We start from the raw sequence: 115,343 nt of genomic DNA, 5'->3' as shown, positions 1-115,343 counted from the left end.
AAAATCTGAAGCCGACAATTTCCCGGGCAATCAGACTTCATTTCGGTAATCTTGCAGTTTGTCGAACCACGGTTGGTTGCGGGCTCCACTGCTTAATAAACGACTCCTCCATATATTTTGCTGTTGATCCTTGATTGGATTCATCTCATTATTCATGTAGTTATGTAGTTGAGGACGCTGGGTAACTGCTTCTATTCTGCCACTTTCCATTGCTAGACGGTTTTCTTCGATGATCAGGTTCTCGGCACGTTGTCCAAACTGAATCACTCGCTTTTTCTCCACTTCTAATTCCTCGCTCTCATTAGACGATCTTCTGTAGATACTTGTCAACGATCTGTATGTAGGGTTAAACGGATGTAACTTTTATAAAAAAGTGGCTGAAAACAAAAAAAGAACGCAAACCGGGTATAGACCACAGTCTGCGTGCTTCGCAAGTTAGGGTGTTTCTTTGTATTGCTTCAGTTAGATGGTGCTTTAACGCTTGTAACAACTAATTGCTATTCTAATGAAAAAGTTGTCACTTGTCCAGACTTTCTTCACATAAATTGTCGGATCATCTTGCAGACACGTAAGGATTGTTCTTCTTCTCATATCCGATTGTCGTTTTGGGACCATGACCTGGATACACTTTGACCTCATCCGCGAAGGTGTATAACTTGTTCTGGATGGAATCAATCAGATCCCGTTCACGACCTCCGGTCAGATCCGTTCTGCCTACACCCATACGGAACATAACATCACCAGCAAACAGATCGTCACCACACAGCAGACTTACACTGCCTGGGGAGTGTCCCGGTGTATGGTACACTTTGAACGTATGACCAATAAAGTTCAGAGTCTGCCCTTCGTCCAAGGCATATTCAGCTGGATCTGTCGAAAGCGGCGGGGTAGCCTGCGGCCAGTTCAAAGAACCATTCAATTTCGGCGTCGTAAGCCAATCACTCTCCAAGTCATGCAAATAAACGGGACAGCCTTTCAATTTGCGAATTTCATCCACGCCGCCCATATGATCAAAATGCGCGTGAGTAAGCAGGATCGCTTCGATCTCCAGGTCCTGAATAGCTTTGAGTAATGAGCCCGGATTCATTCCAGGGTCAATGATTACGGCTTTACCTGGATCATCACCCTGCAACAGATACGCATTGGTCTGGAGCGGTCCCAAAGAAAATGTACGAATGTTAAGCATATCGGCTCAGTAACCCGAAATCAGTTCACGCAACTCACGAATAATAGCTGCATTTGACTCCGTTCCTTCCCCATAACGTTTACCAATCTCTTGACGTGCTACAGCCAAATTATCCTGATAATCTGCTGCTTCACGGTCCGGGTTGAGACGTTTGAATTCAACCATAACTTCCTGCACATGTTGCGGACGAGGTCCCCATTGACCCAGTACATGTCCGCCCGTATCTGCAAAAATAACGACAGGAACAGAGCGTCCGCCCATCGTAAGGAACTCATCCATCACTTCAGGGTGATTTTCCAAAATAAGAACTTCTGTCGGAATGCCGGAAATTTCCAGCGCCTGGAATACGACTGGAACATTGCGTACCACATCGCCACACCAGTCAGCAGCCAAAATTAACACACGCAAGTCATCGCGGTGATTCAGGCTTTCGAAAAATCCACGATCATCCTCACTTGGCCATACAAAGCTGTCATAGTTTGCCTGAAACTCACTTTGGTTCTTCGTCATGCTCTCAATGAAATCTTTCGGTGGCAGACCTTTACCGAATTTGTGAGACAAGTTTGGTTTTCCCATAACTAGACACTTCCCTTCTTTTTACGAGCATTCATCCATTTAATAAGTACATAAACAATCATAAGTGCGAGAGCAACGAGCAGAATCGGCATAATATAAGGTGCCGCTTTCTCGTTGATATGTTGCCATTGATCTCCAAGTATCATCCCTAAATATATAAACAATGCAGACCACGGTATAACAGCGAGGGTTGTCAGCAAAATAAATCGACCCGTATGCATTTTGGATATACCGGCAGGAATCGATATGGCATGTCTTACGACCGGAACAAAACGCGCCGTGAAAATGACCCCTGTCCCATACTTGCGGAACCACTCTTCGGAATGGTCGATGTGCTTTTTCTGGATCAGTATGTATTTTCCGTAGCGTTCAAGTACAGGTCTTCCGCCATAACGGCCAATCCAGTAAATAAATAGCTGGGCTATGACACCGCCCACGGTACCAAAAATCAATGCACCGAAAAAATTAATATGGCCTTGTGAAACGAGAAAACCTCCATATGCCAGTACAATTTCACTCGGAATAACTTCAAGCATTAGTCCAAGCATAATTCCAAAGTATCCAAGACTCTGAATCCAATCGAATAATTGATTGACAATGTTATGAATAACGTCCATCTCGACCCTCTTTCTTCATCCTGATTGGCAGTGCCCTTCCGCACCATGGATGTTCGTCCCTATTTTATCACAGGCCTGTAGCTGTTGCTACTTCACCCGTCTGGGATAGTGTCCCGCAGGCAGGCGTTTGCATATGGTATCGGGAGAGGAGCGTGAGAAGATGTCATTCAAATCAGCACCCGGTACTCCCCCGGTCAAACATAACACCCCAGGCCAGAAACTGCCTTCTGCCCGCGGTATCCGAAGAGCATGCAGCAAAGAGCTGTATCGAACAGCCAAAAAGCTAAAGGTATATATCTCCCCAGAGCTGATGAAGCAGGCGGAAGAATTGTATTATGGGAAGGTCATCACCAATCTGCTCTGGATCGGAGAAAATCGGGATAATCGCAAAAAATTATGCGAATGGTGGAACGCGGATGTCAGCTTAGATATTGCGACTCTATGGGGTGTAGAGGTAGAACCGCTGCAAGCTGCCTTTAAGAATGCGTTTGGCGGATATCGCTTGTAAGTTGGGAGCAATGAACAGGTAGACGAACAGCTTATGGTGCAGCATTTTGTTCGATTTTGAATAACCCGAACTGAGGCGTAAGCCAATACTTTCGTTGGATCCATGCGAGATCGTTCATGCCGTTACAAGTTGAATCATTGTTTTCATGGATCTCGTTCTCTTTTAGCGTTGGATGAGGTCAGATATTCAGGGAATCTTTCTGGTCACCTCTGAAGCAAGTAGATCAAAAGCAAGGAGGCGCAGATTATCCCCGTAACGTAATGCGTCTTCTCCAAGCTCAAAACGCCGATCATTCCTATCCTTCTCTGATGCTACTTTTTCGGCCAGTTGTCTGTAACGTTCATATATCCTTACTCCAGCAGCAGCGGTCTGCCTTCCTCGTTCAGCATACCCTGACGCCAGTTCCATCCGTGATGCCTGTTCCATCCAATACAGGGCTTGGGACTGGCTGGACGCGTCAAAACGATTCTGGGCCAGGCCTTGTTCAAAATAGTTCCCGGCCGACTCTCCTCTACCCGATTGAGCGGCTAACCGCCCCAGCTCTCCGTAGAGTTGGGGTGAAACAGGGGAAAAGGACAAGCTCTGCACCAATATGGAGTCAGCCTTTTTTGCTGGAAGCGTACGGGACAGGGAGATGGCGATATCCGGTCTGTAGGGGTTGAACTTGTACGCCGCAGTAAGCAGCACCTTTTGTTCAGCACTTCCTGTATTTTTTGACATGGCTAAACGATATTGTTGTTCTGCCGCCACTTGTTGTCCAGCAAGCCAGACTGTGCCGCCAAGCCAAAACATGACGAACAGTCCCGTTAATATCCCTTGAGGCCACGGGCTTAACGGACGGAGAAAACGAGACCGTTTTTTGTCAGCCACGGATTCCTGAAGAGTTGACGACGAGAGGGCCCAGCCCCCAAGCCAAATGAACAGCATCCAATTGAAGGTGAAGCTCCAGTCAAAGTCCATAGCGCCATGGAGGACAAAAACAATAACCGAAGGCAGCAGCTGCGGTGCATGCCTCCACATCGTTCGCAGGGTGGAAAAGAACCATCCGGCGATGAGCAGTAACCCGATCACGCCTGTATCGAGGGCCAGATCGAGGAAGCCGTTGTGGCCCTCGCCTCCGACATAAGGCGAGGATTGGATGGCGCGAAACATATTGCGCCATGTCTCTCCCCCGTGGCCCAGCCATGCAGCCTCGGTCCAGAGCTTCAGGGCGTCCCGCCACATCTGAAGGCGGGACAGCCCTGTGCCGACACCAGCCGCCATGCGGTCGGCTGTGGAGGCCACGGCCACAGTGGCGGCGGCGATTCCCGCCAGCACTGTGGCCGTGCGGGCAGCGGCGCGTGCACGAGCGCCGCTGTGCCACAAACGGCACAGCAGCAGCGTGCCGAGCAGCGCAGCTGCCCATGCTCCGGCCAGTGCCAGCAGGCCGGGCACGGGTGCAGGCGCCAGCTGGGCCGCAGCCAGCTGGCGATAGAGCCAGGCCGCGCACGCCAGTGGCGCGGCCGTGGCCAGCAGCAGCGGCAGGCGGGCACCGCGCCGCTGCAAAGCGAAGGCGGCGACCGCGGCGCAGCCGGTCGCCAGCCAAGCGCCGCGCGACTCGCTCAGCAGGAGCGCAGCAAGCGCAGGCATGAGCGGCAGTGCTGCCGCGATGAGCCGCCCGGCCGACAACGGCCGGGCTATGGCTCGCGCGGCGGCAGCCAGCCGCTCCAATGCGTACATGCCAACAATGGCACCGTACGCATTAGGGTACTGCAGCAATCCGCCGAGCCGGGCTCCAGCGGAGCTGATCTCGGGGTCAGCGGTTCGCATGACCCCATAAGGCATCGGCAGCACACCGCACGCGGCTAGCACTCCGCTTAGAACAAACAGGCCGCCTGCCAATTGCCAGCCACAGGCAAACCAACGCGTTCCGTTCGCGCGTGATGCCAGTATGACGGTTAGCAACGCAAATATCGCCAGAAGGCTCCAGCGCAGCATCTCATCCAAACTTCCCTGTACGCTGACAGAGCCCATCCATACATGCAGGCCAAACCAGACTGCTATTGCCAGGGGCCAAAGCATCCAGCGGAAGTGAGCATACTGCATAATCGCCTCATATAGTCGTTTGAGGTAATCCAACCACTGAGCAATCCCTAACTGCCCTCTCGTCTTCGGTGCATTGAAGCACATAATGAACAAAACAAACCAAATAAGTACACTTCCTGATGCCATCAGTACCAGAGGATATACGTCCGTAGCATAAAACAATCCCCTACATAGACATCCTGTCAACAGTAAAGCCACTGCAAGTAAACCAAGAACTGCCGTTAATGCCGATTCTGAACTCCACTTGGCTTTCTCATCTGATTTTCCTCCCTTCATACGTCCCTCTCCTTTCTCCCGTCTCCGTATTCTTCTTAATTAATTTCAAACAAAAAAAAGACAGAAGCCCCATTAGGGTCTTCTGCCTGATTACATGCCTTTGGCACATTATATATATTTTCACGGGACCCTCTTATCAGTATGTCCCGTCATCGGCGATGGCAGACGAACTGCATCGTCTAAAAGAACAAGCAACTCAATCATGTATCATCCTTTTTGCCATCTGCCATCAAACATTATGCATCACTCTTCATTGTTCCATAGACATTCACATTCAACAGTGATCACAGTGACTGGCATCTTTGATGGATTCCCCATTTGAATTCTCCTGGCTCGCATCTGCCCCATGGTTCGGCGCAGCTTCTTTCAGCTTGCCGCCACCTGGGAGCAAGTCCGCACAAGCCCGCTCCAAATAAGGATCTGCGTGAATGAAATCACGGAATGCGGTATATTCGTTCCACATGTCAGCAGTCTGCCCAGCCTGGCCTCGTACGGCACGGATTAAAATATTTTTCGGCGTATGCTCCATGTCGATAAATTCAAGCAGCTGCGTTTTGTATCCCATCAGATCGAGCAGCTTGGCCCGAATGGCATCGGTTGCCAAAGCGGAGAAACGTTCCTTCAGAATACCGTGTGACAACAACGGGTTCATCACGTTGGATTCAATCTGATCAAATAGCTCATGCTGACAGCACGGTACAGACAGAATGACCGAAGCGCCCCAACGAACGGCTTTCTCCAAAGCAGCATCGGTTGCTGTATCACAGGCATGCAGCGTTACAACCATATCCACTTCATTCAACTCGTCATAGTCAGCGATGTCTCCAACGAGGAACTTCAGGTCACCGTAATGCAATTTGTTTGCCAGATCATTGCAGTGTTCAATAACATCGGCTTTTAAGTCGAGGCCAATAATTTTAAGCGATCTGCGCTGCTGTACGGACAAATAGTGATATAAAGCAAAGGTGAGATAAGACTTCCCGCAACCAAAATCAACAATGGTAAGTGGACGGCCCTCCGGCAGATGCGGGATGACGTCCTGAACCATTTCGAGGAAACGGTTGATCTGTCTGAACTTGTCGTACTTGCGAGCCAAAACGCGGCCTTCCTCGCTCATAATCCCCAGCTCCACCAGAAATGAAACGGGAACTCCATCTTCCAGCACATATTGCTTTTTGCGATTATGCGAGAGGTCCACCGCAGTCTTGGAAGGCGACTTGGTCAAGATGGACACTTTATATTTTTTGCTGATCAAAATTTGATAGTCTGCGTCTGTAGTACAGAGCAGTCCTTGACGAAACGTCTCTTCGCATAGCAAAGTCATGCGCTCTGCCGCTTCATCCGGAGTCAAATTCTCGTGCAGCACTTTGTTGGTATAATGAAATGCGAATTGATAATGAAGCTGATTCTTGAGCGTTACCGGCTTGACTTGCACTTTCGTATACGAGACATTGTCCCGTCTGCGCAGCTGGCTCCAGGTCGCTGTAATCAGCGAATTCTGTTCAAAGATGTCTTGTATAAGCTTTCGCAATGAATCCACGGGGGTACATCTCACTTTCGGTTTGGTTTGGTCAACCGTTACCATAACACAATTCCGTTCCCTCTCCAAGTTAACGGCCTATTCATCGGTTTAACGGTTCAGCTCGGCAATCCCCTCTTCCACTTCCTCACGAGGCAAACCACCTTGTTGCAATTGCTCATCTTCCAGTTGTCTTAACCTTTCATAGAAAGCCTGTACCTCACCCCGATACTGAATGGGATGGCTGTCATCTACCTGCAGCAGTCTGTACCAGCTATTCTCAGCCTGATCATAACGCCCCTGCTGTTCACGATACAGGGCAAGCTGCTTTTCCGTTCGTGCCGGAAGTTCGTATTGTTTCGTCTGCTCCAATATTCCCTCCACACGATCTGGTGCATCCAGCAGCTTCGGATTAGCCCCATTATTCAGTGCGTACAGGTAAAAATGAAGTGATCTCATCAGACGAATAAGTGCTTCATTCTCCGACTCCATTTTTTCCTGGTCATCTATGCCCTCTACTTTGGCCTTTTCATTATAAATGTACGCCTCTTCTTCGATCAGCCTGGCGGCTTGTTGCAGATTGTCCACTTCAATGACGCCGCGAAAACGGAACATTTCAATGACATCCTCGGCCGGCAGTGAGTTCAGCAGAGATAAATTCAGTCCAAACTGCCTACGCAGCAGCTCGTCCAGCTCGGACAGAGCCTCCGTGTGTTTTCGCTGTTGTTTAAGTGTAAATACTTTGCCGATCGCTTCTGTCATTTCCTCCATCATGCGGAGCAGATAATCTTTCCTGAACATGCTATGTGCCCCCTCATCATTCGATCGTGTACCTTCCAGTTTCACTTGCATGATCCATTCTCATCATTTTAATTCATGCCATGACAAAAAGCCAAAACATGGTCTATGGCTCGTCCTATGCTCTGGCCCTGAACAAATAAAACCCCTGCCGTTCTTGAGCGAACGTTGCAGGGGTTTAGCAAAATACCGACGCTCCGCCAAGGAGGCGAAATCATCCGATACTCTATTCATGTTCCATTATTACTTCGATAATCCCGTCAAAAATTGTTTAATGACCTGAATTAAATCTTCCGGAGCTTCATACATGCTCATATGTCCTGCCCCAGGAATCACGGCTTGTGTAATATGTGGTTTGTCACTTGTGAATGTACGTTCCGGCGGAATGACGGCATCCTTCTCTCCGGCAACCAGTAGGACAGGAAGCGGTGTAGCGGACAATACATCACGACGATCCGGTCGTTCCCGCATAGCCAGTGCAGCTCCAGTTGCCCCTTGTGGCGCAGTCTGGTAACCAATTTCCTTCACACGAGTCACTTGCGTCGATAGCGATTCCAAATGTTCTTGTGCAAACAAACCGGGAACCAGCCCATCTACAAAGTGAACAATGCCTTCCGTCTGAATGGTGGATACTGCACGAAGGCGTTTTTCTTTGCCTTCTTCACTATCCGGATAGGCTGTGGAATGAATCAAGCCGAAGGCATTCAATCGTTCTGGGTGGCGCTGTGCGATAGAAAGTGCGATATATCCGCCCATGGAGTGACCGAGCAGGAAAGCCTTGTCCACCTTTAGCTCATCCATTAATTGCAATACGTCATTGCCCATCTGATCAATGGTATAACTACCTACAGGTGCGTCCGTTTTGCCGTGTCCACGCAGATCGGGTACGATGCAACGATAGCTGCGTGCAAGCTCAGGCACCACTTCATCCCAGTAGGATGAACTGCCGCAGTATCCGTGGAGCAAAATGAGTGCTTCTCCCTTACCCTGTTCGGCATAACAAATCGTCGTTCCGTCACACATCACTTTTTCCATATAAATCCCTCTCTCTGCGCGAATTAAATTAATTCAAGTTGTATATTATTAAGCCTGCATATCATTAATGAAACGTTTATCTGTATTTCACTGCTTCGGCGACCGCCTCTGCAATCGATCTGGACATGCCCATAACGAAATGAAGCGAGGTCATCTGTAGAATGGAATAAGGTCTCGGTCCATTAGCATTCACTACAGCAGCCACGCTGTAATGACCAACTGGCGGCAGCTTGCCTCCAACCGATTTTGCCGGAATCAGTGGATGTTCCGCAAGATAGTATGTACCTGTTGCCTGTTTTGGACCCAGACAAGCATCAATGGCGATGATGGCATGATGTGACGGGACAAGCGCCAGCCTCTTCTCCAGTGTATCCGCATCACAAGGAGAAGCCAGAGTTCCTACAACGTGATTCACTCCATACTCCTGCAGTAGACTGCCTGTCAGTGGGCCCAGAGCATCTCCGGTGGAACGGTCCGTCCCGATACAGACAAAGGTGATTTCATCCGGTGAATGAAGCTTATAGATGTGCTTGAAAAATAATACCAAGTCTTCTCCCTGCACATTGTGGCGGGCTTCCCTACTTTGATGACGAACCAATTCCCGCTTATATACGGCCAATCTCTTACCTCCTTATACACATGTACTTCCTGCCTGAGTCTCTATTGTTATATTCCTCATTTTACCCGATGCTTGATTTCGTCGCAAAAGCATTGGCCTGAGCCTGTCCAATCATGATACAATGACAACAGTTTCCGATACGGAAGGGATGGACATAACGATGGATTTAACGCAAGCAAGCGCAGCCAACATGGAATATATGATTGAAGCAATCAAAACGAAGTTGCGGATGGCCAGTGGAGCTGCCATGCAGGCTTCGTCTTTCCCACTTGCGAAGTATGAAGATTTGTTTGACCTGTATGAAATGGTCCTAAGCAAGGAACATCTGAGTATCTCTGAAGTGGAAGCTGTCGCTTCCGAACTGGGTAATCTCCGCAAATCCTAGGGCGGTATCGCCCACCAAACTTTGAGAGACTCTTTTACGAAGGCAGCTACAACAAGCCGTACAAAAAGGACCTGTTCTCCACATCACAGTGGAGACAGGTCCTCTTGCGTTTGTTTTTTTCGTCAAGGCAAATCCACCAATACAAATTCAGCCGTCTCGCTGCCTGTACCTGTAATTTGCAGATCACAGCTTTTGCGGATTCGTGCAGCATCACCCGGCTTGAGATTGAAATTGCCGTCTGAACATACAATCTCGATATGGCCACTAATCAGGAAGAGATGTGTACGCCTATCTTCATGTTGAGGGTACATTAATTTTTGACCGGATTCCAGATGGGATAGATAACAAGTTACATCCTGTGAAATAGGCAATGCTCCCTCGGCTCCTTCTCCCCCTTGCCCCGATACAATCGGACAAAGACGGTTCAGATGCTCCTGAGCCTCTACACGACGATTAGTATACGAGGGCTTCAACATGCGCTGGGATGGCAGGAACCACATCTGTAGAAAGCGTACCGGTTCATCCTCTGACGGGTTAGTCTCTGAATGCTCTACGCCAGTGCCCGCACTCATGACCTGAACTGTTCCCGGTTCCAACAATTGCTCCGTTCCCATGCTATCCGTATGTTTCAACGTACCTGATATGACATAACTAACAATCTCCAAGTCATGATGTGGATGTCGCTTAAAGCCTTCCTGCGGCATCAGTGTGTTGTCATTATGAGCCAGAAGACAACCAAAATGGGCATTGCTTGGATCATCATAGTCCGCAAAGGAAAAGCTGAATTCACTGTGTATCCAACCTCGATCCGACGTGTGCCTTTCTTCCGATGTCACTACTTTAATCATGTTCATCCACCTCCAAGGGTTTAGAGCTGCCGCACTTTCGCAGCAGTTCTTGCGTGTATATTTAGAATTCTATAGATCAATACCAGTTGGTATGTCATCTTTACCCGTGGTCCGGGAATTCTAATCACGCCCCTTGCATATGGTTATACGCTTTCTTCAGGTGAGTGAAGCTTGAATTCGCTCTCTGCCCGCCCTACGACTTTACCTGCGTCGTTCCGAATGTCAGGTGGATATACTTCTGCCAGTCGCTCGATGGTTTTTTGATTGCTGTAGCCAATCTGCTCCAGAATGGATTGGGCAATATAGGCCCATTCTTCTTCCGAACCATCAAGCACTTTGAACGTAATTCCGAGGCGTTCCTTTTTCAGGGCAAAACCAAATACACCCTTGAAGCCACCTTTGGCTACAATGTTGCTGTCTTCAAGCAGCACGGAATCCACACGCTGCGTTCCTCCTACCATTAACGGATATTCGTTCATGGCTCCAGTAATGGTCTCTACCGCCGAACGTGTAGATGGGTCCTCGATCAGATCCGGGCAAGCCAGCTTCAGATATGCGTTCGACAATGCCGATAACGGCAACGAAAATACCGGAAAGCCGCAGCCATCCGTCCCAAGTTTAATCTCTTTCTGTTCAATCCCTGCCATATAGGCCATGGTCTCAAGAATTTCACGCTGTACCGGATGTTCTGGTTCTGCATAACTTCCCAAATCGGCCTGTTTCATCTGAGTGTATGCGAGAACGCCCAGATGTTTACCGGAGCAGTTGTGGAGAATACGACGCTTCTCTCCTTGAGATCGTAGCCATTGATTTCGGCTTTCTTCATTGAGGGGGTAACTCGGTGCGCAAATCAAGCACTCTTCACCCAACCCTATTTTGCTTTCTATCTGCTCCAACACCTGAATATGCATCGGCTCCGAACGGTGTGAGGAAGACATAATGGCAATCTCCTGAGCTGTCAGACCGTAATGCCCAGCAATACCAGCACGAATCCCCGGAATGGCCTGAAAGGGCTTGGCAGATGAACGGGTAAACGCTCTAAAATGCGGATCTCCGGCTGAATATACAACATTGCCGTTCTCATCCGTAATGCTTATGTGTCCGTAATGGGCGCATTCCATAACGCCCGCACGGTATTCTTTAATTAACAGGGCACTCTCCATGCGAGTTCTCTCCTTTATACTCCCGAATTCATCTCTGCTTTGCGTCACGACGCCGCATGGGATATCTTAAATAGTATAGTACAAAAGCGACGTTTTTACAGTTTTTTCGACAGACATTTCGGGTAATCCTTTATCAATCTTTATCTACCTACTACCATTACTGAAGGAGATACTTATTTATGCTGCGCAAAACGCAATTACCCACTTCCGGGTTAGCTCGCAAAACTTCAGTACGTCCACTGCTCAACTGGGCTGGTGTCGGAATTATAGCCAGCGTTTCGGTCGTCTTCTTGCTGGCGGCTCTGGGAGCGTTGCTGGGTAACGATGTTATCCTTTCATTGGATGACAGGATCCAGCAGTTATTTTATCTGAACTCAGATTCACGTCTTCATCTGTTGCCTTTCATTTCATTCATTACTGCGCTCGGTTCTTTCAGACTTTCTGCCATCGCAGCTATCGGTTTTTCAATTCTTTTCTTGTGGCAGCGTTGTCCCCGTTTCCTCATATATGGTTATGCGTTACTCAGCAGTTTTGCCATGATGTGGATTCTCAACACCTTATTGAAGGAAATATTCAGGCGTAGTAGACCTGAGCTGGAACATCTGCTGGTTGTTCATGGATATAGTTTTCCAAGTGGTCATGCGATGATCTCGATGGGGTTTTATGGCATGCTCTTTGTCATCTGGGCGATTGAACGACATCAACGTATGTCTGGAGTTGCACTGCCTGTCATTTGCGGAATCACATTTATATTTCTGGTCGGCCTCAGCCGCATCATGCTGGGTGTACATTTTCCAACCGACGTTTTCACCGGATTTGCTGCAGGACTGGCTTGGATCTTCTGTATGATTAAAGGGATTCAACGTTCCGTCTGAATTGTACTATCCTATAATTTCCAGTACAGATCTCCCTACATTGATTGTTTCACCTGGAAGCACGGCGTTTATATACGAAGTAAGCAAACGCGAACAGACACCATCCTACATCAAGTACAAAGGAGGCGGTTGTTATGTGGGGTATTATTATCAGCATTGTGATGGCAGTCATTATCGGTGTAATCGGTGATGCACTTGCCGGTCATAACATGCCTGGAGGAATTATTGGTGCAATGGTTGCCGGATTTGCCGGAGCCTGGCTGGGAGCACTCTTGCTTGGTAACTGGGGACCGGTCATCGGTAACTTTGCCGTAATTCCTGCTATCATTGGAACAGCAGTCTTTGTCTTTTTGCTGGGGCTTGTGTCCAGACTGTTCAGACAGGCTGCCTGATCGGTGCAACAAGGTGTTCGTTGTTTCGTATTCGTTTCTTAAATTTGAAGAAGGAGTGATTTGACATGAATAAAGCAGAAGAACAATATCCTGTACAAAGCGGTTCCACTTTCGCCAAAGGTATTTTCATCGGAGGATTGCTGGGAGCAGCTGCAGCACTACTCTTTGCCCCTAAACCAGGACGCGAATTGCGTGATGACCTTTCCGAGAAAGTGGGGATCGTTACAGATCGCACAAAAGAAGTTGCAGCGGTTGTCGGTGATAAAGCTTCCGAACTGGCTAAAACGGTCTCTTCCAAAACTTCTGATATTGCAAAAACGGTAAACCAAGGCCGTAATGACGTTATGGACTCCGTAAGAAAAGCTTCCGCTGATGTAGCGAATGAAGCATCCAAAGCGTCGGACGAAGTGGCTACCGCTTCTGTAGAAGCGAAGGAAGATGCACGTAAAGAATTGAACTCGACCAGCCTGTAAGGCTTTGGATCGAGTGACCAATAGCCAGCTGTATTCCAGCTGGCTATTTTTTATCCACGGCGAGATTAAAGGAGGAAGAACATGAGTAAAGTCACAATGAACGGCAATACGCCCATAACCGGAGGAAAACCCGCACAACAGTATGATACAACAGAACACCCTTTTGAATTGCGACATGAGGTCAAACGTCTGAATACTCGGCTGGATCAGATTGCAGACAGTTTGGAAAAATCTCAAATCAAGGATATTATCGAAAACTACAGCAGTCCCAAAAAACGTATCATTACCAACTTCACCGCTGGTATGGCACGTGGTTTGGGTTTGACGGTAGGTACCTTCGTCGTTCTTGGTCTGCTCGCTTTTATTCTCAGTCAATTCGTGAACATGCCAATTGTAGGACAATATATTGCTGACTTACTGGGATATATTGAAGATTATAAAAAATAAAAGGCACAGGGTGAGGCTGACAAAGTCATCGCCTTCGTTTGCCATTGGCATGCTTCTCTGTTTCTTTGGCCGACGGCTGGGAAGACTTCACTTTGAGCAGATCCCCTGTCCAGCCCTTCATCATCATCCATACATACATGCCGATCATGCTAATGATTATAAGCGCAAGGACGAGTACAACACCCCATGTTTTGTCGATCCAAGGCAGATTCTCGAAGTTCATTCCCCATATGGCTCCTGCAGCCGTTGCGGGCGTGAATACCGAGGTTACAAGGGTCAGTGTCTTCATAATCTCATTGCCCCGCACCCCTGAAATGGCATTATCGATGGAGATCAATGTATCAATCTCTGTCTCATAATGTTTGAACAAACGCTCCATCCGTTCGATCCGGTGCTGGAGCTGCTGGAAAAAGCGATTCTCTTTCAATTCATCCAGGTAGGCTTCCCTGGCAGCAGCCATCAATTCGGAATACGGAATGAACAGGTTACTCCAATACAGCAGCTCAAATCTAGCCGCAAGAATCTGATCCATCAACGTGCGTGCATTGCGGGATTCCATCGTCCGCTCCAAATCCCTCAGGTTCATCTCAAAATGGTCCATACCCACATGGTAATAATGCAATATCGCGCGAAAGAGCACAAACATGCCGTCCCTTGCTTCACTGCACTGTTGTAACATGGCTGCACGTTCACCTGTATTCATAATACCTCTGGTATTATCATCTACATTCAAGGTAACCAGTCTTTCTTGATCCACATAGAAAAACATCTGATTATCTTTACGTGGATCGTTTCTTTCATTCTTGACCGCATATAATAATGACCCGAATATCACGGGCTCCGTGCCGTTCATGAAGCGGACGGACAGGTAGTTGGACTCTACCTCCGGTATTTTGCGAAGCCAGTACTGCATTTCCGGAAATGCGTTCGTCAGTTCCTCCAAGGCATCAGCCATACTCTCCTGATCAGGTGCAACCCAATCCCACCATTCCCAATGGTCTGAGTAGGTAAGCTTATCCCGACGCGCTTCCAGCTTGACTTTATCCACAATCACAAACATCCACTCCTGCATTCATACTGTTCATTAAAAATCATTGATCCCAAAAAAAGGACACGTATGCATTCCATTGGAATCACGTGTCCTTCTCTATGCCGTGCTCAATATCGTCACCGATCTACATTTCATAATAATGAAGCATTCGACATAATCTGTTTTAATTTCTCAGTGGCTCGCTTCTGGATACGAGATACACTCATTTGGGATACTCCCAATTTCTGAGCAATTGCCCGCTGCGACTGACCATCCTGAAATGCCAAAATAAGCACTTTTTGTTCCTGTTCCTTCAATTGTCCCAATGCCTGCTGCAAGTCCATCCGCTTCTCAACCGAATCGAAGTCATTCACATCAGAACTGATTAGTTCGCCCAAAGTGGCTGCACTCTCATCCTGTGATAGTGGAGAATCCAGTGACACATAGTGGTAACATTCCCGACCAGCCAAGACTTCGATGGTTTCCTCAGGGGTTAAATCCAGGTATTCAGCAATCTCGTTCACACCTGGTGAACGCTCCAGCTTCACTGTCAATTCATCAATGGCATGCTGGACAAGTGCTCCCTTTTCCTTAATTCTACGGGGCACCTGAATATACCAGGACTTGTCCCTTAAATAATTCTTCATATGACCGATCATGCTCTTCATGGCATAAGGTTCAAACGGAATACCCAGATTAATATCGTATTGCTTAAGCAAACGAATTAGGGCCATCTGCCCGGTCTGATACAAATCCTCATACAGATCGGGTCGGTTCCGCGCAATTTTACCTGCTGCCATCTTCACCATCGGTTCATATTTGCGGATAAGAACTGTTGCAATTTCGTTATCCTGGGTTTGCTGGTATTCCCAGATCAAACCTATTGCTTCAGACATGGACTCTGGGGGAGTCACTTTTTCATTCATACTTTCTCCTCACTTCTTGCAAGACGTTTTACGAGTACTACTTTCGTACCTTTGCCCGTCTCACTTTCCACACTGACATCGTCCATCAGAGCTTGCATCAGGTAAAATCCAAGTCCACCGATTTGGGCATCTGTCAGTTCTTTGTCATGAAGGCCTGCACGGGATACCGCCGGGTTAATGTTCTCGAAGCTGGCTCCTTCATCTTTGACGGTAATAGCCAGCGTGTCATTATCCACTTCGAACACAACCTCAACCATGCCGCCTTCGTGTGAGTAAGCATACAGTACAGAGTTATTACAGGCCTCGGATACAGCAACCTTCATATCCTCAATGTCCTCATAAGAAAATCCCATTTTGGACGCAACACCATAAAGATTGAGTCTTACAATATCAACGTAATCAGCTGTCGCCGGTAAATTAAGGGTGACTCTTTGAACTTCTGCATTCATTCCTTTTTCGATCCTTTCCTATTGGGAATTCTTCTGTGAGACAAAGAATTTGGCAATACCCGTCATATCAAAAAGTTTCTGAATTTGCGCAGGAACTTCCTGTACTTCAAAGCGAGCTTCCATTCCATGCCGTGCTTTCAGAACAGATAACAGGATACCAATCCCTGTACTATCGATGTACTTCAAGTCTTGCATGTTAATAATCAAATCTTGTTCCTTGTTGTCCACAAGCGGCTCCATCACTAAACGGAATTCAGGAGCAACCGACAAATCCAGTTCGCCAGTCAGATACACCGTGCACACGCCATCAAGTGTTTCTGTTCTTGCATTGAATTTTTCATTTTTATTTGTATTCATTAGACATCTCTCTCCTGATCAATGGTTTCTTTACCTAATAACCCATCTACAGCACATATGAAACAGTAATCGAATTAGCAAATATTTCAATTCGCCTGATTTATGGCCGATGCGTTGGATTTGAACCCTTGTCTTTCTTCCTGAAATCGGGACAACTTCTGTTTCACATTGCCCATTTTCACAGGTTTACTGATGTAATCGTCCATACCTACAGTGGAACATCGCTGCTGAATACCATCCATGACATTGGCGGTCATCGCTACAATAACCGGCTGCTGGTCTTGAGGAAGGCTCTCACGAATTCTGCGTGTACACTCCAATCCATCCATCACGGGCATTTGCAAATCCATAAATATATAATCATAATTGCGGTTCGCTAAAACCATCTCCAGCGCCTTCTTGCCATCTTCGGCGATATCTGCGACGAGTCCAAGCTTGCCCAGCATAATAGACATTAGTTTCTGATTAATAGGATGATCATCGACGATTAATACGCTTGGATGCATTTCATAATTTTTTTTAATGTCCGTAAGCTGATCTTCCCCCATACCTGTCGTCAGCTCAGTCTCAACATACCGCTGCGCTTGAATGGTAAATACAAACGTAGCCCCACGCAGCTCTGACGTATCCAGATATATCTTTCCACCCATCATTTCAACGAGCGTTTTGCATATAGCCAGCCCCAGACCCGTTCCACCATACTTACGCGTCATGGATGTGTCCAGTTGGGAAAACGGCTGGAACAGACGATCTACTTTGTCTGGTGCTATGCCTATTCCTGTATCTTTTACAGCAAACTCCAGCGTCATTCGCCCGTCTTTTTCCTCATTAACGGATACGATCAGATACACGCCACCGTGGTCCGTGAACTTGATGGCATTGGCAATCAGATTCAATAAAACCTGGCGCAGCCTTGCCATATCTCCATAGATCAGTTCGGGTACCGAATCTTCCAGGAAATATTCCAGCTCAATATTCTTTTTGCCAGCTTCAACCGCAAAGAGTCTCAGTACTTCACGTATACAGGACACAAGTTCGAACGGATGCTCTTCCAGCTCCATTTTGCCGGATTCCATCTTGGTGAAATCAAGGATATCGTTAATCACCGTAACGAGTGCATCGGCACTGCGACGTACAATGTCCGCGTATTCCTTCTGATCTTCCTTCAGATCCGTTTCCATCAACAGATCAACCATACCGATAACGCCATTCATCGGCGTACGAATCTCATGACTCATCATGGCAAGGAACTCGGTCTTCGCATTTGCAGCAATTTCCGCTTCCTCTTTGGCCTGAACGAGCTGCTGGTTCATTTTCTCCAGTTCCTGCGTCTTCTGATGCAGCAGCATCGTCTGTGTTTTCAAACGTTTATTCGTGATAAACATTTCTACAAAGCCCTCGATTTTGGATTTCAAAATTTGAGGGATAAACGGCTTGACCATATAATCAATGGCTCCTGCGGAATAACCTGCAAATAAGTGCTCTGCCTCTCTGCTATTTGCAGAGATGAAAATAATCGGCACGTCCTTGGACTTGTCACGCGCCTTGATTAACTTTGCTGTCTCAATTCCGTCCATCCCAGGCATCTGCACATCCAGCACAATGACCGCAAATTCGTCTTTCAGCAAACAGCGAAGTGCCTCTTCCCCGGAGGTTGCCTTGACGAGCTTGTACTGTTCCGATTCCAGAACCGCTTCGAGAGCGAGCAGGTTCTCGGGGCGGTCATCTACCAATAATATGTGGATTGGTTCATTGAGCCCCATGACTAAGCTTAACCCCCTATTTAATCTTCCGGTATATTTTTTCCGTCCGGTCTAACGGCTCGTAGGCATCGCTGAATTCCGTAAAATGTATCGATTCTTTAGATCCCAGAACAAGGATGCCGAAGTGGCTCAAACTTTCATGAAAAAGTCCGTGCACATGGTTTCGCAATTCATCATTGAAATAAATCATGACATTGCGGCAAAAAATCACATTAAACTCGTTAAATGACCGGTCTGTCGCCAAATTATGTTCGGCAAAAATAATATTTTTCCGTAAATAAGGATGAAATATAACGGAATTATATTTCGCAGTGTAATACTCCGAGAATGCGCGGGTGCCCCCGGCTTCCAGATAATTTGTAGTATATAATTTCATTTTCTCAATGCCATATACGCCTTCCTTGGCCTGCTGCAATGAGCGATCATTCATATCTGTTGCGTATATTCTTGCCTTGTCGTATAGTCCTTCCTCATGCAGCATAATCGCCATGGAATAGACTTCCTCTCCTGTAGAACAGCCAGCATGCCATATCCGGATGTATGGATAAGTCCTCAGTACAGGAATAATCTGTTCCCGGAAGAACCGAAACAAGGTTGGATCACGAAACATTTCTGTTACAGGGATGGACAGATTCTGTACAAAACGATCAAATGCAGAACGGTCATGAAGCACTTTTTCCTGTAAACCTGAAATGGTCTTTAGTCCTTCGGCATGTACATAATGCCAGATTCTACGTCTTAACGACGGTAACGCGTAGTTCCTGAAATCATATCCATATAAACGGTGCATACCTTCCAATAGCAACTCGATCTCGATCAGTTCACGCTCTTCATCTTGCGGCATGCGGATCGATTCTGCCTCCGCCTCGGTAGGTTCCCACGGTGTCATGTCTTCTCTCCACTTCTTCATTTGTTACTTGCGTAATAGATGTATTGTCCTTCATTACCCAAACTATCGGGTTACGAATACAGCCATACCCGCATTAGGGATAACAATTGATCCGTTTGGATCGGTTTTTTTACATAATCGGACGCTCCAGCCTCGATACACTTGCCACGATCCTCTTTCATGGCTTTTGCGGTTAAGGCGATAATTGGCAATTTTTCGAACTTCGGTATCTGTCTGATCCGTGTCATGGCCTCATAACCGTCCATCTCCGGCATCATCATATCCATTAATACTAGATCGATCTCCGGGTTCTTATCCAGAATCTCCAGAGCTTCACGGCCGTTCTCCGCAAATGTCACATCCATGCGATAGCCTTCAAGCACGCTTGAAAGGGCAAATACATTACGGATGTCGTCATCCACTAGCAATATTTTCTTGCCTTCAAACAAGGTTTCCTTATTATGCAGCTTCTGCAGAATTCGACGCTTGTCTTCCGGCAGGTTAGCTTCTACCCGGTGCAAGAACAAGGTCGTCTCATCAAGCAGACGTTCAGGTGACTTCACGTCTTTGATAATAATGGACTCCGCATATTTGCGAAGCTTCATCTCTTCTTTGCTGTCCAGTTCTTTGCCTGTATAAATAATGATCGGAAGATCATTCAAGTACTGATCGTCCCGAATCTGGTCAAGCAGCTCGAATCCGGTCATATCTGTCAGCATCAAGTCCAGAACCATGCAATCATAGCGTTGACTGTGCAATTCATTCAAGGCCTCACTGCCAGTGGACACTGCTGTGATTGCAACATCATCGTGGCCAATCAGTTCAATGATGGCTTTCCGCTGTATTTCATCATCTTCCACAATCAATAGGCGTTTCAATTGATTCTCTGTATAGGATTCGATATGCGAGAAAGCTTTATCCAGCGAATCTTTACTGGAAGGTTTTTTCAGATAAGCAATGGCTCCCATCATCAAACCTTGTTTCATATCATCAATAACTGAGATGACATGTACCGGGATATGACGTGTCGCCGAGCTGCTTTTCAACTCACCCAGAATCGCCCAGCCATCCATCACAGGCAACTGGATATCGAGGATAATCGCATCCGGCAAATATTGACGGGCCATTTCGAGTCCTATGTCTCCCTGAAGCGCCACAATAGCCTTAAATCCTCTGCCTCTCGCCATATCCATCAAAATGTGCGCAAAATTCACATCGTCCTCAATAATGAGGAGAATCTTGTCACCTTCCAAGAGGTTTTCCTGATCATCCTCCAATTGTACAGATACAGGGGAGTCGGATTGAGGCAGCTCCATAATTGAAATGCTTTCCGTATCAGGTGTCAGCAAGGTCTGTCTGCCTGAACGCATCGTATGTGATTCTCTTCCGAAGCTTTCAATCTCAGAAGCAGCAGCAGCAGCAGCTTCTCTTGCCGCGTCGTCCACCTGAACCTCCTCTTCGTGATTATCCGGCAGGAACAAGGTAAAGCTACTGCCCACACCTTCAGAAGACTCTACCTGAATAGCACCGCCAAGCAGGCGGGCAAGTTCGCGACTTATGGACAATCCCAGGCCCGTGCCGCCATATTTACGGCTGGTTGTACCGTCTACCTGCTGGAATGCTTCAAAGATCAGATCCGTCTTGTCCGATGGAATTCCGATGCCGGTATCCTTCACGGTGAAGCCTACGTATTCCTGGTTCGTATTCAGGTACCCAGGAAGCTCTTCCATTTTCATCTTCCGCCCAATCAGGCTTACAGATCCACGGTTCGTAAACTTGAACGCGTTCGACAACAGATTCCGTAAAATCTGTTTGACGCGGTGGCTGTCGGTATATACCCATTCCGGCAAATTGCTGTCGAACTCAATGTTCAGGTTGAGTTCTTTTTTGTTCGCCATTGGGCCAAAATTTTGTTGAACAAAGCTGGTCAGTTCTTCCATGCGCACCGTCTCATAATTGATATCCATTTTGCCCGCATCCACCTTGGACAGATCCAAAATTTCATCAATCATTTTCAGCAAATCCGCACCGGACATATAGATCGTCTGGGCATATTCCTGCTGTTTAACACTCAGGTTTCCATCCTTATTCTCGGATAACAATTGGGACAGGATCAGAAGACTGTTAAGTGGTGTGCGCAATTCATGCGACATATTTGCCAAAAATTCTGACTTGTACTTACTTGTCATCGACAATTGCATGGCTTGCTGTTCCAACTGAGTTTTGGTTTTCTCAATCTCGTCGTTCTTCTCTTCCACTTCACGTACCTGTTCTTCCAGTGCACGAGTCTTGGCAATCAGCTCAGTATTGAAGTGCTCCAATTCTTCCTGTTGACGCTGTAACAGCTCTTCAGAACGTTTGAGAGCTCCCGTCTGTTCTTCCAGATTCTCATTCGAACGGCGCAGCTCCTCTTGCTGTGTCTGTAGCTCTTCGGATTGCACCTGCAATTCCTCAGTGAGCGCCTGGGATTCACGCAGCAATTCCTCCACCCGCAAACGACGACGAACGTTGTTAAGAATAACGCCCAAATTCATAATCAGTTGTGAGAACAACTGTGTATGCAGATTCGTGAACCCTTCAAACGAAGCCAGTTCGACTACGCCAATCAGTTCATCCTCAAATACGACAGGATAGATCATCACACCAGAAGCACGCGATGATCCCGTTGCTGATCCGATGTTCACATAATCCTCTGGAGTTTTTTCCAGAATAATTGGTGTCATATCCAATGCGGCTTGACCAATTAACCCCTCGCCGATACGGTAAACCTCTTTGCCAACATCTTCATTTTCTTCAAACGCATAAGCCCCATAACGTCTCAATTCGTCTGGATGTTTCTCTTCATCGATCAGGTATACGACACCTAGTTGAGCTCCAAGCACAGGTGTAAATTCGCTGATAAACATCTGCGAGATCTGACGAATCGACCCTATACCCCGCAACAATTCTGGAACTCTAGCAATGTTCGAACTCATCCAATTCTGATCTTGCTGTGCTTGTAAATAAGCTTTCTCGACTTCCAGTTTTTCTTCCAAATCATTGGATACATCCTTGAACACACTGGCAATCTGACCAATCTCGTCGGTAGACTTCACCTGTATGCGGCGAATGGTTCGATAACGCCCTTTGCCAAAACTGGTAATCATCATGGACACGGTATTCAGACCGCGTGTAATACTTGGCAGCACCCACATAATGACACCCAACGCGAGTAGTAATCCGGCAATCATGATGGCTACTGTAATTTGTACCGCGCGCATATAGGCTGCGTTCGCATCCTTAATCTCGGTATCTATCTCCTGGTCCTGATAACGGGATAGGGCATTCAGGCTGTCTACAGCTTCCTTTTGCACTGCCAAACCGATTGAGTTCCGGTAGTTATTGGCATCCTCTGCCCGATTCTGAGACATCAAACTGACCTGTCTTTCAGCATAAGCATTATAAGCTTCCCAGGCCGTATTCACACGATCCACCAGTTGATGCTCTGGTGCGCTGTCCGCCCGATCCCGCACTTCCTCAAGGTAGCCTTCGCCTTTTTTCTGCATCTCCTTCAAATCGCCGTCTGCAGCACTTATCGAATTGTTGGGATTCAGCAACAAGTTAGCCAGCACTTTGGCTATATCATTGACCTCTCCACGTGCAGCAGAAGTATATCTGACTTTGAGGTATCGCTCCTGATACATCTGATCGATCTGTTTATTGCTGCTGTTCAGCCGTTCGTAACTCACAAACGTAAGCACAATCATAATGGCCATCAGAGCTGTAAAGCCAATCAGCAGTTTATTTCTGATCTTCATTCAGCTTCGACCCCTTTATTTAAGGTAATCCATACCAAACATTTATCATCATCCCGCTCCTGCGGAATCTCATCATCGAAGAACAACGCCTGCATGGCCGCTTCATCCCACTGATGGGAACCCGCCAGTTTTTCCTTCAAAAATGCCTGCTGCATTTCCTGATCACCCTGGACGGCTTCAGTCAAACCATCCGTATAAAGGGCGATATGCCCCTCGCCTTCATAGTGAATGGTCTGTGGTTCAATATCCATCTTGTCGAACAGGCCTACAGGACAGCAGACGCTGTCAAGCGTTGTCACACTTCCGTCCTGGCGGAAAAAGAGTGCTGGCGGGTGACCTGCGTTAACATAATCAATTCGCTTCATTCGCGTATCTACGACCAGATATATCGCTGTAAAATAGTACTGCACCAGCTGTTTTTCCAGATGCAACTGATTAAAGCGACGATTCAGTTCCTGAATAACCTTCTCCGGGTCTACATACGTTGTAACGGTGTCTTTCAGCACGGAAGCAATGAACATGGTAAATAGGGATGAAGATATCCCATGCCCCATCATATCCAGCAATAGGACTCCATATCTGCCTTCACCAAGCGGATACCACGAATACAGATCACCCGCAAGTTCAAACGAAGGTTTGTAAATTGCATTAACGTGGAACAATGGATCTTCAATCGCTGGGCTTAACACAGCATTCTGTACCATTGCCGCAAGTTTCAGTTCATCCTGAATCCGTTGATCACGCTCTTTATGCCAATCCTTCTCTTGTTTCAAACGAAGTGCAAGACGGATTCTAGCCATCAGTTCGACTTTGTTAATAGGTTTAGTCACATAATCGGATGCACCTGCATCCAGCGCCTCGGCCAATTTCTTGGAATCTCCGATCGCGGTTACCATAATAATGGGTATATCCTTGAGATTTTCAAATTTCTGCACAATACTGCATGCTTCGATTCCATCCATCTCTGGCATCATCATATCTAGCAAAATCAGGTCAATATCCGACGGCTTGGGACGAAGTTCATTGTTTTCCTCACCTATCCCAAGGACTTCAAACATCTCCATGGCAGAACTTGCCGTTACAATGTCACGATAGTTTTCTTTTTTCAGAATTTCTCGAATGATAATGACATTCGTCGGATTGTCGTCAACAATAAGTATTCTCATTTCTATCTCCTTATCTGTGGCGTCCGGGTTTGTCGATTCTTATCAGGTCAGCTAACAACCTTAATTATACAAATTTCGCATACAACACAGCGGTAGACATAATAATTCCTAGTATAACTATAATCGTATTATCAAAAAACTTCTATCAGTAAATGGCACCATCGCAGGAGAATTCACCCGCTTGTTACCCTGTTTTTGCTGCGTTCTGATCCCGCTTCCAAACTTGCAAAAACATAGATAAGGAATGGGGATATCCCCATTCCTTATCTATGTTTTTGGTTAAGCATTCTGCGTCATTAACTTGAAAGCTCTTTTGAATGATGCAAAATACTTGATTCTGAAGCTTGTCCATTCTCAGAAGGCTCCAGCTTACGTGTTTGTATCAGCTAAGCTATTCTTTCCTTTTGGCAATCACAAGTACTTTGCCTTTATCGAGTTCACTCTCGTAAAAATCTGCCTCAGCTTCGGTGAAGCCCATCGAAACAATTTTGGCCCGGAGTTCATCACCGCGGGAGCGGAACAGATTCGCCAAGGAATCAAATACGCCTTCTTCCTTGATGCCAATCTCTTTGGCATCTGCCGTATCGGCAATCCGATCTGTACGATCCTTTTCATGGGCTAGAACGAAGATATGATCAGCAAGGTATCCGGTAATCTGCAATTCTTTCACCGCTTCTACCGCTTGGACTCCGTTTTCTACCACTTTTGCATAAGCTTGCGCATTGGTTGAATTCATCGTTTCCACTCTCCTCTGATTATTCTTCTTTATCGAGCTACTTAGTATATAACCATACGATATCGGGTTGAAACGTTTCTGGATTAACCAATCCTAGGAAACCGATTCATCAAAGAGGTCTATTCCTTCAATATGATTGGAGCCTGGCTTCATATATACCTTCAGCGCCTGACTTCCTCGAAGAAATACTTCTCCATCCTCTGCTACATAATACGGCTTGCCCAAAACATCTCGAATGGCCTCAATATTCATATCAATCCATTCCTGATTAAGCTTCAGACGTTTCTCGGAAGCATCAATATGCACATAATTGACCACTCCTGTATCTTCGCAGAGCCCAACCGTTACATCTTTGAATTGATACTCAGGGCAACCCAGGTATGGATCAAGTTCCTTATGAACCGGTTTGCCTTTATTGGCTAATATATCATTCACGCTGTCATCCAGAGAAATGTCATTCAGAGTCCGAAAGTGCTGGACAGGTCCGGATCGATCAGCAGCCAGAATGATCTCTGGTGTCTCCTCTTCCACTACCGTCCATTGCATATCATGAGCAGCGGGTACCGCTGCCGGTTGAACGGAAAAGGGAGAAATTACGCTAAACATAACAAGCAGTAGTTTCATCATGATTCTCACCCTTTCATCAGGTTCATCACCGCTCTGAAGACTTCTATTCATTACAAAACGGTCATGCTATTTCCGCATACGTTGCCATACATTAGCGGCTACATCCACATATTTCAGCCAGCCTTTTCCTCCTTTGGCATCATCATGATATGTAGCTTCATAGGATTGCAGTGTCCGATCTGTCGGTGTAGCAGGCGGCGTCTGTACTACATTCGCTACTTCTGAACGTTTGTTCTGTTCAGTGCTGCTGCGTTTCGTCTGAAACTTGGCCATCAAAGTGGATGACACCTGCTTTGCTGCTTCCGTCACTTCGTTCAGCACTTCACCCAGATTCTGTACAGATTCCATAACGGGATCAATTTGTTTCATTTTGTGCTGCACATCAACTGTAATATCATTGGCATGCCTTACCGTCTGTTTAACTTCATAACTAAGCTCATCAATGGTCTTCTGAACTTCCTGCAGTGTCTGTGACACATTGTCGAGTGAACCCTGAGCGGACTTCAAGGTACGAATTAAAAAGAATACAAGTACTGCAAATGCAATTGCAATTAAAGCCACACTAATTTGATAGATCATAAAAGAACCTCACTTTCCAGTATAAATCGGTTTTGTTATTGCTTAGTTACCCGACCCATTCCGAGGCGAAACAAATAGGATATGAACTGTAAAAACAACTCCTCCTGGTAAAATATCGCAATGTTTCAACCCTAAAGGCCTCGGTTAAAGAACAACTACACACGGCAGTGAGACGAACACTTCTCGCTACCAAGTTCTATAAACGAAAGGATGATACACATGTTGAAATGGTCGGTACTATTTCTAATTATTGCTCTTGTTGCAGGTATTTTCGGATTCTTCGGTATTGTTGAAGCAGCTGCTTCGATTGCCAAAGTACTCTTCTTCATCTTTGTTGTACTGTTCGTCATCTCCCTGATTACGGGACGCAGTCGAATGCGATGAATAGGGCTTCCCAATTATGAACAGCACTCGATACATACAAAAGCCTATCGCGCTTGCAAAAGCCGGTAGGCTTTTGTGCGTTCATAATATCTTTTTTTGCAACAATTCTTCCCCAAGCACATTACGACTTCTCTCTATTATGTATTACGCTCCCTTCTGGTCTATTCATCGCTTCTCCCCGATTACATCATAAAAACAGGACCATTATGACATAGCCAACCCGGTTTTCTCCCACCGAAGTATGATATTTACAGGCTCTCCTTATACCCACATATGCTCCAGTTGACACTGGAGAATCCAAGAAAATATTGTTATAATTTGTGATTCACAAGTGAGCTTGCTTGGTTACTTTTAACACAGGACAACAAACTACATACCTAACCGAGGAGGAAAAACAAATGAAAAAAATCGTAAGTTTTGCCGCTGCTCTGACTTTGATGGGATCCATGGCTGCTGCCGCAGGTGCTGAGGAAGCGGTTACCGGAACGGTAGCTCCAGAAACAGGAACTCCTACAACCACAACAACGCCAGCTGTTGAAGTGAACAAACCTGCTGTAGACACTGTAGAAGGCACAGCTGAGACCGTAACTGGCACAACAGTAGACACAACGGGTACAGAAGGTACTTCAACGACTACTGAAACAACAACTTCAACAAAGGATGACAAAATCTTTGATGAGCCTGTTGTGAAAGCAGGAGATGAGGTTCTGGTCCCTACAATGCTGCTCAACCTGTTGGAGCGCACATGGTTCTATGATGCACCTAATGGCAAACCAATCGGTGCACTGGGTTCCCAAGTCATTGATACGACAGGTGAAGTTGTAGATGGATTCGATGGTGGTCAATGGGTACAAGTGTATACATGGAAAGGTAAAGCTTGGATCCACGTTGCTATTCAATAGTATCGTATAATCGTTCTAACGATAAGTAAAGAGGACAGCACGCAGGCAGCGGCTGTCCTCTTTTCATTTGAAAATGCGCTTATTTCCGGTTTGTCCCTACCCATTTCAAGGACTTTCCGTCGTTCCTTCTTCCATCTTCGGCTCCACATGCACATGTACGTGCATAATGTTATGTGAACGTTTCAAGCGCTCTTCGACCCGGTCACAGATCTGATGACCTTCGATCAGGCTCAGTCCTCCATCCACCTCAATAACCACATCCACCAGTACATGACTGCCGTGCACACGCGCCTTCACGTCCTTGATCATTTCCACACCAGGAACCCGCGCCACAGAGGATCTTAGGTCTGTCAGTTCTTTCTGATCAAATCCGTCTGTCAGACGATGTGTTGAATCACGGAAAATCTCCCAAGCTGTTTTACAAATCAACAGACCTACAGCAATTGCAGCTACTTTGTCCAACCAAGGAAGGCCAAATTGTGCACCGATGATCCCGATCGCAGCCCCTATGCTGACCCAGGCATCCGAACGATTATCTTTGGCCGCAGCCATCAGGGCCTGACTGTTAATTTGTTTGGCAAGACGATGATTGTAACGATATACGCCCAGCATTACCAGCGCACAGACAACGGCAACTGCTGCTGACCACAGATTTGGTGCTACAAAGTTTCCTTCATACCAGGAACGAACTGCTTCAACCAATACCTGCAGGCCAACCATGGCCATAATAAATGAAGCAATTAGGGCAGCGACTGTTTCCGCTCTAAAGTGACCATAGGCATGATCGGAATCAGGTGGCTTCTGGGATATGCGAAGTCCGATCAATACAGCAACCGACGCAACAATATCTGTAAGGTTATTAAAACCATCCGCCAGCAAAGCGCTGGAAGCAAACAAATATCCGCAGATCAATTTAAAAGCAGACAAGACCAGATAGGCCACAATACTGACCCAAGCCCCGCGCTCTCCTTTGCGTATTTCTTCGTAGGCGTTCAAACCGGGCGACACTCCTTTAACGTCTCGTATTACGGTTGTTCCATGTTACCAAATGCGTACCGTGTGGGTCTATAGAAACAGTGTTGCCAAGCTGCATTGCTGTAGGGAAGCCGAAACAAAGTTGCCAGACCGCAGGGCTGTAGGTGAAGAGAAAAAATGTTGGCTCAGTCAAAAAAGTGAAGGTTTTCAGCATTTTATCAGGTTGCCCTTGTGGGGCTTTTGTAAAACGTATAAAATGAGTACATCCCGTCCAATTTGGACGGCTTACTGTAAGACCGGGAGGGAAATAACGATGAGCGATAATAACGAACCGAAAAAGGTCAGTTTGCAGGATGCTATACGCCAGAAACTGGCACAGAAGAAAGAACAGGCAAACACCGGTAACCAATCCAGTGCCTATTTTGAAGGCGGCCCTAAAGCAATGAAGAGCCAAAACAACAAAAAGCCTAACAATCAGCGCCGCCGTACTGGCGGATCCTAGACCGCAAGAAGCTCTTGTATGAGATGTTTCTATGGTTACAGGATCACCCTGTATGACCAAAAAAGAACCGCAAGCCTCCTCTGGAGAGCTTGCGGTTCTTTTTATCTTTTATAAGAGCGTATAGTTAACTACGTTAACCATACTCAATGTAGACAGAATAGCTTATCTTAAGCTTCTACCGGATACATTTTGTTACGCAATTCTTTAATTTCGTCACTTTCCAGGTACTCATCATAGCTCATTTGGCGATCAATAACGCCGTTTGGCGTGATTTCAATAATCCGGTTAGCGATGGTTTGAATGAACTGATGGTCATGGGATGTAAACAGCATGGTGCCGTCAAAATCAATCATACCGTTGTTCAGTGCGGTAATGGACTCCAGATCCAAGTGGTTCGTTGGCTCATCTAGAATCAGAGCGTTAGCGCCTGTTTGCATCATTTTCGCCAACATACAACGAACTTTCTCTCCCCCGGAGAGTACACTTGCTTTTTTCAGGGATTCCTCGCCTGAGAACAACATACGACCCAAGAATCCACGCAGGTACGTTTCATCCTGATCTTTGGAATATTGACGAAGCCAGTCCACGAGACTCATATCTACTCCGTCAAAATATTTGGAGTTGTCTTTCGGGAAATAAGCTTGAGTTGTAGTAATACCCCAAGTGTATTCGCCACTATCCGCTTCTGTTTCACCCATAAGGATATCAAACAACAATGATTTGGCATTACCGTTCGGGCCAACAAAGGCAATTTTATCCCCTTTATTCACCACAAAGCTGAGATCATTCAGCATGTTCACACCATCAATTGTTTTGTTGATACGGTCAACGGTCAACAATTGTTTACCGGCTTCACGCTCAGGTTTGAAGTTGATAAACGGATACTTACGGTTTGATGGACGAAGGTCATCCAGCGTGATTTTGTCGAGTTGTTTCTTACGCGAAGTCGCTTGCTTCGATTTGGAAGCATTCGCCGAGAAGCGTTGAATAAAGGCTTGCAAGTCTTTAATCTTCTCTTCTTTTTTCTTATTAGCATCACGTTGCAAAGCAAGTGCCAATTGGCTAGATTCATACCAGAAATCGTAGTTACCTACGTACAGCTGGATTTTACCGAAATCGATATCTGCAATGTGTGTACATACTTTGTTCAGGAAGTGACGGTCATGGGATACTACAATAACGGTACCTTCATAGTCCATGAGGAAGTTTTCCAGCCATTGAATGGATTCGAGATCCAAGTGGTTGGTAGGCTCATCGAGCAACAGGTTGTTTGGACGACCAAACAAGGCTTGTGCAAGTAGGACACGAACTTTTTCGTTACCGCTCAGTTCAACCATTTTCTTCTCATGCATATCACGATCGATACCCAGACCGATCAAGAGTGCCGCTGCATCCGGCTCAGCATCCCAACCGTTCAGCTCAGCAAACTCGCCTTCAAGCTCTCCGGCACGCAGGCCGTCTTCTTCAGTGAAGTCCGCTTTGGCATACAGCGTATCTTTCTCTTTCATAATGGCATAGAGGCGACTGTGGCCCATAATTACCGTTTCGAGCACTTGATATTCATCATATTCGAAGTGGTTTTGCTTCAATACGGCCATGCGTTCGCCCGGGGTGATGTGCACCTCTCCCGAGTTCGATTCGATTTCACCGGACAAAATTTTCAAAAATGTTGATTTGCCGGCTCCATTGGCGCCGATCAGGCCGTAACAGTTGCCTGGTGTGAATTTGATATTCACATCTTCAAAGAGTGCACGTTTTCCGTAGCGAAGCGTGATGCCGCTTGTACTGATCATTAAGCATTACCATCCTTTATTTATTAATCTGCATACTGCATGAATAGCAACTTGCATTAATCTTGGATTCAATATCCCGATGCCTATTCTGGCACCATATTATAACACAAAAAAGCGGCAAATTCGAAAATTGGCCGCTTTTTACTCGTTAAAGATTTGGTAATCGTTTATTCATGCGGATATACCCTTACATTAGCATATTTGGATCACTTTTGTTAGTCCTGTTTGCTTTCTTCGTGTCGAATACGCAATGTTTCCCCATGTCCGAGCACCCGAATGCGCTCTGCGTTGATTCCAAGTCGTTCTCGTTCAACTTCCATTCGATCCAGCGCTTCCTTGGGTGTGTCATCCGCTAACTTAAATGTTCCATAATGCATGGGAACCATAAGCTGGGAACCCGTTTCTACAAATCCCTGCAACGCTTCTTCCGGCGTCACATGTTGGGATGTCATGAACCATTCCGGGTCGTACGCACCGATTGGCATCAGGGTAACACCGATTTCGAAGCGTTCTCCGATCGTTTTGAATCCCTGAAAGTATCCTGTATCCCCTACAAAATAAATGACTGGCGGACCGCCAGAAGATTGATCAGACGATGCCTCTTTTGGCTCATCCGTTCCTGCTTCTCGGGAATTTTCATGACCATGTCCTTCGCTCGTCGCGGCACTCTCCTCCGACGGAATGACTGCCGGGTGATTTTGTTCCAATACATAACCGCCCCAATGGGACGTGTTGGTATCAAATAGGGTTCGGCGTGTCCAGTGCTGCGCGGGTACAAAGGTTATTTTGACCCCGCCAAGCGTAATATGTTCCCACCACTTCATCTCATGACACCGATGGAAACCTTTGCGCACCATTTTGCGCTTGAGACCATCGGGAACGATGAGCAGTGTCTTGGCTGTGACCAACTTCCGCAGCGATGCGAGATGCAAATGATCATAGTGTGAATGCGAGATCAAAATGACATCCAGAGGTGGAATATCCTGAATCGGAATGCCAGGGGCACCGAGTCTGCGCTGAAACCCCATTTTTTCGGCCCAGACCGGGTCTGTCACGATGTTTAGTCCATGATATTGAATGAAAAACGTGGAATGACCAATCCAGGTAATCGTGGTTTCAGCCCGGTTGGCGTGCAGATAATCCAGTTCAGGCGGGTGCTTGGGCACGGTGTAGGAATAATCCTTAACTTTGCTGCGCCGTTGCTCCCTCCATTGCTTGAATTCCTTCAGCGTTTTGTCCGTACTTACATTATCAATGTTGTTATAACGGATTTTCGGCATGAAAGGGCCCTCCTCCCTTCCTCGTATCTTAACAAAAGATTACCCCGAATTGGAAAGTACGTACCAACAAATCAATCCTTTGGATTTTTGCACTTCGCCAAGTAGACGAACAAAAATGCAATTGCAGCCACGATAATCAGTGGCGGGGCGTACATAATCGTAAAGGTCTCAAAAAAACTTAATCCCGTTATACCGGGAATACCCCTCACTCCCTCGTCAGAGCTGAGAAGTAACCTTGGAAGCATGATGAACAACTTGTTGGGAAGCATGAACGGACTCATCCTTTCTTTTTGCCAGCATTACCTCGCACATAATTGGCATCAAACAGAAACAGCTTCATAATGAGCACGAGTGAAGGAATGAGCACCAGCAGTCCCAGGCTGAACGCCGTAATGAGCGCAATACCCATCGTCTTGTTCGTAAAGCTGTCGAAAATATTAATGTACGGATACAAAATGTATGGAAGATGTGAGCGCCCATAGCCGTACCAGGCAAAGGCGAACTGCAGCATCACGGCGATAAAACACCAGCCCAAATATTTACGTTTCCATACCAGCGAGACGGCGATCACAAAACAGATAAAAGATGCGATAAACATCCATGAGATATTTAACATCTGCTCAAAGTGTGCGGGATTCTGTTTGTTAATCTGTAAAAATGCCAGAAAGCTGGCAAAAATCGTAGGCAGACTCCATAAGAGTGCATACTCCCGAAGAACTTCAAACGCAGTCTCATCCTCCGCCCGCTTGGCATAGTAGGAAAGAAACATCGCTGAGATATAGAGCACACTTACCAGTGCAAGCAATACAACAGACCAGGTATACGGATTCGTCAAAAACTCACGCCAGCGAAAAAATACCTGATCACCCACCTGCTCAATAATTCCACCTTCGGATATCGCCAAAATGGTGGAAAACACCGCCGGAATCAGCAATCCCGTCGCTCCATACAATGCCATGTAAATCCGGCTGTTCTGACCATTGTTCCCATAGGTATTATAGGCGTAGTACACGCCCCGGATCGCAAGCAGCACAATCGCTAATGAACCTGGAACAAGCAGCGCTGTCCCATAATAAAAAGCGCTATCCGGATAAAATCCGACCAGACCAACAACAAAAAAGATCAGAAACACATTCGTCACTTCCCACACGGGTGAGAGATAGCGCTGAATAATGTTATGGATTTTGTTCTCGTGTCCGGTTAATATGCTGTAAAAGCTGAAAAATCCGGCCCCAAAATCAATCGAAGCCACGATCAGATATCCAAACAGAAACGTCCACAAGATCGCGATGCCTGCAATTTCAAAGCTCAATGCACGATCCCTCCTTCCAGACCAAGAGACTCCAGTTCCTTCTCTGCTTCCTTGTTACGGAACAGCTTGCTGAGTACCCGAATCGCTGAAAAGCAAAGGATCAGGTACAGCAGAATAAACAGAACCAGCATCCAGCCTACGGAGGACGATGTTGTTGCTGCTTCCGATACCTTCATGTAACCGCGCAATATCCACGGCTGTCTGCCGACCTCGGCGAACATCCAGCCCAGCTCAATGGCAATCATGGCCAGGGGTCCAAGCAGGACGATGCCGAGCAAGAGCCATTTGGGATAAGGCTTGCGCCCCGGCAGCCAGCGTCGGAACACATAAAGCACCGGAATCAGCAGAATGATCACGCCGGTCGTTACTTTCAGGTCAAACATATAGTGAATGGACAACGGTGGCCTCAGATCGGCGGGAAATTCTTCAAGTCCTTTCACTTCCGTGTCCGGTCTGTTTCCCGCCAATATGCTGAGTGCATAGGGGATCTCAATGGCGTATTTCACTTCATTGTTCTCATCAAGGATACCCCCATACACTAGCGGCGCCTTCGTCATCGTTTTAAAATGCCACTCTGCGGCGGCCAGCTTCTCCGGCTGGTATTTCGCCAGAAATTTACCGGAAGAATCTCCGATCATGACGGTGCTGACCGCAAATACGAGCGCACATACCGTTGTGAGTTTAAGCGCCTTTTTGTAATACACATGATCCCGACCCCGAAGCAAGCTGAATGCGGCGATGCCTGCCAATATACCCGCACTCAATGTGTATGACGAGGCGAGCACGTGAGATACCTTGGTCGGGGTAGCCGGATTCAGCATCGCAGCAATTGGATGGATGTCCTTCATGATGCCATTAATCAGGGTAAACCCCTGAGGCTGGTTCATGAAAGAATTCACCGTTGTAATGAATATCGCGGAGGCAGAGGATCCTAGAGCCACCGGAATCAACAGCAGCATATGGGTATATTTCTTTTTGAAACGGTCCCATGTGTAGAGGTAGATTCCAAGAAAGATGGCCTCTATAAAAAAGGCGAACGTCTCCATAAACAGCGGCAAGGCAATCGCCTGCCCCGCTACTCGCATAAACATCGGCCACAGCAGGCTGAGCTGTAAACCAATTGAGGTGCCTGTAACTACACCAACTGCAACGGTAATAACGAAACCTCGCGCCCATCTGCGCGCCAGCAAGGTGTAATGGATATCATTGGTGCGCAGTCCGCGCCATTCAGCCAAGGCGATCATGAGTGGAACGCCTACACCGATGGAAGCAAAAATGATGTGCACAAACAGGGTAAGACCGGTCAGCATCCGGCTGAGCAGAACAGGATCCAGGGATGACATGGGTTACACTCCTCTTTCACATAATCGTTATGTACGACTTCATACCACCTGTGTGACGATATGCCTCAATAACTCATGATCCGGATAATACTTTTGACAACGGCATACAGCACGATCACGGCTGCGACCAGGCAGACGATAATAAGGGTTTTCTCTTGTTTACGGAACATAGACCTGCCGTCCTCCTTTTGCATGGCATGCAAATTATGGCTCTATAGACAGTTTGCAAAAGAAGTTGTTATTTTATCCGGGAAATTTTGAAAAACAAAAAAAAGCCTTTATCTATTTCAGGATAAAAGCATCCTATTAGATAAAGGCTTCTCTTGCCTTACAAAAGTTCGTCTTGCTTAGGCAATCGAACCTTGAACGTGCTTCCTTTGTGCGGTGCGGATATAAAGGTAAGCGTTCCCTGGTGGTCCTCTACAATTTTGCGCGAAATGTAAAGCCCCAGTCCAGTCCCGCCAATCTGACGATGATCCGAATTGTCCACACGATAAAACTTCGTAAATAGCAGGTCCTGCACGTTCTCTGGAATACCTATTCCATAATCACGTACATCGATGCATAACCATTCTTTTTCTTCCCACAACGTAATATCAATTCGGTCTGCTCCAGGTGAGTACTTGACTGCATTACCTACCAAATTATGCAGCAACTGAACCATCCGATTCTGGTCCGCGTAAGCAAAAAAGTCTCCATTAAACGCATGTACATAAATGCGCTGAATGGATTGCATATTCCATTGCTCAGCAACACCCTCAACCAACTCAAGCAACGGTACATACGTCTTATGATAGGTCATGCCTTCATTGTCCAGACATTGAATATCAAGTACATCGTCCAGCAGACTACTCAGCCGTGCGCCTTCCGAAGAAATGGTCTCCATGAAGTCCTGACGCTGTGAAGCGGGAAGATCATACATCATCATTAGTTCCACATAGCCCATAATGGTCGCTACAGGGGTACGAAGCTCATGGGACACCACACTGATCAGTTCGTTTTTCATCCGATTCAGGCGTTCTTCCTCCGTACGATCACGGAACACCAGAAGAAAACCATGGTTTTTACCGGGAACATCCATTTGCTTCATGTACAGGGAAAATACACTCTTTTCCACATCATTGAATATAAATTCAGTTTCCACAAAGGCCAGTTCTCCGTTCAGAAAAGCACGAGTCTGCTCCACCAAATTGAAATCGGCGGTTAACACCAGAGTATCAATAGCATTGGCTAAATCTTCAATCGATCTGCCCGAAAAATCTCCGAGTCCAAACATTTCTTCCATTCTTCTATTCACTATTGTGATGGTGCCGGAACGATCAGACATGACCAAACCTTCCCGAACAGATTCAATGAAATGCTCGCTGATATCCCGCTGTTCCTGAATGGCAACTTTTTCATGAAACAACTCCGCATTCAGCTTCTCCAGAGCCAATGCATGACGTACACGGTCTTCTTCAGCCCTTGTCCGCTCGGTAATATCCTTGATAAATAAGTTATACAGTGTTTCGTTATTGCCCAACTGAATTTCTACTATTTTATAATCAATCGGAAAAACCGAACCGTCCCGGCGGATACCTGAAATCTCTTCGACGATGACATGCCGTTTACCCCGAATATACTCGCATTGGTTCAGCATTTCCTTAATTTCGGCACAGCTTGCTCCCTGAAAAAGGGACGGGGCATCCTTCTCAAATACAACTTCTTCCCGTTTGAGTCCAAACATTCTTTCCGCTTCGGGATTAAACTCGATTATCAGCCCGTTTGAATCCACAGCAATGATGGCATCAATAGATGAATCAATAATGGCGCGTTTGATCTCCTCACTATTCTTCAGTTCTTTGGTTCTCTCTCTGACCCTGTCCTCTAGAGTTAGCTTGTCCTGACGAATCTGTTCGAATTGTTCCAGTAGCACATCAGCCATTTTGCGCAAATTTCCAATTAGTATTTGTACTTCTGTTACATGGCTGGTCGGCCATTCCAATTTTCCATTACGAAATAACAGCCTCGGAAGAGATCCTGTCATGCGTGTGAGGCGTTTCATTGGACTTACGACTTTCTTGCTAAGTGGAGCAGCCACAATCATGGAAACCACGAAAATGATAAACAGAGATTGGAGCGTAGTCAGATAGATCGCCTCAATCCGAGTGTAATAATTGGCTGAGTTGGTCTCAACAAAAACTCGATAAGGAGTACTTGTGGTCATATCTGCTTCATACATAAACGATGCCTGTTTCCAGTGAGTAAGCACATCGCTATAATAAGCATCCCCGGAATGAAATAGTATGCTGTTCTCGCCTGGCTTGAGAAAACGATATTTGTTGATATCCAGATATTCTCCCACCGAAAGCGTATCCAGCCCAGAAGCAATGACCTTATCATTTGGATCGAGAATAATGACGTTCACATCCAGCAGATGATGATAACGCTCCATGCTCTGGTGCATGTTCTCTTCCGTTAGATATTGTTCGTTCAAATCCTTGATCACTGCATTCGCAGCGTGTTTTAGATTAGATACGATGGAGTTATTGATCTGACCTAGCTGTCTCCGACTGTCGGCCGATAACAGAGCAAGAGAAACAACGACTACAAAGGATACGACGTATTTAAATGCAATTCGTGTGAGCGGAATGGTTCCTGTTCGTTTCGACTTCAACTCGCCATTTGTAATCCAGAAGTCTACCACAATACCTGCAATCAGCGCGTTAACCATACTGGTCACAGCGACATGCATGTATGTATATTTTAATTCTTCAAGATTCATGCCCATAATGTACCCATAACAGGTCACTGGCAATAACATCGCGACCCAGAATGCAGCATTGGCCTTCATGACACTTCCATTCTTCCATCGGATCTGCCATCCCAGCATCCAGATTAATTCAATAGTATGAGCGCCAATCATAAAAAAACTATTTGGGACTAGACCCGCAAATAACACACCCAAGGTACAGATTGCTATCAAAGAAGTGAATCCGTATATGGCTCCATGTAAGCGCAAGGCAATAAAAGTTGCTGCTGTGCCGAACAACAGCTGTACCCCGTAAAACAGAGTCAGCGGAAATATCGTTCCCAGCGTACCAAGGATAATTAGGATGGCCGTACCCAACCATGGAATACGGAGTTTGATTACCATCCACTCCAACACCTTATTTACCTTTATGTAGTCCATAGGCAGCTGCCCTTATGACTGATTTCTATGTTTGCATTCAACAACAACGTTGGTACCTCCTATGGATTAAAGCTCGTAAGATCTACTTTATTTCCCTCAAACCGTTCTGATACATTATACTGTAATAACTACTCGATGTAGCTTTGGGAAATTTTGAATGATCGGCAATTGAGCTGCATTCATGGTAAAATACTGAAGTTTAGCTGAAACTCTATAGAACTTACTACATATGCATCCTATATTCTGGAATACAAACATTAAAAATTTTGCAGCATTTCCACACAAATTACGACATTTTTTTAGAAGTTTCTTAACAAATTCATTTCATCAGGAGTGTGACCTCAATGTCTATCAAAGTTCTTCTTATAGAAGATGAGAAAAATCTGGCCGACATGATTGCTTTCTTTCTTGAGGAGGAGGGTTACATAACTGAACGGGTTCATCATGCACGCGAAGCACTTCAACTTTTCCCACGATTCCAGCCCGATATTGTAGTGACTGACTTGATGCTTCCTGAAACAGACGGTAATGATCTCGTTGATGCGTTTCGCCAACACTCGACTGTACCCATATTAATGATCTCAGCCAGCACCATGCTGAATGATCGGCTCCGAGCATTGCACAACGGTGCAGATGATTTTCTTTGTAAACCCTTTAGTCTAAAAGAGCTTGACGCACGAATTAAGGCATTACTGCGCAGATCGGCCATCTCCTACCCGGACAAGCCGATAAAAGAGGACAAACCTGCTGAAGTTGTCGGACATGTCAGTGTGAATGAGTACAGAAGAACTTTGTTTGTGGATGGCCTTGAAATTGAGGTCACTCATATTGAGTTTGAAATTATGAAGGAATTGTACCGAAATCCCGGCAAAGTGTTCACCCGCAATGAACTCATGGATCGTATTAAAGGCTCAGAACGGGCATATCTGGACCGTACAATCGATGTGCACATCTCCAGCCTGCGTAAAAAAATTGAACCCGACCCCAAAAATCCAAGGTATATCAAGACGGTTTGGGGAACGGGATATAAATACGTCATTTAGTACACGCCGAAATGAAATAATGGCTCATGTCCTCTCTCTGTCATCGTCTAATCGACTGGGTTGAGGGCTGAGCTGTTTTTGTTTTGTATGCAAAAGAATGCAGCAACCGCTGGATTTCCATGATCAGCCGATCTGGTTCTTCCTCTTGCCAGAGGATCATCTTTATCAGGCCCGTACCCGTAATAAGCTGCAAATGGCGCTTGCGAATCAACGATTGGAAATCCGTAATCACCAGCAAAGGAATCTGAGGCATAAATGCCCGAATGGCATTCGCTGCTGATACGGCTTGTCCAGCGTCCTGATAATCCACAATACAATAGTGAGCTGTGCCCCATTCCTCCCCCTCCTCGTTATTCACGTTCTTTTCTCTCTTTATTGCGGGCTCCCTCTGCTCGTCTGTTATCCATTCATTCAACAATTCAATCATATTGTCATAATCAATACCACGACTTCCGTCCGAAAGTACGGTAATGGGTTCCATAGGTATAACCTCCAGTTCATTCTCTCTTCTTATTGTGCCAATCTTCATTTAAAAATGTTCGTGTGTGAACATAAAAGAAGTGTTAACTATCTTCGTACGTCTTAACAAACTGTGTAAGGTTCATTACCCATTTCGCAGTTTGCGGCAATTCATGTAAAATAGGGATATGCCCGTGTCCATTGCGGGAACTTTAAGAATGAATCCGGTACAGGAGGTTATGAACCGATGAATATTGTTTCCATTGAACCAACACCCAGTCCCAATACGATGATGCTGCATCTGGACGAACGTCTGGAGGACGGGATCCGCAGAACATATACACTGGATAACGAACGGTCTGCTCCGGCGTTTATTCGCCAGATGCTTCATATTCCCGGAGTAAAAAGTGTATTCCACACGACCGACTTCGTAGCTCTTGACCGCAAGGGAAATGCGGATTGGTCCGTCATACTTGGCGAAGTCCAAAGCCGTCTTGGCCAACAGGGAATTGATCTGGACTGGATTGAATCTGAAGATGCCTCTGGTGAGCACTTCGGTGAAGCACAGGTATTCGTTCAATTTTTCAGAGGTGTACCGATGCAAATTCGGGTCAAAGCCGGCGCCAAGGAAGAGCGCATTTCGCTCTCGGATCGATTCGTCAAAGCCGTTACTGAAGTCGCCAGTGCAACGCTGATCAAGGAACGGAAACTGAGTGACTATGGCGTTCGCTACGGTGAATTGCCTGAAATCGCAAGAGAAGTTGAACAGGAGCTGGAAGCAGCATATCCGCCTGAGCGTCTGGAACGCGTGATTCAACAAGCCATTGAGCACGGCTCCAATGCCGAAGAATTCGTGGAACGTCGCCGCCAGCTGGATGGTGCCGAGCTTGAAGAGGCTCTGCATAATGAGGACTGGAATGTTCGCTATGCTGCATTTGATGGCATGGAACCTACAGCAGAACGGCTGCCACTCGTTGCTCATGCACTCCATGATAGTAAAATGCAGATTCGCCGGCTGGCTGTTGTATATCTTGGTGATATCCGTACACCGGAAGCAATGGAACTGCTGTACGAAGCTCTGCAGGATAGTTCACCTGCTGTACGTCGGACTGCCGGAGATACCCTCTCCGATATCGGTGATCCTGCAGCAACAGCAGCCATGACAGCTACGTTATCCGACAAGAGCAAGCTTGTACGCTGGCGTGCGGCCCGCTTCCTGTACGAAGTGGGAACCGAAGAAGCAGAGCAAGCTCTGCGGAAGGCAGCCGAAGATCCTGAGTTTGAAGTCAGCCTGCAAGCCAAAATGGCACTGGAACGGATTGAATCCGGGGAACAGGCAGCCGGAACCGTATGGCAGCAGATGGCTGGGCGTAACAAGACGTCGGAATAGTCCTTTCGATTCATATCCAACAATTGTTATTGCACTGGAATACCATGGGGGGTTATACTGATTGTCTGTTTACTAAACAGGACATTGAGTGTTACGTTCTGTGATTTATAATTTCATAGACAATAGATACACCTCATCCATGATGATGAGGTAGAGGTCGCGGGTGCGATCAGTACGCTGAAGGAGGCGCTAAGGAGCCGCTTATGAATTCAGCCGAAAGGTGCACCCGCCGAAGCTCGCAGGACGGTTCCTTACGTTGTCCAGCGCGGCTGGGGCTGTTGCCGAAAGGTGCAGAACTGTCACAGATGTATGATGCCTTCCTCGGAGGGTATGATTTCTTCTGTGTTGAGCTATCTTAAACATCTGGGACGAGGTGCGGACGATTGATAATAAAGACCGCAGGCTAATGCCTGCGGTCTTTTGGTTATTTCCATTGTTCTGAACCCATTAGTACGCTGAAAGAAGGAGTGTTTCCATGCAAGACCGCAACAACCAAACTAACACAGGACCTACCCTGAAAAAAGGACTACGCGCACGGCATATGACCATGATTGCACTCGGTGGATCCATTGGTACAGGACTGTTCCTCGCAAGCGGAACCGCTATTTCCAATGCAGGCCCCGGCGGTGCACTGATTGCTTACGTTGCCGTCGGCATCATGGTCTTCTTTCTTATGACCAGTCTCGGAGAGCTGGCTACCTTCATGCCTGACTCCGGTTCATTCAATACGTATGCGGCCCGCTTCGTCGATCCTGCCCTTGGGTTCGCCATGGGTTGGAACTTCTGGTACAACTGGGCCGTCACCATTGCAGCAGAACTCGCTGCAGCAACCGTACTCATCAAATACTGGTTCCCTGACAGTTCATCCATGTTGTGGAGTCTGCTGTTCCTCGTATTAATCTTTGCCCTAAATGTACTGTCTGTTAAAGGGTACGGAGAGTCGGAATACTGGTTCGCCATTATCAAAGTCGCTACAGTGATCATCTTCCTTACCGTTGGTGTGCTCATGATCTTCGGCATTATCGGCGGAGAAGCGGTTGGATTCAGTAACTTTACTATAGGAGACGCCCCATTCCATGGCGGATTCTTCGCGGTTCTCGGTGTATTTATGGCTGCAGGGTTCTCTTTCCAGGGAACAGAGCTCATTGGCGTCGCAGCCGGTGAGAGTGAAAATCCGCGTGAAAATGTCCCTCGTGCTATTCGGCAAGTGTTCTGGCGTATTCTGATCTTCTACATTCTGGCGATTACAGTCATCAGTCTGATCATTCCTTACACACATCCGAATCTGCTTAAAGGTGATCTGAACAACATCGGAGTTAGTCCGTTTACTCTTGTCTTTGAAAAAGCGGGTCTGGCCATTGCTGCTTCCGTCATGAATGCCGTTATTCTGACCTCTGTACTGTCTGCAGGGAATTCAGGCATGTATGCTTCAAGTCGTGTCCTGTATGCTCTTGCCCGGGATGGCAAAGCGCCTCGCTTTCTGGGTCGGCTGAACAAAAAGGGCATTCCAATGAATGCGCTGCTCTTGACCACAGCGGTGGGTATGCTCGCTTTTCTAGCTTCCCTTTTCGGTGATGGCATTGTATACACCTGGCTGCTGAATGCATCCGGTATGTGTGGCTTTATCACCTGGCTCGGCATTGCCATCAGCCATTATCGCTTCCGCCGTGCGTATGTGGCCCAAGGTCGGGATTTGAACGATCTGCCCTACCGTGCACGCTGGTTCCCATTTGGTCCGATCTTTGCTTTTGTGTTATGTATCGTCGTCATTATTGGACAGAACTATCAAGCGTTCACGGGTGATCAGATCGATTGGAGCGGAGCCCTCGTCGCTTACTTGAGCGTTCCGCTGTTCCTGATCTTATGGCTGGGTTATAAATTTATTAAGAAAACAAAAGTTGTACCATTACAGGAATGTGATTTTACAACAACAAACGAATAACGATATTGCATAGGCATCCTTCTTTCCACTGGAGAGAAGGATGCCTTTTTTGTTCGTCCAAGTTTCGGGATAGCCATCATCCACGTAAAAAAAGAACGCTCATCCATGAGCGTCCTTGTTCACCATAAGGTGTGTCCTAATATAATCATTCATACAAAGTTTGATGTCACATGGTCCAGGTAATTTTCACACGCAGATCCACGGTATCCTCCATGTTGGATACGTAATACGATATCGACTTCATGCCAAGCTGATACAGATCCTGCAAATCCTCTACTAGTCCCGTTTCAGTGCCCTTGTATCTGAAAGTCAGCGAGCTTCCGCCATCCTTGAGCACACTCTGAACTTTAGTTTTCAGCGCGGAATGACCACTAATCGCATCACTTTCGTCGTAGAGCGAGTATTCCAGTGTATGATACAGCTTCTGGTACGCGTTTGCCTTGCTACCTCCCGCCTTCACCAAAGTTTGCAAAGCTTCACGATAGGGAGCAGATGCAGCAGGATACTTGCCTTTAGCTGTCCATACATGGTCACGTGCCATCTCATCATCACTGAGCAAATAATAATTGTGACTTACCTTGCCCTTACGGTCAGGAGTAGGATCATCCCACGTCGTATCCATATGGTACCACTTGCCATCCAGCTTGACGAGATTCCAGGCGTGTAATTGCTCACCAGCCGTTCCTTCCACAATCCGGTTCTCTATACCCACCTGCTCCAGCATGCGATAAGCCAGCAATGAATATCCCTGACATACGGTACTGCCGGTAACAAGTCCATCGTATGCAGTATATTTCTGCAAGGATGTATCGTAGGAAAGGTTAAGTACAATCCAGTCATGAATGACTTTAACTTTCTCATGATTCGTCATGCCAGGCACGATAATCTCTTTGAGCACGTTGGTCACCTTGCGGTTCACGTAGTCGGTTTGCTCCTTCGTTTCCCGATATGCCAGCTTCACATGTACCTCTGCGGATACATTGGAGCCTTTATAATTAAATGCGTAACTTTTAACGGTATATTGAATATAGGGATCACTGGTCATTGCTTCGTCAATGGAGCTCTGCAACTGTTTTTTGAGGCCTTTCACATTGCCTTTGTATGTAAAAACAAGTTCCTCTGTGCGCTGGGACATCGCATTCAGCAACGTCTCGCGCAGATCCGTATTCGTGGATATGTCCGATGTTCCCGACGCCGCGTACAGCTGATCCAGATCGACTGCATGTGGCAGTGCCACAGCAACAAGACAACCAGCCAATAGCAGGGTTATCACTCGTTTTCCGTGCTTGCCCATGAAAGGATACCACCTCTCTTTGCAAAGTTCTCATGCCTCATTGTATCACAAAAGGGATTGACGGCAGGCTTCTAGTTTTGTCGAAAAGCATCAAAAGAGACCCTCCGTAGAAGGTCCCCCTGTCTTCAGCAAAACACCCTAACCTACCCGTTATCCTCATCATATGACTCTTTCGGGCATTTATGCAACAAACTCCAATCAATATAAACGATTGCCGCTCATAAAGGTATCCGTCTTGCCCTGAAGCTTGGCCAGACGTTCCAATACCTGAGCCGCCTCGGCAACCGTCACTTTGCGTGCAGGCATGAATCGTCCTTCAATCGAAGGCAACAATCCCAGCTTGATGCTGAGGGAGACCGCTCCCTTGTTGTTGACTGCACTGGCATCTGCCAGGTTGGGAAGATCCGATGGCAATGTGTAGAATCCGGCCAGTTTCTCATAGCGCAAAATGCGCACGAGCAATACTGCCAACTCTTCACGAGTCATCTCCTCTTCTGGATTTAGCTTCGTTTCAGAATCAGCACCCGCTAACCAGCGCTGATCAATCAATGTCCGCACAGCTTGGTAATAAGGGCTCTCCGGGGTAATGTCAGCATATAGCTTCTCACTCCCGTTTCCACTGTAATACATATCCATATTCGGGTTAACCGCTCTTGCCAGATAGGTAAACCAATCACCCTTCGTGATGACCCGGTCTGGGAATACACGTCCCTGCTCATCTGAAAGAATTACGGCATGTTGAGTCATATTCCGAAGCGCAGCCTCCGCCACATGACCCGAAATATCACTAGGTTCAACATTCGCTGTGGCACTTCCAGTACCGTATAAAAACTTCCATTCCCCAGTGTTAGCATCAAGTACTTCATAACTGGCGGAAATCGAATTTCCATTTCGTGTAGGCTGGTAAACCAGGTTTACACCCGAGGGAACGACCTGACCTGTACTCATGGCATAACCACCGTAGCGGGAGTAAGCCAGTGTTAACTTGAATGCTTCCAGATAGGTTGCCTTTGCCTTTTCATAACTGATGGCTGGTTTGGTGTTTCCAGGCAATTGTTCAGGCGTTGCAGCAATTCTTGTATAAAATTCGTTGATGGCTCCATCCTTCAGGACTTGTACTTGTACTGTATCATCCATAACCGCAATTCCGTTCATGTAGCGCTGGAACATAAATGTACGTGCACCTTCAAATTCAAGCACGCTGGACAACCGGAATTGTTCTGCTGCACTTGGAACCAATGCAATCACCTTATTGATTGCAAGTTTCTCGGCTTGTGTCCGGGTTACAGACTTAGTCTCATTCTCATCCGCTGGTTTCTCCTGCGCAGCACCCGGCTCCACCCGTTGATACAAGCTGTAACTATAAATCTGTCCAGTAAGCGCATCTACCTGTGCTGAAATATCTCGCATGAACATGTAGGATACATTCGCATTTCGATTGCTCCAGCTCAGGCTCCATACTTGATTGTTAGGACTCGCATACTCACCTTTGCTTAACTGACTATGCTCCAACTTGTAACCTTTCGGAATATCAAAGTTCTTTTTAATGATGTTCTCAGCCTGTTGTGCATTTAATTTCTGGCCGTTCGCTGCGACAAAAGGAGCTACACTTCCTTTTAAAGGTTTATTCTGCTGTAAAGAATCTTCATCACCCATAGCTTTTCCAGTCATCGCGTTAATCGGCTCCAGTGTATTAGCATCCAGCGGAACCATGCTGGAATTCTTCGGCATATAACCAAGATAATACTTTTGTCCTTTGAGCGAGGATAGACGATCATTCGAGATATAAGCGAGCTGTACATCAAATTGCTCCTCAAATCGTTGACTGGCCTTCTCTTCCGATGCTGCCGACTTCGATGAAGGATATTCAGCTCCAGTTCTACTTCTTGAATAGCCTGTCACCAGGCCACTTTCATCCACACTTATGTAGATCGTCTCTGCCTCAGACAACAACCCTTCATGCTTGAGTTGGTAACCATATCGATATTCCGTTCTGCCAAACAAAGATTGCTGTGCAGTGAATTGATACACATCTCCAAGAGAAGCATACTCATTTTCTTTCAATCCGGGAATAGCTTTGAATAGTAATGCCTCTGCATACTTCTCAGCCTCGTCTTTGGTCAATTTGACATCAGAAGCAGTAGACTGCTTATCCAGTAATTCAGAAGGCAAATGTACGCTTAGCACTTCCCCCGTGCCCGCATGTACCGTTGCGCTGAATCCCATCGTATGATTTCCTTCGACAATTTGAAAGCCAATCTCCCACGCCTTGTAATCCGGTGGTGGGTAAGAGTTCGGTGAATCGAATCGTACAGATGAAATCGTCGCCTTTTTTAACAATGGAAATAATTTCAGTATATTCTCGCTGGCTTGCTTGGAGGAGATTTTGGCTCCTTCAGGCACCTCGTTGTCTGTTAATCCAAGTGGTTGTTCCGTTTCCCCCGCTGCGGATTCTGTTACCTGTTCCGCTGTCGCTGCCGACGCGCTGCCTGCAAACCCTGGTGTCTGTGATGCCAGAAGCAAAGTTGCCATGGCTGCTGTAGCCGCTTTGGCTGTAAACATTTTGAATCGCACATTAAAATTCCAATCAAAACTCAAATCTGGACCTCTCCCTTCAATTTCATACAAGGATGCATGCAAAATAACCTCGCATGAATATTGCCAGTCTATTCTATGATACCATAAGCTTCCTTTTTAATCGTCATTTTCCCAACAATTTTACAAATGTGAATTTCTGCATATTTTATAGAAACGCAAAAAAACGCCAACTGGGTTGGCGTTTCGACGATCAGTCTGAGCATCAAGTGGGCTGAATTTTCTCTATATTGACGTTCGGTATAACAGATTCATTGGACTGAGCCTGCACCTGTACATGAGTTTTCAAAAATGGAATCACCGTATTCCAGAACGCGGGATCTTCTTCTGAACAGCTATGGCCACCGCTATTGACCCATAGATGCTCCACGGGCGGATCCGCTTTGGACATAAAATATTCAAGTTCGCTTGGTGGAATAAAGTTATCACCTTTGGAATGCACCATAAGCATCGGCAGCTGCATGCCTTTGCGCCGTTCGTTCAGCAGCATAACTGGATCGCGCTGGCGATACGTTTTCAGAGATTCACCAAGCCGCCAGAACCAGATTCGCGGAATCAGCTGGGCCAGCGGAAACAGAGGCAGACGTCGCCGTCTCAGCTCGGAACTTACGATAACCTCGAATTGGGATGGCATGGAGTCCGTGATCACCGCTGATACAGGTATGCCCTCCGTCACAGCGAGGATCGTTCCTAGTCCGCCTAAGGAGTGCCCAAGCACACCGATTGCAGCAGGATCAATTTCCGGGCGTGACGACGTATATTGCAATGCTGACAGCAGATCGTCGCGGAACAGGTAAGCTGAAGCCGCTTTAACTGGATCACTGGCTCCATGGCTTCGAACATCGTACATAAAGAGCGCATAACCTGCTTCCCAAATGGGACGAGCATAACGGAGGACACGTGATCGGTTGGAGCCCCATCCATGTGCAATAATAACCAAAGGCCAAGGCTTCTGGATATGAGCTCCAGCCGGAATGAACCAGCCATGCACTCGCCCGCCTCCACTCTCAAAGGTTATATCCTCAAATGGCATGGGCGGTGTGAGCGTAATCGGAATCTTTTTGGGGGTCTGACTATTCACCGCTGCCTTCCATAAACCACCCGCAGTTACCGCGGCAACAGCAATCATCCCGCCAATCATCGTTTTAGCTTTCACTGGTGTCACTCCTCTCCGTTTTCTGGCCTAACTCCATCATAAGACAGCAAGGTTAACAGGACGTTAATCCACATCACTTCTTATATTATCTAATGGTACAGAAGCTCTCCTTATATATACCCCGATGTGTCTGGTCCACTTCTGTTGGTTTCCTGGTTCAACCCTCGAGTTTCGCTATTTCCACAAATGCACGTGTGCAAGCGGCAATCTGCTCATCATTCCCTGCTGCAAGTGCTTCTCGTGGCAAAAGTGCACTTCCAAGCCCCACTGCCGCCGCACCCGCTGCATAATAATCTGCAATGTTATCCAGGGTGGCTCCTCCTGTTGCAAGCAGTGGAATATGATTCAGTGGAGCCTTAATTTCACGTAAATACGGAATACCCAGACTCGCCATTGGGAACAGCTTCACCACTCTTGCTCCTGCTTCATAGGCAGCCACAATCTCCGTTGGCGTCATCGCACCGGGCCAGATCTCCACTCCGTGTTCTACAGCATATTCAATAACTGACAGATCGACATTCGGAGACACGAGGAATTGAGCACCCGCTGCGACGGCTTCTTTGGCCATCTGCACATTGAGTACCGTGCCCGCCCCGATATAAGCCTTCCCCTCATGCCTTGCACGCCAGTCTGCAATAATATCGTGTGCCCCAGGTGTGTTCAGCGTCACTTCCATCAGTCGGATTCCACCATCAGTCATTCCCTGCCCTGCTGCCTGAGCAGATTCACGGCTAATACCACGAACAATAGCCACCAGTCTCGATTCCAATAATACTTCCGTCAGATTCATGCCAACTTCCCCTTGTTTCATAGATTCGGCAGCCGAAGACAAGTATTCGTTATCACCGCTTTTCCGTTAGTCACTATTGTAAAGCATATCGTCCCCTGGATGAAATCATTTGATCCAATTTCTTGTGAGAGTGAGTGCACCAATGTCTCCGGTATAAAGTTAAATAGGAACACAAAAACCTCTCCATGGAAAAAGGGATTATTCATCCACTTTGTTCCATTAGAGAGGTTTGCTCTAAGCATTTTCCAGCACGTTATTATCCTTCTCCAGATCCTTAAAATACTTATCATTATACAACATGCTCGGATGTGTTGGATGGTACATCAAAGCAATGTCATTGTGCTCTTTGGCTTTTGCCCGATTGCCCATCCGGTCATAACACACACACAATTGTAAATGCGGCATCCATGTCCATGCAGCTTCGTTCAATACTACCATTGGATCGGTCGGGCGTACGGCGCGGGTCGCCTGTTCATACCAGTATAAGGCTTTGCGGTAATCGGCACGGTCGGCAAAATATCCACCCAATCGGCAGCAGATCTCTGCCCTCGGCAAATCAAAGGCAAAGGATCTCAACAATGCCGAGACTTCCTTTTCCGAACGTTCAAGTGATACCTCGCAATCAGCTATTTTCTGGCATGCTGCGATCTGATCCTCCACCCATCCCAGCCCGGTGTCCAGAAATTTTCCATAGTACTGCACCGCATCTTCAAGATGCCCGTGGTCTTTCAATTCATTGCCAAAATAATATAAATCACGCGGAGAGAACTCCTCCCCTGCCTGTTCGCGTTTGCGATAAATCTTTAGATTGCGATCCGTGTATTCCTTATCTTTCTTATGCGTGACTGCCACGTCGCTATGCAGCAGATGACCGGCCACTTCCAAATATTCATGCACGGCACCAATCCAGCGATAATTCCGATCCCTGCGCACCAGTCGGTTCCGCCTCAGACTATATGCCACCTTCCCCTCCGCCGTAAAGGACAGATGATAATCCATCGTCACACTATCCACAGCAGGGTCCAGGGAGCGCTTCAGATCAATGAGCTTCACCCGGTCATCCGGTTCAAACACATCATCTGCATCCAGCCATAATATATATTCACTTGTTGCTTGTTCAAAGGCAAAGTTCCTTGCTGCCGCAAAATCATCCACCCATTCAAAATCAATGATGCGTTCCGTATAACGAGCTGCGATCTGACGCGTCTGGTCCGTCGAACCCGTATCTACAATTACAATCTCGTCAGCGATCCCATTAACAGAGTCCAGACATCTGGAGAGGGAAGCCTCTTCATTTTTCACAATCATACACAGCGAAATACTGATCGATTCCTCTCCGCGTATGGCTCTGCGATTAAAAGCAGCTACTCCGGGCAATTCCGATAGTCGGTAGATGTGATAGGCCGGAAAATGTGTATCTACGTATAAACGGAACCCCAGTGCCTGAGCACGGATGCAAAAATGGCGATCTTCTCCCCAGAAAGATACATTCGGAATCTGGTCATAGGAAACTCCGGACTCCAATACGTTCCTGCGAATAAGGGTACACGCCCCAAGTCCACCCACTTCATAACAACCCGGGGTACGCAATTGCCTCAGGAATGCATCCGTCTGTGTACCTTCGTCCTCTGCTTCCTCCCCTGTATTGCGTTTGCCTCCCTTGCGAAACAGGGCGTACTCATCCTGCAACCAGACTTGTGGCATTTCCCTTGTGCCCGGCTGCCATCGAGTCCAGAAGATATTGGAGATGATCTCCTTCCTGTTCGATACGAGCTGTTCCAATGTCCGTGGATGCAGGACGAGATCGGAATCAATCAAGAACACGGCATCGTACTTCTGGTCACGGGCATATGCCAAAATACGATTTTTTAGTCCGGCTACCCGCCAGATCTGTTCGTCACGCCAATAGTGCCCACCCTCGTCCTTGTTATAAATTCCTTTTCCCTGATTGGCATCTGTTTCATCTACATTCGCATCCAAAAGGTTGCCTTCATGCCGAAGTACAAACTCCTGGAGCATATTGGATGCCGCTTCTTCTTCGTTGTCGTCCACAAACAGATAGTCTGTCGTTACCGTCGTTCGCTCAAGCGATTCCAAGGACTGGAGAAATTCACGGAGTACCGCAGCCGTCTGCCGAACAGGGCTTGCGATAAGAATCTTTTCCTTTGGCTCTTCTTTACCTTTTTCTTTTTCCTTCTTCAACTCTATTGTCCTCCTTCCCTTATTCCGACCATTCCAGAAGTATTGGATCTGCATCCAAAATGGATTCGTACTGTTCCTTCCAGCCATATCTCGCATCCGGGTCCAGTGCTTGATAACGCTCGTATTTACGAATCCGGTCCTCTGCACGCGCCCAACCATAGTGCTTCACTCGAGGGGAGTGACATCCATAGGCAAAATGCTGAATCGTTAGCGGAAAACGGCCGCAGTGCTGCGGGGTTTCCTTCCATTCATAGCTCCATTCCGGTCGGTATCGGACCAGAAATGGCCGATAATACGCATGAGCCTGCCAGTATTGGTCTTCCCGGTAATGTGTATCGCTCCACATATCAAACAACCTGAAATAAATGGCGTCCTCCGTTCCACCCAACAGTTGATTCCGTACAATACCAAAATCCGTTGTCAGAATTTCATCCGCGTCCAGGTTCAAGATCCATTCCGGTCCTGTAGCCACTGTTGTCTCCCACTGCTGCTTGCGTAAACTCACCTCATCTGCAAATAGGGAGGCCGGATTCACAATCAACGTAAGCGGGATTCCCTCCAGCATTTCCTGGCATAAAGCGACGGTATGGTCTGTACTTCCGTCGTCAATGATCACCGCACGATCAATCCACGGCCGGTGAGTCTCCAACGCCTGTCTGAGATACCTGTGCTCCTCATTGCGAACAATCATGGACAAGGTGACATGCGGCCTCGTGGTTGCTTCACGATCTTCCAACTCCCCACCTCCAGGCTGAGTCTGTCACGCGTAATAATTGATGTGATATGAATGATTAATTGGCTGAACCTCTATTAACCTCAATATCTAATCTATGCACGTCTGGAACAGGGTTATGTCTGGCAGGGAAACCTTTCATGACGTTTAGGAATCTTGAAATATGATATGCCCTTCTTTCATGAACAACGACAAAAAAGGCACCCGCCTTCGCAGGTACCTCCTTAATGGAATATTTCATTGGTTTAATAGTTAATGACCTATTGAGATCTCAATATAAAAGAGGTCTGAATAATCAACGATATGCTGCCAGACGATCATTCAAGCTGCGTGTTTGCCCGTACACATCCTGATACAGTGCAAACAGTCCGTCATACACCTTAACCGTTTCCGGGTTAGGCACATAGGATTTGGCAGGACGAATGAATGCTGCTGCACATTCCTGCAAGGATGGGAACCAGCCACAGCCATAAGCCGCCAGCATTGCCGCGCCCATTGCCGGGCCCTGTTCACTTTCCAATTTCACAATGGTTGCATTGAAGACATCGGCCTGCATTTGCAGCCAGGCTTCATTTTTGGCGCCGCCACCAATGGAAATAACTTCATTCACTGTTTTGCCAGCGTTACGCAGAATATCGATGGACTCACGCAGTGAGAACGTAATGCCCTCCATCACAGCACGTCCAAAATGCTCCAGCTTATGTCCGGCATCCATGCCGATAAAGCTGCCACGAATGTTTGCATCCGGGTGCGGTGTACGCTCGCCGACGATATAAGGGGTGAACAGCAACCCGTTGCTTCCCGCTGGAATCGCATCAATGCCCTGCAAGAGCACATCAAATGATTTGTCTGCTGCAAAAGTATCCTTGAACCAGGACAGGCTGTATCCTGCAGCAAGGGTTACTCCCATAATATAGAAGGCATCTTTCTCGCCATGGTTAAAAAAGTGCACTTTGCCTTCGAAATCGAGATCTTTACGCTCTTCATAGGAAAGCACTACCCCGGACGTTCCGATGCTGCACATCGTCTGTCCTTCACTCAGAATGCCTGCGCCAATGGCTCCGCATGCATTGTCCGCACCGCCTGCATATACTTTGGTTGCGGCTGCAAGTCCAGTTTGATCCGCAATCTCAGGCAGCAATGTGCCCACTTCCTCAAATGACTCCACAAGGCGTGGACACAAGGATACTGGCAGTTCAAAAGCTTCCGCGATTTCCTTGCTCCACTGCTTGCCTGCAACGTCTAGCAGCAATGTGCCTGCTGCATCCGAATAGTCCATCGCATAATCACCTGTCAGGCGATACCGCACATAGTCCTTCGGCAACAGGAACAGCGCTGCCTGTTGCAGCGATTCCGGCTCGTTTTCCTGTACCCACAGGATTTTGGGCAGGGTAAAACCTTCGAGTGCACGGTTACGGGCAATACTTAACAATTTGCTATCCAGCACCTTCTCAATGCGGCGGCACTGCGCTGTTGTCCGTGTATCGTTCCACAGAATGGCATTGCGCAGCGGTTTACCTTCGGCATCCACCAGCACCAATCCATGCATCTGTCCGGAGAAGCTCAGTCCTTCGATTTCCGAAGGATGTACGCCTGACACCTCCAGCAATTTGCGCAGCGATACAATCGTCTGCTCTACCCAATCTTCGGGGTTCTGCTCACTGTATCCAGCTTTGGGCTGGTACAGCGGATAAGCCTCGGAAGCTTCAAACGCCACTTTCCCTTCACGGTTAACCAGCACCGTTTTAACTGCACTTGTTCCCAGATCGACACCAATTACGTAACTCATGGGTTAACTCCTCTCGTTTATCTCAGGTTATATCCACGAAGAATCCAAGTTTACATGAGAGTCACTCCGTGATCAGAAAACCCTTGGATCGCCGTTACCCCCGGATTTCCTTCATCCCTTTTACATGGGAGAAATCCGGGGATAAATGCGACCGCTTCGCTTCCTCCGGGTCCTTTCTGCTCACTCCGTTCTGCATGCTTAATCATGGACACACATGGATATGAAACGAGTAAAACGTACTCGTTTCTGTAGCTAAAATCGTGCCTACGACCTATATCTGTCATTAGTAGTGGACACGCAAACCATAATGCACAAGAAACTCATTCGGTTCAAGGATCAAAAAACCGCCCCCTCCTTCCCAGGGGAAAGTCGGGGACGGTCCGAATGTCATGCTTGTTCAGGCGTTCCGTGGTACAAGTTTAGGCTATGCTGGCGTGCACGCTTTGTTATACTCCTGCACAAGCGTTACTACAGGCAAAACGTATGGTTGGTTCACAATCTTCCATACCAAAAGCCTAACTGATATTAGTCAGCCAGGATGTATTGGTTGAGTTTTGCTCTCAGCAATTCCTGACGTCCGGATTGGTTTTTGCGTGGGCTTTCGTTGTTCAGTGCGTACTCTGCAAGGGAAGCCAGTGTTGCTTTACCTGCAACCACATCTGCACCGATACCTTCGCTGAAGCTGCTGTAACGTTTTTCGATGAAGTCATCGAATACACGATCTTCAATCAATTTCGCTGCTACTTTCAGACCTTTAGCATACGTATCCATACCAGCGATGTGTGCCAGGAACAGATCGTCTGCTTCGAAGGAACCACGACGTACTTTGGCGTCGAAGTTCACACCACCACGTCCGATACCACCATTTTTCAATACTTCGTACATTGTCAATGTAGCATCGTACATATCAACCGGGAACTCATCCGTATCCCAACCGATCAGCATGTCGCCTTGGTTGGCATCGAGGGAACCGAGCATGCCGTTTGTACGGGCAACGCGGATCTCGTGATCGAATGTGTGACCAGCCAGTGTAGCATGGTTAGCTTCCAGGTTCAGTTTGAAGTGTTTGTCCAAACCGTATTTTTGCAGGAAGGCAATGGAAGTTGCTGCATCATAGTCGTATTGGTGCTTCGTTGGCTCTTTCGGTTTAGGCTCGATCAGGAATTGTGCATCGAAGCCAATTTCCTTCGCGTAGTCTACTGCCATGTGGAACATACGGGCAATGTTGTCTTGTTCCAGTTGCATGTCTGTGTTGAGCAATGTGTCATAACCTTCACGACCGCCCCAGAACACATAGTTTTCTGCGCCCAGACGTTTACCCACTTCCAGACCTTTCTTGATTTGCGCTGCAGCATGAGCGTACACATCTGCGTTGCAAGTGGAAGCTGCACCAAACATGAAGCGTGGGTTGGAGAACATGTTTGCTGTATTCCAAAGCAGTTTTTTGCCGCTAGATTTCATGTGACCTTCAATCAGGTCAACGATTGTATCGATGTTACTGTAGAACTCACGCAGGCTGTTGCCTTCTGGTGCGATGTCCACATCGTGGAAACAGAAGAACGGGAGATTCATTTTTTCCAAAAATTCAAATGCTGCTTCCACGCGTACTTTCGCGAGGTCCAGACCGGAGTATTTATCCCAAGAACGAACAGCAGTTTCCGCACCAAACGGGTCACTACCACCCGCTGTTAATGTATGCCAGTAAGCCATGCCGAAACGGAAGTGCTCTTCCATCGATTTGCCGGCTACAACTTCTTCCGGATTATAATGTTTAAAAGCAAATGGATTCGTGGAATCTTTACCTTCGAACGAAATTTTATTAACGGATTCAAAATAGGCCATGTAAAATGCCTCCTCAATAGTTTTGAAAGTAATCGTTTACAACGTTATCCTAACACATCGGTTATACTTTGTCTATTGGTTAAACAAAGTAAAAATAAAAATGTTTTTTGAATGTTTGTTTACGCTATAATAGTCGAATAGCTTGTTTACGGATTGCGGGTCTGAACCCTTTTATAGAAGAATAGGAGTGCTTTATGGATATGAAAATTACCGGAGACCAGATGCTGGTCAAAAAAATAAACAAGTCGATCGTCCTCGATACGATTCGGCGTCATGCCCCCCTCTCCCGTGCACGGGTATCCGAGATTACAGGGCTGAACAAAGCAACGGTATCCAATTTGGTTGCCGATCTGATCAATGATGAACTCTTGCAGGAAATTGGTCCTGGGGAATCCAGCGGTGGACGTAAACCTCTGATGTTGCTATTTCGCGGTACATCGGGATATGCCGTGGGTTTGGAACTTAGCGTGACCCATTTAAAGGGTGTGCTCACCGATCTGGAAGGTCATATCATCACAGAGTACGCCGTGAAGCTGGAACAACATGATGTGTCCTCTGTATTTGAACAGTTGAAACTTGCGGCAGAACGTCTGATTCAGGCAGCCCCTGCCTCTCCTCACGGGGTAATTGGCATTGGAATCGGGGTGCCGGGTATGGTGGACGAGGAAGGGACGGTGCTGTTTGCACCCAACTTGGGGTGGGAGAAGGTTCCCCTGCGTGCCATGCTGGAAGAAGTATTTGAACTGCCTGTCACAATCGACAATGAAGCGAATGCAGGTGCGCATGGAGAATTGAATTTTGGTGCGGGTATCGGTGTACGTCATCTGATCTATATTAGTGCAGGCATCGGGATTGGTTCAGGCATTATGGTGGATGGCGAGCTGTACAAAGGTGCCTGGGGATATGCCGGAGAAACAGGCCATATGTCCATTGAAGCAGAGGGCAGACCTTGCTCCTGTGGCAATCGTGGCTGCTGGGAGTTATATGCTTCGGAGAAAGCTTATAAGCACCCGGATCATCAGTTGCTTTTGCCGGCACATACCACACGGGAATTGATTGATTATGCACAGCAAGGCCATGAAGATGTATTGAAACTATACCAGGAAATCGGCCGCAAACTGGGGGTTGGCATCACCAATATCGTCAACAGTTTTAATCCTGAGCGCATCATTATCGGCGGCCCTCTTTCGGAAGCAGGACCATGGATTGAAACGGCGCTAAAACAAGTGGTGGAGGAACGTACGTTGCCCTATCACCGCCGCAGTTTGCAGATTGAATGGGCTGCTCTGGGCAGTCGGTCCACACGTGTGGGTGCCGCTTACTCAGCAATTTCCCAATTTCTAGGTAAAATAAGAGTGTCCGTCTAATAACCAATGAAAATTGACATCATTTTGCCCCATTTCCTCCCTTTTTGTTAAAGAAATCCAGAGGTATAATAGGGTTATGTGATTTTTGTCATGGCGGCATGAATGTCGCCGTGTTAATTCCGATGACGAAACGGAGTGAAAATTCGTGACCTACGTGGATACTTCAGATATCTCGGCGCAAATGTTTGTCACCGTACTCCTGTTCCTGATCGTGCTTGCGCCGCTGTTCAGCCTTGGCATACTTCGATTGTTTCAGAGCAAAAAGAAGGCTGGTTTCATGTACATGCTGTCAGGCGTACTGGTGTATGTAGTATTTCAGACCTTTATGAGTATATTTTTTTAGATAAAATATGATTGATTTTAACGTCAAATCCCTTTTTACATCCACAAAAGAGTTCATGAAACATGTGCTCTGTTGTAGCTGTGAAAGGGGATTTTTCATATTGCAAATAAAAGAAGCCTCAGTCCTGATTCGGACTAAGGCTTCTCCAATATATATTCAAACGGCTCGCGCGAACCGGAATAGCTGCATGTGACTTGAACTTAAGCTATACAGTATAGATTAAGCGTCCAACGCTTTAGCAAATTGAGTTTTGTTCATACCCAGAATACGGTGTTCACCAATGACAGTCAGAGGTACGGCACGTACGCCCATATCCCATACTTGTTGTGCGAACTCATCGCTTGTCTCGATGTTACGCTCTTCATAAGAGATGCCTTTGTCAGCCAAGAAGCTTTTTACCGATTTGCAGTTTGGGCAGTTGGTTGATGTGTATACAATTACGTTTTCCATGTTTATTCACCTCATATTGTTATTTTATAGACTAATCTATTGATCAAAACAGCTCTTCCCTTACAGAACTACTGCGCTGTGCTCCAAGCTCTCAATATATTTCTCTGTATCCATCGCAGCCATACATCCACTACCTGCTGCTGTGATCGCTTGTTTGTAACGGGTATCCTGCACATCACCACAAGCGAATACGCCTGGGATATTGGTTTCGGATGTGCCCGGTGTAGTCAGAATATAACCGTGTTCGTCGGTTGTGATCTGTCCGCCCAGGAATCCAGTGTTTGGTGTGTGACCAATTGCAACGAATACACCGCTAGCAGGAATGATTTCTTCTGTACCTGTTTCGTTGTTCAGTACTTTCAATCCAGTTACGCCGTTGTCGCCAGCCAGCACTTCAAGAGGGGTACGGTTCAATGCCATCTCCACTTTCTCGTTGCTGCGTGCACGATCCTGCATGATTTTGGAACCACGCAGTTCTTCACGACGGTGTACCAAGGTTACTTTGGAACCGAAACGGGACAGGAAGCTCGCTTCCTCCAGTGCGGAGTCGCCACCGCCAATAACGATGATTTCTTTGTTGCGGAAGAAGAATCCGTCACATGTCGCACAAGTGCTGACACCACGGCCTACATTCGTTTCTTCTCCAGGAATACCGAGGTATTTAGCAGATGCGCCTGTAGACAGGATCAAGGTTTCGGATACGAGTTCACCCATGCCTTCAACCTGAATTTTGAATGGACGCTCGCTCATATCGATGTTGTTTACCCAGCCTGTACGGAATTCTGCACCGAAGCGTTCTGCTTGTTTGCGCATATTGTCCATCAGTTCAGGACCCATAATGCCGTCAGGGAAACCTGGGAAGTTCTCTACTTCTGTTGTTGTTGTCAATTGACCACCAGGTTGCGGTCCTTCAATAACGAGTGGGCTCAAGTTGGCACGTGCCAAATAGATTGCTGCTGTCAGCCCTGCAGGGCCTGTTCCAATAATAATTGATTTATACATGTATAGTTCCTCCCCCGGGTTCTGCAAAAAGGTCAGGCTCTCCGGCATCAAAAGCAAAGGCTTTTGCATACACTAGAACGAAAGCCTACATCATGTCCACATGACCTGCCCGTTATGACAATTAACCTATGCAGAAACGGAATTCTAATTTATAATCATTCTAATCTGTTGTTCATTATGATCTCTTTTATGTACGGTGTCAATGCTCGGCAGCGATTATGAAGAAGTCTTCATCAGGAGGGAAAATGGAAGCATGAACGATGCACTCATTGGCAGCTTTATCTCAGCCATGTCTACCGGCCTTGGGGCCATACCTATTCTATTTATGCGCAAAGTAACCCACCGCCTGCGTGATATTTTGCTTGCCTACGCAGCAGGCATCATGACCTCTGCCTCGGTGTACAATCTCATACCGGAAGCACTCGGGCAATCCAATCTGTTTGTACTTGCCCTTGGTATCATGCTGGGCAGCATGGTTCTGCTTGTGCTAGAGATGAAGATTCCCCATGTGGATCTGGAAAATCCCGAGAAGATGCCTTTCAAAATTGAAGCCAAAGCCTTCATGATCATTGCAGCTATCACCATGCATAACCTGCCCGAAGGGCTATCGGTAGGTGTCAGCTACGCGAGCAGTGACGCAGGACTTGGCAATCTGATTGCCTTTTCCATTGGATTGCAGAATGCGCCGGAAGGATTCCTGGTCGCCCTCTTCCTCGTCAATCAGAACATCGGTCGCTTCAAGGCGCTCGGTATCGCCACGCTGACGGGTGCAGTTGAGATTGTGACAGCCATGATTGGTTACACACTCAGTAGTCTGGTCTCCGGTCTGGTCCCTTATGGTCTTGCCTTTGCAGCGGGTGCGATGATGTTCATCGTGTACAAGGAACTGATTCCCGAAAGTCACGGCGACGGCAATGCACGGGCGGCAACGGTTTCCTTTTTGCTCGGACTAATCACGATGATTGGTCTGACTGAACTCTTTTAATAGAAAGAACATAGGAAAGTCCTCACATGAACACAAGAATGGACGGCAAAAAACCTGAAAGGACAGCGGTTCGCTGAACTTCCAGGTTCTTTTTTTGTTCACAAATGAAGATTCAATGAAATAGTTGGAACGACCTGTAAAGATCGTTTGACGATCACAGTCCGGATTTGATAAATCGAATCAATTCGGCATTGAATTTTTCCAATTCATCATAGAATGCCCCGTGACCACTCTCTTCAAAAGCAATCAATTGAGAACCGGCAATGCCTTTGTGCATCTCCTCGGCGAACTCAAACGGGCATATCTCATCCTTCTTCCCGTGCAAAATGGCTGTAGGTACCTGAATCGAACTCAGGTCACCTCGCAAATCCTCATCCCGCAGGGCAATCGCACTATTAATCGTACTGTAAGACGAGGCCTCCATACCGAGTGTATGAAACCAATCCATAAACGGCTGGCTGTGCTGCTTCGCGAAAAACATGCCGCCAAACGTCTCCAGCAACTTCGGACGATCAGCGAAGATCGGCTCAATAATCTGCTCGGTAAGCTGCGCTGCAGTCAGGCCATACGGATAACCCTCACGCTGCGTGAACACTGGTGCCGCCGCTGACAATAGCGCCAGCTTGGATACACCATGTCCCGCATGGCGGGCCATATAATGCACGGCAATCGCTCCACCCATGGAGAAACCTGCAAGTACCACGTCACTCAACTCTAGATCATCAATCACAGCACGAACATCGTCCGCCATCCGGTCGTAGTCATAGCCTGTGGACGGTGCGTCCGACTTGCCATACCCTCTGAAATCTATGGCAATGGCACGAATGCCGTGATTAGGCAGTACATTTAATTGATATTCAAACATTTTATAATTAACTGGCCAGCCGTGCAAAAAGACAACCGGTGTTCCTTGGCCAATATCTTCAACAAATACACTCACATTCGGTTCCACTTGTACGTAACGTCCCATATTTCACAGCTCCCTTTATTGTCATGTCGTTGCAGCGGCAGATTGCCGCACTGCATGGTAATGTTTCAATAACAACGTTCCCTTAGTCATATTCCATGTAGAACGTTCCTCTGGAATCGTCTCTTCGATTCATTACCCGATGACCCAAGGTTCAAACGCCGTTTTTTTCAATTGGATATCGTTATCGCAGGAGTCTTAGTCCATTCAGAATAACCAGGATCGTGCTGCCTTCATGGCCTACCACACCCAATGGTAATGCAACATCTTGTAAGAAGTTACCCGCGATTAGAGCCAGAATTACCGTGATGGCAAAAAACATATTCTGCTTCACCGTCCGCTGCGCCCGACGTGCCTGCCTGATTACCCAGGCGATTTCTTCAATATTATCATTCATCAGTACAACATCCGCTACTTCCAGTGCAGTGCCACTGCCTGATACACCCATGCCCATGCCAACCGTTGCCGCTGCAAGTGCAGGCGCATCATTCACACCATCCCCAACCATCAACACTTGCCCGTACTGTTCGCGAAGCAGATGCACCTGCTTCACTTTATCTTCGGGTAACAAACCTGCGTATACCAGGCTTACACCAGTCTCACGGGCGATCACTGCTGCCGATTCGGGACGATCACCTGTCAGCATAGCCACTTTCACACCCATCGCTTCCAGCATTTTCACCGCTGCAACCGCTTGTGGGCGCACGGTGTCCCTCATCGCGATCAATCCAGCCATCTCCCCGTTCGCTGTTATGGCAGACACGGTTTTGCCTTCTCCCTCAAGTTGGGCACGTATGCCATACCACACAGCAAGATCGTCCATATTAGAAGCAATAAATTGCTTCTCTGTATCATTTGCGTTATTTACCTCAGTGATATGATGCGTATCCAACTCATCCGTTTTCCCAATTTTCCAGAGAACGCCGTCTACTTTCCCTTCAATCCCCCAGCCCGTCAGAGCTTGAACCTGTTCAGCAATCGGGAGGTTGATGTCCTCCTTGCTTGCCTGCTCCACAATAGCCCGAGCCAGTGGGTGCATCGAAAGGTTCTCAATGGCAGCTACCGCTCCCAACAACTGTGTACGGTCATATCCGTCTGCCGTTATAATATCGGTCACCTGTGGTGTACCCATCGTCAATGTTCCTGTTTTATCAAAAGCAACCACCCGGGTCTGGGCCATGTTCTCCACATGAGCGCCACCTTTGAAAAGAATACCGCGACGTGCACTGCTGGACATCGCTGATAACATGACCGGCATAATGGAAGAAACCAGGGCACAAGGTGAAGCTACAACCAGAAAGACCATTGCTTTGTAAAACGCCTCATTCCACGTCCAACCAAGCAATAGAGGTGTTCCCGCAATAACCAGTACCGTTACGGCGACAACAATACGGGCGTATATTCCCTCGAATCGCTCAATAAAGCGTTGGGAGTCCGGCACTTCCGTCTGCGCTTCTTCCACCAGTTTAATGATTTTGCCAAACAACGATCCTTCAGCGGATTTGGTCACCTCCACATATAATGCACCTTCACCGTTCACAGTACCTGCAAATACTTCGTCACCAGCAATTTTGTCTACGGGTAAGGATTCCCCTGTAATCGAGGCCTGATTGATAAAAGAGCTGCCTCGGTACACAACACCATCCGCCGGAACCAGTTCGCCCGGCTTCACCAGCAACAGATCCCCCGGCTGCAAATCATCGATGGATACACGATTCATTTTACCGTCCTCAATACGCAGCGCCGTTTCCGGTTTGAGCGCCAGCAGTGATGAAATATCCTTGTGACTGCGCTCCGTTGCATAGCTTTCCAGTGCACCACTTAACGCAAAAATAAAGATCAGCATGGCTCCTTCATTCCAGTAGCCAATGGCTGCCGCTCCCAACGATGCTGCAATCATGAGCAGATTCACATCAAGATCACGATCCTTGACCAGTGTCTCTATGCCTTCTTTGGCTTTAGTCCATCCACCTATGGCATAAGCAACAATATATAGTAGTACGGATAACGGGTTAGACCATGATGCCGTCGCCCAGGCAATAAGCATCAAAAGTCCACTGCCCAGAGCAGCTTGCATTTCCTTGTTGCGCAGCATAGCCCGAAAGTCTGGTTTGCGCCCTCGGCCTGGGCCAGGTGTATTGGCTGAACGCTGTTCAGCTTTTGCTTGGGTTTGAATGGGTTGGTGTATCGCTTGCATATGAATCACAATCCTTTCTGAATGTCGGGTTGTGGAGTGCATTTTGCTGCATCCATGTCCCGTGTATTGAAGTCGTATTGAGAATGAGAGCCATTGTTAATACCCTAAAAATGACACATGCTGCTGCGGGAATCCCGCAGCAGCATGGTTATTGAATGGTTGTCGAATGATTTTCAAATCATTTTGAATGAGAATGATAATCATTTTTTGTACTTATGCAATTATTTTTACCCAATACAACTTTTGATTCATTATATGCCTGTGCTTTGCATTTGTAAATGGGTTTTTCACCTTAGCCGGTGTAAATTAAAAAAGCCACTCGTCCATAAGGACAAGCGGCTCGTATGAATTTAATTTATTCACGTTATGAATTAAACACTAACGCTTGATTGCTGGCTAGCCTTAATGGCTTGCTCCAGATCGTAGAGGATATCCTGAATATTCTCTGTACCCACAGATAGACGAATCAGCTCAGGATTAACTCCGGCTGCAGTCTGCTCATCTTCTGTCAGCTGTTGATGCGTCGTACTTGCCGGATGAATGATCAGTGACTTGGAGTCACCTACGTTGGCAAGGTGAGAGAACAGCTTCACATTTTCAATCAGTTTGCGTCCTGCATCTACTCCGCCTTTGATACCAAAGGTCAGAATGGCTCCCTGGCCTTTCGGCAAATACTTCTGTGCCAGTTCATAGGAAGGGTGACTCGGCAAACCTGCGTAGCTTACCCATTCCACATCCTCATGTTTCTCCAGATATTGCGCCACAGCCAGTGCGTTGCTGCTATGACGTTCTACACGCAGATGCAGTGTCTCCAGCCCTTGAATGAGCAACCATGAATTGAAAGGTGAGATCGTAGCACCAAAGTCACGCAGCAATTGTACACGAGCTTTGATAATATAAGCAATCGGTCCAACCGCTTCTGTATATACGACACCATGATAGCTGGAATCCGGTTCTGTCAGTCCCGGGAACTTGCCACTCGCTTTCCAGTCGAATTTGCCGCTGTCCACAATAACTCCACCAATGGAAGTACCGTGACCGCCAATAAATTTGGTAGCCGAATGAACGACAATATCAGCTCCATGTTCGATTGGACGAAGCAGATACGGACTTGGGAATGTATTGTCTACAATCAAAGGAATGCCATGTTCATGGGCGATAGCTGCCACAGCTTCAATGTCCAATACGTTGCCTTGCGGATTACCAATCGTTTCAGCGTACAATGCTTTGGTTTTGTCCGTAATCGCCGCCCGGAAATTTTCAGGATCACTGGAATCTACAAACTTTACATCTAAGCCAAGTTTCGGTAGTGTGGTTGAGAACAGATTGTACGTTCCTCCATACAGACTCGCTGCGGAAACAATCTCATCTCCCGCACCTGCGATGTTTAAGAGGGAGAACGTAATCGCTGCCTGACCGGAAGCGGTAGCAAGTGCACCCGCGCCTCCTTCAAGTGCAGCAATACGTTGTTCGAACACATCCGTGGTCGGATTCATCAGACGTGTATAGATATTGCCAAACTCTTTCAATCCAAACAGATTGGCTGCATGCTCCGTATCACGGAATCCGTAGGATGTTGTTTGGTACAACGGTACTGCACGTGCATGGGTGGTCGGATCAATCTCCTGGCCGGCATGAATTGCCAATGTTTCAAATGAAAGCTCACGTTCGTTTGACATAAATCTGTTTCCTCCCTTAACTTATACGTTTGGCAAATCCCTAGATGTCATGACATGGTGGCGTATGTTTTCCATATTCTCTCACAAGATGTCGCTTTTGAAAAGAAATATTTCCGATTTTTCCGATGAGAAATATTAAATATGTATCAGTAAGACTGCTACACCAAAAAAACCTTTGCTCCCGCAAAGGTTTTCCGGATTTTTTTCAACCATCACCTGCTGAACTTCTGCGTGATTTTATACCGTTTATACCCGAACGCCACTCCATATTTCACGTAAATGCTTGGCCGCCGGGACAGCTTCTTCCGCGGTTACCCCTTCTAGTGAAATATCGATGTGTGGTTTATAGCTCTTCAATAGTTCAAAAAATAACGGATAATCCAGAATGCCCTCACCCGGCACCGGATTGAACTTTTCACCCTGCGCATTGAAAGCCACATCTTTGGCATGAATGACAATGATACGCTGATACAGCGTTTCCATCACTTCACGCAGGAATGCAGACTGGTCAGCCACATGAGGTTGTTTGATCAGATTACAAGGATCGAACAGCATGCCCAGATTGGATGAAGGAATTTCTTCAAACAGACGGATCATATGTTCACGTGTATGAAGCGTATGGGTAGATACTGGCTCAATCGCCGCATGAACGCCCCACTTTTCCGCCTCTTCCGCCAGTTCCTCTACCGTCTCCCGCAGCACCGTCCATGCCTTTTCTTCATATGCATCCGGATGAGTGTCGCGATACGTATCCAGGCCCCCTGTCTCCGTTGCCACCATGCTGCAACCGAAATCCCGGGCATAACGCAGATGCTCCTTGAATCGTTCAATGTCTGCACGACGAGCCACAGGATCAGGATCAATCGGGTTAATGTAGCAACCTAGTACCGCAATCTTGACTCCGCGCTGTGCAAATTGATCTCCGATCTCATTCGCAAGTCCAGGGCTCAGCTTGCCGTTGGCCGAGTCCACATCCGACAAGGCCTTGGCTAATGCCAGCTGGACCGAATTAAATCCGTTATCTGCGATGGTCTGTGCAAGCTGTGCTGTAGGCTGTTTACCAAACGTATGCGCAAGAATACCAAGTTTCATGTCATTGCCTCCTTTGCATCGATCGCTGACAGCGTTAACGAGCCATCCAGCCGCCATCCACATTCAGTACGTGACCATTCAAATAATCCGAAGCCGCCGATGCCAGGAAAACAACCGGACCTTTCAGATCCTCAGGTGTTCCCCAGCGTCCAGCCGGAATCCGTGCCGTGATGTCACGGTACCGATTTTCATCGGCGCGAATCTGAGTTGTATTGTCTGTTTCCATATAGCCTGGTGCAATCCCGTTGATTTGAACACCTTTGCCTGCCCATTCATTTGCGAGTGCTTTCGTTAAACCGGCAACCCCATGTTTACTGGCCGTGTATCCCGGTACGTTAATTCCGCCCTGATAAGAAAGCATGGAGGCAATGTTAATGATCTTGCCACTTCCCCGTTCAATCATATGTCTGCCAGCCAACTGGCTCAGGAAAAATACCGTATTCAGGTTAAGACCAATGACATCATGCCAGTCCTGTTGACCGTGATCGGCTGCAGGTGTGCGACGAATAATTCCCGCATTGTTGACCAGAATATCAATTCTCCCTTGAAAGGCTAATGCCTTTTCAAACACCCCGGTCAATTCGTCCTCACGGCTCAAATCAGCTTCAATCACATACGCTTTACGTCCGAGAGCCTCAATGGCACGCGCTGTTTCCGATGGATTGGAGTAAGACACCAGCACAACATCTGCCCCGGCTTCAGCAAGGCCAATCGCCATTCCTTGCCCAAGTCCTCCTGACGTACCAGTGACAAGTGCAACTTGTCCGCTTAAATCAAATGGGTATGGGTTCATGAATGATTCCTCCGCATGGTTATTGGGTTGCAAACCGTGTTCTTCAGCCTCGGCAGTCATGTAACCACTGTGGAACTGAAGATCAGCTCTGATAATCCACTTCGATACCATTTTGCCTGTATAGGGCTGCTGTCTCCTCATCCAAGCGACTATCGCTGATGATACAGTCCAGCTCCGAACAGTGTGCAAAGGTCCGAAGGGCAAATTGTCCGAATTTATAATGATCCACGACGCCATAGACCTGCTGTGAAGCAGAGATCATTGCTTTTTTTAGTGGCACCAGATCTCCTGTATATATGGAAAGTCCAAATTCCGGATGAAGTGCCGTCGTGGAGATAAACGCTTTGTGAATGTTGAGACCGGAAATGAAGGCAGCCGTATCGTCTCCCACCAGCATATTGCGAACTCTTGCTCCGCCGGGCACAACCAGTCGCACCTGCTCCTTTTTGGTCAGCTCAGCAATAATGAACAGATCATTGGTAACCACCGTAATGGGCTGATTGTCCAATCTCTTCGCCATCTCCAACGTAGTGCTCCCGCCATCCAGCGCAACAATATCTCCTGGTCGGATATACGCAAGGGCTCGCTCGGCAATCTCCGTTTTCTCCGAATGATGCTTTTCCGTAGCCCCACGACTCGTGAGGATGCCGTACTGGTCGTTCTGAGCCAGCATCGCACCCCCATGGACACGTACGAGCAATCCCATGCCTTCCAGCTTATCGAGATCCTCCCGTACGGTCTTGCCCGTCACCTGCAGCAGTTCACTCAGATCACTAACGGTGACTTCCTGCCGCTCCAGCAGAGCCTCCATAATTTTTTCATGTCTTTTCAATGGATTCATCACAGATCAACTTCCTGTTTCTTTGGAATTTACGCGCCTATTTCAGGTCTTTCATCGCCACGCCGTCCATATCCTCGAACGTCTGGTTTTCCCCAGCCATTGCCCAGCAGAAGGTATAGCTGCTCGTACCGACACCACTGTGGACAGACCAGCTAGGAGAGATGATGGCCTGACGGTCACGTACAACCAGATGCCGTGTTTCATTTGGCTCGCCCATCATATGGAATACGACGCCATCTTCCGGCAGGTTGAAATACAAGTATACTTCGGAACGGCGGTTGTGGGTATGTGCAGGCATCGTATTCCACATGTTACCCTTGTCGAGTTCCGTAATGCCCATCACCAGCTGACAGCTCTGAATCCCGCCTTCTCCCTGATGGATATAGCGATAGATCGTCCGTTCATTCGAGCTTTCGATGCTGCCGAGGTGGTTCGGCTGAGCTTGTTCTTGCGTTGCTTTTACTGTTGGATATGTGTGGTGAGCCGGTGTGGATACAAAATAAAACTGAGCCGGCTGATCCTTGCCGCTGCTCTTGAACACGACTTCTTTTACACCTCTGCCGATGTACAGGCATTCTTTCGCACCAATCTCGTAGCCTTGACCGTCAGCTGTCACGGTTCCATGGCCTCCAACATTAATGATACCGATTTCACGACGCTCTAGGAAAAAGTTCGTTCCGATATCCTTCAGATTTACTTCAAGTGCGATATCCTTGCTTTGAGGTACAGCCGTTCCTACAATATAACGATCTACATGAGAGTAAACGGTTACCAACTCATCTGTGGCAAACAATTGCTCCATCAGAAATTCCTCGCGCAGACGGGAGGTATCATAGTTTTTCACTTCATTTGGGTGTGCAGCATAACGGTTTTGCATCATTAATCCATTCCTTTCGTTAGTCAGATAATGTTCATATAAGTTCATTTTAGTTCATTATGTATCTTTTGTGTACCTTTTTTTATAAAAAAGAACCCGACGGGAAAATCCCCGCCAGGCTCTGCTGATCTTGCGATGTATTATAAGGAGTAAATGAGCGCCTCATAAGGACGCAAACGAAGATGGCCTTCTCTAACCTCATCGGAGGTTGACCGATCCAGATTGCCAATGATCAAGCAGGCATTCGTCGCTCGATCAGCGAATGAAGCAGGCAGACGATAGGACTGCTCCCGGTCCGAGTGATTGAGAATGACAAGCCATGTCTCTCCATCCAGACTGCGGCTATATGCATATACATGCTCTTCCCCTGCCGATTGGTCACTATAATCTCCATAGACCATAACCGCGTGTATTTTACGCAGGGCAATCAGCTGCTGGTAATATGCAAATATGGAGTCCTGCGCAGCCAAATCCCGCTCCACATTAATCTCTTCATAGTTGGGATTCACCTTCATCCACGGCCGCCCTTCGGTAAACCCGGCATGCTTGCTGCTGTCCCACTGCATGGGTGTGCGGGAATTATCCCGGCTCAGCGGCTGAAGACTGTGGAGCACTTCATCTGGCGCACGGCCTTTACCGATTTCTTCCTTATATTTGTTCTTCATTGCAATATCGTGATATTCATCAATGGAAGAGAACCGGACACCCGTCATGCCGATCTCCTCTCCCTGGAATACATACGGTGTTCCCGGAAGGGTATGAATCATGGTCGCCAGTTGTTTGGCGGATTGCACACGGTATTGTCCATCATTCCCGTACCTTGAAACCTGTCGGGTGTGATCATGATTGTTCAGGAACTGGGAGTTCCAACCTTCATGTCGGAAAGCTTCATACCAGCTCTCCTGAATTTCCTTGTACCGTTTCAGATCCCAAGTAGGCATGTCATCCGCCACCTGGAAATGGAATAACGTATGCAACTCTTTCCGGTTATCCCCCACATACAGAAGGCCATCCTCTGGTGTGACAAACGGAATTTCTCCTACAGTCATGATGTCGTAATGCTGGAGAACCTCCCGGTTCATTTCCTGCAAATATTCATGAATGCCTGGATTATTGCCCAGATAATCAATGTTCTCCGGGTGCTCCGCATCCGGGAAACCTTCCAGCTTGGCGAGCAGATTAATTACATCCATGCGGAAGCCGTCAATGCCCTGATCCAGCCAGAAACGCATCATCCGGTAAATCTCCTCACGCAGCTCGGGGTTTTCCCAATTCAGATCAGGCTGCTCCTTGGCAAAGGAGTGGAAATAATACTCTCCCGTCCGCTCGTCGTAAGTCCACGTTGAAGGTTCAAAATAGGATCGCCAGTTGTTCGGCGGGCCATCCGGTTTCCCTGGCTTCCATATATACCAGTCGCGTTTCGGATTATCGACAGATGAACGTGATTCTTCGAACCATGCATGCTGCTCTGATGTATGATTGACCACCAGATCCATAATGAGTTTCATGCCCAGTTCATGTACCTTGTCCAGCAATTGCTTGAACTGCTCCATCGTTCCGGCTTTCGCCATGATGCGATAATAATCCGCTATGTCATATCCGTTATCTTTATCCGGCGATTCATAGATGGGATTAAGCCAGATGACATCAATACCCAGACTTTTGATATAGTCCAGCTTGAGCATCAAGCCCTCCAAATCCCCGATGCCGTCTCCATTCGCATCCAGGAAGCTCCGCCAGTAGACCTGATATACCACGGCTTCTTTCCACCATGCCCGGTTCATGCTGCATCTCCCCTTTTCTGCTTAATGGCTGTGCTCCTGCAACGTACGCTCCAGGAAGGACAGCGTGAGCTGTGTAGTATCTTTCAGCACCACGTCCGCTCCGGAACCTTTAAGTACAGCTTCTTCACCAATACCCACGGCGATCATGCCTGCGGATTTGATGGCCTCAATACCCGCCTGCGCATCCTCGATGCCGATGCAGGCCTTAATGTGAGCACCCACTTCTTCTGCTCCACGCAGGAACAGATCAGGTGCTGGCTTACCGTTTGGTACGGAATCCGGATGTACCACATAGCGGAACAGCGAGTCCAACTCCAGCGCCTTCAGAATTTGAGGAGCATTTTTGCTGGCCGAGGCGATCACCGCAGGAATGCCGGAGGCTTGCAGCTCAAGCAGCAATTCCCGAATTCCAGGGTAGGTATGCTCCGGTGTCAGCGAGTCCAGCAACGAGACGTAATGTTCGTTTTTACGCTGTGCGAATTCTTCCTTTTCCTCAGCCGAAAACGCCTCTTCCTTGCCACCCAGACGTAAAATGCGCGCCAGTGACTCCCCACGGCTAATGCCCTTTAACTGCTCGTTGAACTCCCGATCAAACGGAATATCCAGCGATTCCCCCAGCTTCTTCCACGCTACATAATGGTACTCCGCCGTGTCGGTAATGACACCATCCAAATCAAAAATAACGGCTTGAAGTGCTCCGTTCCCTTTCATTACCCGTTCCTCCCCATGTTATTGCTCTAGTTGCCATTCGATCCGTTTCTCGTTGCTTTCCCGTTTCTCGCCCTTCCAGTCCAGAACAACCGTCCAGCCCGATGCGTTGGAAATGCTCGCATAACGTTTGCCCTCACGGGATTCAAAATGGATATCGAACTCCGCATCGCCTACCATCAGATGCTCCAGACTGCATGTTTTGTTATCCCATGCCTGCGGCATATTAGGTGATAAGGTTAAACGGCGATGCTGTGCTTCCGGTTGAACGCCGAAGAAATGTCGTACGACTGGTACAGCCAGTGCATAGATGGTCCACGCCTGCACTACACAGCCGTAGTCCGGGGACATCTCCGAGAAAGAACCTGGCACTACACGTGAGAAGCTTTTCCCCATCCGACGCAGTAAATCCAGTGCGTGATCCGGATGTCCGTACGCAGCTTCTGCAACCGCATGTGCTCCGGTAGAGATTGTCATCGTGCCTTGTTGATACATGGCCGCAAGATAAGTACCGTATTCACCAATGAAGTCGCGATTTCGCATCGCTTCCAGAGCACGCTGTGCTTTGTCCTGATCGGCAATTCCTGCTTCCATTGGAGTGACAATGACCCAGTTTTTGTTCAGCAACCAACCGCGATCTTTCTGATCCTCACCTGCATCGGCAAGCAATCCTTCCACGTACTCCCGGTAGTCTGTGATCCCTTGCTTTTCAGCGAGAGAAACCATGTAATCCACCTTGGGCACAATATCAGAAACAGGTGCAACGGCATCCGCATAGAGGCTGTCTTTTTCAGACCAATACACATCATTCACTGCGCGTACCGCTCTTTCAGCCAGTTTTTGATATGTCTGATGCCGCTTCGTTTCACCCAAATAGAGACTCATGTGCTCCAGCGCCTGAAGAGCCTTGGCTGTATATACGGCACTATCAATCAGTTCCATATTCAATCCGGCAATCTCGATGATGCCGTAACCGGAAGGGAACAGGTCTCCGTCCGGGTCCATCTCACCCAGCAGCCAGTCGATTCCCTGAACACAATAGTCATAATGCTCGCGCAGAAGTGCATCATCTCCGGTCCACAGGAACATTTCCCATACAAAGGCGATATAGTGTGCCGTCTCCTGCGTGTTGCCGCGATTAGACACGGCTCCTATCGTGGTCACTTCATGCACAAAACGTCCATTACCGTTTGCTTCCTTGGATTTCTCCAGCAACAAATTCAGCGTATCCCGCACCAGTTGATGGTCTCCCGTAGCAAGCACACCCTGAAGCGCATACGTACTGTCACAGCCGAACCACCACGGATACGTGGGTCCACCTGCCGTCAATCCACGACCAATGCCGTCTACTTGTTGCACCAGCCACTGATTATTGCGCTTCACCCAGGCAAATTGCTCGTTCAGCTCATCCTCGCCTTCAATGGTCAGCACTGCGCGCTGATCCAACTTGTCGTAGAGTTGCTGCTTCTGCTCTTTCAAGCTGACGTAGTCACGTTCGATGACTGCATAAGTCTGCTCACAGGCTTCACGGGACGACTCCGAACCGGCAACAAATAACCGGAAGCGGAACACATCCTTCTCCTCCAGCGTGCATTCGGTTACAAAAGAAATGCCTGTGCCCTTGCCTGCCGTCAGTTCTGGTCCGTAAATCTCAGGACCAACTGTCATTACCGTTCCAGGCAGGTCACTTCCAATCATGGCATACCAGTCTTGGGCATCATCTTTGACGATGACTTTGCGCGAAGAAATAGCTTCTGCCGTTTCACCCGCTCCTGGGATAATTCCGATCTCATCGGAATACCACACTGGACGGAGATCGGTACGTGACAGCAGCTCCAGCTTGAGCCGGGTTGTTCCTTTGCCGTAAGCGCTGATCTCATATTCTGCGACCATGCCTTTTTCATAATCGGGGGCAAACTGGTTGCGTTCAATGGATACCGGAATGTGGCTCAATCCGTGATCATAATCGAACCGGCTTCCGCCCCAGGATTCACTTGTGAATCCGTCTGCCCTTGCCCATACCGCAATGTTGCGATCCAGATCGGTTACCTTCAGCCAGAAGCCGTCCAGCAGCTTGATCGGATGCAGCCATACACCACCCATTTCGTTAGCCATATGATGCCCAAAGTCGGGAAAGTATCCGTCCTGGGTACCGCAAATCTTTACATATTCACCTGCGTTATAATACAAATTAAAAGGATGTCTGCTTGTTAATGTGGCCATGGTAGTCCTCCTCTGCGGTTTGGCTTACCGCTCATCTCTTCTATTCATACGGACGATTAGCCCTTGATTGCAGAAGAGATGGAAATGCCTTCAATAAAGTATTTTTGTGCAACAAAGAATACAAGGAGTGGCGGAAGCATAATCAGCATCGTTGCAGCCATTAGCATGTTCCATTCCACGTTATACAACCCTTTGAACATGGACAATCCGAGAGCCAGCGTATACTTCTCACTGGAGTTCAGATAAATGAGTGGTCCCTGGAAGTCATTCCATACGCCCATAAAGGTAAAGATCGATACGGCAATCAGTGGCGGCATGGAAAGCGGCAGCATGATTTTAGTGAAAATCTGCATTTTATTGGCTCCGTCAACAAAAGCAGACTCATCGAGATCACGCGGAATACCGCGCATGAACTGGCGAATCAGGAAGATGTTAAACGCTCCGCCCCCGAAGAATGCAGGGATAATGAGTGGTAAAAATGTATCAACCCAGCCGATTTCCTTGAACATGATGAACATCGGGATCATCGTTACCTGCGAAGGCAGCATCATCGTCGCCAATAGCACCAGGAACAGCGTGCGTTTGCCGCGGAAGTTAAACCGGGCGAAACCATACGCACATAGGGCAGACGAGAATACGGTACCGACTAATACCGGAATCAGAATAATCAGCGTATTTTTCAAAAATGTAAAAAACGGGATGGCCAAGACGGCATTTTTATAGTTAGACCACATCCATACAGCCGGGAAAAAATCATCTTTGAACACCTCGGCAGGTGTTTTAAGAGACGTTGCAAACGTCCATAACAGCGGGATCAGCACGACGGCTGCACCAGCGATAAGCATGAGCATAGAGAATAGTTTCGAGTAGACCGGTTTCCGTGTCGTTGCTTGATTCATCATTTGTCCTCCTCTCAATCCTTTTCGTTATCGCCCTGGTAATAGACCCACATCGAAGAGCTGCGGATGACCAGCAACGTAAACGCCAGAATGATGATGAACAATACCCAGGACAATGCCGAAGCATAACCCATTTCAAAATCGGTAAAAGCTTTATTGTACAGATACAAGTTATAGAACAAGGTCGAGTTAAGCGGTCCCCCGTTGGTCATAACAAATGCTTGTGTAAAATACTGGAATCCGCCGATGATACCCATAATCACGTTGAAGAACACCGTCGGGGAAATCATAGGTAATGTAATGTTGAAAAACCGTTGAAGCGGTCCCGCTCCATCCAGATTGGCAGCTTCATACAGCTCTTCAGGAACGCCCTGCAAGCCGGACAAATAAATGATGATCGTATTGCCGACGCCCCACAAACCCATGACAATCAGTGCGCCCAGCGCATAGCTCGGATCTTGAAGCCAAGCTGGCCCCTGTACGCCGAAAAAGGCAAGCGCCCGGTTCAGAATGCCGTATTCCGGATTGAAAATCATAATCCACATCATTGATGCCGCTACAGCTGGAATGACGGATGGCATGAAATAGATCAATCGGAAAAATTTCATGCCTCTGTTCCGCATATTAAGCAGCAAGGCGATAAGCAGTGATGCCACTTGATATAGTGGTACGGATACCAGAGCGAAGATAAAGGTAACTTTCAACGATTGATAGAAAAGCTCATCATGAAACATCGTTTTGAAGTTATCCAGACCGACCCATTCGATCGATTGTACGCCGGTGATAATATCCCATTTACTAAATGCCAGCAGCAGGGAGAATAACATTGGACCAATGGTAAAGAGCAACAAGCCTATAAGCCAGGGCAATATGAACCAATACCCGGCACGCTCGGATTTAGAATTACGCATAGCAGCCTCCTTGATGAAGAGGGTGAATCAGCATGGCCGCCGACTCACCCGCATGGTTTTTACTTGATTTTGCTGTCAACGTTCTTCGCAGCTTCATCCAGAGCGCCTTTGACATCCTGTTTGCCAAGCAGCACTTTTTCCAGCGCCTTGGTGAATTCTTCAACAAACACAGGTCCGTTTGTAGAACGCATGGTGACCGGTTTTTTAGCATAATCCATCATTTCGATGACCGGTTTGTCTGCTACTTCTTTGGCTTTGACTTCGTCCAGTTCTTTCACAGTCGCTGGCAGTACTTTACCGTTCGCAGAACGAAGCTTCTGTGCATCTGTACCCGAGAGCCATTTCACCAGTTCATAAGCCGCTTCTTTATTTTTACCGGCTGCGTTGATCGCCCAACCTGCACTTGCGATAATGCTTGAACGAGTACCGTCCGTATTTTGTGGAATCAGTGCAGAACCATATTGAACATCGGATTTGTCGAGATCACCTTTGATCCAACGACCTGTAATCATCATGGCGAGCTTGTCTGTCATGAACATCGATGAATCTCCGCCAAGTGTCTCGGAATCCAGTGGCGTCGGGGATACACGGCTATCTCCTTGAGACCAGGATACATATTTATCCATTGCCGCTATCGTTTTTTCACTGTTCATGTAGCCTTCCGCAGCTGTTCCATCCTCATTCGCGATGTCTGTACCGTTATCCCACAGGTACGTATAAATCGGATATTCCCATTTGCCTGCGTTGAATCCGAATTGAGTATATTTTTTTCCATCTTTTTTAGTCAGTTTCTGTGCAGTTGCAATCATGTCATCCCAAGTCCATTCATCTGTTGGATAAGGGATTCCCGCTTCATCAAACATGCGTTTGTTGTACCAAAGTGCAAGTGGGTTGAAATCTTTAGGCAAGTAGTATTGTTTGCCTTCGATTTTCATATTTTCAATGAGATCCTTTTGGAAAATATCCAGATTAAAGGCAGTGTCTTTGCTCAAATAATCGTCGAGTGGCTCAATTACACCTTTATCAACGTATTTGTAGTAGTCGCCTTCACCAACCAGGAATACGTCTGGAGCCTGACCTGCTGCCAGAGATGTAGTGAGTTTTGTTCCATAACCTTCACTTGGAATAGGCTCAAACTTCACTTCGATATCCGGGTGTGCAGCATTGAACTCTTCCGCAAGCTTCACTTCATCCGCACCGGAGTTGACATCTCCCCATACGGAGAAGGTGAGTTTTACTTTTTCTCCTTTTCCGCCTTCCGCGCTGTTGCTTCCACCTGAAGAACAAGCGGATAACACTAATACCAAAATCAGCATAATGACCAAACTTGCGGACCCTTTTTTCATTTGAATGACCTCCACATGGATTTATATTAAACCAAGGTTTGAAACCGTTTGCTGAAAGTAACTTGCTGACCGGACAGAAGGAGAGAAATTTCTTCCTCTGCATCACTCTCGATTAGAATACCCTCGGACGTGATTGTGATATGCAACAGCTGGTTTTGCCAGTAAAGCGGGAATTTCAGACTGCTCCAGGACTCTGGCAGCTTCGGATCGAGATGAAGCTGGCCATCCAACATGCGAACTCCGGCAAATCCCATCACGACACATTCCCATATTCCGCCCAGAGAAGCTGAGTGGATGCCTGCATCCGAAGAGTGCATATGCGGTCCCAGATCAATCTCGGACGCCCGGCGGAACAGATCATAAGCGAGCGGACGATTACCGAAGTCACTGGCAAGGATACTGTGCGTTGACAGCGACAATGAGGAATCATGCAATGTTTTTTCCTCATAGTAGTCATAGTTCGCACGTTTGATAGCGGGTTCAAATTTATTCTCAAGCAGGAAGAACAGCATCATGATGTCAGCCTGCTTCGAAATTTGCATTTCACCAACCTGATCCAGGTTGTAATCATTGAAGATGCTGGCGACTTTCGTCTGATTTTTATAAGGGGTAAGATCAATGACTTTCTTCTGCAAGTAGGTATCATCTTGTGGAATAAGTCCTTGTTCATTTGGCCCTGGCAGATACATTTGATCCAGCTTGTTCCATGTTTTCCTAGCTGATGTCAGGTCAAGCTTCGCAGACAATGCCTTGAGTAATTCAGGTTTTTCCTGCTCAAGCTTTTCATAATATTGAATGGCCAGTTCCATATTGAAGTGAGCCATATGATTGGTGAATGCATTGTTGTCCACATGTTCCTTATATTCATCCGGTCCAACAACCTCATTGATGTGATAGCGGCCCTTGGCCTCATCCCACTCCAGACGGCTGGCCCAGAACGTTGCTGTATCAAAAATGATCTCGTAGCCATATTGCTCCATGAACGCCTCATCGCCTGTAGACTGGACGTAATGCCAAACGGCATAAGCGATGTCAGAGGTAATATGCTGTTCAATGAAGCCGGACCAGATCTTCGTCTGTTCTCCGGTTACGATATCTACATCTCCCCATACCGGTGTAACTTCGCCATCTTCGATCCAGGCTGCTTCCCATGGATACATGGCTCCTTCGAATCCGTTCTCCTTGGCCTTGCTTCTAGCTCCATCCAACCCCTGATATCGATATTCCAGCAAGGATCTTGCGATCTTGGGATTGCTGTAGATGAAGAAAGGCAGGATGAAGATTTCCGTATCCCAAAAGGAATGTCCCTTGTACCCTTCACCACTTAATCCTTTCGCCCCGATTCCCATGCGATTATCATGAGCAGGTGTCATAATGACGAGATGATAGATGGCGAAACGGATAGCAAGCTGGTCATATCCGCTTGTGCTGTCCACTTCAATGTTGTACGTGAACCAGGTATCCGCCCAGGAGTTAGCGCTTTCACGAAACAGCTGATCATACCCTTTTTGCGACTCTTCCTTCAGTTCTGTCAGTGAAGATTCACGCATTTGATCCAGTGAATATCCACCGTTGCTGTACACCAGATCGCGGCTGGTATGCACATTCGAGATTTTTTCCAGTGTTACCGATTGTCCGGCTTCCACGGTCACTGTGCCTTCGATGCCAACCTTGCGGCGTCCCATCGTTTGACGCAATTCCGGCTCAACTTTTTCACCATTCAGCTGCCAGTGATGCACCGTATTGGTTACAAAATCAACCGCCGATTGTGTCGTCGTTGACGTCATTTGAATATAAGTCTTTTCAAATATCCGTTTTTCGCCTTCCGTGAAATGCTGTGCACCCGAGTTCGTCCATTGTCCGTTAATACCAGACGCAATGTGAACACGTGCCTGACCATCCAGTGGCTTGATACTTACGGATGAACCAACCAAATGACGGTTGCTCAAGGAAACAAAGCGACGGAATTGAAGTTCAAAGCTTTCTCCAGTTGGGCTCTGCCATACCACGTTACGGGTCAGCTCACCGTTCTTGAGATTCAGTTGACGACTGTAGCTGATCGTTCTTCCTTTTTCCAAGCTGAAGGTTTCCCCATTCAGAGTGATTGAAAGTTCCGTTACATCCGCTGCATTAGGGAGTTCTGTTACTTCATGCTCATCAAACTTATTGAAGGTTCCAGCTACGAACCAGTTCCGCACTTGTCCAACATAATTCTCGTCCGTTGCGGAGCGAAGTCCCATGTAGCCGTTTCCAAGTGAGAGCACAGCTTCGCCTTTCCCTTGATGAGCCGGATCAAACCCGGTTTCAGTTACCAGCCAGTTACTCCATTCTCCTTGTCCTGCATCGTATTTCAGCAATTTGTATTCCCCCTATGTCTATCTTATGTTGTATCCGAAACGTTTTGGATTTGAGTGAAAATAATACCGAAACGTTTCGGATTTAAAAAACATTTCGGTGCTCTCTTCATCTCGTTCATTTTGCAATCCCTCGCGAACCGTTTCTCAGCTAAACTCAGCGACCTGGTTTGGCTGTTGAGGATCTCAAAACCAATTCATTTTGCAAAATATTAAATTTGGGACTGTCTTCCGATCTCAGCATGCCCATCAACAGGTTTGCAGCTTCATGTCCCAACTGATACATGTTCTGGCCGATGGTGGTGAGTGGTGGTTGAAAATAAGCGGCTGTTGGAATGTCGTCAAATCCTACTACAGATAATTCATCCGGTATAGAGATGCCTATTTCATTCGCAGCCTTCATTACACCCAAAGCCATCATGTCGCTTGCGCAAAAAACTGCGGTAATTTCCGGATATGTCTTCAACAATTCAGAAGCTTGTTGCTGTGCTTCCTCTTCCGTGAAATTCCCGTTTACGATCCATTCAGGCTTCAAGCTCAACCCTGCATTTCGCATTGCATCGGAATATCCTTCATAACGCTCCTTGGATACAAAAGCCTCGGGGTACCCGTTCACCATGGCAATCTGCCGATGACCCAAACCAATAAGGTGCTCTACAGCAGTCTGTGCACTTTGTTTGTGATTCGTTGATACAAAACCAACATACTCACTGTGAATGGGTATATCAATCAATACACAAGGAATGTCACTATCCAATACTTCCTGCAAATACGGATCATCCGTCTTCACACCCTGAAGAATGACACCGTCCACCTTTCGTTCCCTGCACAGCTGTGTGTACGTTTTCATCTTTTGCTTCGCTGTATTTGTGCTGAACAAAATCAGATCATAATCCGAATTGGCAGCGCTATCATTAATACCGCAAAGCACTTCGAAAACAAAGTTGTTATCGATGTTTTTGTACGTCATGCCTGATACGAGCAACCCCAGCGTTTTGGTTTCCTTCATGACCAGGCCTCTCGCTAGACCATTTGGACTATAGTTCAGGGTTTCGGCGGCTTCTTTAATCAGTTTGCGCGTACTATCGCTGACGTCCGAGTACCCATTCAGAGCTCTGGATACGGTCGTAATCGAAAATCCCGTCATTTGTGATATGTCTTTGATTGTAGCCAATTGCTTTCCTCCAAAACGTTTCGGATTACTTATATTTCTGAGTATACGGATTCAAGAAAAAAAATCAAGAACTTTTTTCGACAATATTTCGACTTTTTGTATCTCATGCGTCCCTTCCCTTATTCTGCCCGCATTCAGGATGGAAAAAGGAAAAAAAAAAGATCTCCCGACTTTTAAATAAAGTCGGGAGATCCCTGAACCTATAAAACTTAATGTGCAACTGTATTGTTCAACATGATCCAGATGGAACCAATAACGATGGTCATCATGATCAACAGACCAAAGATCAAAGCCATTACATTCCAACGCGGCTTCTCCGATTCACGGATATGCATGAAGAAGAAGAGTTGAACCACAAACTGAAGTGCTGCTGTTACCAGAACGACACTCAGTGTTGCTGTTCTGCCCATCATGTCATTCAGAACCACTACCAAAGGAACAATGGTCAGGACAACGGACAGAATGAAGCCGATGACATAGGACTTGAGTGAACCATGCTGTTCGTGGCCATGGGATTCATGTGAGTTATGCTCTGCCATCTACATCACCCCCATCAGATAGACGATCGACAGGAGGAAAATCCAGACGACGTCCAAGAAGTGCCAGTACAAGCTGATTACGTTGATTTTACCGCGAGTAACATCGGTAATTCCACGTTTTTTCAGTTGAAGCATCAATCCGATCATCCAGATCAGACCGAGCGATACGTGAAGTCCGTGAGTTCCCACAAGGGTGAAGAATGCACCAGAAGCTGCACTCGTTGTATAACTGAACCCTTCATGAATCAACTCAATAAATTCCGTTACTTCCAGGGCGATAAAGCTCGCACCCAGAACAGCTGTAACTGCCAGCCAGCTGATCAATTGCTTCACCTTGCCCTGATTCATGGCAAGAACCGCAAGTCCACTTGTGAATGAACTTGTGAGCAAGATAAATGTCTCGGCAATAACGCCAGGCATTTTGATCAGTTCAGACAATACAGGTCCGCCCGCCGAATTGTCACGCAACACAATAAAGGTTGCGAACAACACGGAGAACAGGATAACGTCGGAAATCAGGAAGAACCAGAATCCGAGTATTTTCAATTCTTGCGGGTCATGGTGACCATGGTCATGATCATGTGCATGGTCATGACCGTGCTTCGCGGCTGCTTGAGCCATTTATACCGACCCCCTTAACGACGCTTCGGTACGCTTAATTTCGTCAACCGGAATATAATAATCCGTATCGTATGAGAATGAACGAGCGATCATGCAAATCCCTACGCCAGCGAGTCCAAGAATCGCCATCCACAGCCATCCGAATACAAAGCCGAAACCGGCAACGAACCAGCATATAGACATGATGAACGGAATCGCGGAATTTTTAGGCATATGAATCGGCTCAAGCGGCTGTTCAGGTGGATAGATGCCTTTGGCACGACGTTCTTTCTCTTCCCACCACTCATCAATATCATCTCCGCGCGGTGTAATGGCGAAGTTATATTCAGGAGCAGGTGAAGGAATCGACCACTCGAGCGTACGACCACCCCAAGGGTCGCCAGATGCTTTGAGTGTTTTGTATTTCCGAATGCCGTCTGCGATTTGTGCTACCTGGAACAAGAATCCGACACCCATCAGGAAAGCCCCGATTGTGGATACAAAGTTCAGTTCCCACCAGCCGGTATCCCAGCCATAGGTGCTCAGACGACGTGTCATACCCATCAAACCGACAGCGTACTGCGGCATGAAGCAGACATAGAAACCGATATTCCAAGTCCAGAAAGCCCATTTACCCAGTTTTTCTGGCAGTTGGAATCCAAACATTTTAGGCCACCAGTAGTACAGACCTGCAAAGTATCCGAATACTACACCACCGATCAATACTTGGTGGAAGTGGGCAATCAGGAAGTAACTGTTGTGGAACTGGAAGTCAGCAGGTGCAACGGATAACATAACCCCCGTCATACCTCCGACGATAAAGCATGGAATAAATGCAAGTGTCCATAGCATCGGGGTATCCATGCGTATCCTTCCCCGGAACATGGTAAACAGCCAGTTGAAGATCTTAACCCCTGTTGGTATGGCTATCAACATCGTGGTTACGGCGAAGAATGCATTAACGTCTGCTCCCGAACCCATCGTGAAGAAGTGATGCGCCCATGTAAAGAAGGACAGGAAGCTAATGATCAGCATCGCAAATACCATTGATTTGTAACCAAACAATTTTTTCTTCGAGAATGTACTTACAATCTCGGAGAACACACCGAATGCCGGCAAGACAACGATATATACCTCAGGGTGACCCCACATCCAGATCAAGTTGATATACATCATCGGATTACCGCCCAGATCAAGTGTGAAGAAATGCGCCCCCGCAAACCTGTCGAGGAAGAGCAATGCAAGTGTCACTGTCAAGATTGGGAATGCAAACAGAATGATAATACAAGTGGAGAATACCGACCATGTAAACATCGGCATTTTCATCCATTTCATGCCTGGCGCACGCATTTTAATGATGGTAACCAGGAAGTTGATACCGGTAGCCAGGGAACCGATACCCGAAATCTGAATACCCCATATATAGAAGTTTTGTCCCACCCCCGGGCTATGCGATAGCTCCGATAAAGGCGGATAACTGAGCCAACCTGCGTCCGGTGAACCACCGATAACGAAGGACAGGTTGAACAGCATTGCTCCCAAGAAGAATAACCAGAAGCTTAGTGCATTAAGGAATGGGAACGCAACGTCCCTTGCCCCTATTTGAAGCGGTACAATAACATTAAATAAACCGAACATAAACGGCATCGCCATGAACAAGATCATGATCGTACCATGAGTCGTAAAGACCTGATTATAATGCTCAGGATGTAAGAAATCCATGTTAGGCATAGCTAGCTGAAGACGCATCATCAGTGCATCCACACCACCACGGAAAAGCATGATAATGGAAGCAATAATATACATAATACCGATCTTTTTGTGATCGACGGTAGTTAACCAGTTACGCCAGAGCCAGCCCCATTTTTTGAAATAAGTCAACACCGCTACGATGGTAATCATCGTAATTCCGATCGCCACGTCCGCACCATAAATCAGCGGATCACCGGTAACGAAAAACTCCGATGCAAACTCCTTAAGTCTCTCTAACATTGGGGGCCTCCTTTCGAATCTTTAGTTAGCACTCTTGTCCACGTCTTGCGTAGTAATCTCTTTGGCACCTGAAGCTTCACCGTGCTTGCTGTGAGCGCTTTGACCGTCAATAACATACTTGGTCACGATGTCTTGGAACAGTCCTTCAGGGAAGGAAGAATAATAAGCTACATTGCTTGTTCCCGGTTCCGCCAGTGTTTTATACGTTTCTTGCGTCAGCGGTTGGGATTGTTGTTTCACTTCAGTCACCCATTTGTCGAAGTCTTCCTCCGATGTAGCATTGACGTCAAAACGCATTTGGGCGAAGTGTTCCCCGGTAAAGTTGGCACCTGAACCCCAATATTGACCTTCATGATCAGCTTGCAAGTACAAGGTCATCGCCATACCCGACATTGTATAAATCTGTCCACCAAGCTGCGGAATCCAGAACGAGTTCATCGGTGAATCCGCGGTGAGCTCAAATTTTACGGGCCGGTCTGCCGGGATATTCAACGTGTTGACCGTTGCAATACCTTGCTCCGGATACATAAACAACCATTTCCAGTCCAGTGAAGATACTTGAATGGTCACCGGTGCTTTCTCGGAAGCCAATGGCTTCGAAGGTTCCAGATCATAGGTGTAGCGGATTGTTACAACCGCCAGCAACCCAATAATAATAATCGGAACGGTCCACCAGATAGCCTCCGCTTTAGTGCTATGAGACCAGTTAGGCTCATAAGCAGATTTATTGTCCGGTTTGTCGCGGTAACGCCATACAATTACAGCAGACAAAATCAATACAGGCACAATAACGACTGCACACAGAATTGTCGAAATGACAATCAAATCTCTCTGCGAAGCGCCAACAGGCCCTTTCGGATCCAGAACAACGTACTGCCCGCCTGCCAGCATTGGCCAGACAATCAATGCAATTGTAACCAACGTCAGGACAACCGGAATGATTATCCGAATTAGCGACCTAGGTTTCTTGTTCATCTTGATCCCCTCTCCTTAAATTCGCTCATACTGAAAAAACAGTATACTACTCTCTTCCATCTAAAGATATCAGAAATGAGCAACTTTTTTGTTCATGTTAACAAATTTGTCGATTTTACACCTTAAATGTGTGAATTTTTTCTCACAAATCACTTGCATACTTGATATTTCCTCATTGTAATCTTTACACTTCAAGTCACAAAATAAAACCCTTTGCAGTCCCGTTGAACAGTATCAACGAATCCGCAAAGGGCTTTATTGACTGGGATTCCGGGTGCTCATCCAGTCTTATTATGAACGAATTAACGCAAGATTATTTAATCGGCGCCTTCGTCTTCCCGGCGTGTATGAACAAGTCCAATCGATTTGGCAATAACGTAAATAAATACACTGCCAACCAAGAAACCGATACCCACCATTAATCCGAGGTTACGATCATTAAAATCATTCAGGTTGATCAGGCACATGACTACTCCCGTAATGAGGGCAATCCAAGCCAGAACTGTCATCGTTAGCACTGCACGCCGCATATTTTTATCTTTGCGTTCCAATTGGCTTACCATTGCTGTCTTCGATGCCATAGTAAACACTTCCTTTTCCCTTTTTGTAAGTGCTTTCCTTATACCAATATACCACATCAGTATGATTTTTAGTCAACAAATGTTCAAATTTATTTCGCAATTTGGACACTTTATTTGTATTTTAACTGTTGACAAGGAGCAGATCACTTCTTCTTACTTCTTATAACCCAAAAACGCTCTCCTCATAACATGAAACAGCTTAGACCTTATGAAACCTTCATGAACATGTGAGTCCTGGCTGAAAATAAAACAATAAAAAAGACGTTGATTCGGATAATCGAATCAACGTCTTTTTTCTGATTAAACACGTATGTCCCTGCATTTAACAATTGAAATAACGTAATTACTTAGTTATGTCAGGTTCTGAGCACTTCTTCCTGGAATATTGAAATTAAAGCTTAAATTCGTGTTTCCAACCAATTATTTTTGATCACATTTTGATACCAGTAATAGCTTTCTTTAGGTGTTCTGACCAATGAACGGTAATCCACATGCACAAGACCAAAGCGCATACGGTATCCTTCCGCCCACTCAAAGTTATCCATCAAAGACCAAGCCATGTAGCCTTTCAGGTTGATTCCGTCGTTGATAATCCGATGAATTTGGGCCAAATGCTGCTCATAGTATGCAATCCGGCGATCATCATTGATTTTGCCATTTTCCAAATCATCATTGATGCATGCACCATTTTCTGTGATGTAGACATCCACATTTCCGTATTTTTGCAAGTAATGCATGAACTCATACAATCCGCGTGATTCCACAGGCCAGCCAATATCTGTCTTAGTAAGTCCCATATCGACCTCTTCGGATTGCAATGCACCCGCCTCTGGATTGAAACGATTGATTCCCATGGTGTAATAGTTAATGCCCAACAGATCAATGGGTTGCGAGATGATTTCCATATCACCTTCCTGAATTGGTACGGTAGCTCCAGCTTCAGCGAACCAGTCCACCATAAATTGTGGATACGATCCTTTGTAGATCGGGTCTAGGAACCAATCGGTATTCAGTGCAATGGAACGGTCGCAGGCTGCCTGATCTTCTGGAGATTTGCTGTAAGGCTCAGCCCAGCATACATTGGGTGCAATACCAATCTGTCCTGTTGTACCCAAGCGACGGAACGACTGAACGGCTTTACCGTGAGCAACCAGCAGTCCGTGAGCAACATTAATGGATGTTTGCAGGTCCTTATTTCCTGGTGCATGAATGCCGAGCAAGTTGGACAGAAAAGCAATACACCATGGTTCATTGAAAGTCAGCCAGAAATTAATTTTACCGGAAAACTCCTTAAAGATGACCTCAGCATATTTTACAAATGCATCCACCGTCCTACGATTGCCCCAACCTCCGATATCCTCCAGCGTCTGAGGCAGGTCCCAATGATACAGCGTACAGAAAGGTTCGATTCCCGCTTCAAGCAACTTATCTACGAATCGATGATAGAAGTCCAATCCTTCCCGATTGATCTCGCCATCTCCATCAGGAATAATACGCGGCCAGGCGATCGAGAATCGGTAGGTGTTGATCCCAAGCTTTTTCATCAGCTCGATGTCTTCCTCATAGCGGTGGTAACTGTCACATGCGACATCACCATTATCTCCATTGAATACTTTGCCGGGTGTACGGGCAAACGTATCCCAGATGGATACCCCGCGTCCGCCTTCCTGCGCTGCACCTTCTATTTGATAGGAAGCTGTTGCTGTTCCCCAGCGGAAATCTTGTGGAAATTTAAAAATCGTCATCGTCTACTCCTCCGTCTCATGATGACACGCGGATCGTCTGTCCTGCGGTCATGGTTAAAATCACTACATAATCACCCTGAGGTGTTAACTGCGCCTTAGGCTGATCGTTTCCTTCCACACGCAGTGGGTATGCACTCCGAATGGTTATCGAACCAGCGTGATCAGCCTTAATTTCGGCGCTTGAGAGTCTGCCATCTGCCCACGCGATTGCCACCGTGTATGCACCTCGTGCCCGAAGCCCTTTCACACTGCCACTGGCCCAGTACTCAGGCAGCGCTGGCAGCAGATGTAATTCGCCTAAATGGCTTTGCAACAGCATCTCCGCAATACCGGCAGTGCCACCAAAGTTGCCATCGATCTGGAACGGCGGATGATCATCGAACAGATTAGGATGCGTGGATCGAGCCAGCAGCGTACGGACAAACTGATGTGCCAGCTTGCTATCCAGCAGCCTCGCATACAGATTGATCAACCAGGCACAGCTCCAACCTGTATGCCCGCCACCTTGTGAGATGCGACGTTCAAGTGACACTCGTGCTGCTTCCACCAGTTCCGGCGTATCCAGTCGGTTGATCTGCTCCCCTGGGTACAAACCATACAGATGGGAGACGTGACGATGCCCTGGTTCGGATTCGGCAAAATCCTTAAACCATTCCTGCAGCTGCCCCTCGCTTCCGATCTTGAATGGATAGAGCTTGCTGCGTGCTTCGCTCCACTCCTTCGCCAGCTGCTGATCCACATCCAGCTGCTTCGTTGCTTCAATGCACCGATCGAACAACTCACGAATCAATGTCATATCCATCGTCGAAGCCATGGAGATGCTGCGAGCCTCTCCTTCCTCAGTCAGGAACTTGTTCTCCGGAGAGGTCGATGGAGCCGTAACCAGATATCCGTCTGGTCCCTCCACCAACCAGTCCAGACAGAAGAGTGCCGCTTCCTTCATGATTGGATACGCGCGTTCCGCGAGAAATTGTTGATCACGGGTAAACAGATAATGCTCCCATAGATGTGAGGTCAGCCACACGCCGCCCATTGGCCAGAACGCCCAACTTGCGTCTCCGCCTGTAGGCGTGGATGTCCTCCAAATATCTACATTATGATGGGCTGTCCAGCCACGTGCTCCGTACAAAATACGTGCCGTTCTTCTCCCGGTATCGCTTAGATCCTCCAACAAGCCAAACAGCGGCTCATGGCATTCACTCAGGTTGCATACTTCTGCCGGCCAGTAATTCATCTCGGTATTGATATTAATCGTGTAATCACTGTGCCAGGGCGGCTCCACCTGATGATTCCAGATTCCCTGCAGATTGGCTGGCTGGCTACCTTCACGTGAACTACCCATTAACAAATATCTACCATATTGAAAATAGAGTGCCTCCAGGCCAGGATCATTGGCTCCAGCCTGGTACGCTTGCAGTCGCTCATCTGTAGGCAATTCTTCATTGGCTGAAGCGCCGAGATCAATAGATACTCTTGAAAATAAAGTCCCATGATCCAGGACATGTCGCTCCCGAAGAGCCTTCATGCCATGAGCCATCGCTTTTGTGATTACTTCCCTGCACTCCTGATCCAGAAGCACACCATCTTTAACAGGCATCACATCATAGCCTTCAAAGGCGGTCGCCGCTGTCAGATAAAAAATAACCTGGTCAGCTCCCTGAATATGAAGTCTTCCGTCCATAACCGTTACTTCGGCATTCTTGCCCGTCGCAGTCGCGGCCAGTCGCATAGCATAAGCCGTTCCACGATCTTCTTCGTAGATGACAGACTCCGGATGATCCCTGAAATAATTCGATTCAACATGACTCGGACAGCGACTCAACAGTGTAAGTGCATCGTCCGAAGTCTCAACGTTATAAGGATGTGGACTGTCCAACGTAACGCTTACGTTTACAGATCCCATACGATCAGCAGTGATGGTACAGATCATGAGATCATCTGTTGCACTGGCGTAAACTTCACGTACATAACGAGTGCCTTGATATGAATACTTCGTCGTTGCAATGCCGCTATGGAGATCAAGCTCCCGCTCAAATTCATCGTACGGGATCCCATCCAGTTCATCGTGCTGCAACTTAAAGTGGCCCATCGGCTGATAAGCTTCCACATCACGTCCCAGCATTTCGCGGTTCAGCAATTGTTCAGCTTCGCTATATTGCCCGGACATAATCAGTTCACGGGTCTGTTTCAGATACCGCTGACTGCTGTACTGAATGGTGTCGCGTGGAAATCCGGACCACAATGTATCTTCATTTAGCTGGATTTGTTCACCCGATGCTCCGCCGTATACCATACCGCCAAGGCGACCATTACCGATAGGCAACGCCTCTTCCCAGCGAGTAGCAGGCTGACGATACCACAGACGATTTTCTTTTGTTCTCTCATTAAATGGGGTCATAGATAACTCCTGTTCCTAATCAACTATTTTTCATTCATTACTAAAACGTTTTCGGTATAGCTAAATAACCAATATAAATACTGTTTTACTTGATTGAAATCCGCTTACCTACAAGGCTAAATTGTCGTTTATCTGAAAGTGCTTACAGTAAGAAAATTATATTTGATTTCGAAATTTGCGTCAATGTTAAACATCACATGGACAGCAAAAAAAGACCCTTGCTCAGGGCCTTTTTTGTATATCTGCCTATTCAATTAAAACATAAGTTATTTAACGTCTTTACCTGTCCACAGGGAAACACGATCCTTAACCCAAACAGTGTACTGTTTCTCCATTTCAACTGCGCCGGCTTTGTCCAACTCGGCGAGGAAATCATCGTATACTTTATCAAAGTTCGCAGCTGTAGTCAGAACAGCTTCAGGAATACGTTTGCGCACGATATCCTGTGTTTTTCGGAACGTTACCTCATAATCTGTACCTGATGGTACAGGCATGTTGTATGCTGCGCCCCAGTCTTTCAGTTGCAAATCATCTTCAGAAGGATAGAATTCTTTCCATGTTGTAATGCCATATGCTTTCAACGTTTCTTTCTCTGCGGCAGTATAACCAGCCTGGATCTGCTCTGGGAAGTTCGTTGTGTAAAAGTTATCCGTGGAATCTTTCACGCCATCACCGTATCTCGCACTAAACACGCTATACATACCGATTCCTGTTTCTTTGGTGAAGTTGGAGTTGTCATTGGTTTTACGATCCTGAATATCTTGAGGAATCACCCGTTGACCATCCTCTACATTGTAGTGTTGACCTTCAATGCCCCAGTTTCTCAAAACTTGACCTTCGTCCGAAGCGAGCCAGTCCATGAATTTGATAATACGAACCGGATCTTTGGCAGAAGTTGTAATCCCGATGCCATATCCGTCAAATCCGGTTGGCTGGAATGTATGGTCCACAATGTCCTTGTTCAGGGATACAGAGAAGTGAGCATATGTGCTGTCATCTTTGCCCGCTGATTTGAGTGCATTTTCTGCTTCTTGATAATTCCACTCCTGGTCAATCAGACCGAGTACGCGACCACTTGCGATTTTGGATTTATATTGGTCATCTTTTTGGACAAATGTATCTTTGTCCAGCAGTCCTTCATTGTACATTTTGTTCAACCAGCGGAAGTATTCTTTCTCCTCTGGACGTTTGTAGTGCAACATCGCTTCATATGTTTCAGGGTTGATATAATATTCTCCATCATCGGGTGCTCCAGTTGCTTGGAAGGCCGGGTTCGTTACTGTAATCATAATCTTCCAATCATCTGCATTCAGCGTCAATGGAATGGTCGGCTGACCGTCAATCGTTGGGTGTTTTTTCACATATTCTTTCAATACATTCTCGTAATCCTCAAGTGTTTTCACTTCAGGGTATCCGAGCTCTTTAAGTACTTTTTGCTGAATTTCAAATCCGCCTGTTGCGTCAAACGCAACATTATCAACACCCATATTCGTTGGGATTGTATAAATGGCCTGATCTTCCGAACTGTATTTCAGCCGGTTCATCTGGTCCCCATATATTTTTTTCAGGTTTGGAGCATGCTCCTCAATCAGATCCGTCAGGTCAAGCATTGCCCCTGCATCTACTAGTTTAGACAAGTTACCTTTTGGAAAAACAATATCAGGGTACTCACCGCTAGCCGCCATAAGTGCAATTTTCTGGTCTCCACCATTGTTTACATCATACTCAGCTTCAATCGTAACGCCTGTTTGCTTGGTAATCTCTTTACCGACTGCATCCTGCATCTTGTTCCAGGTTGGACTCGCATCCGCACCAAAGAATGTGAAAGTAACCGGTTCGGTTCCACTGGACTCTGAGGCTTCTTTACTTCCCGAATTTCCGCAGCCAGCTGTAACTAGCATTGCACTTGCGAGCATCAACATTGCAAACGTCTTGGGTGTATTGCCTTTCATTTTGCCTCTCATTGTCTAGTCCCCCTATTATTTATGAAGGTTTTATCTGTATAACAGGCTTTAAGCCTGAGGATACCGTTATAAGACGCATTTCTGTATGCGCTTACTAAAAATTAAATTTGCACTCTTTTTATCAAAATCTAAACCAATGAAAACTCTCTTATCAACTTACATAAAACGTTTTCGAAAAATAATTTAAAACGCTTATTGAAAGTGCTTACATTAACGATTATATGCTATCCTCCCCCTTTCGTCAACAACAAAAAAGGCCCCTTTTAAGGGACCCATTTTGCTTCGAAAATGATCGTTTATCATACCTTATTTTCAGTATTATTTCACGTCTTTACCTGTCCAGAGAGATACACGTTCCTTGATCCAAACGGTATATTGTTTCTCCATGTCTACCGCCCCTGCTTTATCAAGTTCAGCCAGGAGATCATCATACACTTGGTCGAATTTCTCAGGTTTGGCAAGGATGGCTTCAGGAATACGTTTACGGATAATGTCCTGCGTTTTCTGGAACGTTACGTTATAATCCGTATCCGAAGGTACAGGCATGTTATATGCTGCGCCCCAATCTTTCAGCTTCAAGTCGTCTTCAGAAGGATAGAAATCTTTCCACGTTGTAATGCCATAAGCTTTCAATGTTTCCTTCTCTGCCGCAGTATAACCTGCTTGGATCTGCTCAGGGAAGTTCGTTGTGTAGTAATTGCCTGTGGAATCTTTGACACCATCGCCATATCTTGCGCTGAAGATGTTATACATACCGACTCCTGTTTCTTTGGTAAACGCCGAGTTGTCATTGGTCTTGCGGTCCTGTACATCCTCAGGAATGATACGTTGGCCATTTTCCACTTTGTATTGTTCGCCTTCAATCCCCCAGTTTCTCAGCACCTGGCCTTCATCCGAAGCGAGCCAATCCATGAATTTGATAATACGTACAGGGTCTTTTGCAGTTTTGGAAATTCCGATGCCATATCCATCGAATCCGGTTGGTTGGAACGTATGATCCACAATATCCTTGTTGAGGGATACAGAGAAGTGAGCGTAGGTATTCTCGCCATTTTTAACTGATTTCAAAGCATTCTCAGCTTCACCATAGTTCCATTCCTGGTCAATCAGCCCCAGTACCCGACCGCTTGCGATTTTGGATTTGTATTGATCGTCCTTCTGCACAAATGTATCTTTGTCGAGAATGCCTTCATTGTACATTTTGTTCAACCAGCGGAAGTATTCTTTCTCCTCTGGACGTTTATAGTGCAACACCGCTTCATATGTTTCAGGGTTAATATAATATTCACCGTCATCCGGTCCACCTGTTGCCTGGAAGGCTGGATTCGTTACCGTAATCATAATCTTCCAGTCATCTGCATTCAGCGTCAGCGGAATGGTTGGCTGTCCGTCAAGTGTTGGATGTTTTGCATAATATTCTTTCAGAACTTTCTCGTAATCCTCAAGCGTTTTCACTTCTGGGTAGCCGAGTTCTTTCAATACCTTTTGCTGAATCTCGAATCCGCCTGTAGCATCAAACGCAACATTATCTACACCCATGTTCGTTGGGATCGTGTAAATGGACTGATCTTCCAAACTGTATTTCAGACGGTTCATCTGGTCCCCATAGATTTTCTTCAGGTTAGGTGCATATTTGTCAATCAGATCTGTCAGGTCAAGCATCGCGTCTGCATCCACAAGTTTAGACAAGTTGCCTTTAGGATAGATAATATCAGGGTATTCACCGCTGGCAGCCATCAAAGGTATCTTTTGGTCGCCACCATTATTCACATCATACTCAGCTTCAATTGTAACACCTGTTTGTTTCGTAATTTCTTGGCCGACTGCGTCCTTCATGTTGTTCCAGTTTGGACTTGCGTCAGCACCAAAGAACGTGAAGGTGATTGGACTGGTCGTATCCCCTGTGTCCGTTGGTGTTTCTGAAGCCGTAGTTCCTCCTCCGCTACCACTGCATCCTGCTGTAATGGCAAGAGCGCTGGCTAACAGAAGCATTGCGAATGTTTTTGGTGTTTTGCCCTTCATGTGTAATCCCCCTTATGGATAAAATGAAGCTATCTATTGTAGAACAGGCTGACCTGCACATACCGTAATTGGGTGATTCTCATTGTAAAACGTTTGATTTTATAACATAAAAAGCGTTTTCTAAAATGAAGTGAAAAACACTCGCTCTATCCAGTAATTTGAGGAACTAATCCGTACTCCTTTTGACTGAAGAGATTCATGTACATGCCTTGATAAATCACTAATGAAAGTGCTTTCATATTTGAATAATAATCCCTCTAAAAGTCCTTGTCAATAGTGAATTTACAAAATTGAAAACGTTTTTCGGAAAACGTTTTAGGTGTAAAAAAGAACCCAGTTTCCTGGGCCCTTTTTTCGAAAAAACTATTCTGCTGAAACGAATTACTTGCTCTCTTCACCGCTCCACAATTGAACACGGCTTTGTACCAGCTCAGTGTATTGTTTTTCCATGTCCTCTGCTCCGGCTTTATTCAGCTCGGCAATCATCCCATCATAAATGGCATCGAATTGTTCAGGGGAACTGAGGATCGCTTCAGGGATCCGTTTACGGATAATATCCTGTGTTTTTTGGAAAATAACGTTGTAATCCGAGTCACCTGGAGTTGGCATATTGTACGCTGCTCCCCATGGTTTAACCGGGAACTCATCTTCACTTGGGAATAGATCTTTCCACGTTGTTGCGCCGTATGCTTTGAGTGTCTCTTTCTCTGCATCGGAATACGCCGCTACAATCTGTTCAGGGAAATTCGTTGTGTAATAGTTATCCGTTGAATCCTTGACACCATCTCCATAGTGACCAGACATATTGGTATAGAGGCCAATACCTGTTTCTTTCTGGAATACGGCAGCATTATTCGTTTTTTGGTCCTGAATATCGGCCGGAATCACACGTTTGCCATCTTTCACTTCGTACTGCTCACCTTCAATACCCCAGTTCATCAACACTTGGCCTTCCTCAGAAGCTAGGTAATCAAAGAATTTAATTGTACGAACCGGGTCCGGATTCGATGTTGTAATCCCTACACCCCATCCAGATACAAAACCAGGGTCCTGGAAGGAATGATCCTTGATATCTTTAGACAGAGTTACCGGGAAGTGTGAATAGGTCGCTTCATCTTTGCCCGCTGCTTTCAATGCGTTTTCCGCATCGGAATAACCCCAATCCTGGTCTATGACGCCCAGAACACGTCCACTTGCAATTTTGGATTTGTATTGATCTGTTTTCTGTACGAAGCTGTCCTGATCAAGCAGTCCTTCTGCGTACATATGGTTCAACCAACGGAAATACTCTTTCTCTTCCGGACGTTTGTAATGCAGACTTGCCTCATATGTCTCAGGATCAATATAGTACTCGCCGTCATCCGGAGCACCTGTTGCCTGGAAGGCCGGATTCGTTACCGTAATCATGATTCTCCAGTCATCTGCGTCCAGGGATAACGGAATCGTTGGTTGACCGTCAATCGTTGGATGTTTCTCCTTATATGCCTTCAATACATTTTCATAATCCTGCAGTGTACGCACTTCAGGGTATCCCAGCTCTTTCAATACACGCTGCTGAATCCCAAATCCGCCGCCTGCATCAAAATACTTCTGGTCTACCGCATAATACGTAGGCAGTACATAAATTCCTTGATCTTCGTTGCTATATTTCAGCCGGTCCATGTAATTACCATACAGCTTCTTCAGATTGGGAGCATATTGCTCGATCAGATCAGTCAGATCGACCATTGCCCCAGCATCCACGAGCTTGCTTAGCTCTCCTTTGGGTGAAACGATATCCGGATAGTCTCCGCTTGCTGCCATTAAGGATACTTTATCCTGACCACCACTGACGGCAAACTCACCGTTAAGGGTTACTCCTGTTTTCTCTGTAAGGACCTTGCCCACTTCATCCTTCATACCGTTCCAGTTCGGACTGGGATCGACGCTAAAAAAGTCAAAAGTAATCGGAGACGTATCACCGCTAGTGTCCTTAAACGACGTTTCGCCGCTGTTTCCTCCACCGCAACCTGCGAGCAAAGACATCGCAAGTACTGGAGCCAGTGCAATCTTCATTTTGTTTCTTGCCATAATGGTAATCCTCCCGTTTCATATGTCTGTCTATCCGGGACTTTTTTGTCCCTGTCTATAGCTTCATGAATGCCACTCCGCAGCCCTATACGGTGAAGCGCAGGCCAAATGGCTGCGCTTCGGGCATTCTGATGCTTCTTTTATTATACGGCCACTCTATCTATGTGGCGGCCTGTACAAACTTACTTAAGCTTTTACTGCACCCAATGTCATACCACCAACAAAATACTTTTGCAGGAATGGATACACAATCAGGATTGGAACCGTAACAACGATCGTGATCGCCATTTTGATGGATTCCGGTGAAATCTGTGTCATTTGCTGTGCCATGTCATTGGCGTTACGTCCGGCTCCCGAGCCTTGCTGTGTACTTTGCAGTACTTTCATCAGCTCGTACTGGAGCGTGGTCAGATGCGCCTTCGAACCATTATACAGGTACGTATCGAACCAAGCATTCCACTGGCCTACAGCCAGGAACAACGCGATAGTTGCAAGTACCGGTTTACAGAGTGGCAAAATGATTTTGTAATAGATCTTAAAGTCATTCGCACCATCCAGCTTGGCTGATTCCTGCAATGCATACGGCAGGCCATCAATGAAGGAACGGATAATGAACACGTTAAACGCACTGATCATACCTGGCAATACATACACCCAGAATGTACCGATCAGGTTCAGGTCACGCATCAGGATGTACACCGGAATCAGACCACCGGAGAAATACATCGTGAGTGCAAGTGCAGTAGAAACAAACTTTCTCAACTTAAAGTCAGGACGACTCAGTGTAAATGCGATCATTGAGGAACTGATCAAACCGAGCACGGTACCTACAATTGTACGTAGAATGGATACCTGCAAACCTTGCAGCAATCCATCGTATTGGAAAATCGTTTTGTAGTTTTGCAATGTGAAATCACGTGGCCACAAGTAAATTCCACCACGTACGGTATCTGTCGAGTTATTGAGTGAGATAGCCAGTACGTTCAGGAATGGATACAGTGTTACAATCAGCACCAGGGTCATCGCGAGGATGTTGAATATATCGAACAGCTTATCGCCCCGAGTAGCATTGAATGCTTTGTTCGCCATAATGTCGTCCCCTCCCTACATGATGCTTTCTTTGGTGAATTTTTTGAACAATCCGTTCGCTGTAAACAGAAGGATGATACTGACAACGGAGTTGAATATGCCTATGGCTGTACCATACGAGAATCGTCCCATATTCAAACCATAATTGAGCGCGTATAGATCAAGCACTTCCGAGTAGTCTAGCACTAGACTGTTTTGCAGCAAAAATTGCTTTTCAAAACCGATACTGATCAGATGCCCGATGGACATGATGAACAGTACAGAGATCGTAGTCCGAATGCCTGGCAACGTGATATGCCACATTTGTCTCCAGCGGTTCGCTCCGTCTACACGGGAAGCTTCGTAAAGCTCCTGGTCAATACCGGTAATGGCCGCCAGATAGATGATCGCATTCCAGCCGGTTTCCTTCCACATATCTGAAGCGGTTACAATGTACCAGAACAGGTTCCCCTTAGCCATGAATTGGATCGGCTGATCGATAATGTTTAGGTTTACCAAAAGGTCATTGATAATCCCGCCATCGGTGGAGAGCATCTTGGTAATAATCCCTGCCACTACGACCCAGGATACAAAGTGAGGCAGATATGATACCGTTTGCACGGCGCGCTTGAAGAACATGCCTTTCATCTCATTCAAGAGAATCGCAAAGAAAATCGGCACGATAAAACCGATAACCAGTCCCATCAAGCTCATTGCAAGCGTATTTCGAAGTACCAGATAGAAGCGATCATCGCTGAATAGCTCTGCAAAGTGTTTAAAACCAACCCACTGTTGATCACCGAACGATCTGGCCGGTTTATAGTTTTGGAAAGCCATCGTCCATCCCCATAGTGGCAGATAGTTAAATACAAAAACCCAAGCTACGAATGGCAATGACATGAGATAGAGATACTTTTGCTGTTTCATACTGTCCCAAACTCTGTTCCGCCGTTTTTGTGTTGGCGGATTGGGGTCACTGCTTTTTTTCGCGGAAGCGGATTTTTCTGTTAGCGTTTCCATCTCCGTTCCCCCTCCTCTGATTTATAAAATAATCATACCTGATAGAGCGTTTTCAAAATACCATCTGGATTTTAGAGAAAATCATATGAAAATTAGATATCCCCTTATAAAATCCGATATTATATCTATAAAATTAGTGATAATGACGCTATCTATTAATAATTATTGAAATTAAAAGGGAATTTAATTTGAAATTGGTAATGATCGAAAACGTTTTATAGAAATCGTTTACTTCATGTAAAACTAAAAAGAAAAAGGACCTCCAGGGTCCTTCAAATAGACTATTAGTTCGAAAACGTTTTTTACCTAATCAGGAGAAATACCAAACTCCAGAAGTACCATCCTCTGAAACATGGGCTACTCCCGTTCTGGCTCTCCTGAAGAATCTTTGGGCTGTGATCTAGCAAGCTCTCTAGCATGTTTGTATGCGGAAGGCGATTCCCCTACATACTTCTTGAATTTGCCGTGGAAGTAATCCACGTTGGCATACCCCACCCTCGCGGCAACCTGGTGCACCTTTAAGCCTTCATCGAGAAGTTCCTTCGCCTTCTCCATTCGGACCTTATCGAGAAATGCATTGAAATATTCCCCGGTATGGTTTTTGAACAGCTTGCCCAAATAACTGCTATTGTAGTTAAATACCTCAGCGAGTACCTCCAGCTTGAGATTTTCGCCGGGATTACGACGGATAAATTCAATCATTTGTTTCAGTACCGTATCCTTGCTTCCTCCACCCATGCGCTGAATAAGCCGGTTCAGGTGTTGAGCAGCCATTACTTTGAGATCCAGTAACGTTAATTGATGGTAGACCTCCGTAATTAGAACGGAATGCTCCTGCATAATAGATTGCATATGCTGATTCGTTGCCGCAAGTTTGTTAATAGCCAATGAAAACACTTGGGAGAACGCCGTCTTAATCGCCTGTTCTGTCTGATGATGGGGGATCAGACGTTCCTCGATTTCGGTCAGCACACGCTTCACGGACTCGCTACTCCGAATGTCGAGCGCATAATACAGCTTGTCCGCCAATTCTGCTTCATCCGGTTCACCACTAACTTCATCCAGCGCAATAACCGGCCCAGAAGCACTTTTGCTCTTCTCGCCTTCGTTCCATAACATAATACGTTGTTCCGCGAACAGGAAACGTCCGCCCAATACGCCGTTGGCCTGATTATAGGAATGTGCGATGTCTGCTGTGGAGTTTACAGGTTGACCTGCTGCCGCGTACATGTGAATATTCCACTCTCCCAGCAGCCCTTCCAACTCATCATATAAACTCTGGGCAGATTGGACAGTCAAAATAGGCTCTTTACATAACAGTCCCAGTCCGGAATGGAACGAAAACACAATGCCCCGATCTTTCTGGTCAAAAGCTTCCGCCAGTCTGCGTTTCACTACACTACCACGCTGTAAATCAGGTTCGGCATGCATCTCCAGCAGCACAACCTGATACTGCGACCAATTCAATCCTAGAGCATTTGCTTCCATCGTTTCTGTACCTTCCAGGCTATCGAAAAGCAATGCTTCAATTTGGTGCTCCCGGTAGGCTGTATCCTCACCAGCATGGCGGGCCAGTGTCAGACGCTCCCTTGTCAGCATCACAGAGATCCGCTCCAGCTCACTGATAATCTCCTCTTCATCCACCGGTTTGAGCAGATACCCATCCACGCCAAAACTGATGGCTTTCTTGGCATAATCAAAATCCGCGTACCCACTCAGGATCAGAAAGTGCGACTCCGGATGGTGCTGCCGCACTTCTTCAATCACATCCAGCCCGGTCATGCCGGGCATGCGAATATCGATGATCGTCAGGTCCGGTTCCAGCTCTTCGAAGCGGGTGATGGCCTCACGCCCGCTGGCAGCTGTACCAATCACCTGAAAGCCGTATTTTTCCCAATCAATGATCGTTGTCAGTCCTTCACGTATGCTAGGTTCATCATCTACCAATAACACTTTATACATGCTGGTCTCCTCCTACTGGCAAGGTGAAAGAAACCTCTGTTCCTTCCCCGTACACACTCTTAATCTGTAATCCGTATGGCTCGCCGTAAGTCAACGTTAAACGTTGATGTACGTTACGCATGCCAATCCGGCTCTTCTCCTGTTCTTCCGGTCCACAGATGAACTGCATCACTTCAGCCAGACGCTCCGGCGTAATGCCTGCCCCATCATCATCGACACGCACCTGAACGACATCCTCCACCAAACGAATATTTATATTCACACGGACCGTGCCCTCTTTATTTTCCAAACCATGCACAATCGCATTCTCAACCAGAGGCTGAATGATCAAAGGAGGAATGTACATCTTCTCCACCTCCGGATCGATATGGATCTGGAAAGCAAGCCGATCGCCGTAACGGAATTTCTGAATTTCCAGATAAGAACGTACCATCTCCAGTTCGGCTCTGAACGTCGTTTTGCCGCTGCCAATCTCAAGACTCTTGCGCATCAGTTTGCCTAGCAGCCTGACAATATTGGCAATCTCCGCCTCGCCTTTGATATGGGCTTTCATACGGATCGACTCCAGTGCATTAAACAAAAAATGAGGATTGATCTGGCTGGCCATCATTTTCAGTTTAATCTCTTTCTGTGCAATTTCCAATTGATTGTTCTGTTCCGTTGCCTCCACCACCTGAGTCATCAGTTCATTAATACTCTTCACCATGTAATTGAACTGCCTCGACAGTTGCCCAATCTCATCATTCCCGTCAATGCGGGAGGTGACGTTCAGATCTCCCAGTGCGAGCTTATTCAAATGTTTGCTAAGGCGTAACAATCGGTTTGACGTGAGAAACGAAATGATATAAACAAGCAACAATGCAATGACCAGCACAAGCGTAATGAAGAGCATACCGATCATGCTAATGGTATTCGCGTCTTTGACAATATTTTTGGTGGCAAAAACGGAAATGATCTTCAGGCTGTTCATGCTCGATCCAGGGCGCAGCTCATCAATGACAATATTGGATGGCTCCCCCCGAAAATCTGCTTCAATTGTGCCTTTGGTCTGATTTTGTAGATCTACACCAAAATCAAGCTCGTCCAGCGTCTTGCCCACTAGTTCGGTATTTTTGGCCGCAACCACATAACCCTGTTCGTCCGTAATCAACGTCTCGAACGGTTCCTGACGTAATAATCCATTCAGCTCATCCTGATTGATTACAATCATCAGCACACCCTCGGTCCGATATTCGGCAAAAGGCACTTTGCGAACCAGACTGAGCTTATGCACCGGATTATCTCCCTTGTCAGGAATATAAAACCAGCCGATGCTCGTCGTTTTCAGTGCCTTCTGGTACCAATAGCTCTCCTCGGTCTGCTTGTCCACAGGAATGAACTCCAAATTGTTGATCAGCGTCGGATTGGTGGAGTAAAACCGGATGCCCGCAACCTCACGGTACAGACGCTTATATTCCTGAAAATCTTTATACGCGAGGTAAGCCGAGGTCAGCTCCACAACGCTTTGGTATCGTTTGTTCACAATTTCCTTCAGTTCATTGTTGAACATCAGAATGTTGGAAATATCCGTAGGCACACGCAGTAGTGTGATGGTCTGACTCTTGACCTTGTCTACGTTGTTGATCGTCTGTCCAATGGCATTGTCCAGCGCCTGCTTGCGAAAGTATCCGGTTACAGCAAGTCCAATAATTAGTACCGGAATCATGACGACAAGTACATAGGATATGAGCAATTTATGCTTTAATTTAAGATTGTTGGATGTTCTTATGAGCCTTTTAAACATATCTGCACCTTCCGTCGCTTATAAGCGCTTACATATAAAGGTCAGTACATATTACGCCTGCCCTTCCAATTCATCATACCACATAACAGCAAAAGCCCTGCAAGAGGGCTTCAAAAAAAGGCTGTATGCTGAGTGAAAAACAAACATGAAGTTTGTATAACTATTTCTAATGTAGGAAGTAAAACAGATGGCTTAGCGGCTGCGTGCTGAGCGGAAACCGTGTCCTTTGGCACGCAGCGCAACAATTAAAGCTATAAGTGATAGGAACAGGATGGCCCAGGTAAAGGACGAGGCTCCCCATTGATTCAGAAGCACACCTCCCGCCAATCCACCAATAGCAATAGCGAGATTCCAAACGGTCGTATTAATCGGCATAACGATATCCACACCCTGCTCCCCGGCAGCTTGGGCAAGGGCGGTCTGCAACAGTGTAGCCGCACCGCCAAATGTTAGACCCCAGAGCGCAACTGAACTAAATACAACGGCAATGTGCTCGCTCCAAAGACCCAATACCAGAGAGATCAGGGCAAAGCCCGCAAGGCTGATGAGAACCAGCATACGCAACCAACGATCAATAAGAATACCTGTAATCCAGATGCCCACCAATGCCATCAGGCCAAATACAAGTAACATAAGTCCAACCTTTGATTCCAGACCGACATCGGCGAGGAAAGGAGCAATATAGGTGTACAAAATATTATGAGCAAGCATCCAGGCCAGAACGACAGCCAGAATGGGGATTACGCCAGGAGTCAGCAGTACCTTTATTGAAGAAATGCGCTGATCAGCAGACTGCCCCGGATAATCGGGTACTTTCCAGAGCACCCAGAAGATCAATACAAACGCCAGCAGCGACATCAGCCAGAATACCGAGCGCCAGCCCATAAAGGAACCCAGCAATGTACCTGCAGGAACACCGAATGATAAGGCAATCGGTGTACCGATCATCGCAACAGCCATGCCCCTGCCTTTGAGATGATCAGGCACCATCCGTAGTGCATAACTGCCAATCAGGCCCCAGGAGACACCGGCTGCAACACCGGCAAAAAACCGAGCGACAAGGGTCAATACATAGTTTGAAGAGAGGGCTGTAATCGTGTTGAAAATCAGAAAACCGATAATCGCTAGAAGTAAAAGCGGACGGCGTCGCCAGCCCCTTGTCAGCACGGCCACAGGTATGGCGGCAATCAGAGAACCTACTGCATAAAATGTGACAAGCTGCCCTGCCCCTGCCTCAGAGACCTGCAGCCCTTCCTTGATTTGCGGCAGCAACCCCGCGGGAAGAGTTTCAGTCATAATAGCTATAAAACCAGCCATCGCTAAGGCCAGCAGCCCAAACCATGGGAAACGTTGAGAAGATTTATCGGACATCTATGCAGCTCCTTTTTAGATAATATAGGACATAGAATCGAATTATGGATCGATCATTCTTTATATTATCCACCCTCTCCTACCTTGTCAACGACTTTTGGATCGATTAGTATATAATTAAGAAAAACGAGGGGGAATCTCTAATGGCAAGAACCGGACGTCCGCGCATTTTTGATCGGGATGAAGCCCTGTTGCAGGCAATGATGCTCTTTTGGGAACAAGGATTCGAAGCCACCTCATTGCTTCAACTTCGAGCGGTCATGGGGGATATTTCAGCAGCCAGCTTCTATGCAGCCTTTGAATCCAAAGAAGCTCTTTATAAAGAAGCGGTAGAACGATATATGGGTTCATTTGGACGCGTTACGGAAAGCTTCTCAGATCTTACGCTATCTCCAAGAGAAGCGATTGAAACAACTTTAAGAAGTACCGCCAAAATGCAAACAGACAGCGCACATCCATCTGGCTGTTTAATTGTGCTGTCAGCCAGCACATGTTCTTCCAAAAACAATCATATCCGTGACATAACCGCCGAGAAAAGAAAGCTGACTCGCAACCGCCTGCAGGCTTGCATCCAGCGCGCTGTGGAAATCGGCCAACTGCCTGCCTCCACGAATGTGGCAATGCTGACCACCGTATTTGATACCTTTATGCAAGGCATTTCTACACAAGCCCGGGACGGTATCCCTTTTGCAACGCTTGATCAGGCTATCACCGAAATTATGGGCATCTGGGACCTTGCTCAACATCCAGCGTGACCTTACTTCCTAATGGTCGAAATGTTAGAACAATCAAAAAGGCACTCCCATGATTGGAAGTGCCTCTTCATTGTATACTTTAACCATGTCCGTCCCGTTATGGACGGGGTGTGTCTACCCCATTAAGAATCAGCTTGGGATGAATATCAGCGCTAAGCGAAGCGGAAACTGCACAATACTTCTCTTCAGCCATTTGGATGGCTTTCCAGATCCGATAATCCGGGATATCGCCGTCCACCTTGAAGATCAGGTCAATGGAAGTAAATCCTTTCGGCATACCTTCACTACGTGTACCCTGTGCTTCAATCTCAATGCCAGTAATTTTGTCCAGGAAAGCGTCCAGAATCATCGTGATATCGATCCCCATACAACCTCCGAGACCTGCCAGTAACAATTCCATGGGTGTAGCACCCTTGCTGTCACCACCATAGGCTGCTGTGGCATCCATGCCAACCGCGTAGCCAGAGGGTCCTTCGGAAGTAAATGCGCGTTTGCCTTTCCATACCGTTGTTACATTCATGATGTTTATCCTTCTTTCTTAGAATTCAGTAATTTGCTGCAAAAATCTTCGTGTCCGCTCCTGGGTCGGGTGTTCAAAAAAGGCCTGTGGACTCGCTTCTTCCACAATTGATCCATCCGCCATAAAGACGATTTTGTTAGCCACATTCCGGGCGAACTTCAACTCATGCGTAACGACCAGCATCGTCATGCCTTCCTGTGCCAACTCCTTCATAACGGAGAGCACTTCTCCCACCAGTTCGGGATCAAGGGCTGAGGTAGGCTCGTCAAACAGCATCACCTCAGGCTCCATGGCAAGTGCGCGGGCAATCGCTACGCGCTGCTGCTGTCCACCGGACAAACGGGATGGATATGCATCCTGCTTGTCCGACAGACCGACCCGATCCAGCAGAATCCGGCCGCGTTCGGCCGCTTCGTCCCGCTTGATTTTTTTCACAGTCACGAGACCTTCCATCACATTGCCAAGCACCGTCTTGTGCGGATACAGATTGAACTGCTGGAATACCATGCCTGTCTGCCGACGGATTTCAAGTACCCGTGCCCGCTGGATTCGCTGCGAGTCTGAACTGTCTACCACTACACCATTCACTTCAATCTTGCCGCCAGAGAGCTCTTCCAGACCGTTCAGACAGCGCAGAAGCGTACTTTTGCCCGATCCACTGGGTCCCAGCAGAACAACAATATCTTTCGCATCGACATGCAGATCTATATTTGTGAGAACTTCATTTTTTCCAAAACGTTTGGTCAATCCTGTTGTTGTAATCACCGGTTCTCCCCTCCTATCAGTAAGCCCGGGCAAGCCGGCGCTCCACTTGTTCCAGAATGGCCGAGAAGCCGATACTCATAATCCAATAGATCACGCCAATCGCCAGATAAAACGGCATATTCACCGCATATTGTGATACAAGCAATTGTGCTGACCGCAATAACTCGGTAACACCGATCGCCGCCACAAGTGATGTTTCCTTCAGCATGCCAATAAAGGTGTTACCCATCGGCGGGATGGCAATGCGCACAGCCTGCGGGGAGATAAACCGTCTCATCGCTTGAGCCGGGGTCATCCCCGTTGCGTATGCAGCTTCCGTCTGCCCTTTCGGTACCGCCTGAATGGCTCCGCGAAACGTCTCCGACAGAAATGCACCCGCATTCAGACTAAGCCCGAGACAGGCTGCGGTGAGCGAGCCCAAGGTTACGCCATAATCGACCAGCCCATAATAAATAACGAATAATTGCACCAACAGCGGGGTTCCCCGCATGATGGATACGTAGAAACGGGCGATCATTCTAAGCCACATCGGTCCTTTCAGACGCGCGATAGCGACGAGCAACCCGATGATAAAAGCAAAAAACATTGAAATCACAGTTACATACAGCGTGTAATATGCCCCCTTCAGAAAGAAGGGGATATTCTCAAATACCAATTCCATGGATCAAACTTCCCTTCGCCCTGCCGGTTCATTATTGCGCAGGCTCTTCACCGAACCATTTTTTGAAGATGGTATTGTACGTACCGTCATCCTTCATGCCTTTCAGTGCATCATTCAGTGCTGCTACGAGTTCCGGATTGTCTTTGCGCACAGCAATACCTGCCTGGTCACTCTTAATCGGTTCACCTACGGCTTTGATTTTCAATCCGTTGGCATCCACAATGGGTTTCAGCGCATACATGTTGTTGATTGTGGCATCAATCCGTCCAGCATTCAGGTCTTTGAGTGAAGAGATAACATCGTCATAGGTTTTAATCGTGAAGTCGCCCACTTTCGGCAGCACTTCATTACGCAGATACGTTTCATCATTCGTACCCAGACCTACCCCAATCGTTTTTCCTTTGAAATCTTCCAACTTGGTAATGTCATTATTATCACTTTTCACAATGATTTTGACTTGGTTCGTAATATACGGATCACTGAAATCCAGTACTTTCTTCCGATCATCGGTAATCGTCATCTGGCTGATGATGGCATCCAGCTTTTTGGCTTGCAGACTTGGTGTCAGGCCGGAGAACTCCTGGGATACAAATTCCACCTTAACTCCAAGACGCTTCGCAACCTCACGTGCGATATCTGCATCGTAGCCGTCCATTTCTTTCTTATCGTTCAGGAAGTTGTATGGAGCGTACGTGCCCATCATTCCCACTTTGATGACGCCAGCAGACTTGATCTGCTCCAGTTCATTGTTCGCTTGTGCTCCATTGCTGCTTCCATTGTCCGTAGTTTTACTGCCACAAGCGCTGAGTACCAGCACGGTCATTAGCAGCAGGGCTGGTAATGTCCAGCCTTTGCGAGATTTCATTCCATATGTTTTATTCATGTCATTAACTTCCTCTCATCCATGTAGTCATGTCTTGTTGAAACTTCTGTTTCCTGTCTTCCTAAACTGCAGTTGTACCCATTATTCCCTGCTGCTGGCTTAATCATGTGAATATTTAATCCAGTTGTTGAAAATAAAGCTCCAGGGCCAGCACACTTTTATGTGCCGAGCAGTCCATAAAATTCAAAGCTTGCCGCCTCAGCTGCGAGCTTTGTTGCTGTCATTGATGAAAACTTGCTGTGCAACTCCTCCGAGCCAAACAGCCAGCGCGTAATCATGCCTTCAATCATGCTAACCAGCAGCGCAGCGCGAAGCGGTACATCCATGGATTCCGGCAGCATGCCCAGCTTAATGGCCCGTTGCATGTTGTGGCGAAATGCTTGTTCCACTGCATTACGTGTCTCCTCGACCAGACGGCGTACCGAATCCTCCGACACGATGCCTTTAAGCAACAACTCCATAAAATAACGATTGTCCGCTGCAAAGGAGAATAAGTCGGTAAACAGCCGTTCCGAAGCTCTCACCATATCCTCAACCGATCCGGCATCCTTGCGGTAGCCTTGTCCGATCGCTTCAAGCAGCTTCTCCCTGCCGGTCAGTACAATTTCCGACGCAATGGCCTCCTTACTTTTAAAGTGCCAGTAAAAAGTGCCTTGCGCGACGCCGGCTTCCCGGACAATATCGGAAATTTTCGTCTGATGGTAGCCCTGGGTCGCAAAACGCTCCATCGCTATGCGTATAATTTGGTCCCGGCGTTCTTCTCCGGGTTCCAAATGATTGTTTTTAGACATTTGCCTATCCTCCCGATTGATCAGTCAGTCAGTTAATGTATATCCTATTGGATAACTAGGTTTTTGTCAATATGGTTTTAAACAATTCATTACGAGCATAAGTTGAAGTTGGGCGCATTTGTGATCATAATAGATGATAGCCTTGTTCTAATGAGCAGGCATTGTCACGCAGGACAGCCTATAAGCTGTCATCTGCATTTCAAGGAGGAAGAGAATTGGACTTTATATCATCGATTATTATGGGCATCATCGAAGGTTTGACTGAGTTTTTGCCCGTGTCCTCAACCGGACACATGATTCTGACTGCCCACTTGCTGGGATTATCGGAGGACAACGAGTCAGTCAAAACGTTTGAGGTGGTTGTGCAACTCGGAGCTGTACTAGCTGTCGTTGTGCTGTACTGGAACAAATTCATTGATATGTTCCGCTTCACCGGAGGCAAACGGAGCTACACCTCCCGCCTGAACCTCATACATATCTTTTTGGCGATGGTTCCTGCCGTAGTCATTGGACTTGTATTCCGGGACTGGATCAAGGCGCATCTGTTTGGAGCACAAACGGTGCTGTACAGTCTTGTTATTGGTGGTATTCTGATGATTATCGCTGAACGTTGGAGCCACCGCAGCGAGCGCATTACAACCCATGATGTAGACGATATTACGTATAAACAGGCATTTGTAGTGGGTCTTTTTCAAATTCTCGCATTATGGCCAGGCTTCTCCCGTTCCGGTTCGACGATCTCCGGTGGACTGTTCGCAGGGGTAAGCCGAGTTGCCGCAGCAGAATTTACATTCCTGGTCTCTGTGCCGATTATGATTGGAGCCACAGGATATGATCTATACAAAAGTATCGATCATCTGAATACCAGCGATTTCCCGATCTTCGCGATTGGATTCATTGCCGCATTTATCGTAGCCATGCTTGCCATTAAGACGTTCCTGTCTATTTTGAAAAAACTGAGTCTGACCGTCTTTGCAGTGTATCGCTTCGTGCTGGCAGCCGTATTCTTTATCATTTTAATGATGTAACCCTATCTTCAAGTCATGTAACAAAAAAGCCAATGGCGGCCTGTTCCTTTCGGAACCAGGTTGCCATTTTTAATTTCACACAACCTTTTCAACAAGCGGATTTTCATTTCGGCCTTTACACCCCTCCCCCACAGCAAAAACACCCCCTATCAGCGATAGGAGGCGTTTCATATAACTACTGCGAACTAAACGAACTGATTATGGTTATACCTTGGACTCCAAAGTTTGCAGGTACTCCGAGATTTGAGCAGGCGTTTTTGCCCATTTGCTGTGCAGATGTGCAATTTTCTTGCCGTTCTGGAATACGAGCAGGCTTGGAATGCCGCGTACACCATTCTCTTCAGCAAACGGCAGGAACTCTTCTGCATCGAGGGCATAGAAGGTTTTATCCGCATGCTGGTCGATAACGTCCCCGATAAAGCGATCCAGGTTTTTGCAATCCGGACACCAGGTTGTATCAAATTTAATGACGGTCATTCCGTCAGAATTAATTGTATCGCGATATTGTTGTTCACTTTGAATTCTTTCCATATGTCTTCTCTCCCTTATTTGATTCTTTATGGTTGACCTTCATTGTACCTCGTATAGTTACAATTGAAAATAGGCCGCCAACGTTTAACGGTGCTGCTTGTAGAGATTGGCGGGACTCAGCTCCCGTATTTCGTTAATCTCCGCAGCCGTAAGTGGTGCAGATTCCGAAGCAGCGATATTATGCAACAACTGCTCTCTCGAACTGGCTCCTGGCACGACAGCGGCAACAGCCGGATGCGCCAAAGCATAACGAATGGCCGCTTGAGCCATGCTGCGATTGTCTGTAACCAAACGGCCCAGGCCTTCTCGTATGATGTGCAACTCCTCAGGAGTATAATCCAAATAACCCTTATCTGCCTTGGCAGCACCAGAATCGGCGAGAACCCCACTTGCCACAGGTCCACGAGCGATAACGCTAATGCCCTTTTGCTCTAATAAAGGTAATACTTCCTCTTCGGCTCGGCGATCCGCAACGCTGTATTGATTCATCACGCTGACAATGGAAGCTCTCTGCACATATTCACGAATCACATTAGGCCGGATGGAGGATATGCCGTAATACCGGATAAGACCTTCCTGCTTCAGTTCCTCAAAGGCTTCGATCGTCTCTTCAATTGGATCATCCAGAGTGCCACCATGCAGTTGATACAGATCGATATAATCTGTCTGCAGCCGTTTCAGGCTGTCTCGTACAGCCTGTTTGATATAAGCTTTGGACGGGTCCCATGACCAGCCTTCTTTTCCCGGTATGCGACGATTACCAACCTTGGTTGCCACAATGACCTGATCCCGGCGTCCCTGGATGGCCTGGCCCACGATTTCTTCGTTTAATCCTGCATCATACAGATCAGCGGTATCCAGAAGATTAACGCCACGATCCAATGCTTCATGAATCAAGGCTACGGCAGGTTTCACTTCGGTTCCAAGCGACATGCAGCCTAGCCCAATTTCACCAACCATGAGTTCGGATGAACCCAGACGATTTTTCTTCATATGTTGTACATCCCCTTCCATACGTTCTGCAAGTTTCCATTGTATCATTCTTGCTGGCAAAAATCGCATATGACATATGAGCGCACACAAAAACCCGGGACCATACCAGCTCCGGGCTTCTCATGCTAATTGACTCTATGCCAAAATCTATTTTAAATCACACGTGAACCTTTTTTGCTTCCATAAGACGGTTTTGAAGATGGACTAGAGTTTTTCATCAGTCCTGATACCGTACTGAACAGCTTATCCCTTGCTTCTTTATTCCTCATCAAGTAAGTCACGCCTGCTCCAATGGCTGTTACAATAATTCCACTTTTTTTAGACATATGTTGTTCCTCCTTCAGGATTAATGTACATCGTGTCTTGCTTGAGATTACCCTGTGGGAGAAAAACGAAACGTCAGATGCGATCGCTAAAATTAGAGAATGGCCTATTACAGCGTAAAAAAGATGGCCCCTGAAAATGAAAATTCAGGAGCCATCTTCTAACATGATGTATAAGTCGAGATCATTGTTACTACTGTATAACCTGCTTAGTCATAACAATCGTCCTGTCAATCGGACGGTGGTGCGACATGAGTCATTTCCTCATGTTTGTAGGTGGAGCCATCCGCAGTCAGGTAGAAATGCCCGATCGGATGTAGATCTTCATCCAGTTCATAGACCAGCGGAATGCCTGTCGGGATATTAAGCGCCATTACGTCTGCTTCGGACATCTGGTCCAGATGCATGACGAGTGAACGGAGCGTATTCCCGTGCGCGGAGATAAGTACCCTTTTGCCCGCTGACACAACCGGTTTGATCTCTGCATTCCAATACTCCAGCACCCGCTTCGATGTATCCATCAAGTTCTCGGTACGTGGGATGGTGCAGCCCAGCCGTTGATACTTGTCCTGATCCTGAACATAACGATCATCAGTTTCGTCCAGTGCTGGGGGAGATACGCTAACGGAGCGTCTCCACTCCTTCACCTGATCCTCACCGTACTTCAGCGCAGTCTGCTGTTTATTCAATCCCTGCAGTGCACCATAGTGACGTTCGTTCAGTTTCCACGTCTTCGTGATCGGAATCCACATCCGGTCCATTTCATCAAGTGCAATATCCAGTGTTCGAATGGAGCGTTTGAGGACTGAAGCATAAGCGTAGTCAAAGTCAAAACCCTGTTCTTTCAGGATCTTTCCCGCTTTGCGCGCTTCTCCGTATCCATCGGTCGTCAGATCCACATCCGTCCAACCGGTAAAACGGTTCTCCACGTTCCACATACTCTGTCCATGGCGAATTAATACGACTCTGTACATAAGCGTGAATCCTCCTTCCATGAAACCATTACCCGCAAGGCGAGCCGGATATGCCCATGATATGTGAAATTATTAATAGTAAGGTGCCATCATCAGATATACAACTACACCCGTTGAACTCACGTAGAGCCAGATTGGCATCGTCCAGCGAGCAATTTTACGGTGTTTCTTCAACTGATTCGTCCAGCCCCATACCAGAGTGAACAGAGCCAGCGGCACAATAATGGCTGCCAGGATGCTGTGTGTGATCAGAATGAAGAAATAGATGGAACGAATGATGCCTTCCCCGCCGTATTTGGACGTTTCCGGAGACAAATAGTGGAACGACAGATACGTAACGAGAAATAAAAGGGTCGTTGAAAATGCAGCAAGGATGAAACGTTTGTGCAATTTCACATTCCGCTTGATAATGGCAATCAGGGCCGCAAGCAGGAAGATAAAGGTGAAGCTGTTGAAAACGGCGTTAAACCGCGGCAACACTGTAATGTCAAAGGCTACATCGCCTTTGTATCCGATCGACGGTGCAAAGAACAACAATAAAATAATGACATTGGCGATAATGGAAATGGTAATAATGAGACCTGCAAAATTTTTATTACTGGTCGGGGCAATCTGATTGGATTGAATGTTCGGGTCCCCTTTGTCCTGTTTGCCCAATGAAAAATCCTCCTCATATCCTAACTTCTATGTTCTATCTCATTATATCTTGCCATTTCTCGACTGTTAAGTGACAACACTCTGAACAAAAAGCCTCGTCAGATACCTTTAAAGTGCCCCCTTCAGGCCATTTTCATTAAAAGCCCACCATCACTGGTTTACCCCACCCTGTATTCATGGTATAATTAATGTAATTAATCACATACGCGTTGAACTGGAGGAGCCTGTCACCAAGGGCCCTCCTTGTCTTTTTTTAAGGCATAAAGCGGCACACTAACATACGCCGTTTTATGCCTTTTTCTGTTTTTAAGGCTGGAATGATCTTCCCTTGGGCTGGTTACCCTATAAACGCTATTACTGGAAGGGAGAACAACTATGGAATTTATTTTGGTACTCGCACTCATTCTTATTTTCACCAAGTTGGCTGGAGATTTATCGGTAAGACTCGGTCAACCATCGGTATTGGGCAAATTGATCGTCGGTGTTATTCTTGGACCTGCCCTGCTCGGCTGGGTACAACCCGATGATTTCATCCACTATATGTCCGAAATTGGGGTATTACTGCTCATGTTCATTGCTGGACTCGAAACGGATCTGGAGCAATTGAAGAAAAATTGGAAGGCAGCCTTTGCGGTTGCCGTGGGTGGTATCATTTTACCATTCATCGGAGGTTATGGAGCTGCCGCTGCGTTCGGCATGTCGCAGACACACGCTTTGTTCTTTGGACTTCTGTTCTGTGCCACTTCGGTCAGCATCTCAGTTCAAACGTTAAAAGACATGAATCAGCTCAGCTCTCGTGAGGGTACAACAATTCTTGGAGCCGCTGTCGTCGATGATGTACTGGTTGTTGTCATCCTCGCTGTCATGATGAGTTTGCTCGGAACAGGGGCAACCGATACTTCAATCCCTCTGCTCATTGGCAAGAAGCTGTTATTCTTTGTTGTTATTATCGCTGCCAGCTGGTTCCTTGTTCCACGCATTATGAAGTGGATGGCACCGCTGAAGGTCACGGAGACCGTTATTACAGCCGGATTAATCATCTGTTTTGGCTTTTCGTACTTTGCAGAATGGATGGGTGTTGCAGGCATTATAGGGGCTTTTGCGGCAGGTATCGCCATCTCTCAAACGAACTTCAAACATGAGGTCGAAACGAAACTTGAACCGATCGCGTACGGGATTTTTGTTCCGGTATTCTTTGTAAGCATCGGTTTGAACGTGACTTTTGACGGCGTGGGCTCACAGATCTGGTTCATTATCGTCATCAGTCTCATCGCCATTGTAACCAAGCTTCTGGGCGGAGGAGCAGGTGCGCGTTTGACCGGATTTGATCGCTCATCCTCCCTCGCCATCGGTGCAGGCATGATTTCCCGAGGGGAAGTTGCTCTCATTATTGCTTCCACTGGACTTGCTTCCGGATTACTCGACCCTGAGTACTTCACCAGTGTGGTCATCATGGTTATCGTTACAACCCTGGTTACGCCACCTTTACTCAAAATCACCTTTGCACGCAAAAAAGGGGAGCCACAGGTTGAAAAAGGCATTGAGGAATCCCATTTGAATGGGTGAAGCCAAATTTATTATCAGCTCACCGTGCATATTGCGGTGGGCTTTTCATTTTTCAAGGGAGTTTATTAAACACAAACAAAAAAAGACCACTCCATTAACAAGAGGTCTTTATCCTCGCCAGTTCATAACAGGCTGTCCCATTTTAAGTTAACACACCTACATAAAAGCCGATCGATATAAACACAACACACCATATAAATGCCCCAATGCTGGAGAAAAGGACGTATCGTCCGATAGCCATACGGCTGATCCCGGAGAAGCAGCACATCAGATGACGAATGCCTGGAATGAAGTAGCCCAGTATGATGGACCAGTACCCGTATTTCAAAAACCAGGACTCCACCCTGCCCAGCCGTTTGGCGTTGACCCCGACCCATTTACCATACTTCTCAACCAGTGGCCGGCCAGCCTTCTTGCCAATCGTGTAACTCAGAAGTCCTCCAGTAAACGCTCCACCAAAACTGACAACGATGGACACCGAATAATTCAGCACCGAGATGGAGGCGAGATAACCGACAAAGGTCATCATCACCTCATCCGGAATAGGCATGCCAATCACGCCAAGAGCCAGCAGTCCGTAAATTGCGAAATAACCATATTGACCAATAAATTCTCTTGCAAATTCCATACTGACTCGCTCCTTATTTCGGTTCCACAATATCCTTCTCATGGGGGGCTAGCACTTGTTTTAGAGACGGGAATCGGATTTGGCTAACCATTAGACCGGATAATACGATAATGACAAGATAGGCTACACCATGAGTAAAATAAGGACTCCAGAGCGCGAAAAAGGACATAAGACCGCCTGCAAACGTAATCGGCATACCCACAAAACCATGGCTTGCTGTCTTCTGGCAATTGTAACGGGCAAGACGCAATGCACCACAAACCGGGAATAATGCTGTCAGCGCCATACCCAGTGCACTTACCTCATTCATGGAGTTCAAATATAGGATCAACACGGGTGCGGTCCCGAACGAAACAACATCAGCTAATGAATCCAACGCTTTGCCGAATTCCCCCTCGCAATGCAGCTTGCGGGCTGCAAACCCGTCAAACAGATCAAAGAACATGGCTACCCAGATCATCGTCACGGCCAGCGCAAACTCACCATGAATAGCCATAATGACAGCTAGCATGCCTGAAGTTAAGTTGCCCAACGTTAGAATGGACGGTAAAGATTTCATAGACTTGACTCCCCTTCGTACTAAGCATTAGGAAAAATAATATAAAAACGGACTCCGTCCGGCGTGTTTTCCACGCCATAACTGCATCCATGCAAATCGAGAATCTGCTTCGCGATGGCCAGGCCAAGCCCGGTCCCCCCCATTTTGCGATTACGCGAGCGTTCCACGCGGTAGAATCTTTCCCAGATGTACTGCCGCTCCGCTTCCGAAATCTGCTCACCCTGATTCTCGATGGAGATTCGAACCTGCCCTTCCGGCCTGCTGATCTCAATCATAATATCGGTCTTAGGAACGGCATGACGTATAGCATTCATCATCATATTGTAGAAGACTTGCTCCAACTTGCTGCGGTCTCCCTCAACGGTCTGCTCTGTGGTGGAGACCAGTACAACCTCCAGTTCCTTTTCCTTCAGTTGTGGACCCAGACGTCCGGCAATATCTTCAATCATATCTCCAAGAGCCACTGCATCGGTGTTCAGCTTAATCGCTTGGGATTCCAACCGTACCAGATCCAGCATCTCTTCGACCATCGTTTCCATTTTGACCGCTTCATCGGCAATGATCTCGATGTAACGCTCACGTTTGCTCTCACTGACTCCATCTTTCAACCCTTCGGAGTACCCTTTGATAATGCTGATAGGCGTTTTGAGCTCATGGGATGCATCGGCAAAAAACTCTCGTTGACGCTGTTCAATCCGCTGCTTCATCTCCATATCGGTACGCATCTGACTGTTCGCCTGCCTTAGTTCTTCCAAAGTCTGACCCAATGTCGTCGACAGCGCGTTGAGACTGTTGGACAGACTGCCAATCTCGTCATTGCGGCGGATGGGCGATTTCACTGTGAAATCAAGGGTGGACATCTTTTTGGCAACATGGTTCAGGGCAAGCAATGGCTTGGTGACAATTCGGGACAGAAGCAGTGAAAGGAACACAATCAGCACAAATGCAGCAATACCAAAATACGCATAAAATAGTTGTGTAGCTTCACTCGCCTCCCTCATCTCCTGCAGGGACGTCAGGGAAAAAATGAGCTGTTGCTGGGGTCCCGAGCTGTGCACCGGAGCAATGGTAAGCACATTTCGTACACCACTCCAGCTATCGGTCCATTCCTCATTAATCATTTTTCCGTTGGCGAGACTGAGCTGGTCTTCCGTAGATAGTGGGAAGCGGCTATCCAGCGCCTGCACGAGCAGACCCTGTCTCTGGCTCCATGTCCCCAGGTTGGGAAGAACAACGTCCTTCAATGTTCCTGACCATTCTTCTACCGGCTCTGTTAACTCCTGAAAATCTTCCGTTCCACTGACCACGGAGCTCTGATCCTTTATCCTGAGTGGATAAACCATAGGATCATTCATTCCACTTGCTGAGCCTGTAACGGTCAATTGCTGACCATACTTCAAGTGTGAAGCAAGCCATCCTGCGTTCTCGCTGTTGATAAACAACGACAGCGATATATTTACCTGCTTGCCATCCTCTTGCAGAAGCACGATGTGAAATGGGTCATTGACCAGCTTACCTGTATTCGTCAGGATGACTAGATGCGACTGATTCTGCCGCATGAACTTCCCGGTTTCCTTGGCCAGCTGCACATCGTTCCAATGTCCCGTGGAATATTGTTGTTCGAATTTCGTCAATTTTTTCTTAATGCTGCTGATCTTCTGATGCTGGTAAAAGTCCGGGAACCAGACGAGTTGGGCGATCACCGTTGTTCCATATAGAAGAAGCAGAAACCCGGCCATGACCAGAAACAGTTTCATCGTTACACCGTTACGTCTCATGCCTCGGCCTCGAATCGATAACCCGTACCGATAACGGTTCGGATACACTTGGCTTCATCCCCAAGTTTGCTGCGAAGCTTTTTGATATGGGTATCCACCACACGCGAATCGCCATCAAAATCATATCCCCATACCCGATTAAGTATGGCATCACGGGACAGTACAATTCCCTGATTGCGAGTTAAATACAGCAGCAGGTCATATTCTTTGGGAGCAAGCTCCACTTCGATTCCATCCTTCTCAAGCCGCCGCGCCCAGGGATCAATTGTGGCACATCCAAACCGGATCACACTCTGCTCCTTGCTAACGGCACCCTCTACTCGCTTCATTAATGTCTCTGCACGTGCCACCAGTACACGAGGACTGAATGGCTTCGTAACATAATCATCCACGCCGAGCTGGAAGCCATGAATCTTGTCATCATCTTCGGATCGGGCAGTCAGCATTATAATAGGTACGGTCGACTGGGAACGAATATGCCCACAGAGGGTCCATCCATCCATTTCCGGCATCAGCACATCTAGAATGACTAGATCGACTTCATGCAGTGCCAGCAATTCCAGCGCCTCTACCCCATGTTCTGCTTCAATAACGTTCCATTGTTCTTTTATGAAATAATCGGCCACAATCTCACGAATGCGGCTTTCGTCTTCCACCAGAAGCACTGTTCTGACCATGGCCGACTCTCCTTTTAGCATTCTGTTGTTAACATAACGATTCCGTGTGTCGTCCGTGTGTCCAGCCATGTTCTGGAATGAATTCCATCTTATATACGATTAATATATACCAAAAGTTACTAAATCCCATACGTTTTTGCACAAAAAAGAAGC

General features: G+C 47.0%; 102 protein-coding genes and 1 riboswitch. Of the genes, 18 read left to right on the top strand and 84 right to left on the bottom strand.

Annotated elements, in window-relative coordinates:
* Window positions 1-30: 30 nt before the first annotated feature.
* The 4 genes from A6049_RS21545 to uptA all read right to left on the bottom strand — a co-directional run bounded on the left by A6049_RS21545 (window position 31) and on the right by uptA (window position 2,379).
* The gene (locus A6049_RS21545) at window positions 31-282 is read right to left on the bottom strand and encodes a hypothetical protein (protein WP_143021589.1); all 252 of its coding nucleotides are present in this window, start codon (window positions 280-282) and stop codon (window positions 31-33) included.
* Between the two features lie 271 nt (window positions 283-553).
* Entirely contained in the window at window positions 554-1,186 is a 633-nt protein-coding gene (locus A6049_RS21540; RefSeq protein ID WP_063566614.1) for an MBL fold metallo-hydrolase, read from the bottom strand.
* Window positions 1,187-1,192: 6 nt separating this feature from the next.
* Window positions 1,193-1,762, bottom strand: coding sequence for a thioredoxin family protein (locus A6049_RS21535; RefSeq protein WP_063566613.1), 570 nt, complete (start codon window positions 1,760-1,762; stop codon window positions 1,193-1,195).
* 2 nt (window positions 1,763-1,764) lie between these two features.
* Complete coding sequence (gene uptA, locus A6049_RS21530) at window positions 1,765-2,379, bottom strand: undecaprenyl phosphate transporter UptA (protein WP_063566612.1); 615 nt, start codon at window positions 2,377-2,379, stop codon at window positions 1,765-1,767.
* Window positions 2,380-2,539: 160 nt separating this feature from the next.
* On the opposite strand from uptA, the gene A6049_RS21525 reads away from it, so the two are divergent.
* Window positions 2,540-2,887, top strand: coding sequence for a hypothetical protein (locus A6049_RS21525; protein ID WP_063566611.1), 348 nt, complete (start codon window positions 2,540-2,542; stop codon window positions 2,885-2,887).
* Between the two features lie 186 nt (window positions 2,888-3,073).
* Here A6049_RS21525 and A6049_RS21520 read toward each other — a convergent pair whose 3' ends face one another.
* The 5 genes from A6049_RS21520 to yyaC form a co-directional block, all read right to left on the bottom strand.
* On the bottom strand, window positions 3,074-5,248 hold the full coding sequence (locus A6049_RS21520; RefSeq protein ID WP_063566610.1) for an O-antigen ligase family protein: 2,175 nt from the start codon (window positions 5,246-5,248) through the stop codon (window positions 3,074-3,076).
* Between the two features lie 274 nt (window positions 5,249-5,522).
* Window positions 5,523-6,788, bottom strand: a complete 1,266-nt coding sequence (locus tag A6049_RS21515; protein WP_063566641.1) for a class I SAM-dependent methyltransferase — start codon at window positions 6,786-6,788, stop codon at window positions 5,523-5,525.
* Window positions 6,789-6,878: 90 nt separating this feature from the next.
* Window positions 6,879-7,568 (bottom strand): DUF6483 family protein, encoded by a 690-nt coding sequence (locus A6049_RS21510; RefSeq protein WP_063566640.1) that lies wholly within the window; start codon window positions 7,566-7,568, stop codon window positions 6,879-6,881.
* 240 nt (window positions 7,569-7,808) lie between these two features.
* Window positions 7,809-8,600, bottom strand: a complete 792-nt coding sequence (locus A6049_RS21505) for an alpha/beta fold hydrolase (protein ID WP_063566609.1) — start codon at window positions 8,598-8,600, stop codon at window positions 7,809-7,811.
* 76 nt (window positions 8,601-8,676) lie between these two features.
* A complete protein-coding gene (yyaC, locus tag A6049_RS21500) occupies window positions 8,677-9,219 on the bottom strand; it encodes a spore protease YyaC (protein WP_079697093.1) in 543 nt (180 codons plus the stop codon).
* A gap of 160 nt (window positions 9,220-9,379) precedes the next feature.
* On the opposite strand from yyaC, the gene A6049_RS21495 reads away from it, so the two are divergent.
* Window positions 9,380-9,604, top strand: a complete 225-nt coding sequence (locus tag A6049_RS21495; RefSeq protein ID WP_063566608.1) for a DUF1128 domain-containing protein — start codon at window positions 9,380-9,382, stop codon at window positions 9,602-9,604.
* Between the two features lie 122 nt (window positions 9,605-9,726).
* Here A6049_RS21495 and A6049_RS21490 read toward each other — a convergent pair whose 3' ends face one another.
* Entirely contained in the window at window positions 9,727-10,452 is a 726-nt protein-coding gene (locus tag A6049_RS21490) for a pirin family protein (protein ID WP_063566607.1), read from the bottom strand.
* A gap of 143 nt (window positions 10,453-10,595) precedes the next feature.
* Window positions 10,596-11,615, bottom strand: a complete 1,020-nt coding sequence (locus A6049_RS21485) for an asparaginase (RefSeq protein WP_063566606.1) — start codon at window positions 11,613-11,615, stop codon at window positions 10,596-10,598.
* Window positions 11,616-11,794: 179 nt separating this feature from the next.
* Here A6049_RS21485 and A6049_RS21480 point away from each other — a divergent pair, with 179 nt between their 5' ends.
* From A6049_RS21480 to A6049_RS21465, 4 genes are all read left to right on the top strand, one after another.
* Window positions 11,795-12,490, top strand: a complete 696-nt coding sequence (locus A6049_RS21480; RefSeq protein WP_063566605.1) for a phosphatase PAP2 family protein — start codon at window positions 11,795-11,797, stop codon at window positions 12,488-12,490.
* A gap of 134 nt (window positions 12,491-12,624) precedes the next feature.
* On the top strand, window positions 12,625-12,882 hold the full coding sequence (locus tag A6049_RS21475; protein ID WP_063566604.1) for a GlsB/YeaQ/YmgE family stress response membrane protein: 258 nt from the start codon (window positions 12,625-12,627) through the stop codon (window positions 12,880-12,882).
* A gap of 65 nt (window positions 12,883-12,947) precedes the next feature.
* Window positions 12,948-13,355, top strand: a complete 408-nt coding sequence (locus tag A6049_RS21470; protein ID WP_063566603.1) for a YtxH domain-containing protein — start codon at window positions 12,948-12,950, stop codon at window positions 13,353-13,355.
* A gap of 81 nt (window positions 13,356-13,436) precedes the next feature.
* Window positions 13,437-13,802, top strand: coding sequence for a DUF5665 domain-containing protein (locus A6049_RS21465; RefSeq protein WP_082935221.1), 366 nt, complete (start codon window positions 13,437-13,439; stop codon window positions 13,800-13,802).
* A 25-nt stretch (window positions 13,803-13,827) separates the two neighbouring features.
* Here the strand turns inward: A6049_RS21465 and A6049_RS21460 are convergent, their stop codons facing one another.
* From A6049_RS21460 to A6049_RS21410, 11 genes are all read right to left on the bottom strand, one after another.
* The gene (locus A6049_RS21460) at window positions 13,828-14,856 is read right to left on the bottom strand and encodes a magnesium transporter CorA family protein (RefSeq protein WP_240321509.1); all 1,029 of its coding nucleotides are present in this window, start codon (window positions 14,854-14,856) and stop codon (window positions 13,828-13,830) included.
* A gap of 128 nt (window positions 14,857-14,984) precedes the next feature.
* On the bottom strand, window positions 14,985-15,758 hold the full coding sequence (locus A6049_RS21455; RefSeq protein ID WP_024631358.1) for a sigma-70 family RNA polymerase sigma factor: 774 nt from the start codon (window positions 15,756-15,758) through the stop codon (window positions 14,985-14,987).
* A complete protein-coding gene (gene rsbW / locus A6049_RS21450) occupies window positions 15,755-16,207 on the bottom strand; it encodes an anti-sigma B factor RsbW (RefSeq protein WP_063566601.1) in 453 nt (150 codons plus the stop codon). Before rsbW ends, A6049_RS21455 begins: the two co-directional genes overlap by 4 nt.
* Before the next feature lie 18 nt (window positions 16,208-16,225).
* Window positions 16,226-16,564 (bottom strand): STAS domain-containing protein, encoded by a 339-nt coding sequence (locus A6049_RS21445; protein ID WP_063566600.1) that lies wholly within the window; start codon window positions 16,562-16,564, stop codon window positions 16,226-16,228.
* 86 nt (window positions 16,565-16,650) lie between these two features.
* Window positions 16,651-18,327, bottom strand: a complete 1,677-nt coding sequence (locus A6049_RS21440) for a response regulator (protein WP_063566599.1) — start codon at window positions 18,325-18,327, stop codon at window positions 16,651-16,653.
* Between the two features lie 16 nt (window positions 18,328-18,343).
* Window positions 18,344-19,216, bottom strand: coding sequence for a CheR family methyltransferase (locus A6049_RS21435; RefSeq protein WP_063566598.1), 873 nt, complete (start codon window positions 19,214-19,216; stop codon window positions 18,344-18,346).
* 71 nt (window positions 19,217-19,287) lie between these two features.
* Window positions 19,288-23,013, bottom strand: a complete 3,726-nt coding sequence (locus A6049_RS21430; protein ID WP_063566597.1) for a response regulator — start codon at window positions 23,011-23,013, stop codon at window positions 19,288-19,290.
* Window positions 23,010-24,179 carry a PP2C family protein-serine/threonine phosphatase gene (locus A6049_RS21425; protein WP_063566596.1) on the bottom strand — a complete coding sequence of 390 codons (1,170 nt, stop codon included), beginning with the start codon at window positions 24,177-24,179 and terminating at the stop codon, window positions 23,010-23,012. Before A6049_RS21425 ends, A6049_RS21430 begins: the two co-directional genes overlap by 4 nt.
* Before the next feature lie 391 nt (window positions 24,180-24,570).
* On the bottom strand, window positions 24,571-24,915 hold the full coding sequence (locus A6049_RS21420) for a YflT domain-containing protein (RefSeq protein WP_063566595.1): 345 nt from the start codon (window positions 24,913-24,915) through the stop codon (window positions 24,571-24,573).
* 93 nt (window positions 24,916-25,008) lie between these two features.
* The gene (locus tag A6049_RS21415; protein WP_063566594.1) at window positions 25,009-25,542 is read right to left on the bottom strand and encodes a hypothetical protein; all 534 of its coding nucleotides are present in this window, start codon (window positions 25,540-25,542) and stop codon (window positions 25,009-25,011) included.
* A gap of 66 nt (window positions 25,543-25,608) precedes the next feature.
* Window positions 25,609-26,121, bottom strand: a complete 513-nt coding sequence (locus A6049_RS21410) for a DUF948 domain-containing protein (RefSeq protein ID WP_063566593.1) — start codon at window positions 26,119-26,121, stop codon at window positions 25,609-25,611.
* Between the two features lie 219 nt (window positions 26,122-26,340).
* On the opposite strand from A6049_RS21410, the gene A6049_RS32680 reads away from it, so the two are divergent.
* Both A6049_RS32680 and A6049_RS21405 read left to right on the top strand, forming a co-directional pair.
* Window positions 26,341-26,505 (top strand): DUF1328 domain-containing protein, encoded by a 165-nt coding sequence (locus tag A6049_RS32680; RefSeq protein WP_017692264.1) that lies wholly within the window; start codon window positions 26,341-26,343, stop codon window positions 26,503-26,505.
* A gap of 398 nt (window positions 26,506-26,903) precedes the next feature.
* Window positions 26,904-27,407 carry a hypothetical protein gene (locus A6049_RS21405; protein ID WP_090954767.1) on the top strand — a complete coding sequence of 168 codons (504 nt, stop codon included), beginning with the start codon at window positions 26,904-26,906 and terminating at the stop codon, window positions 27,405-27,407.
* Window positions 27,408-27,512: 105 nt separating this feature from the next.
* Here A6049_RS21405 and A6049_RS21400 read toward each other — a convergent pair whose 3' ends face one another.
* Entirely contained in the window at window positions 27,513-28,403 is an 891-nt protein-coding gene (locus A6049_RS21400) for a cation diffusion facilitator family transporter (protein WP_063566592.1), read from the bottom strand.
* A 292-nt stretch (window positions 28,404-28,695) separates the two neighbouring features.
* On the opposite strand from A6049_RS21400, the gene A6049_RS21395 reads away from it, so the two are divergent.
* Complete coding sequence (locus A6049_RS21395; RefSeq protein WP_063566591.1) at window positions 28,696-28,884, top strand: hypothetical protein; 189 nt, start codon at window positions 28,696-28,698, stop codon at window positions 28,882-28,884.
* 167 nt (window positions 28,885-29,051) lie between these two features.
* Here the strand turns inward: A6049_RS21395 and A6049_RS21390 are convergent, their stop codons facing one another.
* The 6 genes from A6049_RS21390 to A6049_RS21365 all read right to left on the bottom strand — a co-directional run bounded on the left by A6049_RS21390 (window position 29,052) and on the right by A6049_RS21365 (window position 37,748).
* Window positions 29,052-30,677, bottom strand: a complete 1,626-nt coding sequence (locus A6049_RS21390) for an ABC-F family ATP-binding cassette domain-containing protein (protein ID WP_063566590.1) — start codon at window positions 30,675-30,677, stop codon at window positions 29,052-29,054.
* A 215-nt stretch (window positions 30,678-30,892) separates the two neighbouring features.
* Window positions 30,893-31,957, bottom strand: a complete 1,065-nt coding sequence (locus A6049_RS21385; protein WP_063566589.1) for an MBL fold metallo-hydrolase — start codon at window positions 31,955-31,957, stop codon at window positions 30,893-30,895.
* 71 nt (window positions 31,958-32,028) lie between these two features.
* On the bottom strand, window positions 32,029-32,202 hold the full coding sequence (gene cydS, locus A6049_RS34580; RefSeq protein ID WP_481853250.1) for a cytochrome bd oxidase small subunit CydS family protein: 174 nt from the start codon (window positions 32,200-32,202) through the stop codon (window positions 32,029-32,031).
* Window positions 32,203-32,234: 32 nt separating this feature from the next.
* Window positions 32,235-33,269 carry a cytochrome d ubiquinol oxidase subunit II gene (locus tag A6049_RS21375; RefSeq protein ID WP_063566587.1) on the bottom strand — a complete coding sequence of 345 codons (1,035 nt, stop codon included), beginning with the start codon at window positions 33,267-33,269 and terminating at the stop codon, window positions 32,235-32,237.
* A complete protein-coding gene (locus A6049_RS21370; RefSeq protein WP_063566586.1) occupies window positions 33,266-34,612 on the bottom strand; it encodes a cytochrome ubiquinol oxidase subunit I in 1,347 nt (448 codons plus the stop codon). Before A6049_RS21370 ends, A6049_RS21375 begins: the two co-directional genes overlap by 4 nt.
* 328 nt (window positions 34,613-34,940) lie before the next feature.
* Complete coding sequence (locus tag A6049_RS21365) at window positions 34,941-37,748, bottom strand: PAS domain-containing sensor histidine kinase (RefSeq protein ID WP_063566585.1); 2,808 nt, start codon at window positions 37,746-37,748, stop codon at window positions 34,941-34,943.
* A gap of 380 nt (window positions 37,749-38,128) precedes the next feature.
* On the opposite strand from A6049_RS21365, the gene A6049_RS21360 reads away from it, so the two are divergent.
* Window positions 38,129-38,827 carry a response regulator transcription factor gene (locus A6049_RS21360; RefSeq protein WP_063566584.1) on the top strand — a complete coding sequence of 233 codons (699 nt, stop codon included), beginning with the start codon at window positions 38,129-38,131 and terminating at the stop codon, window positions 38,825-38,827.
* Window positions 38,828-38,867: 40 nt separating this feature from the next.
* On the opposite strand, the gene A6049_RS21355 is transcribed toward A6049_RS21360, so the two are convergent.
* On the bottom strand, window positions 38,868-39,308 hold the full coding sequence (locus tag A6049_RS21355; protein WP_063566583.1) for a hypothetical protein: 441 nt from the start codon (window positions 39,306-39,308) through the stop codon (window positions 38,868-38,870).
* Window positions 39,309-39,533: 225 nt separating this feature from the next.
* Here A6049_RS21355 and A6049_RS21350 point away from each other — a divergent pair, with 225 nt between their 5' ends.
* Both A6049_RS21350 and A6049_RS21345 read left to right on the top strand, forming a co-directional pair.
* A complete protein-coding gene (locus tag A6049_RS21350) occupies window positions 39,534-40,676 on the top strand; it encodes a virulence factor (RefSeq protein WP_063566582.1) in 1,143 nt (380 codons plus the stop codon).
* 143 nt (window positions 40,677-40,819) lie between these two features.
* Window positions 40,820-41,037: riboswitch (Lysine riboswitch) on the top strand.
* Between the two features lie 114 nt (window positions 41,038-41,151).
* Entirely contained in the window at window positions 41,152-42,618 is a 1,467-nt protein-coding gene (locus A6049_RS21345) for an amino acid permease (protein ID WP_063566581.1), read from the top strand.
* 166 nt (window positions 42,619-42,784) lie between these two features.
* Here the strand turns inward: A6049_RS21345 and A6049_RS21340 are convergent, their stop codons facing one another.
* The 8 genes from A6049_RS21340 to xylA form a co-directional block, all read right to left on the bottom strand.
* A complete protein-coding gene (locus A6049_RS21340; RefSeq protein ID WP_063566580.1) occupies window positions 42,785-43,912 on the bottom strand; it encodes a transglutaminase domain-containing protein in 1,128 nt (375 codons plus the stop codon).
* 198 nt (window positions 43,913-44,110) lie between these two features.
* On the bottom strand, window positions 44,111-46,510 hold the full coding sequence (locus tag A6049_RS21335) for a YcdB/YcdC domain-containing protein (RefSeq protein WP_063566579.1): 2,400 nt from the start codon (window positions 46,508-46,510) through the stop codon (window positions 44,111-44,113).
* Window positions 46,511-46,712: 202 nt separating this feature from the next.
* Window positions 46,713-47,663 carry an alpha/beta hydrolase gene (locus A6049_RS21330; RefSeq protein ID WP_240321508.1) on the bottom strand — a complete coding sequence of 317 codons (951 nt, stop codon included), beginning with the start codon at window positions 47,661-47,663 and terminating at the stop codon, window positions 46,713-46,715.
* Between the two features lie 157 nt (window positions 47,664-47,820).
* Window positions 47,821-48,453, bottom strand: coding sequence for a bifunctional 4-hydroxy-2-oxoglutarate aldolase/2-dehydro-3-deoxy-phosphogluconate aldolase (locus A6049_RS21325; RefSeq protein ID WP_063566578.1), 633 nt, complete (start codon window positions 48,451-48,453; stop codon window positions 47,821-47,823).
* A 234-nt stretch (window positions 48,454-48,687) separates the two neighbouring features.
* On the bottom strand, window positions 48,688-50,655 hold the full coding sequence (locus A6049_RS34170; protein WP_063566577.1) for a glycosyltransferase: 1,968 nt from the start codon (window positions 50,653-50,655) through the stop codon (window positions 48,688-48,690).
* A gap of 19 nt (window positions 50,656-50,674) precedes the next feature.
* Window positions 50,675-51,391, bottom strand: coding sequence for a glycosyltransferase family 2 protein (locus tag A6049_RS21315; protein WP_240321507.1), 717 nt, complete (start codon window positions 51,389-51,391; stop codon window positions 50,675-50,677).
* Window positions 51,392-51,683: 292 nt separating this feature from the next.
* Entirely contained in the window at window positions 51,684-53,177 is a 1,494-nt protein-coding gene (gene xylB, locus A6049_RS21310; RefSeq protein ID WP_063566576.1) for a xylulokinase, read from the bottom strand.
* Window positions 53,178-53,702: 525 nt separating this feature from the next.
* Window positions 53,703-55,019, bottom strand: coding sequence for a xylose isomerase (gene xylA, locus A6049_RS21305; protein ID WP_063566575.1), 1,317 nt, complete (start codon window positions 55,017-55,019; stop codon window positions 53,703-53,705).
* 200 nt (window positions 55,020-55,219) lie between these two features.
* Between xylA and A6049_RS21300 the strand changes: the two genes are divergently transcribed.
* Together A6049_RS21300 and A6049_RS21295 are read left to right on the top strand one after the other, a co-directional pair.
* Window positions 55,220-56,386 carry an ROK family transcriptional regulator gene (locus tag A6049_RS21300; RefSeq protein ID WP_063566634.1) on the top strand — a complete coding sequence of 389 codons (1,167 nt, stop codon included), beginning with the start codon at window positions 55,220-55,222 and terminating at the stop codon, window positions 56,384-56,386.
* Between the two features lie 145 nt (window positions 56,387-56,531).
* Window positions 56,532-56,729: a hypothetical protein gene (locus A6049_RS21295; protein WP_053779005.1), complete on the top strand. Its 198-nt coding sequence runs from the start codon at window positions 56,532-56,534 to the stop codon at window positions 56,727-56,729.
* Between the two features lie 219 nt (window positions 56,730-56,948).
* On the opposite strand, the gene A6049_RS21290 is transcribed toward A6049_RS21295, so the two are convergent.
* Window positions 56,949-57,179, bottom strand: coding sequence for a glutaredoxin family protein (locus tag A6049_RS21290; protein WP_024631391.1), 231 nt, complete (start codon window positions 57,177-57,179; stop codon window positions 56,949-56,951).
* A gap of 60 nt (window positions 57,180-57,239) precedes the next feature.
* Window positions 57,240-58,181, bottom strand: coding sequence for a thioredoxin-disulfide reductase (gene trxB, locus A6049_RS21285; RefSeq protein ID WP_063566574.1), 942 nt, complete (start codon window positions 58,179-58,181; stop codon window positions 57,240-57,242).
* A 253-nt stretch (window positions 58,182-58,434) separates the two neighbouring features.
* Between trxB and A6049_RS21280 the strand changes: the two genes are divergently transcribed.
* Entirely contained in the window at window positions 58,435-59,166 is a 732-nt protein-coding gene (locus tag A6049_RS21280) for a ZIP family metal transporter (RefSeq protein WP_053779008.1), read from the top strand.
* A 154-nt stretch (window positions 59,167-59,320) separates the two neighbouring features.
* Here A6049_RS21280 and A6049_RS21275 read toward each other — a convergent pair whose 3' ends face one another.
* The 30 genes from A6049_RS21275 to A6049_RS21130 all read right to left on the bottom strand — a co-directional run bounded on the left by A6049_RS21275 (window position 59,321) and on the right by A6049_RS21130 (window position 101,101).
* Window positions 59,321-60,136, bottom strand: a complete 816-nt coding sequence (locus tag A6049_RS21275; RefSeq protein WP_063566573.1) for an alpha/beta fold hydrolase — start codon at window positions 60,134-60,136, stop codon at window positions 59,321-59,323.
* 181 nt (window positions 60,137-60,317) lie between these two features.
* Window positions 60,318-62,330 carry a heavy metal translocating P-type ATPase gene (locus A6049_RS21270; protein WP_063566633.1) on the bottom strand — a complete coding sequence of 671 codons (2,013 nt, stop codon included), beginning with the start codon at window positions 62,328-62,330 and terminating at the stop codon, window positions 60,318-60,320.
* A gap of 371 nt (window positions 62,331-62,701) precedes the next feature.
* Window positions 62,702-64,009 (bottom strand): homocysteine synthase, encoded by a 1,308-nt coding sequence (locus A6049_RS21265; RefSeq protein ID WP_063566572.1) that lies wholly within the window; start codon window positions 64,007-64,009, stop codon window positions 62,702-62,704.
* Between the two features lie 246 nt (window positions 64,010-64,255).
* On the bottom strand, window positions 64,256-65,101 hold the full coding sequence (locus tag A6049_RS21260) for a sugar phosphate isomerase/epimerase family protein (RefSeq protein ID WP_063566571.1): 846 nt from the start codon (window positions 65,099-65,101) through the stop codon (window positions 64,256-64,258).
* Window positions 65,102-65,135: 34 nt separating this feature from the next.
* Complete coding sequence (gene kduD, locus A6049_RS21255) at window positions 65,136-65,894, bottom strand: 2-dehydro-3-deoxy-D-gluconate 5-dehydrogenase KduD (protein ID WP_063566632.1); 759 nt, start codon at window positions 65,892-65,894, stop codon at window positions 65,136-65,138.
* Window positions 65,895-65,976: 82 nt separating this feature from the next.
* On the bottom strand, window positions 65,977-66,735 hold the full coding sequence (locus tag A6049_RS21250; RefSeq protein ID WP_063566570.1) for a DeoR/GlpR family DNA-binding transcription regulator: 759 nt from the start codon (window positions 66,733-66,735) through the stop codon (window positions 65,977-65,979).
* Between the two features lie 37 nt (window positions 66,736-66,772).
* Entirely contained in the window at window positions 66,773-67,612 is an 840-nt protein-coding gene (gene kduI / locus A6049_RS21245) for a 5-dehydro-4-deoxy-D-glucuronate isomerase (RefSeq protein ID WP_063566631.1), read from the bottom strand.
* 140 nt (window positions 67,613-67,752) lie between these two features.
* A complete protein-coding gene (locus A6049_RS21240) occupies window positions 67,753-69,396 on the bottom strand; it encodes a glycoside hydrolase family 13 protein (RefSeq protein ID WP_063566569.1) in 1,644 nt (547 codons plus the stop codon).
* A 21-nt stretch (window positions 69,397-69,417) separates the two neighbouring features.
* Window positions 69,418-70,107, bottom strand: coding sequence for a beta-phosphoglucomutase (gene pgmB / locus A6049_RS21235; protein WP_063566568.1), 690 nt, complete (start codon window positions 70,105-70,107; stop codon window positions 69,418-69,420).
* An 18-nt stretch (window positions 70,108-70,125) separates the two neighbouring features.
* A complete protein-coding gene (locus A6049_RS21230; protein ID WP_063566567.1) occupies window positions 70,126-72,327 on the bottom strand; it encodes an alpha-L-rhamnosidase-related protein in 2,202 nt (733 codons plus the stop codon).
* A 56-nt stretch (window positions 72,328-72,383) separates the two neighbouring features.
* Window positions 72,384-73,226: a carbohydrate ABC transporter permease gene (locus tag A6049_RS21225; protein WP_063566566.1), complete on the bottom strand. Its 843-nt coding sequence runs from the start codon at window positions 73,224-73,226 to the stop codon at window positions 72,384-72,386.
* 14 nt (window positions 73,227-73,240) lie between these two features.
* Entirely contained in the window at window positions 73,241-74,137 is an 897-nt protein-coding gene (locus A6049_RS21220) for a carbohydrate ABC transporter permease (protein WP_063566565.1), read from the bottom strand.
* A 59-nt stretch (window positions 74,138-74,196) separates the two neighbouring features.
* Window positions 74,197-75,483 (bottom strand): ABC transporter substrate-binding protein, encoded by a 1,287-nt coding sequence (locus A6049_RS21215; protein WP_063566564.1) that lies wholly within the window; start codon window positions 75,481-75,483, stop codon window positions 74,197-74,199.
* 26 nt (window positions 75,484-75,509) lie between these two features.
* On the bottom strand, window positions 75,510-77,840 hold the full coding sequence (locus tag A6049_RS21210; protein ID WP_063566563.1) for a glycoside hydrolase family 65 protein: 2,331 nt from the start codon (window positions 77,838-77,840) through the stop codon (window positions 75,510-75,512).
* Window positions 77,841-77,994: 154 nt separating this feature from the next.
* Complete coding sequence (locus tag A6049_RS21205) at window positions 77,995-79,011, bottom strand: LacI family DNA-binding transcriptional regulator (RefSeq protein WP_063566562.1); 1,017 nt, start codon at window positions 79,009-79,011, stop codon at window positions 77,995-77,997.
* Between the two features lie 209 nt (window positions 79,012-79,220).
* On the bottom strand, window positions 79,221-79,550 hold the full coding sequence (gene cyoD / locus A6049_RS21200; protein WP_063566561.1) for a cytochrome o ubiquinol oxidase subunit IV: 330 nt from the start codon (window positions 79,548-79,550) through the stop codon (window positions 79,221-79,223).
* On the bottom strand, window positions 79,551-80,171 hold the full coding sequence (gene cyoC, locus A6049_RS21195; RefSeq protein WP_063566560.1) for a cytochrome o ubiquinol oxidase subunit III: 621 nt from the start codon (window positions 80,169-80,171) through the stop codon (window positions 79,551-79,553).
* Window positions 80,172-82,142 carry a cbb3-type cytochrome c oxidase subunit I gene (locus A6049_RS21190; protein ID WP_063566559.1) on the bottom strand — a complete coding sequence of 657 codons (1,971 nt, stop codon included), beginning with the start codon at window positions 82,140-82,142 and terminating at the stop codon, window positions 80,172-80,174. It abuts the gene before it with no gap.
* A gap of 21 nt (window positions 82,143-82,163) precedes the next feature.
* Window positions 82,164-83,117 carry a ubiquinol oxidase subunit II gene (gene cyoA / locus A6049_RS21185; RefSeq protein WP_063566558.1) on the bottom strand — a complete coding sequence of 318 codons (954 nt, stop codon included), beginning with the start codon at window positions 83,115-83,117 and terminating at the stop codon, window positions 82,164-82,166.
* A gap of 317 nt (window positions 83,118-83,434) precedes the next feature.
* Window positions 83,435-83,698: a hypothetical protein gene (locus tag A6049_RS21180; RefSeq protein WP_024631414.1), complete on the bottom strand. Its 264-nt coding sequence runs from the start codon at window positions 83,696-83,698 to the stop codon at window positions 83,435-83,437.
* Between the two features lie 398 nt (window positions 83,699-84,096).
* On the bottom strand, window positions 84,097-85,443 hold the full coding sequence (locus tag A6049_RS21175; RefSeq protein WP_063566557.1) for a GH1 family beta-glucosidase: 1,347 nt from the start codon (window positions 85,441-85,443) through the stop codon (window positions 84,097-84,099).
* A 16-nt stretch (window positions 85,444-85,459) separates the two neighbouring features.
* On the bottom strand, window positions 85,460-87,841 hold the full coding sequence (locus A6049_RS21170; protein ID WP_063566556.1) for a glycoside hydrolase family 95 protein: 2,382 nt from the start codon (window positions 87,839-87,841) through the stop codon (window positions 85,460-85,462).
* A 266-nt stretch (window positions 87,842-88,107) separates the two neighbouring features.
* The gene (locus A6049_RS21165) at window positions 88,108-89,793 is read right to left on the bottom strand and encodes an ABC transporter substrate-binding protein (protein WP_063566630.1); all 1,686 of its coding nucleotides are present in this window, start codon (window positions 89,791-89,793) and stop codon (window positions 88,108-88,110) included.
* A 330-nt stretch (window positions 89,794-90,123) separates the two neighbouring features.
* Complete coding sequence (locus A6049_RS21160) at window positions 90,124-91,827, bottom strand: ABC transporter substrate-binding protein (RefSeq protein ID WP_063566555.1); 1,704 nt, start codon at window positions 91,825-91,827, stop codon at window positions 90,124-90,126.
* Window positions 91,828-92,208: 381 nt separating this feature from the next.
* On the bottom strand, window positions 92,209-93,897 hold the full coding sequence (locus tag A6049_RS21155; protein ID WP_063566554.1) for an ABC transporter substrate-binding protein: 1,689 nt from the start codon (window positions 93,895-93,897) through the stop codon (window positions 92,209-92,211).
* A gap of 186 nt (window positions 93,898-94,083) precedes the next feature.
* Entirely contained in the window at window positions 94,084-94,986 is a 903-nt protein-coding gene (locus A6049_RS21150; protein ID WP_063566553.1) for a carbohydrate ABC transporter permease, read from the bottom strand.
* 15 nt (window positions 94,987-95,001) lie between these two features.
* A complete protein-coding gene (locus A6049_RS21145; RefSeq protein ID WP_063566552.1) occupies window positions 95,002-95,985 on the bottom strand; it encodes an ABC transporter permease in 984 nt (327 codons plus the stop codon).
* Window positions 95,986-96,342: 357 nt separating this feature from the next.
* On the bottom strand, window positions 96,343-97,947 hold the full coding sequence (locus A6049_RS21140) for a response regulator transcription factor (protein WP_063566551.1): 1,605 nt from the start codon (window positions 97,945-97,947) through the stop codon (window positions 96,343-96,345).
* Entirely contained in the window at window positions 97,940-99,730 is a 1,791-nt protein-coding gene (locus tag A6049_RS21135; protein ID WP_063566550.1) for a sensor histidine kinase, read from the bottom strand. The genes A6049_RS21140 and A6049_RS21135 overlap by 8 nt, the downstream gene beginning before the upstream one ends.
* 192 nt (window positions 99,731-99,922) lie before the next feature.
* Window positions 99,923-101,101, bottom strand: a complete 1,179-nt coding sequence (locus A6049_RS21130) for an MFS transporter (protein WP_063566549.1) — start codon at window positions 101,099-101,101, stop codon at window positions 99,923-99,925.
* A 143-nt stretch (window positions 101,102-101,244) separates the two neighbouring features.
* On the opposite strand from A6049_RS21130, the gene A6049_RS21125 reads away from it, so the two are divergent.
* Complete coding sequence (locus A6049_RS21125) at window positions 101,245-101,856, top strand: TetR/AcrR family transcriptional regulator (RefSeq protein ID WP_063566548.1); 612 nt, start codon at window positions 101,245-101,247, stop codon at window positions 101,854-101,856.
* Between the two features lie 97 nt (window positions 101,857-101,953).
* Here A6049_RS21125 and A6049_RS21120 read toward each other — a convergent pair whose 3' ends face one another.
* The 5 genes from A6049_RS21120 to A6049_RS21100 all read right to left on the bottom strand — a co-directional run bounded on the left by A6049_RS21120 (window position 101,954) and on the right by A6049_RS21100 (window position 105,476).
* Entirely contained in the window at window positions 101,954-102,376 is a 423-nt protein-coding gene (locus A6049_RS21120) for an OsmC family protein (RefSeq protein WP_024631426.1), read from the bottom strand.
* Window positions 102,377-102,394: 18 nt separating this feature from the next.
* The gene (locus tag A6049_RS21115; protein WP_063566547.1) at window positions 102,395-103,141 is read right to left on the bottom strand and encodes an amino acid ABC transporter ATP-binding protein; all 747 of its coding nucleotides are present in this window, start codon (window positions 103,139-103,141) and stop codon (window positions 102,395-102,397) included.
* Window positions 103,142-103,157: 16 nt separating this feature from the next.
* A complete protein-coding gene (locus A6049_RS21110; protein WP_063566546.1) occupies window positions 103,158-103,802 on the bottom strand; it encodes an amino acid ABC transporter permease in 645 nt (214 codons plus the stop codon).
* A gap of 31 nt (window positions 103,803-103,833) precedes the next feature.
* Window positions 103,834-104,667 (bottom strand): substrate-binding periplasmic protein, encoded by an 834-nt coding sequence (locus A6049_RS21105; protein WP_063566629.1) that lies wholly within the window; start codon window positions 104,665-104,667, stop codon window positions 103,834-103,836.
* A 176-nt stretch (window positions 104,668-104,843) separates the two neighbouring features.
* On the bottom strand, window positions 104,844-105,476 hold the full coding sequence (locus tag A6049_RS21100) for a TetR/AcrR family transcriptional regulator (RefSeq protein WP_095206179.1): 633 nt from the start codon (window positions 105,474-105,476) through the stop codon (window positions 104,844-104,846).
* Window positions 105,477-105,715: 239 nt separating this feature from the next.
* On the opposite strand from A6049_RS21100, the gene A6049_RS21095 reads away from it, so the two are divergent.
* On the top strand, window positions 105,716-106,504 hold the full coding sequence (locus A6049_RS21095; protein WP_063566628.1) for an undecaprenyl-diphosphate phosphatase: 789 nt from the start codon (window positions 105,716-105,718) through the stop codon (window positions 106,502-106,504).
* A 204-nt stretch (window positions 106,505-106,708) separates the two neighbouring features.
* Here the strand turns inward: A6049_RS21095 and A6049_RS21090 are convergent, their stop codons facing one another.
* From A6049_RS21090 to A6049_RS21075, 5 genes are all read right to left on the bottom strand, one after another.
* A complete protein-coding gene (locus A6049_RS21090) occupies window positions 106,709-107,035 on the bottom strand; it encodes a thioredoxin family protein (RefSeq protein WP_063566544.1) in 327 nt (108 codons plus the stop codon).
* Window positions 107,036-107,119: 84 nt separating this feature from the next.
* Window positions 107,120-108,028, bottom strand: a complete 909-nt coding sequence (locus tag A6049_RS21085) for an aldo/keto reductase (protein WP_063566543.1) — start codon at window positions 108,026-108,028, stop codon at window positions 107,120-107,122.
* A gap of 152 nt (window positions 108,029-108,180) precedes the next feature.
* Window positions 108,181-108,354: a hypothetical protein gene (locus tag A6049_RS33350; protein WP_161490622.1), complete on the bottom strand. Its 174-nt coding sequence runs from the start codon at window positions 108,352-108,354 to the stop codon at window positions 108,181-108,183.
* A gap of 227 nt (window positions 108,355-108,581) precedes the next feature.
* Window positions 108,582-109,325 carry a 2,3-diphosphoglycerate-dependent phosphoglycerate mutase gene (gpmA, locus tag A6049_RS21080; RefSeq protein ID WP_063566542.1) on the bottom strand — a complete coding sequence of 248 codons (744 nt, stop codon included), beginning with the start codon at window positions 109,323-109,325 and terminating at the stop codon, window positions 108,582-108,584.
* 72 nt (window positions 109,326-109,397) lie between these two features.
* Entirely contained in the window at window positions 109,398-109,982 is a 585-nt protein-coding gene (locus tag A6049_RS21075; RefSeq protein WP_170867957.1) for a DUF420 domain-containing protein, read from the bottom strand.
* 375 nt (window positions 109,983-110,357) lie between these two features.
* Here A6049_RS21075 and A6049_RS21070 point away from each other — a divergent pair, with 375 nt between their 5' ends.
* Window positions 110,358-111,548 carry a cation:proton antiporter gene (locus A6049_RS21070; RefSeq protein ID WP_063566541.1) on the top strand — a complete coding sequence of 397 codons (1,191 nt, stop codon included), beginning with the start codon at window positions 110,358-110,360 and terminating at the stop codon, window positions 111,546-111,548.
* 142 nt (window positions 111,549-111,690) lie between these two features.
* Here A6049_RS21070 and A6049_RS21065 read toward each other — a convergent pair whose 3' ends face one another.
* From A6049_RS21065 to A6049_RS21050, 4 genes are read right to left on the bottom strand one after another with little or no spacing between them, the layout of a single operon-like run.
* Entirely contained in the window at window positions 111,691-112,176 is a 486-nt protein-coding gene (locus A6049_RS21065; RefSeq protein WP_063566540.1) for a DedA family protein, read from the bottom strand.
* Window positions 112,177-112,189: 13 nt separating this feature from the next.
* Window positions 112,190-112,735, bottom strand: a complete 546-nt coding sequence (gene pssA, locus A6049_RS21060) for a CDP-diacylglycerol--serine O-phosphatidyltransferase (RefSeq protein WP_063566539.1) — start codon at window positions 112,733-112,735, stop codon at window positions 112,190-112,192.
* A 20-nt stretch (window positions 112,736-112,755) separates the two neighbouring features.
* On the bottom strand, window positions 112,756-114,561 hold the full coding sequence (locus A6049_RS21055; RefSeq protein WP_143038168.1) for a sensor histidine kinase: 1,806 nt from the start codon (window positions 114,559-114,561) through the stop codon (window positions 112,756-112,758).
* Entirely contained in the window at window positions 114,510-115,190 is a 681-nt protein-coding gene (locus tag A6049_RS21050) for a response regulator transcription factor (protein WP_063566537.1), read from the bottom strand. Before A6049_RS21050 ends, A6049_RS21055 begins: the two co-directional genes overlap by 52 nt.
* Between the last annotated feature and the right edge of the window lie 153 nt (window positions 115,191-115,343).

Source organism: Paenibacillus sp. O199, from assembly GCF_001636635.1.
GTDB lineage: Bacteria > Bacillota > Bacilli > Paenibacillales > Paenibacillaceae > Paenibacillus > Paenibacillus marchantiae.
Note: the sequence above shows the minus strand (reverse complement) of the source record. Positions and strands in the feature narration are given on the sequence as shown.

What these genes read in the sequence shown, in the direction of transcription:
- A6049_RS21340 (WP_063566580.1), bottom strand. Translation starts at nt 43,912, where the DNA reads ATGGGCAAGCACGGAAAACGAGTGATAACCCTGCTATTGGCTGGTTGT.
- rsbW (WP_063566601.1), bottom strand. Translation starts at nt 16,207, where the DNA reads ATGAATGCAGAAGTTCAAAGAGTCACCCTTAATTTACCGGCGACAGCT.
- A6049_RS21300 (WP_063566634.1), top strand. Translation starts at nt 55,220, where the DNA reads ATGAAAATTACCGGAGACCAGATGCTGGTCAAAAAAATAAACAAGTCG.
- pgmB (WP_063566568.1), bottom strand. Translation starts at nt 70,107, where the DNA reads ATGAAAGGGAACGGAGCACTTCAAGCCGTTATTTTTGATTTGGATGGT.
- A6049_RS21165 (WP_063566630.1), bottom strand. Translation starts at nt 89,793, where the DNA reads ATGAAAGGCAATACACCCAAGACGTTTGCAATGTTGATGCTCGCAAGT.
- A6049_RS21355 (WP_063566583.1), bottom strand. Translation starts at nt 39,308, where the DNA reads ATGGAACCCATTACCGTACTTTCGGACGGAAGTCGTGGTATTGATTAT.
- cyoA (WP_063566558.1), bottom strand. Translation starts at nt 83,117, where the DNA reads ATGAACAAGAAACCTAGGTCGCTAATTCGGATAATCATTCCGGTTGTC.
- A6049_RS21140 (WP_063566551.1), bottom strand. Translation starts at nt 97,947, where the DNA reads ATGTATAAAGTGTTATTGGTAGATGATGAACCTAGCATACGTGAAGGA.
- A6049_RS21050 (WP_063566537.1), bottom strand. Translation starts at nt 115,190, where the DNA reads ATGGTCAGAACAGTGCTTCTGGTGGAAGACGAAAGCCGCATTCGTGAG.
- A6049_RS21370 (WP_063566586.1), bottom strand. Translation starts at nt 34,612, where the DNA reads ATGTCATCCCTGGATCCTGTTCTGCTCAGCCGGATGCTGACCGGTCTT.
- A6049_RS21390 (WP_063566590.1), bottom strand. Translation starts at nt 30,677, where the DNA reads ATGATCAGTACAAGCGGCATCACGCTTCGCTACGGAAAACGTGCACTC.
- pssA (WP_063566539.1), bottom strand. Translation starts at nt 112,735, where the DNA reads ATGAAATCTTTACCGTCCATTCTAACGTTGGGCAACTTAACTTCAGGC.
- A6049_RS21440 (WP_063566599.1), bottom strand. Translation starts at nt 18,327, where the DNA reads ATGGGGCTCAATGAACCAATCCACATATTATTGGTAGATGACCGCCCC.
- A6049_RS21065 (WP_063566540.1), bottom strand. Translation starts at nt 112,176, where the DNA reads ATGGAATTTGCAAGAGAATTTATTGGTCAATATGGTTATTTCGCAATT.
- xylA (WP_063566575.1), bottom strand. Translation starts at nt 55,019, where the DNA reads ATGGCCTATTTTGAATCCGTTAATAAAATTTCGTTCGAAGGTAAAGAT.
- A6049_RS21090 (WP_063566544.1), bottom strand. Translation starts at nt 107,035, where the DNA reads ATGGAAAGAATTCAAAGTGAACAACAATATCGCGATACAATTAATTCT.
- kduD (WP_063566632.1), bottom strand. Translation starts at nt 65,894, where the DNA reads ATGAACCCATACCCATTTGATTTAAGCGGACAAGTTGCACTTGTCACT.
- A6049_RS21225 (WP_063566566.1), bottom strand. Translation starts at nt 73,226, where the DNA reads ATGAATCAAGCAACGACACGGAAACCGGTCTACTCGAAACTATTCTCT.
- A6049_RS21265 (WP_063566572.1), bottom strand. Translation starts at nt 64,009, where the DNA reads ATGTCAAACGAACGTGAGCTTTCATTTGAAACATTGGCAATTCATGCC.
- xylB (WP_063566576.1), bottom strand. Translation starts at nt 53,177, where the DNA reads ATGAGTTACGTAATTGGTGTCGATCTGGGAACAAGTGCAGTTAAAACG.
- A6049_RS21095 (WP_063566628.1), top strand. Translation starts at nt 105,716, where the DNA reads ATGGGCATCATCGAAGGTTTGACTGAGTTTTTGCCCGTGTCCTCAACC.
- A6049_RS21430 (WP_063566597.1), bottom strand. Translation starts at nt 23,013, where the DNA reads ATGAAGATCAGAAATAAACTGCTGATTGGCTTTACAGCTCTGATGGCC.
- trxB (WP_063566574.1), bottom strand. Translation starts at nt 58,181, where the DNA reads ATGTATAAATCAATTATTATTGGAACAGGCCCTGCAGGGCTGACAGCA.
- A6049_RS21220 (WP_063566565.1), bottom strand. Translation starts at nt 74,137, where the DNA reads ATGCGTAATTCTAAATCCGAGCGTGCCGGGTATTGGTTCATATTGCCC.
- A6049_RS21410 (WP_063566593.1), bottom strand. Translation starts at nt 26,121, where the DNA reads ATGATCTATCAAATTAGTGTGGCTTTAATTGCAATTGCATTTGCAGTA.
- A6049_RS21350 (WP_063566582.1), top strand. Translation starts at nt 39,534, where the DNA reads ATGAATATTGTTTCCATTGAACCAACACCCAGTCCCAATACGATGATG.
- A6049_RS21105 (WP_063566629.1), bottom strand. Translation starts at nt 104,667, where the DNA reads ATGAAATCTCGCAAAGGCTGGACATTACCAGCCCTGCTGCTAATGACC.
- A6049_RS21125 (WP_063566548.1), top strand. Translation starts at nt 101,245, where the DNA reads ATGGCAAGAACCGGACGTCCGCGCATTTTTGATCGGGATGAAGCCCTG.
- A6049_RS21425 (WP_063566596.1), bottom strand. Translation starts at nt 24,179, where the DNA reads ATGAGAATACTTATTGTTGACGACAATCCGACGAATGTCATTATCATT.
- A6049_RS21455 (WP_024631358.1), bottom strand. Translation starts at nt 15,758, where the DNA reads ATGAATGAAAAAGTGACTCCCCCAGAGTCCATGTCTGAAGCAATAGGT.
- A6049_RS21190 (WP_063566559.1), bottom strand. Translation starts at nt 82,142, where the DNA reads ATGTTAGAGAGACTTAAGGAGTTTGCATCGGAGTTTTTCGTTACCGGT.
- A6049_RS21475 (WP_063566604.1), top strand. Translation starts at nt 12,625, where the DNA reads ATGTGGGGTATTATTATCAGCATTGTGATGGCAGTCATTATCGGTGTA.
- A6049_RS21120 (WP_024631426.1), bottom strand. Translation starts at nt 102,376, where the DNA reads ATGAATGTAACAACGGTATGGAAAGGCAAACGCGCATTTACTTCCGAA.
- A6049_RS21170 (WP_063566556.1), bottom strand. Translation starts at nt 87,841, where the DNA reads ATGACCCCATTTAATGAGAGAACAAAAGAAAATCGTCTGTGGTATCGT.
- A6049_RS21135 (WP_063566550.1), bottom strand. Translation starts at nt 99,730, where the DNA reads ATGTTTAAAAGGCTCATAAGAACATCCAACAATCTTAAATTAAAGCAT.
- A6049_RS21480 (WP_063566605.1), top strand. Translation starts at nt 11,795, where the DNA reads ATGCTGCGCAAAACGCAATTACCCACTTCCGGGTTAGCTCGCAAAACT.
- A6049_RS21535 (WP_063566613.1), bottom strand. Translation starts at nt 1,762, where the DNA reads ATGGGAAAACCAAACTTGTCTCACAAATTCGGTAAAGGTCTGCCACCG.
- A6049_RS21150 (WP_063566553.1), bottom strand. Translation starts at nt 94,986, where the DNA reads ATGGCGAACAAAGCATTCAATGCTACTCGGGGCGATAAGCTGTTCGAT.
- A6049_RS21445 (WP_063566600.1), bottom strand. Translation starts at nt 16,564, where the DNA reads ATGAATACAAATAAAAATGAAAAATTCAATGCAAGAACAGAAACACTT.
- A6049_RS21230 (WP_063566567.1), bottom strand. Translation starts at nt 72,327, where the DNA reads ATGGCCACATTAACAAGCAGACATCCTTTTAATTTGTATTATAACGCA.
- cydS (WP_481853250.1), bottom strand. Translation starts at nt 32,202, where the DNA reads ATGCTTCCAAGGTTACTTCTCAGCTCTGACGAGGGAGTGAGGGGTATT.
- A6049_RS21465 (WP_082935221.1), top strand. Translation starts at nt 13,437, where the DNA reads ATGAGTAAAGTCACAATGAACGGCAATACGCCCATAACCGGAGGAAAA.
- A6049_RS21485 (WP_063566606.1), bottom strand. Translation starts at nt 11,615, where the DNA reads ATGGAGAGTGCCCTGTTAATTAAAGAATACCGTGCGGGCGTTATGGAA.
- A6049_RS21070 (WP_063566541.1), top strand. Translation starts at nt 110,358, where the DNA reads ATGGAATTTATTTTGGTACTCGCACTCATTCTTATTTTCACCAAGTTG.
- A6049_RS21420 (WP_063566595.1), bottom strand. Translation starts at nt 24,915, where the DNA reads ATGAATTCAACCAATGCGCAAGCTTATGCAAAAGTGGTAGAAAACGGA.
- A6049_RS21405 (WP_090954767.1), top strand. Translation starts at nt 26,904, where the DNA reads ATGAAAAAAATCGTAAGTTTTGCCGCTGCTCTGACTTTGATGGGATCC.
- A6049_RS21510 (WP_063566640.1), bottom strand. Translation starts at nt 7,568, where the DNA reads ATGTTCAGGAAAGATTATCTGCTCCGCATGATGGAGGAAATGACAGAA.
- A6049_RS21085 (WP_063566543.1), bottom strand. Translation starts at nt 108,028, where the DNA reads ATGAAGAAAAATCGTCTGGGTTCATCCGAACTCATGGTTGGTGAAATT.
- A6049_RS21540 (WP_063566614.1), bottom strand. Translation starts at nt 1,186, where the DNA reads ATGCTTAACATTCGTACATTTTCTTTGGGACCGCTCCAGACCAATGCG.
- A6049_RS21260 (WP_063566571.1), bottom strand. Translation starts at nt 65,101, where the DNA reads ATGAAACTTGGTATTCTTGCGCATACGTTTGGTAAACAGCCTACAGCA.
- A6049_RS21470 (WP_063566603.1), top strand. Translation starts at nt 12,948, where the DNA reads ATGAATAAAGCAGAAGAACAATATCCTGTACAAAGCGGTTCCACTTTC.
- A6049_RS21145 (WP_063566552.1), bottom strand. Translation starts at nt 95,985, where the DNA reads ATGGAAACGCTAACAGAAAAATCCGCTTCCGCGAAAAAAAGCAGTGAC.
- uptA (WP_063566612.1), bottom strand. Translation starts at nt 2,379, where the DNA reads ATGGACGTTATTCATAACATTGTCAATCAATTATTCGATTGGATTCAG.
- A6049_RS21290 (WP_024631391.1), bottom strand. Translation starts at nt 57,179, where the DNA reads ATGGAAAACGTAATTGTATACACATCAACCAACTGCCCAAACTGCAAA.
- A6049_RS21240 (WP_063566569.1), bottom strand. Translation starts at nt 69,396, where the DNA reads ATGAACCGGGCATGGTGGAAAGAAGCCGTGGTATATCAGGTCTACTGG.
- A6049_RS21215 (WP_063566564.1), bottom strand. Translation starts at nt 75,483, where the DNA reads ATGAAAAAAGGGTCCGCAAGTTTGGTCATTATGCTGATTTTGGTATTA.
- A6049_RS21490 (WP_063566607.1), bottom strand. Translation starts at nt 10,452, where the DNA reads ATGATTAAAGTAGTGACATCGGAAGAAAGGCACACGTCGGATCGAGGT.
- A6049_RS32680 (WP_017692264.1), top strand. Translation starts at nt 26,341, where the DNA reads ATGTTGAAATGGTCGGTACTATTTCTAATTATTGCTCTTGTTGCAGGT.
- A6049_RS21365 (WP_063566585.1), bottom strand. Translation starts at nt 37,748, where the DNA reads ATGGTAATCAAACTCCGTATTCCATGGTTGGGTACGGCCATCCTAATT.
- A6049_RS21495 (WP_063566608.1), top strand. Translation starts at nt 9,380, where the DNA reads ATGGATTTAACGCAAGCAAGCGCAGCCAACATGGAATATATGATTGAA.
- A6049_RS21345 (WP_063566581.1), top strand. Translation starts at nt 41,152, where the DNA reads ATGCAAGACCGCAACAACCAAACTAACACAGGACCTACCCTGAAAAAA.
- A6049_RS21395 (WP_063566591.1), top strand. Translation starts at nt 28,696, where the DNA reads ATGAGCGATAATAACGAACCGAAAAAGGTCAGTTTGCAGGATGCTATA.
- A6049_RS21520 (WP_063566610.1), bottom strand. Translation starts at nt 5,248, where the DNA reads ATGAAGGGAGGAAAATCAGATGAGAAAGCCAAGTGGAGTTCAGAATCG.
- A6049_RS21155 (WP_063566554.1), bottom strand. Translation starts at nt 93,897, where the DNA reads ATGGCAAGAAACAAAATGAAGATTGCACTGGCTCCAGTACTTGCGATG.
- A6049_RS33350 (WP_161490622.1), bottom strand. Translation starts at nt 108,354, where the DNA reads ATGTCTAAAAAAAGTGGAATTATTGTAACAGCCATTGGAGCAGGCGTG.
- A6049_RS21130 (WP_063566549.1), bottom strand. Translation starts at nt 101,101, where the DNA reads ATGTCCGATAAATCTTCTCAACGTTTCCCATGGTTTGGGCTGCTGGCC.
- A6049_RS21525 (WP_063566611.1), top strand. Translation starts at nt 2,540, where the DNA reads ATGTCATTCAAATCAGCACCCGGTACTCCCCCGGTCAAACATAACACC.
- A6049_RS21435 (WP_063566598.1), bottom strand. Translation starts at nt 19,216, where the DNA reads ATGACACCGTGGGAACCTACCGAGGCGGAGGCAGAATCGATCCGCATG.
- A6049_RS21250 (WP_063566570.1), bottom strand. Translation starts at nt 66,735, where the DNA reads ATGAATCCATTGAAAAGACATGAAAAAATTATGGAGGCTCTGCTGGAG.
- A6049_RS21270 (WP_063566633.1), bottom strand. Translation starts at nt 62,330, where the DNA reads ATGCAAGCGATACACCAACCCATTCAAACCCAAGCAAAAGCTGAACAG.
- A6049_RS21280 (WP_053779008.1), top strand. Translation starts at nt 58,435, where the DNA reads ATGAACGATGCACTCATTGGCAGCTTTATCTCAGCCATGTCTACCGGC.
- A6049_RS21160 (WP_063566555.1), bottom strand. Translation starts at nt 91,827, where the DNA reads ATGAAGGGCAAAACACCAAAAACATTCGCAATGCTTCTGTTAGCCAGC.
- A6049_RS21180 (WP_024631414.1), bottom strand. Translation starts at nt 83,698, where the DNA reads ATGGCATCGAAGACAGCAATGGTAAGCCAATTGGAACGCAAAGATAAA.
- cyoC (WP_063566560.1), bottom strand. Translation starts at nt 80,171, where the DNA reads ATGGCTCAAGCAGCCGCGAAGCACGGTCATGACCATGCACATGATCAT.
- A6049_RS21275 (WP_063566573.1), bottom strand. Translation starts at nt 60,136, where the DNA reads ATGGGACGTTACGTACAAGTGGAACCGAATGTGAGTGTATTTGTTGAA.
- A6049_RS21360 (WP_063566584.1), top strand. Translation starts at nt 38,129, where the DNA reads ATGTCTATCAAAGTTCTTCTTATAGAAGATGAGAAAAATCTGGCCGAC.
- kduI (WP_063566631.1), bottom strand. Translation starts at nt 67,612, where the DNA reads ATGCAAAACCGTTATGCTGCACACCCAAATGAAGTGAAAAACTATGAT.
- A6049_RS21110 (WP_063566546.1), bottom strand. Translation starts at nt 103,802, where the DNA reads ATGGAATTGGTATTTGAGAATATCCCCTTCTTTCTGAAGGGGGCATAT.
- gpmA (WP_063566542.1), bottom strand. Translation starts at nt 109,325, where the DNA reads ATGTACAGAGTCGTATTAATTCGCCATGGACAGAGTATGTGGAACGTG.
- A6049_RS21100 (WP_095206179.1), bottom strand. Translation starts at nt 105,476, where the DNA reads ATGTCTAAAAACAATCATTTGGAACCCGGAGAAGAACGCCGGGACCAA.
- A6049_RS21415 (WP_063566594.1), bottom strand. Translation starts at nt 25,542, where the DNA reads ATGATGAAACTACTGCTTGTTATGTTTAGCGTAATTTCTCCCTTTTCC.
- A6049_RS21505 (WP_063566609.1), bottom strand. Translation starts at nt 8,600, where the DNA reads ATGGAAAAAGTGATGTGTGACGGAACGACGATTTGTTATGCCGAACAG.
- cyoD (WP_063566561.1), bottom strand. Translation starts at nt 79,550, where the DNA reads ATGGCAGAGCATAACTCACATGAATCCCATGGCCACGAACAGCATGGT.
- A6049_RS21385 (WP_063566589.1), bottom strand. Translation starts at nt 31,957, where the DNA reads ATGCCGAAAATCCGTTATAACAACATTGATAATGTAAGTACGGACAAA.
- A6049_RS21175 (WP_063566557.1), bottom strand. Translation starts at nt 85,443, where the DNA reads ATGACGATTTTTAAATTTCCACAAGATTTCCGCTGGGGAACAGCAACA.
- A6049_RS21325 (WP_063566578.1), bottom strand. Translation starts at nt 48,453, where the DNA reads ATGAATCTGACGGAAGTATTATTGGAATCGAGACTGGTGGCTATTGTT.